The sequence below is a fragment of the Sporosarcina jiandibaonis genome, from assembly GCF_013184495.1.
In the GTDB taxonomy this organism is placed as follows: domain Bacteria; phylum Bacillota; class Bacilli; order Bacillales_A; family Planococcaceae; genus Sporosarcina; species Sporosarcina jiandibaonis.
The window spans coordinates 230,686-316,359 of sequence record NZ_JAAOIY010000004.1; the positions used below are offsets into that span (position 1 = coordinate 230,686).

An 85,674-nucleotide genomic window follows, 5' to 3' on the forward strand; every position below is an offset into this window, starting at 1 on the left:
TGAAAGCTAATCTGAATAAGTCCGCTGTAGACCGTCCTTGGAAGAGGAAGTTTCTTGGATTCAGCTTTACCTTTCATAAAGAACCAAAGGTTCGAATTGCCAAAGAAAGTATGAAACGGATGAAGAATAAAATCCGAGAGATAACATCTAGGGGGAAACCCTATCCGATGGATTATCGAATTAAGAAACTAAATCAATACAATGATGGGGTGGTGCGGTTATTTTGCATTTGCGGATACGCCAAGCGTTTTCAGAGCTTTCGATTCATGGATTAGAAGAAGACTTCGAATGTGTATGTGGAAAAACTGGAAGAAACCACGTACGAAGGTGAGGAAGCTCATTGGATTAGGTGCGCTGGAAGAAAAGGCATACGAATGGGGTAACTCGCGTAAAAGTTACTGGAGAATTTCTAAAAGTCCTGTATTACATAGAACCCTCGGAAACTCCTACTGAAGTTCCTAAGGGCTCAAAAGTCTACTATCACGTTACGAAACACTGCGTCATCAATCTTAATTGAACGCGGTATACCGAACGGTACGTACGTTGGTGTGAGAGGTCGGGAGTTAATCACTCCCTCCTACTCAATTTTGGTGCACATACCAATTCATTAGGAAAAAGGGAGCAACTTTTGTGACCAATTGTTATATGAAGTGAAAGCGTTTTCCGTTATAGTTTTTGTAAGGGGGAGCTAGTCATGTTGGAAAGTCGTAGCTTGAATACTTTCTATCAATTGATGAAACTACAACCGGTGCAACAAGCTTGGTTTATTGACAAGCTGAACTTAACTGGACATCAGTTTCAATATGATGTAGAAAAAATTAATAGCTTTTTAGTTGATGCTGGGATGTCGCCTATTCGAATTTCGACTGACCGAATTTTGATTCCACAGGAGGTTATCGATTTTTGGAAGGAAAAAGGTGCAGGTTTTGTAGCCAATCAATTTTCTTTTGATCAGGAAGAACGTGTGATTGTCATTTTGTTATATATCTTTATTAGACGTGAACCTCTTTCTAATTTTCATTTTCAACAAATATTTGGAATTAGTAAAAATACAGTTAGCGCAGATGTGAAGCGGGTCAATCTGTTTTGTATTGATTTTCGGGTTGAAATTCGCTATACACGTGAGAATGGGTATCATTTGAAAGGCTCGGAAGAAGATAAGCGGAATTTAATGCTCAAGGCGATTTCCATGTTGAAAGTTAAGTCGCACGCCCATGAAAAATTCACGTTTATATTTCATCAGCAACAGTTAGAGAATCAGTACGACTACTACCAGACAGTTTTGAGGGATTTTGAACAGCAATACTCTATCACATTCATTGAAGAAAGATTGGATGAATTTATCTACTTACTTCAGATGGTCCATGTTCGTCAACAACAACAAAAGCGAGTATTAATCTATCGGGATACGGTCAGTTTTTTGGAGAAGAAAGAGGCTTTTTTAATAGCTAAATTGATTCAGCAGCGTTTGGGGTATACGACCAAACCAGAAGAACTTGCCTTTCTAACAATCCAACTGCTCGGTATTTGTCAAGGGGAGATCACCCCTACTCGAACGGATGCATTGATTGAGATTACTGAACAAATTATTGCGAGTTTTGAGCGTTATGCAATCATCCAGCTACACAATCGAGATAAGGCCATTGAAACATTATATTTACATTTCAAACCGGCGTATTACCGTATGCTCTTTAAAATACCTATTACAAATGTCTTACTGACTGAAATTAAGAAAGAGCATCAAGATTTATTTATCGTTGTAAAGGAAGTGCTCAAACCGGTCGAAGAAATGTTGAATATTAAAATACCTGAAGATGAGATTGGTTTCCTTACTCTCCATTTTGGCGGGTTACTCAAACAGGATAGTGAGATTCCAGTAAAAGTATTTAAGGCGATAATTGTTTGTCCAAATGGGATAAGTTCAAGTTTGATGTTGGAAAACCAATTAAAATCACTTTTCCCGGAATTTCAGTGGACTTCATCGCTTTCATCTTATGACTTTGAGCGTCTTGATGAGGCGGAGTATGATCTAGTATTCTCAACTGTTCTACTTAAAACGACAAAACCATTATTTATGATAAGACCGATAATGAGTAAGTTGGAGAGAAAAGAACTTGTCCAAGCGGTAAAAGGGCGGACGCTTCAACAGCCCTATCAAAATCCAACCTCTGATGAATTACTGAAAATAATTCGTCAGTACGCGGAAATTAAACAGCCAGAGTTGTTGAAAAAGGCATTGCAACAAGCGTTATTTCAAAGTGATCACTTGAATACGGGGAGGAACCAACCAGTGTTAAAAGATTTATTAGTCGAGGAAAATATTCAGTTTAGAGATCAAGTCGTTGATTGGAAAGAGGCAGTCAAGATAGCCGCAGAACCGTTACTGTTAAATGAATCAATTACTCCTCAATATATTGATGTAATGATTGAGAATGTTGAAACAACAGGACCATATATTATTATCGGAGAGGAAGTTGCAATTCCTCATGCGCGTCCGGAATTTGGCGTAAAAAAATTGGGAATGAGCTTGCTAAAACTCCAAAAATCTACGCACTTATTGAATAATGAAGCTAATAAAGTTGATATATTTATTTGTTTAGCGGCAATAGACAATCAAACACATCTCAAGGCTTTGGCTCAATTAACTACGCTATTGAGCGATCCTATAAAATTAAAGCTTTTAAAGAAGGCGGAGACAAAACAGGATATTCTAGATTTAGTTGTAGAGTTTTCAGAACAATAATAGTATCGTTTTCGTGTTTTCAATAGTAAATAATAATTAAAACTAATAGGGGGAAACAAAGATGAGGATTTTAGCAGTGTGTGGAAATGGATTGGGAACGAGTTTTATTTTGTCGATGAACGTTAATAAGGCACTAAAAGCATTGAATATTGATGCCGAATGTAAAAATATGGACTTGGCAAGTGCGAAAACGGAAGTGGCTGATTATTATATCGGTACCCCTGAAATTATGGAACAATTGCAAGACGGTAATAGAAAAACAATTGAAATTATCAATATGGTTAGTGCAGATGAAATCCAAGAAGCGCTAACTTCTCATATCTTGGGGGAGAAATAATATGTTCGATTTGATTATGAGGGATATTTTAGGTACTCCGGCTATTTTGGTCGGTTTATTCGCTTTAGTTGGTTTACTGTTACAGAAGAAAGTGATTGCCGATGTTGTTTCTGGAACATTAAAAACGATAATGGGCTTCATAATACTTGGTGCAGGTGCGACAGTCTTGGTAGGTTCACTAGATATCTTTGGAAATATGTTTGAAAAAGCATTTAATATTCAAGGTGTGATTCCTAATAATGAAGCGATTGTGGCATTAGCACAAAATACTTTTGGTGCTGAAACAGCTATGATTATGTTAATCGGTATGCTAGTTAACATAGTCATAGCGCGTTACACGAAGTTTAAATACATCTTCTTAACGGGACATCACACAATGTTTATGGCTTGTTTACTAGCCGCGGTTCTTTCAACGTCAGGTATGGGGAGTGTAACTCTAGTAATTGTAGGATCACTTATTTTAGGTGCATTAATGGTCCTACTACCTGCCATGTTGCAACCCACGGTACGGGAAATTACAGGTTCAGATGATATTGCTGTAGGTCACTTCGGTTCATTTGGTTATTTGCTATCTGCTAAAGTTGCAAAATTGACTGGGGACAAAACAAAATCAACTGAAGAAGTCAAAGTACCAAAATCACTTGGGTTCTTACGTGATTCTTCAGTAGCGTTGGCATTAACAATGGCTATAATGTTCTTAGTGGTTTCTTTAGTTGTTGGTCCTACATATATTGAAGAAAACCTAAGCGATGGCGCAAACTTCTTGGTGTTTTCGTTACTACAAGCAATTACGTTCGCTGCGGGTGTTTTCATCATCCTTGCAGGTGTTCGTATGTTAATTGCTGAAATTGTTCCCGCATTTAAGGGGATTGCGGATAAAGTTGTTCCAAATGCAAAACCTGCATTAGACGTTCCAATTGTATTCCCTTTTGCTCCAAACGCAGTGATTATTGGATTTTTAGCGAGCTTTGCGGCCGGATTAGTAAGTATGTTTTTACTTCCGCTTGCGGGATTAGCAGTTATCGTACCTGGACTTGTTCCACACTTTTTCTGTGGAGCTGCAGCTGGAGTATTCGGTAATGCTGTTGGGGGACGAAGAGGGGCAATAATTGGTGCTTTTGCCCAAGGGGTGTTAATCAGTTTCCTTCCAGCCATGTTGTTGCCGGTTCTAGGTTCACTAGGATTCGAAGGAACTACTTTTGGTGATTCTGATTTTGGTGTTATAGGTATTCTTATTGGTTATATAATCAGTTTCTTTAGTTAACAAAGTAAGTTCGTATAAATATTAAAAGACGACAATTCGTTCGATTTTGAATGAAATGTCGCCTTTTTTCTTTCTTGCAGAAGAGGAAAATTAGAGTCACAAGAATTCAGGCATCGTGTAAATATTGCGGAAATTACCGAAGAATACAAAGTTGACCCAAGACGAACTGCTGCAATTATGGACATTTTCAGTAGTGTTGCCGAAGGACTCCTTCCTTATGGGAACCAAATACTCTTACTCATCGGAATTGCAGGCGGCATCGTATCTCCACTCGAAATCATTCCATACATGTGGTATGTTGTGCTTTTAGGTGCATTCGCAATCGTTTCAATCTATATACCTTTTGCAGATCGTGCATTAAAGAAAAAGCCATGGGTTTGGGACAAAGAAGATGTACCAGTGGAATCAGAGGTAGCTATAGTTGAACCTGTAATTAAGGAGAAAAGCACTTCAACTGTTTAATTGGGAAAATAAATGAAAGTTTTTCATTGGATTGTAAGCAATTTCATAGTTTAGAAGAGGAGTCAGGCTATTTACGTGGGCGGCTCCTTTTTTATAACTTTCGTGATTGCGGTACATGATTTCGACCACTGTGCAAGGGACTATTCATTTAATTAACTACAATTGCATAAAATGAGAAAGGGGATATCGACTATATAACGCTTTGTCGATATCCCCTTAGTTTTTTTATCCGAAATCGTGAATTGTCATAACTGCACCTTGCACAGCTATCTTATTGAAGGTGAAGGTTAATTTGTTCTGATACAATAAGATTATCTCAATGCAATGTGTTTCATATTGCAAAACCATCAATGGAGGAAAACTAGATGGATTTCATTCGTAGGCAGCTTCTAAAATTTGAATTGGATCCAACCTTAGTTGAATACCTTTCCATTATAATTATGCTTCTTTTCATTGCAATCATTTGTGTTTTAGCAAATCTAATCACGAAGAAGGTAGTCATCCGGATCATCACTAAAGTTGTGAGAAAAACAAAATTTCAGTGGGATAATATGCTTTTGGATAGGGAAGTTTTTCATAAGCTATCTCATATTGTTCCTGCCTTTATTATTTTTTACTTTGCTTTTGCCTTCCCGAAATATCAATTTTTGATAGAAAGGGGCGCGATGGCCTATTTAATTATTATGGGGTTAATCATTATCAACAGCCTTCTAAATGCGGGTAATGATATATATCAAACCTATGAAATATCCAAGGTCAAGCCAGTTAAGGGATATATTCAAGTGGTTAAGATTATTGTCGTAACGCTTGGGATTATATTGGTTATTGCGAACCTGATGGGTAAGAGTCCACTTTTGCTTCTAAGTGGTATTGGTGCCCTTTCAGCTGTACTGATGTTGGTATTTAAAGATTCCTTACTCGGCCTCGTTGCAGGGATTCAGTTGACTTCTAATGGATATGGTTCGAGTGGGAGACTGGATTGAAATGCCTAAATACGGGGCATCTGGGGACGTTTTAGATATCTCGTTGAATACAGTAACAGTCCAAAATTTTGATAAGACAATTACGTCGATTCCAAGTTACGCCCTGATATCCGATTCCTTTATAAACTGGAGAGGGATGCAAAAATCCGGGGGTCGAAGGATAAAGCGGTCAGTATTTGTTGATACAACGAGTATTTCTTTTTGTACCGAGGAGATGATTACTAACTTTAAAGATATCCACTACCTTTCAGATTATATCATCAGTAGGGAACGTGAAATTGCTGAATATAATACTAGGAATAAAATTAACCCGTCCAATCCAGTGAATGGAAGAGCTCTTACAAATATCGGCGTCTTTAGAACATATATCAACAATTATATCCAAAATCATCCGGGGATCAATAGAGAAATGACACCCTAATGGTGAGGCAGTTAGCACCTAGCGAAACGGGGCTGCCAATCGAAATTTATGCATTTACAAATGATGTAAAATGGACAGTATACGAAACGATTCAAGCTGATATCTTTGATCATCTTTTTGCCGTAGCACCAGAGTTTGGAATCCAATTATTCCAGAATCCATCTGGAAGTGATTTAAAATCATTGCGGATGAATCAAGAAGGAATCTGACGCATAATTGCATCGCGCCAAGAAAAGCTGTCGATGAATCAACAGCTTTTTCGAATTATTTAATAAAAATGTGCACTTATCTCTTGTCCCTCTTATGGGACAACGTATCCTATTGAGAAGGGGAGTTTGTGTTAGAACATTGTGCAATGCTGCTTTCATGATTCCTTTCTCACATATGGGTATAGGAGGTTTGGACATGTCAATATTTTATGAAGATGAAATACGTAAAGTAAAGGCCAAAGCTAGTCCGTCGGATTTAAAAGAAATTTATGCACAGGATCCGCGCGCCAATGGTAAGTTACAAAGTAGAAATAGGCAAGTAATGCTCGCCCCTAGCACGCGTTAGGATGATTCGCGGAAGCGGCGGTAGTGTTTGGTAGCGAGTTGACAAGGTGAAATGTTGTTGGGTAATAGATAAGAGTTGGTTTATGCAGATTATGGTGGAGCTCCTTTTTAAAAGTGTAGGAAACTGTTTAGTTTGTGTTTCCTTAGCTAGAATAGGGGCCTTTATTGTGTTTCTCCACTACAGCAGTCATCTTCCACTGCTATAGTCATATTGGCTGTATTTATCTCATATATAAACCTTTCAAGCCTAATCGAAGCTTGAAAGGTTTTGTGTATAGTGCGATTATTTTAATTGAGACATATATTGTGCTCTTGTATTTTGCTTTAAAGTCAGTGTAAGTTCGGTTAAAATGTGTGAAAATGAACGTAAGTGTTCTTTTGTTCTACCTGGAAAATCTCTTTCGATAAATGCTAAGTTATCTTTTCCAGGGTTATGCCAGATGGCGCCGTGTTTGACAGTTTGTGTGTAACCATCCAAGTCGCCGATTTCCCAATTTGTTGCTTCGAAATAAGCATAAGGGATGCCTATGGCGTTAAATGGCGCATGGTCACTCCAATCTCCGGTCGTGCCTTTAGGATATTCAGGATTTAACCCAGGATTCGTTTGAAGGTCGATGGATAACTCTTCTGCAATATCTAAGGCAAATTCTCGTAACCAACCGTCTTTTCCGCTACTACCATACACGTATTTGAAATCCCCAACTGCCAGGCTATCCAAGTTAATCATGGCGACTGTATTATTAATGTCTTTGTTTTTCATTTTTTTCGCATACGCTGAAGAACCCTTTAAACCAACTTCTTCAGCACCAAATGCAATAAAGCGGATTGTATATGGTGTGTTTAAATCTTTTATCCTTTCCGCTACTTCCAGTATTACTCCGATACCAGTTGCGTTATCGTCAACCCCTTGAACCCCACGAACCGCGTCATAGTGCGCGCCAATGATGAGCTCTTTTTTAAACTTACCTTCTTTGACGACCGCAACGTTGGCTGAGTCGTATACTACATTTCCTCTTTGGTAAGTAAACGGTTGAACCTCGGGTTGATATCCAAGCCTTTCAAATGATTGAACAATATAATTTCTAGCCTCTATTTCTCCAGTTGTCCCAGCGACTCTTTGTCCCAAATTTTGAGACAAGTGATACATGTGACCCCATGAGATGTCCCCGTACGAAGTATTTGTATTATCGGTAGCAGAAACAGAACTTGTTTGAGAAAAAATAAACGCGATGAGAAGAGCAAAGATGAATAAATTTAATTTAATTTTTCTAATGATAATAATTCCCCCTTAATCTTTTTGTGGTGCTTGTACAAGCGTATGCAGACAATGGGACGACTATTCGAAGGAAAGAAAGGGACGAATTTTACATTAAACGCTACGCAAGACGCTATTCGGACAATAAACTACAATTGCATAAAATAATAAGGGGATATCTACTACATAACTCCGGACTGCGAGAGGGAGTAACCTACACAAATATGGACATAGCCCGGGAGGCTTTTGATCTTCTAGATAAGCTTTATTTTTATGCGTATATGGATCTGAAAAATCGGGAAACCAAGAGAAAAAAGAAGCGGAAATAAAATTTAGTGAATGATGTTGTATTTACATATTGATCTATGAAACCGAAGTTTGGTTGAAAAAATGAATAAAAAGAAGAATCCGTGATGAATGAGGATTCTTCTTGTATTGACAAAAAGCGTTTTAATTAATTTATCCCAACAAACCCGCAGCAATTTTCTTCGCTGCCACAATATCCTTCGTTCCGTGTACGAGCATGCGCCCGTCGCGGAATAGGACGAGTCGATGTCCGCCGTATTCACAAGCGAGCAGATGTGGGTTATGTACGAGTTTTGACACAGTTCCACGTATGGATTCAGCGAAAGAATCGAGTTCGAACTTACGATTTTCTGGCCATGATAGTTGGACAGTGTCGCGTCCGCAAAGTACTGCTGTCCGCATCGATTCCCTGGCTGAAAGAAATGGATAAGTGGGATTCGCGGAACAGCTCGGACAACTATTCTTCTTCAACTTGCTGACATCGATCGACGCCCTTTCGCCCGTCCACAAGTCTGTAGACTCGAGTTTCGGTGTGAATTCAGCACCGGTTATATATTTTAGCACGTCCGCGACTTGGCGTGCGGCTGTTGTTACAACGATCGGGCTGATGACGCCGACCGTGTCACACGTCATCGTCTGTGCGGGTAATATTTCGAGCAAACAGTGAAGGCAAGGTTGTCCTTCTTTAATGCCGATCGGGAAGGTCAGCCCGTAACTGCCGACGCAAGCTCCCATGAAAAAGGGGAGGCCCCCGAGCTTTAACGCTGCGTCGTTGGCAAGGAGCCGGATTTCGATATTATCCGTTCCGTCCACGATAAAATCATGCCCCCGAATCAAATCCAGTACATTATTGGGCGTCACGTCAACGACAATCCCAGTTACATCAACATCGCTATTAATGGCAGTCAATCGTTTTTCAGCCGCCACGGCTTTCGGCAACTGATCGATGACGTCTTGTTCGGTGTAAAGTTGTTGGCGGTGTAAATTGGTCCAGTCGATAATATCGCGGTCGACGATTGTGATACGTCCGACACCGGCACGGACGAGCATCTCGCCGGCAGCGGAACCAAGTGCGCCAGCCCCAAGGATGAACACACTTGCTTCGCGAATCAACGCCTGTCCTCCTTCACCAATTGGCGTGAATAGTTCTTGGCGTGAATATCGTTCGTTCAATTTGGTAGCAACCCTTCCATCGGACTGCTCGCAACCGCATAATCCCGTTCAGGCATACGCCCGGCTTCATACCCGAGGCGTCCCGCTTCAATTGCCAGCTTCATAGCGATCGCCATTTTCACGGGATCCTTCGCTTCCGATACGGCTGTATTCAATAACACGGCATCCGCGCCAAGTTCCATCGCATATGCCGCGTCTTTCGGGGAGCCGATACCGGCATCGATAATGACAGGCACATTCGATTGTTCAATAATGAAAGACAAGTTTAGCGGGTTCAAAATGCCTCGTCCTGATCCGATCGGGGATGCACCGGGCATGATTGCGTGAACACCCATCTCGCATAATCGGCGGGCAAGAACGACATCATCCGACGTATACGGCAGCACGATGAATCCTTCCTCAAGAAGCATTTCGGTCGCGCGCAATGTCTCGACGGGATCTGGCAATAACGAGTGATCGCATCCGATAATTTCGACTTTCACCATGTCGCATAGTCCGGAAGCCTTCGCGAGTTTCGCGATGCGCACAGCTTCTTCCGCTGTTTTCGCGCCCGCCGTATTTGGCAATAATGTATATTTCGACAAGTCGAGTTGTTCAAGGAAATTTGGTTGCGACGGCTCGAATATGTTCATCCGTCTCACCGCAAACGTCAAAATTTCCGACTCTGATACACGAACTGCTTCTTTCTGCGTTTCAAATGATGGGTATTTTCCAGTCCCTAATAATAATCGTGATGAAAATGTCTTATCTGCAATTTTCAGCATGGTCATCCTCCTCCAACAAAATGAATAATTTCGATTTGATCACGGTCTTTGATTGGCGTGTCATAAGCATCTTTTGGAACAATCTCTTTATTTAATTCGACGATGAGAATTCGGTCTGCGAGATTAAGGTTTTCAAGTAACTGTTGAACGTTTCCGACATCCGACGGTATTTCATGCGAATTGCCATTCAAATCAATTGTAATCGTCATAATAAATTCCCCCTTTTAGCATTAATTGCATCATAATAGGATTTCGCAGCTGTGATTGCGTTGTCGCTACCGAAAATCGACGACATGACGGCAACACCCGCCACACCTAACTCTTCAATATGGCTCGGTTTGATTCCCCCGATCGCATAAACAGGAATTGCGAGTACTGAAATAATTTTGTTTAGTTCATCTGTTCCGCGTGGCGGCAAGCTTGCTTTCGAGCCAGTTTCATATAAATGACCGTACAAAACCCAGTCTGCACCTTCACTCATAGCCGTTTTAGCTTCTTCGTATGAATGGATCGATCTTCCAAATGATAGCGCAGGGAAGCGGTCCTTTAAAAGTGGCAACGGCAATCCATGGCCGGGCAGTTGCACTTTATGAATGTTTGTGAGAGAAGCAAGATCCGCACGCCCGTGCACGATTATTTTTGTTTGATCAAAACCTTCCAGCTCTAGCTTTTGAATTAATTCAAACACTTCGCGATCGGTTTTTGATTTCTCGCGCAAGATAACCGCGTCGATATACGGTTCAATCGCTAAAAGCGTCTCCGCCAATTTGTGAATCGACATTCGATCGTCTGTTACGGCAATCAGTTTCACATCTTTCCTCCTTTGAACACAAAAAGACCACTCTCCCGGTAGGAAAGTGGTCTGTCATAGGCAAATTTATGCACTCGCAAGAAGACGCGCCACATCCCTCCGCAGGTACAAACCTGTTCAGGTAATAAGGGTATCGGAGTTAAACTCGTCTCTCAGTCCTTTAAAAGGATTCCCCTAATGGTCAAATTAGTATGAAGTTGTTTCATAGTTAGCATAGCATGATAAGTTGACGAATGAAAGGGGACGCTAGTCGAATAGGCGTTAGGTACCCCTATGGCACGGGTAACACAAAATTGTTAATTTAGTCCTATAATTGAAAAACGAATCTTGACACAATTGTGCTTATTGGATAGAGTTACGATTAACGATAGAGTTATTGAGCAAGGTGGAAGTATAGATGAACAGAAGAAGCTTGAAATACATATTGTAAGCGCTTTACTAAATAACTGTGGGGCTAGTGCGAAAATAGAAGTCGGTTTGAATTAATGGGGGGAAAGATGTGGAGAAGATAGCGGTAATTGGCTGTGGAACTATGGGGCACTCTATTGCACTTAGTGCAGCCTGGGCAGGATATGACGTGAAGATGCAAGGGATAGATCATGCAGATATAGATAGAGGACTAGAAAATATCCAGGTTAAATTACAAGTGCTCATGCAAAACGGGTTAATTGATGAAGTGGCAGCGCAGTTGATTAAAGATAGAATTGAAACGACGACATCGATTGAAGAGCTAGCAGAGGGGTCCACTTTTATAATTGAAGCCGTTCCGGAGAATATTGAATTGAAGAAAACAATATTCAAGCAATTAGATAGTTTATGCAGTGTGGATGTTATTTTAGCGAGTAATACTTCCGCACTGAGCCCGACGGAAATTGCTTCCGGGACGAATCATCCAGAGCGAACAGTGATTACACATTTCTGGCATCCGGCACATCTTATTCCATTAGTTGAGGTTGTCCGTGGTAACAAAACAAGTGATCTAACAATAAAGAGATCGTTGGAATTGATGATAAAGATGAACAAAAAACCAATTGAAGTAAAAAAAGAAGCACCTGGATTTGTCGGAAACCGTCTGCAGTTCGCGCTTCTGCGGGAGGCGCAACATATTTTGGAGGAAGGCATCGCGTCTAAAGAAGATATTGATGCGGCTGTTGTATACAGTATAGGACGTAGATTGCCTGTAACTGGCCCGATTTTATCCGCTGATATGGGCGGGTTAGATGTGTACAAGGATATATCGAATTACTTATATAGTCATTTATCGACCACTCAAGAAGCGACTCCTAGTATGAGTGAGCTTGTGAATGAAAACAAGCTCGGAAATAAAACGGGTGAAGGCTATTATAAGTGGGATGCATCGTTCTCTGAAGAGGTGAATAATGCCAGAGAAAAGGAACTCATTCGCTACTTGAAACAGGATATGGGGATAGAGTTTTAGGTACCTGCGCACGAAAATGCGCAACAATTGCATACAGTAAAAGGGGAAGCCGAATATCGCATTTTGTCGGCTTCCCTTTGATTCTTTTATAACCACGAACAGCTACTATTAAAATACCTAAAGCTCCTTACATAGAAGAAATTTCCTCGGTAGTATATTGTAATGCTTCTCTCAATTTCACAAGCATTCGTTGCCGCCTCTTTTTAATGCCAGCAACGGAAACGCCAGCTTTTTCAGCGCACTCAGCCTGCGATAGCCCCTCAACGAAATACCAATGGATAAATTCTCGTTCAGCATCATTCAATACTTTGAATGCTTGGCAAAGCCGATCCGACCATTGATCGGTCTCTGGACTTTCAATGTCGTTCAAAAACTCCAGCACATCCTCCTCGGTTTGCATAACATTTTCCTCGAATCGAACTTCTTTCTTTAACAAATCTAGCATAGCTCCACGAATACTCATCGAAGCAAACGGCGCAAAATGACCTCTCCCTTCCTCATAACGCGTCCAAGCCTGCCACAATGCAACGCGCCCAGCCTGTCGAAAACTTTCATGATCACGATAAATATTGAGTTGTCTCATAGAAGCAGAAATCATCGGTTCATATTGCGTAAGCACCTCTTCAAACTTTTCCAATATACGGCCCTTTCGACCGTGCACGATTCTTTTTATTCCCGGGTGAGCTAATCGTATGATACTCGCGGAAACGAGTCGAATCGGTTAAATTCACGAACACCCGGTAAAACGTGAACTTTGCTAGTGTTTCAAAAGCCCGGTTTAATCACGTTTGTTGGCACTGTAAAATTGGTTTTAGGCTAATGGAGAGGGTTGTAAATAGCATAGGTACGATGTTTGTGAAGGGATCACAAACGTATTGTTTTGTCAAATTATCAAATGTTAATTTTTATAGGGAAAACATCAACTTTTAAAGTCTTTTGGGAAGTTCAGAGATGGTGGATTTCTATAAAACTAGAAATGATCAAATTCAAATATTGAGTTCTTTTATTTAAAATATTAAATTTTCTATTACAATTTTATGTAGATTAGTGGTATGATTGAACTATAATATTGATACGTATATGAGACTATAGAAGGGAGATGGATTTTAAGATGGATGAAAAAGTTGATGATTGGATAATGCATATTGTATTGAATGAAAATCAACATACAAGGTGGCTTGCGAACAACCTTGCGAAGCGTAAAGATGGGCCAGTCACAGTAGTTGATTCGAAGTACATAGGGTTTGAAATAAAAGAGGGAGTAACATATACGAATATGAGCATAGCCCAAGAGGCTTTCAATCTTCCGGATAAACTCTATTTTTATGCGTATATGGACCCGGCGAAGAGGAAGAGGAAATAAATTTTTTATGTTTAATTTACATATTGTCACCTATACCAAACTGATTTACTTAAATATGCGTTATTCGGAAGAGTGCTGTAAGCAATGACGAATTATAATCTATGAAATAGGAGGAATGTAAAATATTGTGAAATGAATATTCGAAGAAATAAATAATACTGAGAAAGAATGTGAATAGACCACCAAATCATTTATAGATTTGGTGGTCTCTCTTTCTTGAATATACAGGAGGGAAGGAAAATCATATTTCATCTTGGTTTGCACGATCTAATAGATTTTATTTTATGAATAATAATGTTTACTTGAACAGAATTTACGGCTGTATAAGTAAATCGAGAGATTCTGACTTCAAAAATAGTTAAACAGATTATTATATATTGACTTATACTAATTCAATGGTTTTGAATGACCAAATATTAACTTTTTCTCTATTTTCCAAAAGGCACCTTTCAAAACTTTTCCAAACTTGATCTTGACTAGTTCTACGAAATCTCTCGATATCCTTGAATTCTTGAATGTTACGGATAAGAAATTCTTCTACGAAAAGATTGGGTTGGTCGGTTCCTTCGTATACTTGGTATTTAAGTACATCCCATTTCTTCTCATGAAGAATCTTTATTTGAGGAAGCAAAGACAAAAAGAGTTTGCGCTCAGGCGATTTAATATTATATTCTATGAAAACTTTGAGCAATTTTTATACCTCCTTTACAAATCTGCGCCTATGAATTCCATCGTCGTCCCACCTTGTTGTCAACGTATTATCGATATTAAATTGGTCCAATGTCCTGGCTACAATATGATTCACCATATCATCAAGTGTAACGGGATGGTTATAGAAAGCGGGCACCGGAGGCAAAATTACAGCTCCCATTCTTGAAAGCGCGAGCATATTTTCCAAATGAATATCGTTTAGAGGTGTCTCTCTTGGTAATAAAACAAGCTTTCGCCTTTCTTTTAAAATTACGTCGGCGGCTCTTCCTACAAGTCCATCAGACATGCCCATCCGTATAGATGCAAGTGATTTCATGCTACATGGAGCAATTACCATCCCATCAACCTGAAAAGATCCACTTGAAATTGATGCTGCTTGGTTCATAGATCCGTGAACGACTGAAGCTAGATCCTCAACATCTTTTACTGTGTAATCGGTTTCTAGTGGTATAGTAACCTTTGCCCATTTAGATAGTATTAGGTGGGTTTCTACATTAAAATCACGGAGCACTTCAAGTAAACGAATTCCAAAGATTGCTCCAGTGGCACCAGTTATTCCGACAATTATTCTCATTTTTCCTCATTCCCTTATAACATAATAGGTTTCTGAAATTTTAAACTATAATTCTCAATATAGTCTTCTTTTATTTTTTAGTCAATTATATTTTAAAAAGTTAATCGAATAATATTTCTAAAATGAAATAGAAACAGATGTGGAAGTAATTTAATTATTAACTTTAACTAAATAATGAAATAGAGAAAATACAGTTATCACTCTTAGAAAAAACTAAAAATTAAATGTCTATGTCAATGAATCTCTATGTGAAATAGAAGCATAAAAAGATGTGTAAATTTAAAATTTAGAATTGACAAACTAATCAGTGTGGTGTAAGTTATAAATATAAATTCTCACTTCTTGAACATAGTGTCCCGGTTTGTGGGAAAATGTGTAGTGTTGATTTTAATGGATTGTAGTACCAATTTTTTTATTTTTTTGACTGTGTGGAAGTTTATTGATAGATAATGACCTACTAATATAATTTCCATGTTTTAATTATTTAGTAATTAATCTTCACGGTAGAGAAAGCGCTTTCGGGAGTTGTCACAAAATAAAGGTTAGAGTCATTAATAAAATAGAAAATATGTTGGAAGAACTGGATTTAATTTTTGAAAAAGCGAATACAAATTGGGTTTTTCACTAAATTAAGGCTAATAATAATATGTTTTTAATTACAATATTTTCAGATAACAAACCGTGATTATTTTCTTTTGAACAAAACCTGACTTAACTTTTACTTAAAGGGGAGAAAACAATGATTAAATTTGAAGGGGTACGTAAGGTTTATAACGACTTTACTGCTGTAAAAGATTTTAGTTTTCAAATTGGGAAAGGGGAACTAGTTGCACTAATAGGACCAAGTGGTTGTGGAAAGACAACTGGCTTAAGGATGATAAATAGATTAATTGAACCTACTTCGGGAAAAATATTAATAGATGGTGAAGATATTGCACGAAAAGATCCAGTAGAGTTGAGAAGAGAGATTGGTTATGTGATTCAACAAATTGGATTATTACCCCATATTACTATCGGGAAGAATATAGGACTTGTACCCAAGTTGAAAGGTTGGAAAGAAAAAGAATATATCAACAGGGTCGATGAGTTACTGGACATGGTTGGTTTAGATCCCAACCAGTATAGAGACCGATACCCATCGGAATTGAGCGGGGGGCAGCAACAAAGGGTCGGTGTAATACGTGCACTTGCCGCAGAACCGCCAATAATTTTAATGGACGAGCCATTTAGCGCATTAGATCCTATTAGTAGAGAGCAATTACAAGATGAACTTGTGCGATTGCAGAAAGAAATTAATAAAACAATTGTTTTTGTTACACATGATATGGATGAAGCTTTAAAGATAGCGGATAAAGTTGCTGTTATACAAAATGGATGTATTGTCCAATTTGATTCACCTGAAAACATTATAAAACATCCTGCAAATAGTTTTGTAGAAGATTTTATTGGTGAAAAACGATTGAAAATGCATAATGAAATTGGAAAACCTGAGAAAAAACTTACAGCATCCGATGTAATGGATTCACATGCTGTTGGTGAATTTTCTGAGTACAGCGTTACTGAAGGATTAGCGCTTATTGATGAAATTAATACGGATTGTTTAGCCATCATAGGTTTTGATAAAGAGTTACTTGGCATAGTTACGAGAAAGAGTTTAGAGAATAATAAAATGGATGGGGGAAAAAAGTTAAAAGAATTGATTGATGAGGATGTCATTACAATCAATTGCGTTGAGGGATGCGAGAGTGTAATAAGTAAATTGATTTACTCCAATATTGAAGAGTTCTTAGTAATCAAAAATCATGAGGTTGTTGGAGTTATCACAAAGAAAAGTATTTTAAAATACTTTGCAAAACAATAAGAAATATAGGTGAGGGGAGGAATTAAAGTGCATGCATTTTGGGAAGTTATCACAAAAAGATCAGATTTGCTTATCACTGGGTTATTACAACATATATTTATGACAGTGGTCACTATGTCTATTGTGCTTATTATCGCAGTACCCTTAGGTATTTATCTAACGAAAAATGCTAAGTTGGCAGATTCAATAATAGGTATTACTGGTGTTTTTCAAACGATTCCTAGCATAGCTTTATTTGGTTTTTTACTACCTGTGGTGGGAATTGGTCTTAGACCAACAATTATTGCACTAGTTATGTTTGGATTATTACCGGTTCTTCGAAATGTTTACACGGGTATCAATGAGGTTGACGAACATCTAGTTAGTGCGGGTAAAGGAATGGGGATGACCGACCGACAAATTTTAACGATGATTGAGTTACCACTTGCTTTACCGGTTATTATGGCAGGCATTAGGACGGCAACAGTAATGACAATCGGGGTAGCAACGATTGCCGCATTTATAGGGGCTGGTGGTTTGGGGGAGATTATATTTAGGGGAGTTTCATTAATGCGCAATGAATTAATATTAGCCGGAGCAATACCCGCTGCCGCATTTGCGCTTATTGCAGACTTCAGTTTGAAAAGAATTGAGATTTGGGTTTCACCAAATAATAAAAAGAGGAAAACTCCAATACTTCAAAAGAAATTAGAAGTTATAAGGAGAGAAGTCGCAATAAAAAAATAAAGGGGATGAAGGTTATGAGAAAAATTGGAGTCTTAATATTAGTATCTGTGATTTTGCTAATCGCAGCTTGTTCAAACGATTCCGGGGGTGAAGGGAATGAAAAAACTAAAATTGCAATTGGGGGAAAAAACTTTACGGAACAAATTTTATTAGTTCATTTATTGGGCACGTTATTAGAGCACCATACAGATCATGATATTGTTCTAAGGGATGGATTGGGAACTTCTAACGTTTTAACTCAAGCACTAAAAGATAATGATATACAACTTTTTGTTGATTATTCTGGGACAGGTTTAATTAACATCTTAGGTTTAGAACTTCAAGAAGATGATACACCCGAATCTGTTTATGAGAAAGCAAAGAATGGTTATGAAGAGGAGTATGGTTTTACTTGGTTAGATACCTTGGGTTTTAGTAATACCTGGACATTAATTTTAAGAGAAGAAAAGGCGAAAGAATTAAATGTTAAAACTTTTTCAGATCTCGTCCCGCACATACCTGACTTAATTGTTGGTTCTGATGCACAGTTTTTTGAAAGGGCAGATGGCTATGTGGGAATGGCTGAAAAGTATGGAATGGGGCAATTTAAAGATCATAAAGAAATGGATATTGGTTTAGCATTCAAAGCTATTGATGAGGGGAAAATTGATGTATTAGTAGGTTATGCTACAGATGGCCGCATTCCAGCGCTAAACTTGGTGACGTTGGAAGACGATAAAGGTTATTTCCCACCTTATTATGCGGCACCAATTTTAAGGATGGATTTCCTTGAAAAGTATCCCGAAGTGGGCGAAGTCTTAAATATGTTGTCCGGGGTAATAGATGAAAAGGAAATGTCAGCAATGAATTCTAAAATGGATAATGATCAAATGGATGAACGTGAAATCGTTGAAGAATTTTTATTGGAAAAAGGGTTAATAAAAAAGTAAGTTGTTGATGGATTTCTTTATCCGATACATTTAGGGGGGAATTTAAATGAATATTATTGATTTATCATTAACGATCGACGAAGAAACTAAATTTGCAGGGTTTCCTAGAAGTCTAGTTTACGGGGAACCCGAATCATCTACTAAAATAGTAGAAGTTGCTTCATTAACAAAAAACAAAGTGCAGTCCCACAACTTTACAATGTGCACTCAACATTTTACGCATTATGATGCACCGGCTCATTTTTTGGAAGACGGACTAAAAAACGATGAGGTTCCAATTGATTCCTTTGTCGGGAAGGCAGTTATGTTCGATATGCTTCATAAGGAACCGGGAAGCTATGTCACTGCGGAAGATTTAATCAAGACAGGGATTGTTCCCAACGAAGGTGAAATTGCTGTTATTCGAACCGGTTGGACAGATGAAGCATGGGGAACATATCGATTTTGGGATGAAATGATTGGTTTGTCAACTTGTGCTGCAGAATGGCTAATGAAGCATAATGTAAAATCGGTTGCAGGAGACTTTATGCTTTGTGATTCCCCCCTGCATCCACCTGAAGATAGAAAATGGGAAACTGATAATTGGAGTCCAAATCATTTTATGTTTTTGGGAAAGAATGTAGTGATGCTCGAATGGTTAACGAATTTAAAGGCTATAAGTGAAGAAAGATTTTTATTTGGATGTGTTCCAATCAAGCTAAAAGGAACTGATGGTGCACCTTGTCGTGCATTTGCAATCGAAGGATTATTATAATATAAGCTTAGATTTTTTGGGGGCCCTTACCTAACTCCTCATCTCAAAGCTTTCATGATTATGTAATGGTTCTAGGTACTAAAAAAATTCATATGTGAGGGATGGGGAGTAATTATGTCATCGGAATCCAATAGAACTCTTGAAAAAGGATTAGATATGTTATTCCAGTTTACTGAAAAAAAGCCTGTTTTATCAGTAAAGGAAATTATGGAATTACTTGATTTATCTAGGAGTACTGTTTACCGGTTATTAGAGACTTTAAAGAATAAAGAGTTGATTCAAGACTGCGGTTCTGGGCAGTATAGTTTGGGGTTAAATGTCTTTCAACTTTCAAAGATCGCAAAAACAGGCATGAATTTAATTAATATGGCTACACCAATAATGGAAGAGCTTTCACAAGAGACCGGTGAAACAGCAATCCTATCAGGCTTAGTTAATAATCAAGCAATTTGTATAGACAGAATTGAGAGTAGTCAAACTATAAAGTTAGCTTTTGAAAGAGGTAGGATGCACCCATTACATGCGGGTGCATCAGCCAAAGTATTATTAGCCTTTATGGAAATAGAAAGGCAAGATAGAACTTTGGAAGAGTTAAAAAGAGAGAACTTGATTGACGATATTAATATGTTTAAAGAATCGTTAAAAAAAGTGAAAGATCAGGGGTATGTAGTTAGTAGTGATGAGATGGACTTGGGTGCATGGGCAGTAGCTGCTCCGATTTTCGGCGCAAATGGTGATATTATTGCCGGTTTGTCTGTAGCAGGCCCTGACTTCAGAATAAATTCAAACCAAAAAGAAAAGATTACTAACCTTTTACTTGCTAAAGTAAAAAGGTTAAATGAAAAACTAAAGCTAGCTGAAATTAATTATATTTAAAAGAAGGGGGAGGTACTGATGATTGCCACTGGGCAAGATATGAGATCTGCTCTTAAAATATTATCGGAAAACCAGAGAATCACAACTGTTAAAGGTGAGGTCGATACAAACTTTGAGTTGGCAGCTGTTTTAGCGCAAACTAGGGACAGAAAAGCGGTTGTCTTCGAGAATGTCAAAGGTTATTCAATACCGGTGATTGGGGATTTGGTTGACCGTGAAAACTTTGCACTAACTTGTGGAATTGAAAATACTTTGGCGGCATCACTAAAATTTATCAATAATGGAATTGAAAATCCTATACCTTCTATCTTAGTGAATGATGCTCCATGCCGTGAAGTAGTAATTATTGATGACGTCGATATTATGAAGCATATTCCAGTCACCACTTTTTTTGAAAAAGAAGCGGGATATTATATTAGTGCTGGCCTTATTGTAGCAAAAGATCCAGAAACTAAAAAAAGAAATGTTTCTATGAACCGATTGTTAGTGTTAGGTCCAGACAAATTAATGATTGGGATGTCACCAAGTCACCATCTGCACATCTTATTAGAAAAAGCAAAAAAACTAAATAAGCCTTTAGAAGTATCAATTTCCCTAGGTAATCACCCAGCGACTTTAGTAGCTGCGAATGCTTATGTTGATTTAGGGTTTGATGAATTTGATATTGCCGGCGGCATGTTTAACAAACCGTTAGGACTGTCCCCAGGTATAACTATTGATGTTGAAGTTCCTTCTGGTTCGGAAATCGTAATTGAGGCTGAATTTATACCGGGTGAGCTCTACGAAGAAGGTTTAGTTTCGGAGTTTCATGGGATGTACGTGAATTACGGTAAAAGTCCTGTGTTAAGGGTGAAAGCGATTACTCACCGGAAGAATCCGATGTATCAAGTAATTTTACCAGGTAGATATCATGAACATTTTATTATTGGGGCAATGGCAATTGAAACAACAACTTTTAGACATATAAGAGCGGCAGTTCCAAGAGTGAAAGAGGTTTATATTACAGAGGGGGGAATGGGTAGATCACATTGTGTTGTAAGTCTTTCGAATCCCCGTGTCGGTGAAGGTCAAAAAGCAGCATTTGCAGCGTTTGCCCACTCTAATTTAACAAAACAAGTTACGGTCGTAGATGATGATATTAGGATTGATGATGCAGTAGATGTGGAATGGGCTATCGCAGCTCGAATGAAAGCTCATCGGGATATTTTTATTGTCCCTGGAGTTAGAACAGATCGTGCTGATGCAGTTGTCGAAAACGGCACTGTTTCAAAGATTGGAATTATTGCTCTTCGCGAAGAAACAGCACTGCCAAAGGCGGAAATTCCAAAGGAGATTATGGAAAAAGTTAAAAAAGAATGGAGTACATACAAGGTAGGGGAGGGATCTGAATGCTAACAAGTCACTACCGGGGAAAATTGGAAGTTGTTGAGTTAACAGGTAGTGACCTTACGATAGAAGAAATTATAAATGTTTCTTTAAATAAAACAAAAGTAATGTTGGCGCCCGGAATAATGAATCGAATCCATCATGAGCGGAATGTATTGGTAAATATCACGAAAAACGGTCCACCGATTTATGGCGTAACTCGGGGTGTAGGAGCAAATAAAAATGTTGAAATACCAGATGCACTTATATCTGAATACCAATATCGCATTCTACTAAGTCATTGTGTAGGTGTAGGCCCATTTTATTCTGAAGATATTGTTAGGGCAATTATGATTGCTAGGGCAAATGCATTGGCTAAAGGGGGTACTGGTGTACAGCCTGAGATTCTTGATATGTATATAAACATGCTTAATCATCGGATTCATCCACTAACGCCTTCTAAGGGATCTATTGGAGCTGGTGATCTAGGTCCAATGGCGAATATGGGATTGGCTCTTATTGGTGAAGGAGAAGTTATTTACCAAGGAAAAACAATGACATCAATTAAGGCTATGGAACAAGCAGGATTGAAACCGATTAAATTGGGACCAAAAGATGGTCTAATTCTTTGCAGCAATAATGGCGTATCAATTGGTCATGCTGCTCTATTAGTTTACCGTTATGCTTCGATGTTGGACCACGCAAACATTTCCTATGCCTTATCATTAGAGGCTTTTCGCGGGAATGTCACATCATTACATTCAATACCTAATGTCTATCGTCCTCATAAAGGGCAATTGGATTGCACTAAAGATATAGTCAATTATTTAGAGAATAGTTTTTTATGGGATGAGAATATTCAAAGAGGTGTTCAAGATCCAATAAGTTATCGCAGTGCTATTCAAGTACATGGAGCATGTAGAGATATTTTTGATTTTACATTAAATGGTATGAATATAGAAATTAATAGCGTAGGCGATAATCCATTATTGTCACCGGAAGAAACCTCACTAATATCACATGGCAATTATCATATACAAACTATTGCAATGCGTTTTGATTTTCTTGGAATACAATCGTCCTCTTTGGCTAATATGATTCAACACCGTATCCAAAAATTAATGTCACCGGGGTTCAGTGATCTTCCAAAGTTTTTAACATCTGACCCCGGATTGAGTAACGGCTTTTCAACCTTACAGAAAACATATACATATTTAGCAGCTGAAATTCGACATTTAGCGAATCCGGGAAGTTTAGATGCACTTCCTGTAGCTAATGGGGTGGAAGATCATGCTAGTATGGCGACTTTCGTTATTCAAAAAACTGAAAAGATTATAGAAAATTTGGAAATGATGATAGGTATTGAATTAATGGTGGCAGCGCAAGCTATCGATTTATTAGGTACGCCTAAGTTAGGTAAGGGAACAAATATTGCATACGCATCTCTTAGGGGGATAATACCAATGTTAGATAAAGATCGTGTGCTAAGTCAAGATATTGAGAAAGCACATTCCTTAATCAGAAGTGGTGCTATGCTAAATGAAATAAATACGAGAGAAAAAGTAACATCAATTATAGAGTAATAATTTACTGTGGGAGTGATGATGATGAGAATCAAAGATAAGGTCGCAATTATTACTGGTGGAACAAATGGGATTGGAAAGGCAACAGTTGAATTATTCATAAAAGAGGGGGCACAGGTTGTTGTTGCAGATTTGGACGACAATGGTGCGGATTTAGCAAAAAGTTTATCTACAAATGGGTCCGAATGCTTATTTATTCGTACAGATGTCACGAAAGAAACTGACGTTAGAAATCTTGTGGAAGAAACCGTTAATAAGTTTGGAAAACTAGATATCATGTTCGCTAATGCGGGAATTGGGGAGTCCGCGATGGCTCATGAGATGACTATGAGTGATTGGCAAAGGGTTATTGAAGTGAATCTATCTTCCGTATTTTTAACAAATAAGATTGCTATTGAGGCGATGCTTGAGTCCGGAGGTGGTTCAATTATCAACAATTCATCTGTGCTAGGCCTAGTAGGACAACCTTCAGTTACAGCAAATGCTGCCGCTAAAGGGGGAGTTTCGAACTTAACCAGAACTCTAGGGGTTAACTATGCGAAAGAGGGGATTCGTGTAAACTCCATTTGCCCAGGATATACATTAACACCTCTCATTACATCAAAACCAAAAGAATTTATTGATGGTCTTATTGCAAATCATCCAATTGGTAGATTAGCAGAACCAGAGGAAATTGCAAATGTTGTGCTATTTTTGGCTAGTGACGATTCTTCATATATTGCGGGTTCAAACATTCTAGTTGATGGTGGTTATACAGCACAATAATTATTAAAATTAGGAGGAATTTTAGTGAGAGTAATCGACTTGAGCTTAACAATAGATCCGGAAACTAAATATCCAGGCTTTCCAAGAAGTATTGTTTACGGTAAGGCAGAATCATCGAATGCTATAAAGAAAGTTGCATCAGTAGAAGAAAATACAGCTTCATCGCATGAGGTAGAATTGTGTACACAACATTTTACTCACTATGATGCTCCGTCTCATTATGTAGTCGGTGGGTTAAATAACGATGAAATACCATTAGATTGGTTAGTTGGAGAAGCAGTCGTTTTTGATATGATGCATAAAGAAGCTGGAGAAGTAGTAACAGCCGAAGACTTAGAAGCAACAGGTGTGCAAATGAAAAAAGGCGATATTGTAATTATCCGAACAGGTTGGGTAGATAAAATGTTTGGTACTTTAGAATTCTGGGAAAAAATGATTACTCTATCACCAGACGCTGGGGAGTGGCTAATGGAACGTGGGATAAAGTCATTGGCACAAGACTTTATGACATGTGATCATCCTTTATACCCGCCGGAGGGACGCGAGTGGGGGACCCCCGAAGGTAGTCCGAATCACCGGTTGTTTTTAGGGAATAATGTTTGCTTAATTGAGTGGTGTACTAATCTAGCTGAGATAAAGGAAGAAAGAGTCATTTTATGTTGTGCACCTATTAAGCTTAAAGGTACGGAGGGTGCTCCTTGTCGAGTCTTTGCGATAGAAGGGCTGCTAAATAATCAATAATCAATTCAAATAGCTATTACCCTAAAAGATTAAAAGGTAATAGCTATTATTTTAATAGCTTTTCCGTGAATCTCTACAAAGTGTAATAATTAAGCTCTTGGGAATAAAAAGGGGGGGGATTTAATTGGCAGATATAATAACAATTAAAGGGAATATAGTTTTACCGACAGGGGTGCTTTTTGATTCATATTTGACAATAGCTAACGGGAAAATTACTTCTGTATCTCAAGAGTTGGCAACTAACACAGAAATTATTGACGTAGCGGGGCAATTTATTTTACCAGGGGCCATCGATGCTCATGTCCACTGTTATAGTTCACGCATTGAAGGATTTTCTAATGCGACGAAGTCAGCTGCGGCCGGCGGTGTGACTACAATTATTGAAATGCCTTACGATGCTGATAAGTTAATATGCACTCAGGAACTTTTCGAAAATAAGAAGAAACTATTAGAAAAAGAAGCGGTCGTAGATGTAGCGATGCTTGCAACAATTGCAGCAAATGGGGGACTAGAGCAAATTCCATTATTGGCAGAGTCAGGTGCGTGTGGTATCAAGGTTTCCCTATTTAATACGGATCCAGTTCGTTTTCCTAAGATTGAGGAAGGTGAATTATATGAGGCTTTCCAAGAAATTGAAAAAACAGGAATGCCCGTAGGTGTACATGCGGAAACAGACTCAATTGTGAGAAAGTATATTGGAAAATATGCCGACTTGGGCAATAATAATCCTTCCGCTCATTGTAAAAGTAGACCGAAAGTAGCCGAATCAACTGCAGTATTAACTGTAATGGAGCTAGCACATTATACGAACGTAAAACTTCACCTCTACCATTGCACATTTCAGCGGATATTTGAACTGGTTGATTATTATAAACAACATGGCACGGATGTGACTGCCGAAACATGCACTCATTATTTAACGCTAAGCGAAGATGATATGGATAGGGTTAAAGCCAAAGGGAAAATTAATCCCCCTTTACGATTAGAAGCAGATAAAAGTGATTTATGGGAATTAATTTCGCAAGGTAGAATCGATATGATTACTTCAGATCATGCACCATGGGAAATTAATAGAAAGCAAGCGGACAATATTTTCGAAAATTCGTCAGGTGCACCAGGTGTTGAAGTCCTTTTACCTATACTATATAGCGAAGGTGTTGCGAAAGGTAAAATTTCGTTATTGCAACTCATAAAAGTATTAAGTGAGAATCCAGCCAATCGGTTTGGATTGGGGCATCGCAAAGGAAAAATCGAAATGGGGTACGATGCGGATTTTGTAATTTTGGACCCGAAGGAAAAATGGGTAATTGATGAGACAAACATGCAATCTACGGCAGGTTGGAGTCTGTATAATGGTATGGAAATCCACGGTAAAATAAAGCGTACATTTGTAAGAGGAAAGGAAGTTTATAACGGTAAGGTAGTTGAAAAAGTTGGACACGGGCAATTTATTAGAGCGATTCATGGAAGTGAAATAGAATAATGGAAAAGTATTTCTATTTAAATGATCAAGGAATTAAAAAAGACATTGAAACACTTTCGAAAATGATAGATGAAAAAGTTGATGGCTATACTAGAAGACCCTTTACAAAGTGGTATGAACAAAGCAGAAAATGGTTAGCAAATGAGATGGAAAAATGCGGGCTCGAAGTCCAAATTGATGCCTCATCAAATCTTATAGGTAAGATTGAAGGGAAAAATAAAGATTTACCACCCTTGATGATTGGGTCTCACACGGATACGGTAGCCGGAGGTGGTAGATTTGATGGGATTATTGGCGTCTTGGCAGGCTTAGAAATTGCTAGGCAATTAAAAGAGAAAAATATAATTTTAAATCATACATTGCTAATTGTGGATTTTACAGCCGAGGAACCTAGCGAGTTTGGCATCTCAACTCTTGGTAGTAGGGGAATGGTCGATAATTTGCCTGTTGAAATGTTAAAAAGAAAAGATCCGAATGGCTTAGAACTTTATGATGCAATAATAGGTGCTGGAGGCAGACCTGAAGAAATTTCTGAAACAGCATTGCGAAACGGTGATATATCCTTGTATTTAGAATTACATATTGAACAAGGACCAGTATTGGAACAAACAAGTAATGATTTAGGCATCGTTACTGGGATTGTAGGCATTCAACGCTACCGTATCGAGGTGAAAGGACAGCCAAATCATGCCGGAACAACACCGATGAATATGCGTTTTGATGCATTAACAGCGGCTTCTGAATTAATCCTCGCAATTGAAAAAATTGCAAATCTTTCATATGAGGAGCAAGTAGTCGGTACAGTAGGAAGATTGTTTAATGAACCGAATGGATCAAATGTTATCCCAGGTAAAGTTATTTTCGATGTAGAATTACGTTCACTAAGTATAAATGCAATGAAAAAAATGTTTGGACTAATAATGGAAAAAACTCGGGTGGTGGAAAATGATAGGAGAGTTTCATTTTCTATAGATAAACTATCTCACTCGGAGCCAATTCTTATTGAAAAAGAAATAATAAAAGGAATCGAGGGTGTCTGTAATAAAGTTGGTAAGACTATTCGATTACCAAGTGGTGCCGGGCACGATGCAAATCAAATTGCCAGAATTGCGCCGATAGGTATGATTTTTATCCCTAGTAAAGATGGTAAAAGTCATTGTCCTGAAGAATGGTCTGAATATAATCAAGTTGCAATAGGCGTCGTTGCACTTGGGAATGCACTTTTGTACTTTGACGAGAAATTTTTATGAAATAAAATACTTCGGCAAATGTATAGTTCAATTGGGTGCACGCCAAATAATTGGTGATTCATGAATCATTTGGTGTGCATCTAGGAGAGAACTTAAAGGAGCAAAAATCAATGGAAAACACTTCACAAAAATTAGAAGCTGAATACAAAAACAATCTAATTATTAGGCTCCTACCTGGACTTATCCTTTGCTTTATTGTGGTTTTTCTTGGTATTTATGGGGCAGATCAACTCGGATTTATAATTGTGAAACTTAACCTTTTACCAGCGGGAAGTGCAAGCCCTTTATCTGGTATATTTGTTGCTATCTTAATAGGAATTATTATTCGGAACACCATTGGATTACATAGCATATTCATCGAGGGGGTGGGGTTTTCCGTTAAGTATGCCTTGCGTGCGGGAATCATTTTACTTGGTTTACGCCTTAGCCTGACTGAAGCATTAAAACTAGGAGTTTGGGGGCTTCCGCTTATAATTTCCTGTATTTCATGTGGACTAGTTGTAACACTTTTTTTTACGAAAAAAATGAAGCAATCAAATCGCCTCGGAACATTAATAGCCTGTGGAACAGGAATTTGTGGTGTAACAGCTATTATGGCGACTGCGCCTGTTGTTAAGGCTGAGGAAAATGAAATATCTTATGCGGTTGCAAATATTACTATATTTGGATTAATTGGCATGCTTTTTTACCCATATTTAGCACATCTGTTTTTTTTGAATGACCCGATTAAAGCGGGATTGTTTCTAGGAACTGCTATCCATGATACTGCCCAAGTAACGGGGGCTGCGCTAATTTATAATCAAATGTATGATATAGAAAAAGTCGTAGATGTGGCAACAATTACAAAGTTAACAAGAAATCTATTTATCATAGCTGTTATTCCACTTGTTTCATACCTCTTTTTTAAAAGTGTGGATAAACAAGAATCTGGAGAGGAATACAAATTACCTAAATGGTATAAGTTAGTACCATTGTTCGTAATTGGATTTTTATTATTCGCGTTAACTAGAACAATTGGTGATTTGACCTTAGAGAAAACCGGATCAGCCTTTGGTATCTTTAATCCATCTACATGGGAACAATTTTATAACTTTTGGAGCTCTTTTGGATCGAAATACATGTTAGGGTTGGCAATGGCGGGGGTTGGGTTATCCACTAACTTCAAGATTTTCAAGGGACTTGGAATAAAACCTTTCTATATTGGGTTAATTGCTGCCTTTTCAGTTGGGACGGTTAGTCTAATAATAGTTTCATTATTCGGTCATTTAATAGTGATTTAACAGTGAACGCTTTGTCGATGTCTTCTAAATTTTTTATCCAAACTCAGAAATTGTTATTCTTGCAGTTCACATAAGTACCTTCCACAAAGGTAAAAAGGGGAGGCTGATTATATACAAGTGCGTCGATATCTCCCGAAGTGCGAGCTAGTGCAATGTAATTGTACAGGTCTTGCACTTTTTTAGTGCTTAAAATAGCAAATTGCAAATACGGTTAAGACAAAAATGGTATCGACATATGTCCATGCACAAGTATTGACTTAGATGTGTGGCAGAGTTGAAAAGGTTATAGAATCAAGTTCGGCGAACCCATGAAATACGTGAAGCGGGTGTTGATAGATTAAAAAGTAAAAATTGTTCTAACCGCGCAAGATTCTATTAGGTTTCTGAATTTTAGAAAGAAACCTCTCCGAAAATCCCCTGTATTTTTAGACTTAGGTGCGACAATTCTCTGTATATTCTAATGGAATATTCATGCTATCTAAATAATTTAACTACAAAAAAATAAATACTAGGCTATCTTAATCCTAACTTCCCGTTCGACTATGGAATAGACCTATCTAACTGTTATGAATTTATTTATTATTTGCCATTGACTAAAATTATTAAATTATGATAACATACTAAGTAATCGGTTACATCGTTGTGTATACAGGATTTAATCGATTGTTATGCATAATAAATGTAAGCGGTTACGGAGGTTTTCTAATGATAACAATGAGAGATGTGGCTAAAAAAGCTGGGGTCTCCGTTGCGACTGTTTCCCGAGTGTTAAATAACAAAAGTGTAAAATTGAAAACAGTTGAACATGTCGAAAAGGTTATGAAAGAGCTTAACTATCACCCTAATCAGATTGCACGTAGTTTGTCAAAGAAGAATACAAAAACAATAGCTCTAATCATTCCATCTATAAACAACCCATTTTTTCCTGAATTAGCAAGTGCGATAGAAAATATCGCTCATGCCTTTGGTTATAAAGTGTTTTTATTTAACACTGATAGTAGTAAAGAGAAGCTTACGAATTATATTGATTCCTTAGGAAGCAGTTTTGTGGATGGAGTTATAATGGATTCCCATATGCTAGAGGAAGAAGATTTAGATAAATTAACTCAAATGGAAATTCCCATTGTTAAAATTGATCGGTCGAATTTCAAAGATGAGTTTACGAGTATTTCCGTTAATAATAAATTAGGTGGTCAAGTTGCAACAAAGCATTTATTAGATGTAGGTTGTAAAAGAATTGGACATTTGAAAGGAACTGATGAAGAAATAACAGCCATCCATAGATTGTGGGGGTATCGATCTGTTTTAAAGGAATTTGATTGGTTTGATCAAAGTTGGATTGCTCCTGGTAATTATAGTGTTGAAGGCGGATATCTCGGTATGAAGGAGTTGTTAATTCGAAAGCCAGAGATTGATGGAGTATTTGCGGCAAATGATTTATCTGCTATTGGAGCAATGAAGGCAATCTATGAATGGAATCGAAAAGTTCCAGATGAAATTGCCATAGTAGGGTTTGACGGTATTAGTATGGCTCGTTATATGGTTCCCTCATTAACAACGATAGAACAACCAATTTCTAAAATGGGTGAATTAGCAATGAAAGAGTTGATTCAATTGATTGAAAACCCTGGTAAGAAAATAGAGAGTTTTGAATTGGATATTCGGCTCAGGTTACAAGAATCAACATTACGATAAATTGTTACTCGCTGTGAATGTTGTATTGAATTTATAAAAATTAAACATACATAAAGGGGGTGTTTAAAACTGAAAGGTACAAGTGAAAATTAGCAATTAGAATCGTGATATTGTGTGAATACATTTAAACGGGAGGTCAGAATATTGAAAATGAAAATCAAACAAAAAAGCATTTCATTTATAGGGTTATTGTTGGTGGTGTTGCTCTTGTTTACTGGTTGTTCCAACGGTGAGGGTACCGCAAACAAAGGTAAAGATGGGGATAAAACAAAAATTGCTTTTATTCCGATGTTGATTGGCATTCCATATTTTAGTGCTATGGAAGAAGGGGGGAAAAAGGCTGCAGAGGATTTAGGAGTTGAATTCATTTATTCTGGTCCAACAACTTCTAGTGCGCCGGAACAATCGAAAATTATGGATAGTTTAATTCGTCAAAAAGTTGATGCGGTTTCCGTGGCAGTTATTGATAGTTCATCAATTAACCCAATTATTAAAAAGGCAAAATCGGCTGGAATTAAAACATATACAGCGGATAGTGATAGTCCCGATAGTGAACGCGATCTTTTTGTGGCACAAGCACTTGATGAGGATCTCGGTTATACACTAATGGATCGCCTTGCTGCGCAAATAGATGAGAAAGGTAAAATAGGTATTGTTTCAGGAGAATCAACCGCAACAAATCTAAACTCGTGGATTGATTACATGGAAAAAAGAATTGATGAAAAATACCCAGACATTGAAATTGTAGATATACGATACACACCGGGCGGAAGTAGTGAAGCGGCCTTAACCCAATCTCAAGAATTAATGACAAAACACCAAGACTTAAAAGGAATTGTTGCAGTATCATCTTCAACGATCCCAGGTGTAGCTCAAGCAGTTCAACAAGCAGGCAAAGCAGGAGAAGTAGCTGTCATTGGATATGGTTCGCCGGCTACTGTAAAACCATTTATTGAAAGTGGCGTTATGAAAGAATCAATTTTATGGGATGCATATGAACTGGGGTATTTAACAGTTTGGGCTGGTAAGCAAATGGTTGATGGAAAAGAGTTTAGTGAAGAAAATGACGTTCCCGGCGTCAAAGACAAAGTTAAGTATTTAAAAGACGAGAAAATTCTACTATTGGGACCACCACTTATCATTGATAAAGATAATGTTGGAGACTTTGATTTTTAAACTAAACTAGTAACTTGTCTAACTCATAATGTGATGGAAGATTTGCAGAGTGAGTTAGACAAATAATAAAGAAGGTAACATTGGAGGTGCTTACATGACAGGTGAAGTACTATTTACGCTTAATGGGGTCAGTAAGTCATTTGGTGGAATAAAAGCATTACAAAACGTAAATATGAAAGTTAACAAAGGTGAAGTATTAAGTATAATCGGTGAAAATGGTGCTGGTAAGTCGACTTTGATGAAAATAATTGCGGGTGCCTTACAATCCGATACTGGAAAGATAGAATTCGAAGGTAATGAAGTGAAAATTAATAATACTCAAGATGCTATTGACATTGGTATTTCAATTGTTTATCAAGAACCCAATGTATTTGCGGAACTATCCGTATTGGAGAATTTATTTATCGGTGAAGAAGTTAAGACGAAATTCGGCAGCATTGATTGGCCAGAGATGTATAGACAAGCAGCCGAAGCACTGGAACTGGTTGATCTACCTACTTATACACTTAATGAGATGATGGGTGATTTATCAATTGGAAATCAACAATTAGTCTTAATTGCTCGAGGATTACATCGACAATCAAAACTACTTATATTAGACGAACCGACCTCAATATTGAGTCAAGCTGAGTCAGAGAAGTTATTCGCATTGATTGCTGAACTTAAAGAAAATGGAGTTAGTATTTTATATATTAGCCACCGTATTCCAGAAATTTTGCGAATTTCTGACCAAATGATTGTACTTAGAGATGGTAAGGTAACTGAAACGTTTTCGGCAAACGAAGCAACTGAGAATAGAATCATTACTGCAATGAGTGGAAGAGAGATTAACTCTGATATTTATAGACTTAGAGACTATTATGATGAAAAACCGATTATTAAAGTAAACAATTTAAGTAAATCCAAAATGTTTCACGACATTTCTTTTTCGATAAAACCTGGGGAAATTCTTGGTGTCTATGGGCTTGTTGGTTCAGGACGTTCGGAAGTTGCTAGAACGCTGTTCGGAGAATTGGCAATGGATAGCGGTAATATTGAATTCGAAGGGAAAAAACTAACTAAACATTCCACCAACAACGCAGTCCGAAAAGGGATTTACTACGTTCCAGAGGATCGTGGCACTCAAGGAAACTTTTCTTTACATTCTATAAAATACAATTTAAGTGCAGCATTTCTCCCGACAATGTCCAATAAATTTGGGGTTCTTAATCTGAATGATGAAAAAAAAATTATTCAAAAAAATGTTGAAAAGTATAGTATTAAAACAAAAAATATGGAAGATTTAATCATTAGTTTGAGTGGAGGAAATCAACAAAAGGTTCTTCTTTCTCGTTGGTTAATTAATACCCCTAGAGTATTAATTTTAGATGAACCAACACGTGGTATCGATATTGGAACTAAAACTGAAATTCATGAATTAATTCTTACTTTAGCGGAAAGTGGTGTGGCAGTTTTATTGATTTCCTCAGATTTACCAGAGGTTATGCGTTTATCAGATCGAATTATGACGTTTCATAAAGGAAGAATCACTGGTTTTACCAATCGTGAGAATATGACAGAAGATGGTGTACTTAGAAAGGCTTTGGGTTTAATTTCATAAAGTAGATAAATTAAACGGAGGTAAAATAATGAAACAAATAAATAAGGTGACAACTTGGATTGATGAAAATGAAACAGAAGTAATTGGTTTTCTTCAAGATATTATTAGAATCCCAAGTGTAAATCCATGGTTTGAAGATGAAAAATACCCAATGAAAGAGAAGGAAGTTCAACTATTTATTGAAGATTACTTGAAAAAAATGGGGTTTGAAACTGATTTGTGGGAACCTGTCGCGGATGAGTTGGCCCAATATGAAGGAAGGGCAGGTTACTATGCGGGTAGAGATTTTACGGATCGCCCAAATCTATATGGTGAATTAAAAGGGAATGGCTCCGGAAAATCAATCTTATTAGCTGGTCATATTGATGTTGTGAAGCCGGGTAGCGAGTGGACAGTTGATCCTTTTGGTGGGGAACTTATTGACGGAAAAATATATGGACGCGGTACAACAGATATGAAGGGCGGCGTAGCCGCAATGATAATGGCGGTAAAGGCGATATTAGCCAGTGGAGTCAAACTTTCGGGAACGATTAAAGTCGGAACACTAGCGGATGAAGAAGCAGGTGGAATGGGGACATTAGCATTTGTGGATAAAGGATATCGAGCGGATGCATGTATAATGACTGAGCCATCTTCACTATCGGTTATGCCGATGTGTCGTGGAATTTTATGGGGGAAATTAATAATTGAAGGTAGAAGTGGACATATCGAAATGCCACAAGGAGATTGGCGTACAGGAGGTGCGGTGGATGCAATTGAGAAAGCTAGACTTTACTTGGAACATTTCCGCCATTTAAATAAAGATTGGGAAGTTCGAAAAACGCATCCATTATTACCGATTCCTTGTCAATTGCATGTTGCTCAAATCAATGCTGGTGAATACCCAACAGCCTTTGCCAATCAGGCTGAAATAGTCTTTAATGCACAATATTTACCATCAGAAAGAGATGAATTATTGATGGGTGGAAACGTAAAGAAAGAAATCGAAGAACTCATTAATGCAGTTGCAAAAACAGACCCTTGGTTGAAAGAAAATCCGCCAGAAGTAGAATGGCTTATAGATGCAGACTGTGCTGAAATCAGTCCCGATCATGAATTTGTTCAAGTGTTTAGCAACACATTGGAGAGTATCGGTGAGCCAGTTACAGTAGAAGGCATGAGTTCCCATACTGATATGGGGTGGTTTATCAATGTAGGAATACCAACAGTTAATTTTGGACCCGGAGAACCACGAATTGCCCACCAAAGTGATGAATATGTGACAAGTGATGAATTAATACGATCAACAAAAGCGATTGCTGCCACAATATTGAATTGGTGCGGAACTGAAAAGGAGTGAGGTCAATTGTTTAAAAGTTATATACCTCGACCGGGCAGACGTGAATATCTAACAATTATTTTACTGGTATTGCAAGTAATATTTTTCAGTTTTTTTGCAGATAACTTCCTTAGTGCAGATAACCTGAAAGGTATTATGCAAAACTCCGCTGAGCTTGCAATTGTTAGTATTGGAATGACAATGGTAATTATTTTAGGTGGTATCGATTTATCTGTTGGTGCTGTATTAGGAATTGTTGCAATAGTTGTTGGGAACTTAATACAGTCTGGGGTAAATCCTCTGCTTGTTACAATTATTGCAGTAGCCATTGGAATGTCTTTAGGTTTAATCAATGGTCTAATAATTGGCGTGATGAAAATTCCACCGATAATCGCCACTCTGGCAACAATGAATATTGGAAGAGCGGTAGTATTTGGCATGTTAGGTGGACATTGGCTGGCAGGATTACCCCCTGTCTTTACACCGATTATGACCAATAAAATATTTGGAATACCTATTGTATTCTTCATTGTTCTGTTAATATATACTTTGTTTTATTATATTTTCACTTATCGTCCATTCGGTCGTCATCTTTATGCAATTGGTACGAATCCAGAAGCGGCAAACCTGGTTGGAATTAATAGTGTAAAAGTCAAAATCTTATCTTATGCTATCTCAGGCGGAATTGTCGGAATAGCTGGAATAATGTATGTTGCGCGTATGGGTAGTGTTGAAGTATCGATTGGGCTTGAATTACCTCTTCAAGCAATTGCTGCAGTTATTATTGGGGGGACGGCAATAACTGGTGGTAGGGGATCGCTTGTAGGAACATTAGCTGGCGTATTATTTATTACGGTAATGAAGAACGGAATTGTTATTTTTGGTGTCCCCTCGCTCTGGGAAAAAGCAATTATCGGTTTATTAATTCTCATTTCAGTCACTATTGATATAGTAATAAATAAGCAAATTACACGAAAAAGAGCAACTGGAACTCCGTTAGGAGCGGAAGAATTAGAATTAGAAATACAAAGAGGTGATTGATATATGGGTGGGTTTATACAAAAAGTTTTGATGAGCAGAACTTACTTTTTAACCTTGCTACTTGTCATGATAATTATTATCATGTCAATCCTAAGTCCATACTTTCTCACTGTACAAAACTTACTTGAAATCACACAATTCGGAGCTGTTATTGCATTACTTGCAATTGGTCAATCTTTGGTGATTGCTAGCGGTAACGGTGGAATTGATTTATCAGTCGGATCAATGGTCAGTTTGTCAGGAGTATTAATGGGACTAGCATTTAATGCAGGAATTAGTATATGGATTGCGTCTATTATTGCGATTTTAGTAGGGGTTCTACTTGGTGCTTTTAATGGTTTCGCAACATCTGTAATTGGATTACCTCCTTTCATTGCAACGTTAGGCACAATGTATATGTATGGTTCTCTTGCTCTGGTTCTTACAAAAGGCACGCCAATAAGTGGATTCCCGGAAAGTTTTGGATTTCTTGGCCAAGGTACCATTTTAGGTATACCAACTCAGGTGTTATTGATAGTTATACCGGTATTTCTAATCATTAGTTTTATTGTATATAGAACAGTATTTGGTCGTCAGATTTATTTAGTTGGCACGAATGATACCGCAGCCAAATTTGCCAACATCAAAGTTAAACGAACAAGATTTCTTTTGTTTACTCTATCAGGGCTATTGTCTGGAATTGGTTCTGTAATTATGTCTTCATGGTTAATGACAGCAAGAGCAGATGTTGGATCAGGGTTAGAATTGCAAGCAATAACCATTGCTGTATTAGGTGGGATGCATATTTTCGGTGGAAAAGGTCAATTAGGCGGAGTCATGCTGGCTGTCTTGGTAGTTACGATGTTGTCTCCGGGTCTGCAAATCGCAAATATTAATGCAATATGGCAACTTGCAATATTAGGGATAATATTAATTGGTGCTGTAGCTCTCAATCAATATTCATCGAATCGATTATCTCTGAAAGCTATTAAGTAATTATGTTATTAGTATATTAAATGAAATATAGAAGGAGAATCTCAGTCGAGTGAAAGAATCGCCAAATATTGTCGTTATAGGCAGTTTAAACTTAGATATGATATTGGAGTCGCCGAAGTTTCCTGATGAGGGGGAGACTATTCTTGGAAAAAGGTTTTCGACAGCAATGGGTGGAAAAGGTGCAAATCAGGCAGTAGCTGCGGCTCGATTAGGTGCAAAGGTTAGTCTAATTGGAGCGGTAGGAAATGATGAATTCGGAAAAAAACTACTCAAGAGTTTGAGTAATGAAGGTATCGATACTTCGCATATCAAAATGCTTGAATCGGAAGAAACTGGCATAGCCTGTGTGCAAGTAAGTCCAAATGATAATCGTATTACAGTGATCCCTGGAGCTAATTCTCATTTACTGCCTGACCATATAGATCAAGCTGAGGACGTGCTAGAAAAGGCAGACCTAGTTCTCCTCCAAATGGAAATCCCGTTGGAGACTGTTGAATACGCAATTAAAAAAGCTAAGGAAATGGGGAAAACAGTTATCCTAAACCCTGCTCCAGCTGCTGAATTATCCAAGGATATTCTTGGGATAGTGGACTATTTAACACCAAATGAAACAGAACTTCTGATTCTTGCACAAGGTTCTACAATTGAAAAAGATTTAGACCATTCTGCCAAAAAATTATTAACCATGGGGGTAGCAGGATTAATTGTAACATTAGGTGAAAATGGAGCAAAGTACTTTTCAAACAATGATGAAGAAGAGAATTTTTCACCACATTTTGTCCGAGTGGTTGATACTACAGGGGCAGGGGATGCCTTTAATGGAGGATTAGCCTATTCATTAGCATCCGGTAAAGATCTACGTCACGCAATTTCCTTAGCGATGAAAGTCGGTGCAATGGCAGTAACAAAACTTGGAGCGCAAGAAGGAATGCCAACAATTAGAGAATTAGAATCGTTTAATAAAAAATATAATTTGCAAAATATCATTTAGGAGGAGATTTGATTGAAAGTATTATTTATTGGAGAATCCTGGACTGTGCATATGATTCATGCGAAAGGATATGACACTTTTGAATCGACAAAATATGAAGAAGGTGCAACTTATTTACTTGAGAGTTTAAAAGAAAGTGGTGTGAAGATTGATTATATGCCATCGCATGAGGTTCAGATGAGATTTCCACAAGACTTGAAAACATTGGAACAATACGATTCTATTGTCATTAGTGATATTGGAAGCAACACTTTTTTACTGCAGAATAGCACATTTTATAATATGAAGATAGTTCCAAATGCATTGGAATTAATTCGCCAATATGTGGAAAGTGGTGGGGGATTGCTTATGATTGGAGGATACCTGTCCTTTATGGGGATAGAAGGGAAGGCAAATTATAAAAATACTGTTCTTGCAGAAGTTCTTCCAATCAAAATGCTTGATCGAGATGACCGTGTAGAGAAACCAGAAGGCGTTTCACCAGAGACTATTTTAGAACATAAAATTACAACAGATATAGGTGAATGGCCAATATTCCTTGGATACAATCGCTTTTCCGCTAAAGAAGATGCAACAACAATTGTGAAAGTTGGAGATGATCCGTTTTTAGTCGTAGGTGAATATGGAAAAGGAAAGACAGCTGCATTTGCAAGTGACTGTGCTCCTCACTGGGGATCAACTGAATTCGTTGAATGGGATCAATACACTCCTTTCTGGGTAAGACTTTTGGAACAAATTAAGAGATAATCGAGTTAAATGTAAAATTAGATAGGCATTGTTTGGAATAGTGGAATAACAACAATGGGGCTTATAACTACCAACATAGCCTATCTAATCAGTTGGTAGGAAATCTATAATATGACAAACACTTTTGAAAAGGAAGTGATTCGGATAAAAAAGCAAGAATCATTTGTACATAATTTGATGGAAAATTATGATGAGAGAAAGAATGATACTGATGGTATTAGCGGACATAGAATTGCCAGCAGACTAGCGAAGCTAGCTGAAATTGGTCTAACTGAAGAAAGTGGATCTCAAAGAATTGGATTTTCCAAGGAAGAGAGAGCCGCAAAAGAGCTAGTTAAAGTTTGGATGCATAAAGCAGGTTTAAAGGTGAGTGAGGATGGGGCAGGAAATGTGTTTGGGAGATTATCTGCTAAAGACAATTCCAAACCTGCCATTTTATCTGGCTCGCATGTAGATACTGTTCCAAATGGGGGACATTTCGATGGAGCATTGGGAGTCGTAGCAGCTCTCGAGGTTGTTGAAGCGTGGAAAGAAAATGAATATCAACCTAAAAAACCATTTGAAGTTGTAATTTTCTCTGATGAGGAAGGCTCCCGTTTCAATAGTGGATATATAGGCAGTAAGGGGATGTGTGGGAAATATCAATTAGATGAACTCATAAAATTACATGATGCTAATGGTATGAGTTTTGAAGAGGTATTGGCATCTGATGGTTTAACTATTCCTGGGTTTAAGGAAGCGAAGAGAAATCTAAATGACATTGAATTATTTGTTGAAGTACATATTGAACAAGGAAAAATACTTGAAAATGAAAATCTCCCATGTGGCATTGTAAATGGTATAGCGGGGCCGGTTTGGTATGAGCTTACATTTAATGGTGTTGCTGGTCACTCAGGAAGTACACCGATGGTTGGAAGATCTGATGCGCTTGTTGCGGCGGGAAAGTTTATTCACGAATTAAGTAACTTACCAAATCGAGTAAGTGATACAGCAGTAGCGACTGTAGGTAAGATGCATATTCATCCGAATGGCATAAATGTCATCTCGGGTAAAGTAACACTTTATGTAGATATTCGTGATACAGATATCAAAACCAGGAATAATCTAATTACTAAGGTGCTTAGATTACTTGCTAGTATTGAAAATGAGTTTTCGGTGAAGATTGACAAAAAGGAATTAATTAATATACTTCCTGTTAAAATAGAGTCGACAATTCAAGATATATTATCTGAGTCATTAAGAGGATATGGTATTCGTCCAATTAAATTACCAAGTGGTGCGGGACACGATGCTATGATTCTAGGGGAAGATATTCCTGTTGCTATGCTTTTCGTCCGAAGTGAGAATGGTATCAGCCATAGTCCACTGGAACGTTCATCACTTAATGATTGTGTTCAAACAATTCATGTCCTGAAAAGATTTATAGAAGAAATAATGAAAAATGTTTGAATTGAATTTTGGTTAACCACCACGAAGATTGATTTAGGACATCTTACAATAATTATATAAAGTAAGAGGGGGGAAGTTGATCATGTGGTAATAGTTCGGCTTCCTTTTGATACTTTATACATATGGAATTTTATCGGGAATGCCGCAATGTTTTACTTAATTTCATAAGCACTCCAGTCTGAAGAAGCCCTTTTAATCACGATTCAGAATCTGTGAAGTGGATAAGTCTCTTATTAAAATATCAAGATATTCTTTTAAAAAAGTTGCTTTATTTATCACTTCTTCTTTTATTTCTTTAGGTAGTACTTCCTGATTCTCTAAGAATATAGAATGTATTATTTTACCAACACGTCTCCAGGTCTTTTACATACTTTTCTACTTGACTTTCATTGGGAACAGAATCTGTACAATCCTCCACGAACTTCAATAATTCCTCGAGCATGCTATTTTCATTAGCTGACTTTGATATTTATTTACCCCTTTTAACAATATTTTCCAGACTATTTTGTCTTAAACTTTTAGTCGCGTGAAGTTTTTTAATACTTCTTGAGCTTCTGGATTTTTTAGTTTAGATATATGACCAATCTTGCGATGTTGGAATTAAACCACTTAAAGTAATTTCAATTGTCTAAAAGATAAGTAACTGAAAGTTATTGCAATAATAAAATAAATGTTGTATGCTTGTAATACAACTTTTTGAAAACGTTTACAAAGGGGGATATGAATGAGGAAAATTAGTATGTTGTTTATGGCAGTGATGTTGTTATTATTGTCTGCATGTGGGAGTGAAGGTAGCGATGGAGGTAAGGGGAAAGATAAATTTCTAACAATCGCTACAGCATCAACTGGAGGTACATATTATCCAATAGGAGTCGGAATGGGGAACCTTTGGACACAGGAATTAAAAGATGAAGGCATCCGGGCAAGCGGACAATCTTCGGCTGGATCTGTAGAGAATATTGACTTAATCCAAAAAAATGAAGCAGATCTTGCAATCATTCAAGGATTAATTGGTGCTCAAGCGTATGCTGGTCAGGGAAGTTTTGAAGGCAAAGAGTATAAGGATCTTCGAACGGTTGCAAATATTTGGCCAAACGTTGAGCATTTTGTATTGATGAACCAAAAAGTGAAGTCTGGAACAATAAGTGATATTGAAGGAACAACATTTTCGGTAGGGCCACAGGCGAGTGGAACAGAGCAGTCAACGATAGTAATGATGGAAGGAATTAATCTAACCAAGGAAGATATCCAACCTGAATATCTTGGTTATGATGACACCATTTCAGCAATGCGAGACGGTCGCCTTGATGGCGGTTCTGTTCCTGCCGGCACACCCGTAGCAGCGGTAACCGATATGTATGCTAGTGGCGTTGCAGCTACAGTGCTAGACGTAACACCCGAACAAGCGAACGAAATTAATGAGGTTTTTAACGCTTGGTATGAATACACGATTCCAGCAGGAACATACCCGAAACATGATAAAGAAATTCATACAATAGCACAACCAAATCTTTTAATCGCATCAATCGACCTAGATGAAGAAACAGTTTATTTATTAACAAAAACTCTATATGAAAATCTTGAGTTTATGTATGGCGTTCATAACTCTGCTAAAACAATGGAGCTGAGCAATGCATTAGACGGACTACCGGCGCCACTGCATATCGGTGCATATAAATATTTCAAAGAGGCTGGACTTGAAATTCCAGAGGAGTTAATTCCAGAAGAGGCGAAATAATAAATGCAAATAAGAGGGAAAGGGTTCAATCTTTTCCCTCTTATTTGCTTTAGTAAATTCATATGAAAGCGAGGAATCAAATATGGTAGATAACCAACGACCTATAGTAGTAGATCGGGAATCAGGTGGCGGGGGACGTCAATTAACAGGTTTTCAAAATAAGTTGATGCTTGGCGTTGCAGCATTAATGTCTATTTTCGCAGTTTATTATAATGGATTTTCAACAATTCAAGAAATCTATCGAAATGCACTCTTTCTAGGTTTTCTTTTGGCATTAACATTTCTTTTATATCCGAGATCAACAAAAATAAAATCTAATAAAATGTCTATTATGGATATAGTTTTCTTGATTGCTGGGTTAGCAGGCGTTTTCTATATCGTATTTTCATATACGAATATTCATGTAGTTAGACAATCACAAGCGATTACACTGGATTATGTATTTGCAGTTATTACGATTGTTGTTCTCTTTGAAGCTTCAAGAAGAGCGATAGGTTTTTTTATTCCGCTATTGACTTCTTTAGCAATTGTATATGCAATGTTTGGACCACATTTCCCTGGAATGTTTGCGCATTCCGGCTTTAGTATAGAACGTCTACTTTATCGTATGTACATGACGACAGAGGGTATTTTTGGAACAACACTTTCCATAGCATCTACGTATATTGTTCTATTTATTTTATTTGGTGCTTTTTTGACAGCTAGCGGTGCATCACAATTTTTCAATGAATTAGCACTAGCCGCTGCGGGTCAAAAGCGAGGTGGACCGGCGCAAGTTGCGGTATTATCAAGTGCTTTGACAGGGTCCTTGAGCGGAAGTGCGGTTGCAAACGTAGCAACGACAGGAACATTTACCATTCCGCTCATGAAAAAAATTGGATTAACACCACGCTTTGCTGGCGCGGTTGAAGCGGCGGCATCCACAGGTGGAATGATAATGCCGCCGATTATGGGAGCAGCGGCATTCATCATGGCTGGATTTTTGGGTATCTCCTATACTGTCATTGTTATCGCAGCAATCATTCCAAGTTTACTCTATTATTTGGCCTTGATTTTCGCGATTGACATAGAAGCGAAAAAACTAGGGCTGAAAGGATTGAGTAAAGATTCAATTCCAATCGTAAAAGAGGTAATTAAAGAACGGGGATTGTTAATTTTACCGATATTAATTGTTATTGGTACATTGTTAGTTGGAAAAACTCCTTTGTATGCTGGATTCGCAGGAATTATTTCAGCAATTATAGCGTCATGGCTTACTAAGGATAAGGATTGCCGTGTTACTCCGATTAAAGCATTCCATGCACTTGTAGATGGGGCAAAGGGAACGGTTCAAGTAGGAATTGCTTGTGCGTCAATTGGGATTATCATTGCTGTTGTAACAATGACAGGCCTTGGTTCGACATTTGCTTATAACATTTTATCGCTTGCAAATGGGTCACTTCCAATTATTTTATTGTTAGTAATGCTTACATGTATTGTCCTTAGTCTTGGTCTCCCATCAACTGCATTATATATTGTTGTAGCAGTTACGGCAGCACCTGCACTAATACAAGCAGGCGTAAATCCGCTTGCAGCTCACTTCTTTGTATTTTGGTTTGGTGCATTATCAAACATTACACCACCGGTTGCATTGGCGGCATATACAGCAGCAGGAATTGCAGGTTCAGATCCTATGAAGACATCCATTAGCGCATTTAAGCTAGCAATACCGTGTTTCATTGTACCGTTCATGGTTGTTTATAATCCAGTTCTTCTCATGCAACCAGAAGCTGGAACAGAAAATGTTTGGCTGGTCGTTATAATAGCGCTTGTAACAGCAATAATTGGAATTTTTTCATTAGCAATTTCAATTGGTAATTACTTCTCCATGAAGTTAAATGTTGTGGAACGAATCGGATTCTTCGGAACAGCTATTTTGCTAATCGAACCTGGACTTGTTACAGATGCAATTGGGATCGTGATATTGGGTATTCTACTATCACTCCATGTTGTGAAAGCGAATAAAAAAGCTAGCTCGACAAATACAGTCTCTATATAAGGAAAATGTGAAATGATTACGCGTGTAAATAGGAAAAAAATGTCGGAACAAATAATTGAACAATTAAAAGAGAAGATAAAAAATGGAGAATTTCCACCAGACTCCAAATTACCATCTGAAAATGCGTTGGCGAAAATGTTCGGTGTAAGCCGGGCTCCAATTCGTGAAGCATTAAGCGTGTTAACTGCGAGCGGGCTGGTTGAATCGATTCAAGGTGGCGGAAATTTTGTGAAAAAAGTTCCGTTAGTCAACCTGCTAAATTCGACAATGATCGAGATGATTAGCGCTGAAGAGTTGTATGACTTGCTTGAGATGAGAATGGTAATTGAAACGCAGGTAGCTGCTTTTGCAGCGGAGCGTCATACCGATGAGGAAATCAAGGAAATTGAGCTTGCGTTAGAGCAATTTGCGGAAACGATTAACGATGAACAAGCAATTGGTGACGTTGCTGATTTTCAATTTCACATGTCGATCGTGCGAGCGGCCCACAATAAATTTCTCAAACAGTCACTCGAGAATATCGGCGATCTTCATAAAAAAGCATTAAGGTTTTCATTGGAAAAGAATATTGGTTTAAGAAGAAAAAGGGAATTAGTTTATCAAGAGCATCTAGATATATTTGAAGCAATTAAAAGCAGGGATTCAGAAGCAGCCGCTTATTATATGAAGAAACATTTAATGAATTTGAGATTGAAATTTGGAGACCCGAGACTGGAAGTGGATAAAGAAAAATAGCGGCCTCTTCTACACTTTATTATCAGACGGGCAAGCGAAAAGGAGAAACCAAATGAACGGGCATATAGAAGTAATAGTCGAGAAGCTCATTGAGGCGTTCGGTGACTCGTCAAGGGTCTTAACGGAAGTCCAGGATTTATATAGTTATTCCTTCGACGCCTCATTCGGTATTTATAAACCCGAGATTATTTGCCAACCGATTGCGACTGATGAGGTTGTTGAGCTAATTAAGCTTGCGGCGCAGTACAAAATACCGGTCGTAGCGAGGGGAACAGGTACTAGTTTAAGTGGCGGTCCGCTTCCGGTTAAGGGTGGGATTGTAGTAGATTTTTCATTGTGGGATACGAAATTAGAAATTCATCCCGATGATTTGATTGCGGTTGTATCTCCAGGCGTAATCACTTCCAAGATTAATGATAAAGCAATCGAGTTCGGGCTCATGTATCCACCCGACCCAAGCAGTGCGCATGTTTCAACAATAGGAGGGAATCTTGCAGAAAATGCAGGGGGACCGCGAGGATTAAAATATGGGGTAACAAAAGATTATGTACTGGGGCTTGAAGTTGTAACTGCTGAAGGAAAGGTCATTCGAACTGGCGGAAGGACAATGAAAAATGTAACAGGCTATGATCTTACTAAACTTATTGTAGGTTCAGAGGGAACACTTTGTATCATTACAGAGGCAACGTTGCGGCTCGTCCCAAGGCCACTTGCTACGAAAACCGCAATGGTTTTATTTGATGAAATTGTTGATTCAGGCCATGCGATATCTAAGGTTCTTCGCTCCGGGATTATGCCAGCTAAAATGGAAATCATGGATCGGCATTCGATTATTGCAGTGGAAGAATATGCTTCTCTAGGATTGCCTATTGATGTTGAGGCAATTCTTCTTATTGAATTAGACGGACATCATCAGGCAATTAATGAAGAGATGATTCGTGTGGAAGAGGCATGCATGAGTGTGAATGCGAGGAGTGTAATAGTAGCAAAAGATGATCGAGAGGCTGAGCAATTGTGGCAGGCAAGACGACTTGTCTCTCCGGCAATTGTTAAAATAAAGCCTACGAAAATTTCCGAAGATGCAACTGTTCCACGTAGTAAAATTCCTGAAATGTTCCAACGTTTAAAAGAAATTCGAGAAAAATATAATGTTCATCTTGTTGTTTTTGGACACGCTGGAGATGGTAATTTACATCCGAATATTATTGCCGATCAGCGTGATGAAGAAGAGATGCATAGAGTTGAACAAGCTGTGGAAGAGATTTTTGAGGCGGCGGTCAGTCTTGGTGGAACGCTTTCCGGTGAACATGGGATTGGACTTATGAAATCACCGTTCATGGAAATGGAGTTGGGGAAAGATGGATTACATATGATGAAGCTTATTAAAGATGCATGGGATCCACAAAATATATTGAATCCTGGTAAGATTTTTCCGGAACCAGGTCAAAGGTTTGTGTTGCGCAATGATTGATGAAAAAGAATTAAGAGGAAAACTTGCATATGATGAGACCTTTAGTTGTGTTCAATGCGGTTATTGTTTACCAGCATGTCCGACATATATTTCTTTTGGTAAGGAAGCGCATTCGCCTAGGGGAAGAATTAACCTAGTAAAACTCGCTGCGGAAGGAAAGATATCAATTCATGACATGGCAAATCCGATTGACCTATGTCTAGGGTGTCGGGCTTGCGAAACTGTCTGTCCAACGAATGTTGAGTACGGGAAGATATTAACATCCGCGGTGAATGTCCTTGCTGAATACAGGGAAAAAGATAGAAGCCGAAAAGAAAAAGTACTAAGAGATGTCGTTTTTCATCGTGCATTGACGAATAAAAATGTATTGAAGTTAATGGGAAAGGGACTTTACTATTTCAAAAAAACAAAAATGGATAAAGTGTTGAGAAAATCCAAGATACTTAATATCATGCCACAAGCAATTGGTCGGATGGAGTCCATAACTCCTGCGGTCAAGCTTCCTTTAAATCGGCAAAATGCTTTATCCGCGGAAAAGACTCGGTCACAGTTACGAATCGGGTATTTTTCTGGTTGTGTAATGGATACTATTTTTGCCAATGTTAATGATCTTGCTATTAAACTACTTGAAATTGGCGGCTGTGAAGTGGTTACGATTAAAGAACAAGGGTGTTGCGGTGCGCTTCAACATCATAGCGGGGAAAGAGAGCTTGCTGTTAATCTAGCAAAAAAAAATATTGAAGCATTCGAGAAATATGAGTTTGATTATATTGTGAACGCCATTGGTGGTTGCGGTGCAGCTCTCGTCGAGTATCATCATTTCTTCGATGAAAATGACATATGGTTTGAAAGAGCTAAAAGATTTAGTGCTCTGAATAAAGATATTAGCGTTATTTTATCAAAACTTGATTTGCCATTTACGAAAAGCATTAATAAAAATGTGTCGTATCAGCCGTCTTGTCACTTGACGAACGTACAAAAAGTAATTGACGAACCGCTAAAAATACTGAAAAGTATTCCTGGAATTACATACATACCGATGAAACAAAAAGATATGTGCTGTGGTTCAGCAGGGATATATAATATTGTTCATCATGAGGAGTCGATGCTTATTTTAGATGATAAAATGGCTCATCTGAAAAACAATATACCCGAGGTAATAGTAACGACGAATCCGGGATGTCATCTTCAAATGTTATTAGGAGTAGAGCGTGAAGGGTTGAGTGATCACGTTAAGGTCGTTCATCTTGTAGAAATAATCGCTGAAGCATGTGAAATTTAAGGATTCGAATATGGGGGATCGAAAATATGAATGATTATATTATTATTGGTGGTGGAATAGTAGGATTATCAGTCGGAATGACTATTCTTGAGCGCTATCCAAATGCCAAAGTAACAATACTTGAAAAAGAATCGGAACTTGCGGCGCATCAAACTGGAAATAACAGCGGCGTTATTCATTCCGGAATTTATTACACGCCAGGCAGTTATAAAGCTAGATTTGCGAAAGCTGGTAGCGAGGGAATGCGCAAGTTTTGTTTGGAAAATGATGTACAGCATGACATTTGCGGTAAAGTAATAGTTGCTACTGACAAGGAAGAGTTACCGCGTCTTGAAAATCTTCTCGAGAGAGGTCTCCAGAATGGTCTTGACGTTACAAAACTTAACCGGGAAGAACTACTTGAAAAGGAACCAAATGTTAGTGGCGTGGAAGCAATTTTTGTACGTGCAGCCGGAATTGTTAATTACAAGGATGTTGCTGAAAAAATCGCAGAGATTATTCGCGAAAAAGGCGGGACCATTATAAATGGAGCAGAAGTGGTTTCAATTGAAGAAAAACCGGATGAAATTACTATTGAAACGAAAAACAAAACATTCAAAAGTAAATTTCTTGTGAATTGTGCAGGGTTGCAAAGCGATCGAATTGCAAAAATGGCGGGATATTTAATTGACATGAAAATCTTCCCGTTTCGTGGAGAGTACTTTTACCTTAAAGAAGAAAAAAGGAATCTTGTTAATAACCTGATTTATCCCGTCCCAAATCCCGACTTTCCATTTTTAGGTGTCCATTTTACAAGAATGATTAATGGAAATGTCGATGTCGGACCGAATGCTGTCCCTGGTTTCAGTCGAGAGGCTTATAAAAAGACTTCATTTAACTTGAAAGATTTTGGTGAAATGATTACATATCCGGGATTCTGGAAGCTAGGATTGAAATACTATAAAGAAGGTATGGAGGAAGTCATTCGCTCATTTAATAAAAAGTTATTTGTAGAAAATGCTCGTAAACTTATCCCCGACATTACAGTAGATGACCTTATCCCAGCCCCGGCCGGTGTACGTGCACAAGCATTAAAAAGTGACGGAAGCCTAGTAGATGATTTCTTTATCGTTAACGGGCGTAATAGCGTCCATGTTTGCAATGCCCCCTCACCAGCTGCTACAGCAGCATTGGAAATCGGGAAAGAAGTTGTGGATAAAATTGAACGAATTGAGGGTAGGAATCGGTTGTAGGTCTTTATTAAGACACACTCCAACCGGATAACGTAAAAGTGGAATCTAGCCATGTTAGTATTTGGTAGATTCCACTTTTTTTACTCCGAACCTCATGGATGCCCCTTACGATAGATTTTATTCAACGGTTAAAAAACACATTTGAAAATGGAGCTATAATTGCACAATCACTATCCAAACTAATAGCGCGAGAAATAGGTTGAAATCACAAAAAAATATTATTCGTATTGCTTAATTCGTTTTGACATTATCCATACTACTAAGTTTAGCATTTGTGACTATTTACATGAATAGTTAGTAATTTTCCCTATTATTTATTTCGTAACAGTCCGAATCGACCATTTACTTAAATTTTCTATCAATTATACTGTGAAAGTAGTAAGTATAAAAAAAGTAGGGGGTAGTATTTATTTGAAAAGGATATTTATGTTTGTTTTTGCATTCGGTTTAATTGTTTCAACAGCATTCACTTCTAAAGCTAATGCTGCAGACACAGTGCCTGGTGGTCCTTCGACTAATGGCAACACGAGCATGGACAGTATGATCACTTATGAGGATATGATCGATGCGTTAAAGAAAATCGAAGGCACGAGTAAAGGTAAAGTGGAAGTATTTACTTTGGACGAGTATGGAAAGAGTGAACAAGAACGAAGCATCTACGCTGCAAAAGTTGGGACCGGACCTATCAAAGTATGGGTACAAGCTCAAATTCATGGTGATGAAAAATTAACAACTGATGCTGTTTTAGAATTATTAAAGACATTTGGCAGCAGTGGATCTAAAGATATTAAAACGATTTTAGAAAATACAACCGTTTATGCGATTCCGATGAACAATCCGGATGGGAGTATTATGAATACGAGGACGACTATGCTTTATGATGAAAATGGCGAACCTAGATTAGACAACAGAGGGCGGCCGATCACGGTTGATTTGAATCGAGATTGGACAGAGGATGGATTTAGAGCGAAAGAGTCAATCGCAACGTATACATATTGGGCGGATGTAAAGCCGGATTACGCGATTGATCTTCATCACCAAGGATTCAAGACAGTATACGGAACAAATGAATCGACTTCTATGTCGCTCGGCGTGTCATTGGCGCCAAATGGACCAACTTTACCGGGCTTAAAAGATGGCTTGTACAATGATCTTACTCGCCAAATGTCCGTGTATGTATATGATGCATTAAAAGACTACGGGCATATGCACATCGATCGTTACCAAACTGGCAGCGGCGATAAGAAATATGAAATCGACATTAAGGGCGGAGTCGTTTCGGCGATGATGTTAGGGCTTAATTACGACAACATAAATCCGACTCATCATAGCAATCCGGCCATCTTCTTTGAAACGAAGGGAAACACGAGAGACGGAAATTTAGGACAGAAGTCAAATGGTCACTTAGTCAAACAAAATTATCTCGGATTGAAATCCTTGATTTCAGGAATTGCTGCGGGCGATGTACAAAACGTTGATCCGGATCGTTGGGATGAGATTCCTGCTTATCCGCTAGCAGGCTATCAAACTGACAGCGGAATTATTCCGGTAAGTAATTAATAAAAGTTAAATAATAGTTATACTAGAGGCCCTACGGAGATCCGGAGGGCCTTTATGGCAGATATGTATTTAAAAATTTGGTGGGTTAGATTTACTAAAGTTACGGTTAGGACCTGGACTGTTAGAATGAATAGGTTAAAGATTCATTTTTACAGCTTTCCCTCCATCTTCTCCGCGATCCACAAAGCAACTTGTAAATTCAAAGCGTCTTCAAATTTCCGAGGGTCGTATCCCGTATCTCTTGTGAACTTGTTCAGTCGATAAATTAATGTGTTTCGATGCACGTATAAGGCATCGGCAGTTTTTTGGATATTGAGGCCATTGGCGAAAAAAGCTTTCAGCGTTTTCGATCTCATTGAATTGCTGCCGTCTTTAAATATCCGGCGAAAAAATCGGTTCGACAAAGTCTCATCCAATTGATAGATTAGCGATTTGACTTCGATGTTTGTAAAAGAAACCAGTTCCTGGCTATCCTCGCTAATTTGTAACGTTAGATCGCAATCCAAATAGGATTGATTGAACCTATCGAGTTCAGAGAAAGGGAGACTATAAGCCATCTTGAATACAATATCCGTCTTCTTCATTGTATTAAAGACGCGGTGTACACTATGAAACGCCTCATCTTCATCAAGGCCGGAAAGCGTGATGAGTATCCGGTGGACATTTATAAAACTCACGATATTGTTATGGCTCCCGATCGAATCCTCTAGTTTTTGAATGAGTGCTTGATTGGAAATCGCGCGTTCGGTTATTTCTATCATGATCATTAGAAAAGGCGGGTTCAAGTCTAATTTCAGTAAACTGAGGGCACGTTGGATTTCACCATGGGAGGGGTTTGTTTTTAGCAATTCTCCCACAATCATATCTTTCGTATGCTGTCTCCACTCCAGCTGCGACGCGATAAATTCCTGTTTAATCATGAGTTCCGTTGTCATTTTCACGAGCTCCCCGACATCTTTCATCTCATCCGGATCGCCTGTAATGCCTATGACGCCGATCGTTTCAGCTTGAAAAACGATGGGCAGATTCACGCCTGGTTGAGCGACCTCCCATTCATTATCTTGTTTTGCATCGATAATAAGCGTATTCCCGCTTCGAAGCACTTCTAGTGCGCCCTCGTGGGTTAGCCCGATTCTGGATGCATCTTTAGAAGCGATGATGACGCCGTCAATATCCATGATATTAATGTTTCGTTGCAGGCGGTTTGAAGTTTCACGGACAATCTCTCGAGCTATCTTTGTTGTTAGCATATTCGCAGTATTCTACCTGCCTTTCGGTCAAAGTAACCAAATATAGATGTAACCTTTAGTCTATTTATGTATTGTATGCCCATAGACAAGTATCGTCAATATTCGTATGATTATAACAATACTTTGAAAGCGTTTTCTTGGGAGGATCACTATGAAAATTATAATTGCGCCGGATTCATTTAAAGGTAGTTTGAGTGCCGTTGAGGTTGCAAAAGCGATAAACAAAGGGGTAAAAAATGCTTATGCTGACGCAAAAACATATTTACTTCCCGTAGCGGACGGCGGGGAGGGGACGATGGAAACATTGGTGGCCGCGACCAATGGGAAAATACAAGAAGTAGTCGTTGTCGGACCATTGGGGAACGAGGTAAAAGCCGCATACGGAATCCTGGGCGATGGAGAAACATGTGTCATAGAGATGGCTGTCAGCTCCGGCTTGGCGCTTGTGCCTGAAGGGAAATTGGCGCCGTTAGACGCAACGACTTACGGAGCGGGCCAATTGATCAAACAAGCGTTGAATGATGGGTTTTCATCTTTCGTTATCGCATTAGGGGGGTCGGCCACGAATGACGGCGGCGCGGGGATGCTTCAGGCGTTAGGTTTAAAACTTCTCGATAAGATGGGAAAAGAGGTTGGGTACGGCGGAGGCGAATTAGCGGCTATTGAAAAAATAGACACGCGTTGCTTCGATCCGAGAATCAAGAATAGCAAATTTCTGATTGCGTCAGATGTGCAAAATCCGTTAATCGGTTTAAATGGCGCTTCCCATATATTCGGGCCGCAAAAAGGGGCGTCACCGGAAGATGTGAAGATCCTTGATGAAAACATGAGGCATTGGGCGGATCTGATTGCCGGCGTGACTGGCATCTCCCTTCATGATTTACTTGGCGCGGGAGCAGCTGGCGGCATAGGCGGTGCGTTTCAAGCGTTTTTCCCGGCGAAAATGGAGCGGGGGGTCGATGTCGTATTAGAATATGTTAAATTTCATAGTTATTTAAAAGACGCGGATTTGGTGATTACAGGCGAGGGGCAGGTGGATTATCAGACTGCTTCCGGGAAAACACCGCTCGGGGTTGCACAGGCCGCGATAAGTGAAAACGTCCCTTCGATTATTTTGGCGGGCGCTGTCGGTGAGGGTGTTGAAGTTCTTTATGATTACGGCGTGGTCAGCGTTCACAGTATTATTGACAGGCCGATGACACTCTCTGAATCTATGAAACAAACAGCAATATTATTGGAAAAAAGCGCAGAACAAATCATACGATCATATTTTTATAGTCTTATAAAAGAACTAGAAGGAGGCAGATTGATTTGAAGATAAAAGATACCATTGAAAAAGTTCCCGGCGGGTTAATGGTTGTTCCGCTATTATTAGGTGCTACACTTAATACAATTGATCAATTGCATATTCCAGTCGTGATGAAAGCGCTCAAGTTTCTAGGAGCCCCGCCAACGGAAGCGGGTTTCTATGAGTTTCTAAGAATCGGCGGATTTTCACAACAATTATTCAAAGACAGTGCTCTTGTCCTGATTGCGTTATTTCTTTTCTGCGTAGGCAGTCAAATGAATTTAAAAGTTGGCGGTCTCGCCTTGAAAAAAGGGTTTCTATTAACGAGTTCAAAATATTTGACGGGTCTTGCTGTAGGTATCGCGTTCGGATTTTTCTTTGATCCATGGCACGGCATACTTGGCCTGTCATCGCTTGCGATAATTGCGGGGATGACAAATAGCAACAGTGGAATGTATGCAGCATTAACAGGTCAATATGGAAATCGTTCCGATGTCGGCGGATTATCCATTCTTGCGATTAATGATGGTCCCTTTTTAACGCTTTTGTCATTGGGGATTCTCGGAACCGCATTACCGATGATCGCGTTTATCGCTGTTTTATTGCCACTGGGGATTGGAATGCTTCTTGGAAACCTCGATCCGAAAATGCGGGAATTTTTAAAGCCGGGAGAATCGCTGACAATACCGTTTTTTGCTTTTGCATTGGGAGCGGGCATGAACTTGGCAAATTTCCTGAATCCCGCTGTATTAGCCGGGGGATTAACGCTTGCGGTTTTAACATTTGTACTGACAGGCGGAGCTGGAATCCTTGTCTTTAAACTATTCAAGGAAAAAAGTTATATCGCTCCGATTGCCGAAGCGTCAACAGCGGGGAATGCGGCAGCAACGCCGGCAGCAATTGCGGCTGCAGCGTCTGTGGCGGTTGCTTCAGGTGCGATGACTCCCGCAGAATTTGAAGCGATACAAAATATTGTGCCGATTGCAACTGCACAAATCTCCATTTCAACAATCGCGACTACCTTGCTTTGTCCATTGGGCGTCATTTTGATGGATCGCTACCAACGGAAAAGAGGAATTGACGGAACGAAGGAATATATTGTCGATACAAAGAAAAACCATAAAGCAACGCTGGAAAAAACAGTTAACAGTTAAATGATCTCGTAAATAATATTGAAAAGGTGATTTTAACGATGAAAACAGAGTTATTATATGGAAAAGATGGGCTGGAATTAGAGTTGCCAGATCAATCTTTTCTGATTGAGCCGAAGAATTTGCCGAAGGTGGATGATGAAAAAGAAGCTGTTCGACAAGCATTGCGTAATCCAATCGGCATGGGAACCTTAAAGGAATCTGTAAAATCGACAGATACCGTTGCCATTGTAATTAGTGACATTACACGTCCGACACCGAACCATATTTTGGTTCCTCTATTAATAGAAGAGTTGGATCATGTCCCATTAGAAAACTTCGTCATTATCAATGGGACAGGTACGCACCGTGATCAAACAAGGGAAGAATTTATCCAAATGCTTGGTCCTTGGGTAGTAGATAATATACGCATCATCAATAATGATTGTCACAATAAAGAGACGCTTGTAAATCTCGGTAAAAGCACGTTTGGATGCGATGTTTACCTAAATAAGGATTATGTTGAATCTGATTTCCGCATTGTGACTGGTTTCATAGAACCGCATTTCTTTGCTGGATTTTCAGGAGGGCCAAAAGGAATTATGCCTGGTATCGCAGGAATTGAAACGATCATGACCTTCCATAATGCAAGAATGATCGGGGACCCACTTTCTACATGGGGAAATATGGTCAATAACCCCTTGCAAGACATGACGCGCGAGATTAATGCGATGTGTAAACCGAACTTTATGTTAAATGTAACTTTAAATCGGGAAAAGGAAATCACGGCAGTTTTTGCAGGAGAGCTTTACGAAGCGCATGATAAGGGGTGCGCCTTTACAAAAGAACATGCAATGTTTCGCTGTGAAGAACGTTTTGATGTAGTTATTGCATCCAATTCTGGTTATCCACTCGATCAAAATCTCTATCAAGCTGTAAAAGGCATGAGTGCAGCCCATAAAATCGTTAAAGAAGGCGGCACAATTATCATGGCATCCGAGTGTTCAGATGGCTTACCGGATCATGGTAATTATTCGAAGATATTTGATTTCGCTAAAACACCACAAGAATTACTGAATCTGATTAATGACCCTGAATTTAAGATGTTCGATCAATGGCAAGTACAAAAACAAGCGGTCATTCAAGTGTGGGCAGATGTCTATGTGTATTCTAAGTTGACAGATGAGCAGGTAACTGGGGCGATGTTAAAGGTATCTCATGATATCGAACAGACAGTAGAAGAGTTAAAGAAAAAATACGGAGAAAATATGTCGATTGCTGTTTTACCTTTGGGACCTTTAACAATCCCATTTGTAGAAGAATAAAATAGATAAAGCGAGGCGAGCGTCATGAATGAAACGATGAATGAGAAGAATAAGCGACTAGGTGAAATTTTGTCAGACATGGGAAGCGTGATCGTTGCCTTCTCGGGTGGCGTAGATAGCGCATTGGTACTTAAACGTGCACAGCAGGAACTTGGAAGTCGGGTCTTGGCTGTTGTAGTAGGATCGGAATTATTCCGTCAAGAGGAATTTGATAAAGCGGTAAAACTTGCAGAAGACATGGGTGTACGGGTTCTGAAAACAGAAATCAAGGAACTGGAAGACCCAGGTGTCGCAGCCAATAACCCCGACAGCTGGTATTACAGCAAGAAATTGCTTTATGCCCATTTAAATCAATTGGCAAAAGAGCAAGGCTTTGACTATGTGCTCGACGGCATGATTATGGATGATTTGGACGATTTCCGACCGGGTCTTAAAGCAAGAACGGAAGCTGGCGTTCGAAGCGTGTTACAGGAAGCTGGATTATATAAAAAAGAAGTGCGTGCCCTGTCCAAAGAACTCGGACTCCCAGTTTGGGATAAGCCTGCATCATGCAGTCTTGCTTCAAGAATTCCTTATGGAACAAAGCTTGATAAGCATAAAATCGAACAAGTAGACCAAGCAGAGCGATTTATCATGAAGCTCGGAATCGAAACAGTGCGCATCCGTCACCACGGCAACGTAGCGCGGATTGAAGTTCCATCCGAAGATATGCCAAAACTACTGAAACAACACGATCAAATCCAACTGAAGTTCACATCACTCGGATTTACGTACGTATCACTAGATTTACAAGGATATCGAACAGGAAGCATGAACGAAGTTTTAGCAGATGAAACAATGGAAAAAGCAATTAGCTAATTTTAATACGGATATAAATTATAGAAAAGATGCCGCTGAATTTATTTCAATGGCATCTTTTTATATTAGAAATTTTTATATTTGTAAGGTACCTGTGCAAGACACTATTCAGACAATACACGACAATTGCATAAAGAGAAAAAGGGATATCGACTATATAAAGCTTTGTCGATATCCCCTTGGTTATTTATTCGAAGAGGTGAATTGCGATAAGCATGGAAGAGAAAGCTGTTTACTTTTGTTTGATACAAAAATGCTAAATAATCCAAAGAAATAAAAAAATGTTAACGAAGTTGTTGACAGATTATTCATGATAGTTTATAGTCGTATACATACGTACACAAACGTACATATAAGGAGGAGTTATCATGACAGTAAAAGTTTATACAACACAAGAAATTGCAAGCAAAATTCAACACACAGATGTAAATCCAGATGTAACTAGAGAAGACATTATCAAGTTAACGAATGACTGTATGGAATTTAAATTTGACGGCGTAATGTTACAGCCATGTTGGATTGAAGAAGCGAAAGTATTATTAGCAGGATCGGATGTTAAAGTTTGTACAGCGCTGGGTTTCCCAATGGGAGGATTAACAACTAAAAGTAAAGCACGTGAAATGGCAGAGGTAGTAGCGCTCGGTGCTGAGCAGGTTGACTTCATGCCTAACTTTGGTTTCTTTAAAAGCGGAATGTATGAAGAGTTTGAACATGAATTGAGAGAAATCGTTAAGGCTGCGGATGGCCGTGTTACAAAAGTTATGCTTGAATTTGGCATGCTGACACAAGAAGAAAAAGTTAAAGCAGCAGAAATTGCATTAAACGCAGGGGTCACATACTTGAAAAATTCAAGCGGATGGGGTAAGGGCGGTCATGCAACAATTGAAGATGTTCAATTGTTAAAGGAAATCGCAGGCGACAAAGCATTAGTCAAAGCATCAGGTGGTATACGTGATTTTGAAAGTGCGACATCTATTTTGAATGCAGGTGCAGTTCTTCTTGGTACAAGTGCAGGCGTAAAAATCGTTACAGGCACTGGTGAAACTTCAAACAGCTATTAAGAGAATAACCAGAATGTAAATGCCCTTCGATGGAAAAAAATTGCGGGCCGGCTTCTTGTGGAGACGACCCGCATGAATTTAAATAAAATTACCATGGACGGGATTAGTTGTACGGTCTTAAAAATGTATGGAATGAAAGCGTTATCTCGGCGTGAAAGATTCCAAATTTGGGATAAACTACTGAATTGTATGACTGAAGATTCTATAAAATGCGCATGCGTGCTCTCGAATTTATTATTGTTTATGAAGTCTCCTATCATACATTTAAAGGCATAGGTATAATAGGTAGTAAATAAATTCGAAAAGGTGTATATGATGAATGAAAAAAAAGTAGTGATTGACAAAAATAACCCAGTGCCAATATACAGGCAAATCACCGATTGGATCCGTGAAAAAGTTACGACAAAAGAATGGGAAAAAAACCATCAGTTACTTGCGGAAGAAGATTTAGCCAAACAGCTAGAGGTCAGCAGAGGAACGCTTCGAAAAGCGCTATCTATACTGATAGATGAAGGAATCTTAATTCAAGTTCAAGGAAAAGGGACATTTGTTGCTGAACCAAAAGTGTTGCAACCTTTTGGTCAAGAGCTAATCTCTTTTGCAGAATCAATGGAAAGAGAAGGCATTAAGTTTGAAACAAAGGTGCTTGAAAAACGTGTAATCCAGCCAAAACAATCAATTAGAGAAAAGTTTTCATTAACTGATGAACAAACAGTACTTTATTTAAAACGTGTTCGCTACATCGATGATGAACCGGTTATTGTTCTTGAAAACTATGTCAATATTAATCTTTGTCAAGGAATTGAAGATGTCGAGTTTGAAAAGATGCATTTGTTTGCTGCAATTGAGAAGTTTAGTAAAGGAAAGATTAACTTTGGGTTTCGTCAGTTTGAAGCAAGAGGATTAGAAGAGGAACAAGCTCAATTATTGGCATCAGTAATTGGTATGCCAGTACTTTACTTGGAACAAATGACGTATTTAGATGAATTTAAACCAGTTGAGATTTCATATGTATGGCTACGTTCTGATAAATATTCATTGGCATCTTATTTACAGCGTGATTAAGAGAGTTAAAAGAGGTGAGGATACGATGCATTTAGATGATAACAAAATTTTAGTAATTGGTAGCTATAATGTTGGTTTGTCGTGTGAAAGTGATCGTGTACCTGTTTGGGGAGAGACCTTAATCGGCAAAAACTTCTCTGAAAGTAACGGTGGTAAAGGATCCAACCAAGCGGTTGCCGCTGCTAGACTCGGTGGCAACGTCGCCTTTGTTGGGTGTCTTGGAGATGATCGCTTCGGTGATGAGGGACTTTCAATGCTTGAAAATGAAAAAGTTGATATTTCAGGCGTATCTCGTTCTACTGAAAAAAGTACAGGTGTTGGCTTCATTTTTTTAAATTCACAGGGAGAAAATTGTATTCTCGTTGATCCAGGTGCGAACAACGATCTGTCGCCAAATGATGTAAGCGGTTTAAGTAAAATTGATGAGGCTGATATTATTATTTGTCAGTTAGAAAATCGTTTAGATACCGTAAAAGAAGCGATGCGTTATGCAAAGAAATTAAATAAAACGGTCATTTTAAATCCGGCCCCAGCAAACAGTGAAGCATTGGAACTGCTACAATATGCAACGATTATCAATCCAAATGAATCAGAACTTCTTATTTTAAGTGGGGAAGAACCTGATGCGGAGTTATCTGTAGAAAAATGTGAAGAACTTGCTACCCAGTTATTAGAAAAGGGACCGAAAGCAGTTATCGTAACCCGAGGAGAAGATGGTGCATTAGTTGTGACACGCGATTCCGTTGTGCAAGTGCCTACATTGAAAGTGGACGTGGTGGACACAACAGGTGCTGGTGATTCATTTACAGGCGCACTGGCCGTATATCTTGCAAAGGGGCGAACGGTAGAAGAAGCAGTGCGTAAAGCAAGCATAGTAGGCGCTTATTGTGTAACGAAGCATAATGTGATTCCAGGACTTCCGACACCGGAGGAGCTTGTAAAATTTAGAATGCAATTTGAGGAAATTAAAACAGAAAAGGTGGAAGCTTAAATGACGAAGAAAAAAGTTTACTTTAACCATGACGGTGGGGTTGACGATCTCGTTTCGTTGTTTTTATTACTTCAAATGGACAGTATCGAATTGACGGGTGTGTCGGTTATTCCAGCAGATTGTTATTTAGAACCGGCTATGTTTGCCAGCCGAAAAATAATGGATCGCTTTGGGGACAGTGGTCTTGATGTTGCAGAGTCAGATTCCCGCGGAAAGAATCCATTTCCAAAAGATTGGCGTTTACATGCATTTTATGTTGATGCCCTGCCGCTTTTAAATGAATCTGGGAAAATTGTGACACCAGTAGCGGATAAACCTGCCCATCTTCATTTGATTGAGGCGATTCGCGCTGCAGAAGAGAAAACAACTTTATTATTCACAGGTCCGTTGACAGATCTTGCGCGAGCATTAGACATAGCACCTGATATTGAAGAGAAAATTGAGCGACTCGTTTGGATGGGTGGCACTTTTAATGAAGCGGGAAATGTGGAGGAGCCTGAGCATGATGGTACAGCGGAATGGAATGTGTTCTGGGATCCTGAGGCAGCGGGCCGTGTGTGGGAAACTGATATTGAAATTGATTTAATTGCACTTGAAAGTACAATACAGGTACCGCTAACTGAGGAAATACGGAACCGATGGGCAGCAGAACGTAAATACATTGGGATCGATTTTCTTGGTCAATGTTATGCAATGTGTCCGCCACTTGTTCACTTTTCGACGAACTCTACATACTATTTGTGGGATGTCTTAACGACAGCGTTTGTCGGAGAACCGAGTCTTGTCAAAGTGAAAACTGTCGACAGTCTAGTGGTTACGAAAGGGCCAAGTCAAGGGCGTACGGTAGAATCCCAGGAAGGCCGTCCGGTCAATGTTGTCTATGATGTAAATCGAGATGCATTCTTTGATTATATTACGGAATTAGCGAAGAAAGTGAAGCAGGGTGTCGCGATATGATGAATAAGAAAAGAGTAATTATCGATACAGATACTGCGGGTGACGATACATTTGCAATATTAACTGCACTTCATTATTTCGAAGTTGAGGGAATTATGATTACGGGCGGGAATGTACAATTTGACCAACAAGTTGAAAACGCTTTATATACGCTTCAAGTTGCGGAAAAGGGTGGGCAGATTCCTGTATATAAAGGGTATGAACGTCCACTAATGGGATTGGGGGAAGTAGAGCATCGTACAGTTGAGGATGTCCACGGGAAAGACGGAATGGGTGATTCGTTTTTTGAAAAAGCGATACAACGCCCTGCTAAGGGACATGCGGTCGATTTTCTCATAGAAACAGTACACAAATCTCCTGGAGAAATTCACTTACTTGCAATTGCCCCTTTAACGAATATTGCCATGGCCATTAAAAAAGACCCGACAATCATTCCGAAGATTCCACATCTTTATATTATGGGAGGAACAAATAATACGTTGGGGAATATTACCCCAGCTGCTGAATATAATTTCTGGGTTGACCCTGAAGCCGCGAAAATTGTGCTTCATGCGGGTATTCCAATCACAATGGTTGGCTGGGAAATGTGTACTCAGTATTCGGTTATGGATGACAACGATCACGCTGACGTTGCAGCGCTCGGAACAAAAGGAGCCCAATTTTTTGAAGATGTAAACAGAGTTGTTAAGAGATTTAATAAGAAAGTCCACAAGTTAAATGGGACAACACATCCGGATATGCTTTTAGTTGCTGTTGCTGCAAACGAGGAAATCATGACAAAATCGACTCTTTATCATGTAGATGTTGAAGTAGTTGGTGAACTGACAAGAGGTTACAGCCTTGTGGATGTTAATAACCGTCTAGGTCGTACAAAAAATGTGCGTGTTTGTGAAGCGATTGATCGTGACGCATTCAAAACGGTCGTTCTTGATGTAATGGGTTCACTATAATAGATAAATCTTTTATACAACTAGCATAAAGGAAACTAGGATTGAACGGGGAAGTGGCTACTTCTTTATTTGGATAGCTACCTCCCTTTAATTTTAGCTATTTGCCTAGATTGGAGGATAAAATATGCAATATCTTTGGGGAATTGGTGGAATGATTGGTATACTAGCAATAGCGGTAGCCTTTTCAAAAAAACGTAGTGCAATCAATTTTAGGACTGTTTTTGGAGCGTTAGCAATCCAATTTATTTTCGCTCTAATTGTGTTGAAATGGAACTTTGGAAGAACTATCTTGGAGAAGGCAGCGGCGGTTGTTCAAAGTGTGGTAGATTCCTCTAGTGCCGGAATTGATTTTTTATTTGGAGGAGTGCTAGGAGCAGAAAATTCGGGGTTTACGTTTGCCTTTCAAGTGTTACCGATTATCGTATTCTTTGCTTCATTAATTTCAATTCTTTATTATCTAGGCATTATGCAGTTCCTAACGAAAATAATCGGCGGTTTTTTTTCAAAAGTACTACAAACGAGCGTGCCTGAATCTATGTCGGCGTCAGCAAATATTTTTCTTGGACCAACGGAAGCCCCGTTGGTCATCAAGCCTTACATAGATAATATGACTAGGTCAGAGTTATTTGCTGTAATGGTAGGGGGAATGGCGTGTGTTTCCGGTTCGGTTCTTGGTGGTTACGCGGCGCTTGGTGTGCCTTTGCCCTATTTGCTAGCAGCTGCCTTTATGGGTGCACCGGCTGGATTATTATTTGCTAAAATTATGATTCCCGAAACAGAGGAAGTAACACCGGTGACAGATATGGAAATTCCTGAAATCGAAGAGTCTGCGAACGTACTCGACGCAGCTGCGCGCGGGGCCGCGGAAGGGTTGAAAATTGCCTTAGGTGTCGGGGCATTGTTACTTGCTTTCATTTCCCTTATTTTCTTGGTCAATACGATTATTGGATCTGTTGGTGGCATGTTTGGATATGGAGCGTTAACGCTCGAACAAATTTTGGGCTATGCTTTTCTTCCGATTGCTGTACTGGTTGGCGTTCCCTTGGATGAGGCATTGCAAGCTGCTTCGTTTATTGGACAGAAGTTTGTGTTAAACGAATTTGTCGCATACACTGCATTTGCACAGGAATTGACGAGCATGTCTGAAAAAAGTGTTGTAGTTATTAGTTTTGCGCTTTGTGGTTTTGCCAACCTGGCTTCAATCGCCTTGCTAATCGGGGCGCTAGGCGGGATTGCTCCGTCAAGGAGACCAGATATTGCGAAGATGGGCTTCCGAGCGGTTATCGCAGCATCCCTAGCCAATCTTTTTAGTGCCGCGATTGCTGGCATGTTATTTTAACTAAATTTTTTTAACAGCGGCTTCTAATTTGGAGGCGGCTGTTTTTTGATGTTTTTAAATTATGGCTTTCCGAATTTCAGGTACCTGTGCAAGACACTATTCAGTTAATAGACTACAATTGCATAAAGTAAAAAGGGGATATCGACTGTATAACGCTTTGTCGATATCCCTTTGGCTATTTATTCGAAGTGATGAATAGTTATAATTGTACCACTCACAGTGCTCAGCCCCCTTATAATGGACAAAGGATAACAAAGGATATGTTATGATTGTTGATAAATAAGGGTTTGAGGAGGATTTAAGTGAATAAATATGCAAAGAAACCGAGAAAAGCCTATGTACGACTCACACAGGATGAGAAGCTGGAGGTCGTATTAGGAGTGCTTGAAAATGGTCGGAAGCGCAAAGAGATGGCCTTGGAAAAGGATGTCTCCTTAAATTCCGTTAATATATGGATACGAAACTATCAGCTGTATGGTAGAGATGGATTAAGTTCTAATATACGAACAGCTTACGTAGCGCAGGAAGAAACTCAAAAAGAATTAAAGCGGCTCAAAAAAATCGAAAAACGATACAACGAGCAGCTAGAGGAGATTGAAATCCTAAAAAAGTTCCAGGCCTTTCTCAAGGAGAACGAATGAGCAAACGGTATGAAGCAGTGTCGTTATTGAGAAAGGATCATTCTGTCTCACTCATCTGTAAAGCAATAGGCGTATCTAAAAGCGGATATTACAGCTATTTAAAACGACCCGCGAAGACAATGACTGAGCGGGATGAGCAAGACATAGAAAAAATCCAGAAAACATATGACAAAAGCGGAGGCACCTACGGTGCGAAACATATTTCAGGTGAACTGAGGGCCGCAGGCTATATCATCAATCATAAACGGGTTCGCCGATTGATGGGTGAAATGAATCTGAAATCAAAGATTCGTAGGGTTAAATCATCGCGGGTACAAAAAGAAGCCAGTGCCGGCTATATCTATCCTAACCTATTAAACCGCGATTTCAACGCAGATTTAGCCAACCGCAAATGGGTGACCGACCTCTCGGAACTAACAGTAAATGAGGTGAAATTCTTTATCTCAGCCATCATGGACTTACATAACCGTGAAATCGTAGGATTTTCCATCAGTACGCATCCCAATGCGGATTTGGTCGAGGAAACAGTCCTACAAGCAATGGAAAAAAGAGGTCTTACAGACCTGAAGCAAGTGATCTTGCATTCGGATCAGGGAAGTGTCTATTCTTCCATGCGGCACCATCTGCTGGCTGAAAAGCTCGGGTTTATTCCGAGCATGTCTAGAAAAGCGAACTGTTGGGATAACGCAGTCATTGAGAGTTTCTTTTCTCATTTGAAGACGGAATTTCCACATCTGTTTCCTGTAGATTCAGCTGGGCAAGTAATTGATAACTTGCCGGATTTTATTGCTTATTTTAACGAAGAACGCAGTCAAAAGCGACTGGGTTATTTGACGCCGACCGCTTATTTAAAGACAGAAAGTATGGCGAGCTAATTAATAATTATTCACTGTCCGAAAAAAGGGGGCTAGACTAAAGGTACCTTCTAAACCACAGCGCTCTTCAAAAACACGCATACCGCCTACCAATCTCACACCTTATCTTCCTCCGCGAAAAGTGGCCTACTTTTTAGTTGCGATATGCAGTTGAAATGTTACTTCACGGTAGATAATACAAGCAAATGAATGATAAAAATAGTCAACAAAATAATATTTAGATTTTTATGCATGCGACTAAGTATTTCTGCTTGATCTTTTAGCTAATGTCTGCGTTCATCCTTGAATCATTAATTAATAGAAGGATGAAAAAATTTAAAATCTTAACTTATATTCATGTTGAAATTAAGTTTATTGTCAGTTATAATAGTACTTAATATATAAAGTGCTTACATAGATGATGAAGAAGGAGCTAGTCTTATGTCGGTATTTGATTTAGTTAAAGAGTTTAAAGTGAAAAGAATTATTAAATTAATTCGTGAAGAAGGTAAGATCTCAAGATCGGAAATTTCAGAGAAGATGAACATGCCACAACCGACAGTCACAAGAATTATAGAAGATTTACTAAGCAATAATATTTTAAAAGAGTCTGGTCTAGGATTATCAAGCGGAGGTAGGAGACCAATCCTGCTTGAATTTAATTCTAAAAGCTCCTACTCAATAGGAATAGAACTAGGTAGATCAGCAGTTAAAATTGGATTAACAGATTTAAACGGTAACTTTCTTTCATTCAGAATGAAAGAAAGTGAAGGGGAAAAAGAAGTCGACAGGTTAGTTGGTTTTTTGAAAGAAGGATTAAGACAAATATTAAACGAGACCCAAATACAACGTAGTGAAATTTTGGGAGTGGGGGTAGGTTTACCCGGTCCTTTGAATGAAGAAAACGAGTTAATTTCGCCACCAAACTTTTATAATCAAATCAAAATACCACTGAGAAAAATGCTTGAAGAAGGGCTTGGATTTCCGGTTATTATTGATAACGATGCAAATGCTGCTGCTTTAGCAGAAAAATGGTTTGGAAAAGGAATGCATGACAATAGTTTTGTTTATATATTAGCTGATGTAGGAATTGGAAGCGCTCTCATTCTTAATGGCGAGATTTACCGAGGTCTTAATGGTGAAGCAGGTGAAATAGGTCATTCGACTATAAATGTTTTTGGACAACAATGTACTTGCGGTAATTATGGTTGCTTAGAAAATTATGTATCGATTCCTAAAATTGAAGTGGAGGTAAAAAATCGTTTGAAGGTTGCTCAAGTGAATGAACGAGGATTATTTCCTGAACAGTTAGAAAAAATTGCATTTAAAGATGTCATAACTGCTTATCGAGATGGTTCGGGATTAGCTAAGCAAGTATTGGAGGAATCGGGCGATTATCTTGGCATCGGAACAACAAACCTGCTAAATATTCTTGCACCCGAAAAGGTGATTATTGGTGGTGGAATTGGAATTTCAAGTCCTATCTTTACGGAAAGAGTACAATCTGTAATCCGGGAACGTGCTTTAGGCCGCTCGACCAAAAATATTCACGTTGTAGCATCTGATTTACGAGAGGGGGTGGTTTTAGGGGCAGCAGCTTTGGTAATAAATCAAACCTTTTCTTTATTTACGCTAATCAATAATGAAAAAACCAGTCAAAGGGAGGAATTTTAAATGAAGATCAACAAATTATTAATGGTAATTTTTGTGGTGGGTCTTTTAGCGATAATGTCAGCATGTGTCGGAAATGAAAGTAAACCAGATGGTGATACAAGCGGTAAAGAAGGTAAAGGCGAAAACGAATCTACAGTGACAATCAATTGGCAAGCTATTCCACCATATTCATTACAATCAACAGATGAAAACCGTGTTGAATATTTACAGAAAGCAATTGATGAGTGGGAAGCTGAAAATGGAAAATTTGAAATCAATCCAATGGTAACAACTTCAAATATTTCAGAAGGAATGGCTAAATTACAAGAGCAAGCGGCGCAAGGAAGAGCACCAGATGTAGCGATGGTAGATTCATATATTTTTCCGCGTTTTTATGACTATCTACAACCACTAGATTCATATTTAGAAGAAGCGGGAATTGAGCTTGATGACTTCTTCCCATTTGCTCAAGACGTGATGACCGGTCCGGATGGAAAAATTTACGGTCTCCAGTTTACGACGGATGTTCGTACTTTGTACTATCGTACTGATCTCGTTCCTACACCGCCTCAATCTTGGGATGAAGTTTTAGAGATTGGTAAACAGTTAAAAGAAGATGGATATAATGCATTAATGTTCCCTGGTGGTACGGATGAGCCTACGGTAAATACATCCCTTTGGCCTTATTACTGGGCACAAGGTGGGGAACTTGTAGATGACGAAGGAAATGCTGTTTTTGGTGAAGGAGAAAACCGTACAAAAATGCTGAACGCTCTTACTTATTTACAAAACCTTGTAGATACAGGTGTAACTCCTAGCCGTGTGACAACGTATGGTAACGAGGCAGATTTAAATGCTGAAATTGCAACTGGCGAGTTAGCTATGTTTATTGGTGGAAACTGGCAAGTATCTCAAATGAAAGAGATTCTTGGTGAAGAAGAATTTTCGAAGTGGGGAGTTTCTCACATTCCTCATAAAGACCCTAACGCCAAGACAACATTAGCAGGTGGCTGGGTTTGGGGAATCTTTGCAGAGGATGAAGAGAAGCAACAGGCAGCATTTGATTTCATTGTACACACATTTATAGGAGATAAAGGAATGGGAAATTGGGCTACGATAGGCGGTTATTTACCAACACGCGAATCTGTATATAAACATGAATCATATACAGGAAATGTATTTACAGATCAATTTAGCGAATTTTTAAATCATGCGCAAATGCGTCCAGCGGCAACTTCTTATACAAAAATTTCAGCTGAATTGCAAAATGCTGCTTCCAGTGTTCTTTCGGGAGGTAAAACACCAGAAGATGCACTACAAGATGCTTGGGATGCAGTAAAGTAGATTAATTGAAAGTGGTGCTTACCAATGAAAAATGAATCAAATAACGGAGCAGGTATTTATAAAAAAGCACAAAGGAAACCAAAAAAACTGGGGAATTCCCCAGTTCTTTGGTTTATCCCTTTAGTTCTCGTTCTATTACTTGTCTTTGTTTATCCGATTATTGAAATCATCCGATTTAGCTTTACAGATGCTGGATTGATTGATCGTGATTACACTTATACTTTAAAATCTTATTTTTCTTTATTTACTTCACCAGGCTTTTTCAACATGTTATTTGTTACCGGTTTTTTTGTTTTCTTTAGTGTGACTTTTCAAATGATGTTAGGTTTAGCCGTAGCATTATTAGTTGATCAAGGAATGAAACGGAGGCTTCATGGGACAGTTATCCTTAGAACAGCCGTATTGACTGCATGGGCAATTCCAGGTGTCATTATCGGAATTATCTGGACGATGTTGTATAACGAATCCAATGCTGGCGTTTTAAATTATATTTTATCATTTGTCGGACTTGATTCTGGTATTGCGTTTTTGTCAGACCCTATAAATTCTTTGATATCTGTCACATTTGCAAATGTTTGGCGTGGGACAGCTTTTAGTATGATTATGATTTATGCTGGTTTGCAGACTATTTCAAAAGACGTTATCGAAGCTACATTAGTCGATGGTGCTAATGCGGTACAAAGGTTGTTTAAAGTCATTATTCCCATCTTATCACCTGTATTATTTATAAACTTAATCGTCGTTACTGTTGAAACATTTAATACATTTGACATGGTTATGGCATTAACTGGAGGAGGACCTGGACGTAGCACTGAAGTTATTGCTCTGAGCATATATAATAGCATTTTTCGTCAATTTGAATTAGGCCAAGGTGCTGCAACAGCGGTTGTTTTATTATTAATCAATACATTGATGACTGTTATATATTTTAAAGCCATTGAGAAGAATCAGGCGGTGAATTAAGTATGGAAACAAAGTCAAAAAGGCTTACAATAAATACTTTGATATATTGTGCTTATTTTGTAATTTTGCTGTTTTTTTTATTCCCATTATTTTGGGTCCTATCTGTATCACTAAAATCAATACCTGAATTATTTGCATCACCACTTGTTTGGTTTTCATCAAATCCGCAGTTTTCAAACTATACGTACGTAATTCAAAAAACAGAAATAATTAATTACTTAGTCAACTCGATTATAATTGTGATTTTCACGATATTTTTCACGTTATTGATTGCGGTTCCTGCTTCCTATGCTTTATCTAGATATAAATTCCGATTAAAAAAGCCTTTTATGCTTGCTATATTGATTTTCCAGATGGTATCGCCAGTGGTAGTTGCGATTCCTTTGTACCGTTTGTTTGTACAGCTTGGATTAATAAATTTACATTGGAGTCTAATCTTAGTTTATATAGCTATTCAGTTACCATTTACGACATGGTTTTTAAAAGGTTTCTTTGATACGATCCCACATACTCTCGATGAAGCAGCAATAGTGGATGGTTGTACACGTTTACAAGCATTATGTAAAGTTATTCTTCCCGTAAGTACGCCAGGATTAGCATCCGCTGCCATTCTTGTTGGTGTATTAAGTTGGTCTCAATTTGTTATTCCATTCATTCTGCTTGATGATAATAAATTGTTTCCAATATCAGTTGGATTGATAAATTTACAGTCCACAGCCGAAGCAATCACTCTACATTATTTGGCGGCAGCCAGTATTATTGCGATTCTACCCATCATTATTATTTTCATCTTGCTTCAACGCTATATTGTTGGTGCTTTAACGAGTGGGTCGGTTAAAGAATAAGTGTAAATAACTCTTACAAAATAAGGGGGAAGTCTAATAAGTGGGGTGGGAAATCCAGACCACCTAATTTGGTTAATATAAATAGTCTATTTAATATTTAGGAGGGCAAAAAACATGCCAATTAAAGCACGTAATTCATTCTTAGAAGTTAATAATACAAAAAATATTGATATTGGAACGGGAAAACTCACAGCGAGTATTGCAAGAAATGGAAAATTCACATCAATAAATACACTTCATCAAAAGTTCGGATATATTACACTTACTGCAATTGAACAATTCCCAAACGAGAAGTGGTACGACAGTCAATTTGTTCGAAAGTATCGAAATCGAATTGCTAGCAATAGTGGATTTGGTACATTCCACCAGTCAGAAAAGCCTACCAATTATGGATTAACAGCAGCTAATAATCCTGTGATTGAAAAAAATAATGAAAATGAACATATTATCTCACGTTATTTTGCAATTAAAAACAATGGAATAGATTTCATATTGCAGGAAGATGTTATCACAAACACTGGATTAGAGGACATCATATATCCGTTGTGCATAGGTGGAACATTCAGTTTGAATAGAAGTAGTTATGGACAACTAACTGAAGGTGGACCAATTCTTATTCCAGACCTTATTAACGATGTCGCTGTTAGCGGGAATAAGATCTTAATTGAAAATAAAAATTTGGCGGCAAAAGCCGAGGTGTCTGTTTTCATAAATGATCAACCTCTCACGTTAAAGCCATTCTCTGAAGTAAGTTCTGCACCTATCGATTACTTTTTTGAAGATAACCTTTTTCTTAAGCAAGGGGAGTCTAAAACTGTTTCACTTATCTATCGGGTTTCAGAAATCAAAGAGAAGACATTTGACCTTAACATATCGGAGGTAAATACACTTAAGTCGTCTGAGTCGATAGAATCAAACATTTCTATTGACCAATTTGTTATAAACCAGAACATTAACTATATTAAAAATTGCTGTGCTGTTCCAGTTGATGAGAAACATATTTGTGTTATAACTGATCATCAACTTTTGCCATTATCATGGAATCGTGATGCATATTATATGATCAAGTTATTACTTGATGCTAAAAAAGAAAAACTTGCGCCATCATTTGATATTCAAGAAATTGTAAAAGGTCATTTGCAGTGGATGTTCAATATTGCTAGTCGTCCTGAAGGTCACTGGGGGCGAGCATATGTAACGAATGGATTTTGCAAAGATAATGCATTTCAATTGGATCAACAATGTTATCCGCTTCTTGAAATATATGATTACCATCAATCTTTTGGTGATGAAGAAACAGTTCAAGGGTTATTAAAAAATGTTGATGCTATTTTGGATATGATTTTAACTCACCGCCATAAAGATGAATGGTTATTCGAGACGGGAGAGACGCCAGCGGATGATGAAGTTGAATACCCTTATCATTTTTCAAGTCAAGTTCTAATTTGGAGAACATTAACGAGTTTAGCAATTTTAAATGAACGCTTTTCTTTTACAACAAAGCCATTAGCCACTTGGGCAGAGAATATCCAAAGGGATTGCCTAAAGGCTTTTACCATAGAAAATAGATTGTTTGCTTATTTGGTTGATTTAAAGGGTAACTATCGTTTATATCATGATGCAAATGATTTACCAACCGTTTATGCACCTATTTGGGGGTTTTGTTCAAGCGATGATCCAATTTGGAAAGCGACAATGGAATTTGCCTTTACGGAGGAGAATATCGGCGGTTTTTATCCAGGATCTTTTGCAGGCTTAGGATCTATCCATACCCCACATCCTTGGCCTTTAGGCGATGGACAAGAGCTACTTTATAGTCATCTGATTGGTGACGAAAATCGAAAGGAAAAAGTCTTGGAAAAGTTAAAAACGATTGTACAATGGGATGGGCTATTTTCTGAAGCCATTTCGGAACAGACAGGCAAAGTAACCTCACGCTACTGGTTTTCGTGGCCAGGATCTTTTATATCATCGGTTTTACTTCAACTGAAAAAGGAGAAATAAATATGAACTTTGCCATTGGTGTTGATATAGGCGGAACTAAAATCGCAATCGGTCTAGTAAAAGATGATGGAACACTTATTAAAGAGATTATAATTGCGACCAATTTACAATGCTCTCCCTATCAAATGATTGATAATATTTGTTCGGAAATTAAACAACTATTAGTAAGTCATTCGATTGCTGAAAGGGATGTACTGGGAATAGGGATAGGAGCACCTGGACCATTAAACATTAATGAAGGCATGATTGTTTGTCCACCAAACCTTCCTAATTGGAAAAACGTTGAAATAGTGAAGCGATTTCGGCAAGCTTTTCCTGTACCAATTTTTTTACAAAATGATGCAAATGCTGCTACCTTAGCAGAGAAATGGTTAGGAGCAGCCGTAAAGTCTAGTCATTTTATCTATTTAACCATTAGTACAGGGATTGGTGCAGGTATCTATAGTAACGGTAATCTGGTTGGAGGCGCAAGTGGAAATGCTGGTGATGTAGGTCACATGGTAATTGACCCTAAATACGGAAAATGCACTTGTGGTCAATATGGTTGCTTTGAATGGATTGCTTCAGGGACGTCTATCGCAAGACTTGGGTCTACTATTGTGGGAAAGAAGCTTGAAGCAAAGGAAGTATTTGAGTTTTATAACCAAGGACATCAAGAAATTTCTCAAATGATTGAAAATGTATTTACAAATATCGGAGTTGGATGTGTTTCACTTATCAATTCCTTTGATCCTGAATTAATTGTAATTGGGGGAGGAGTTTCGAAGGTAGGAGAACCGCTATTTAAAGCTATTCGAAAATATGTTAGTGAATATTCGTTGAACCCAAATGGGCAAATGACAGAAATCGTTCCTTCCGGATTAGCTCAACAATCTGGAGTGATTGGTGCTGCAGCATTAGTAATCTTAGATAAGGCTGACAGAAAAAGATTGATTTATACATAGTGATTAAAACATCTTTTAGAACTAATTTCAAAGTGCATAAATTGAGACAAGCTTTGGAATGAATTTGGTTAAGCTAATTGTATATTCAAGTTCAACACTCTACATGAAGTACAATATAGTCTTTGCTTGCAATTTGTTGATTTAGGAGCCTTAGCCCCTAAATCAACAAATTGGGCGAATGCTTCGGCTGGTGTCTACTTTTATCTAGTAATTAAAATGCTTTCGTGGCTTAGATATTTTTTGGGTTTGCGACTAAAATTCATTATATATCCGCAAAATGAAAATATTATAAAGGGGCACATTATGAATATAGTCATTGCACCAGATTCCTTTAAAGGAAGTCTAACTTCTATTCAAGTAATTAATATTATGAAAAAGGCGATTAAGAATGTAAATCCAAATTATATTGTAATAGAGAAACCAATGGCTGACGGTGGAGAAGGTACGATTGAGTCATTGCTTACTGCAACAAAAGGTGAAAAATTTCCAATCAAATGTTTAGGTCCATTAGGTGAAGAAATTCATACGATATATGCAATTGTAGAACTAAATACAACTGTTATAGAGTGTGCAAGTATAGCCGGTCTAACTCAAGTGCCAATAAATAAACGAAATCCTGATATTACAACAAGTTTTGGTATTGGAGAGGCTATCATCAAAGCGCTTGATAAAGGATGTACTTCTTTTATCATCGGACTTGGTGGTAGTGCAACAAATGATGGTGGGTTAGGAATGCTTCTTGCACTTGGCATGAAAGCATGGGATCAATATGGCAAAGAAATCGGACCATTTGGACGAGATGTACATCATATAAGCAGAATTAGTTTTTCTGAACTAGATTCAAGACTAGCAGAAGTTGATATAAAAATTGCTTCTGACGTTGATAATCCGTTGTGTGGTGAGAAGGGAGCAAGCGCAGTTTATGGACCACAAAAAGGAGCAACATTAGCGCAGGTAAAAAAATATGATCTTGCACTGGATCATTTTGGAGATTTAATTGAGGCGGCAGTTCATAAGTCAATCAAGACAATACCTGGTGCAGGTGCTGCTGGTGGACTTGGTTTTGCTTTATTAGCGATTGGGGCAAATATTACTTCGGGAGCGGAATTATTAGCAGATGCGGTGAATATGGAAGATGCGATTCGAAATGCTGATCTCGTTATTACAGGTGAGGGACAAAGTGATGAACAAACACTCTATGGTAAAGCACCTGGTTATATCGCTTCACTTGCTACAAAACATAATGTACCTGTTGTATTAATTTCGGGGAGCCTTAAAGATGTAGAGAAATTAAGTAGTAGCTTTGCTGGTTGCTTTTCAATAATAAATAAGCCTTTGTCTCTAGAATCATGTATGGAGCATGCTGATTCATTACTTTACGAACAAACAAAGCAGATTGTTCAATTAGCAAGTGTGATAAGACAAAAATAATATTCACAAGTTGAATACTTAATTCTCGTTCAAACTGTTGTTATATTATTTTCGAGTAAACTTACATAGTTACGAAAACAATTTGGGGGTTTTTCATAAGTCTTGGTTGAATCTTCAATTTCAATAAGACCATTAATTTATCAAGTTCTGGTTGGATTGTGGTTAACCTCTTTTTTAAGTTCACATTTTTTCATTGCATTGTAATAAACTTTAAAGTGGAGGAGTTAATAATGTACCAAGAACCTATCTTTTTAGAACCGGCATTTAAAAAACGTATTTGGGGTGGGAATAAACTACAGACATTGTTTGGATATGCTATTCCAAATGATTTAACAGGAGAGGCATGGGTGATTTCGGCTCATAGGAACGGTCCATCTATCATCAAAAACGGCTTGTTACAGGGGGATAGTTTAGTACAAGCTTGGCTTGAGCACCCGTTATTATTTGGCAAAGAAACGACCGAGGGTGACTTTCCGCTATTGGTGAAAATACTAGATGCTAATGATAATTTGTCTGTACAAGTTCACCCGGATGATGAGTATGCTAGAAAAGTAGAAGATGAACCGTATGGCAAGACGGAGTGTTGGTACGTGTTAGATTGTGAGCAGGGTAGTGAAATAATTTTTGGTCATCATGCTGATAGCCAAGAAGATTTTAAGCGCAAGGTGGATGCTAGTGAATGGGATGACTTACTTGTTAGGGTTCCGGTGAAAAAAGGCGATTTCTTTTATGTTCCTAGTGGGACGATTCATGCGATTGGTAAAGGGATTGTCATTTTGGAAATCCAACAAAGCTCAGACATTACGTACCGTGTCTATGATTATGATCGGAAGGATGCTGAAGGTAATGCACGAGACCTCCATATTCAACCTGCGCTTGACGTAACGAATTATCCGCATTCTTCAGATTCACTGAAGAAAGTGGAAAAGACCATTGATGATTTAGTGACTACGCAATTAGCTAAAGAACAGTATTTCACTGTCTACCACTGGAAATTGACTGGAAATGTATTAACACCTTTGCGAGCGAATTATCTGTTAGTGAGTGTCGTGAATGGTAGGGGGGAAATCACGGTTAATGACCGTTCATTCCCGCTTAAAAAAGGTGACAACTTTATATTTCCGGGAACGATTACTAGTTATGAGATTGAAGGGGATTTAGAGATGATTGTGTCACATGAATAGTTAAATAAAAGCGTCATCTAATTCTAGGTACCTGTGCGTGGGACTATTCCGTTAATTTACTACGGTTGCATAAAGTGAGAAGGAGATACCGACTATATAGCCATTTGTCGATATCCCCTTGATTTTTTATTTGAAGTATTGAATAGTCATAATTGTACTGTGCACAAATATCTTTTATAGGTTTTATTATGTAACAAAAGACTACAAGTTTTCATCCGCAGCCTTAATCATTTCTTCAATCATCTTACTAGCATTTTCGGCTGCTGTTTTGACGAAGTCTTCATACTTCACTTCCGCCTCGCCGCTGGCATCGTCCGAGATTGAACGTATAATAACAAATGGCACTTCATTCAAGTGTGCAACATGAGCGATTGCTGCGCCTTCCATTTCTACGGCATATGGTGAAAAGTTTTCTGTAATCCAATCTTTTTGTTCTGGACTTGCAATAAATTGATCGCCGCTTGCAATTCTTCCTTGAACTACATTGATATCCTCGTTTAATCCTCTTGTTGCTGATTGTGCAAGTTGAATTAACTTTTCATCAGCTTTGAAATAACTTGTATCCATGCGAGCAATCACGCCTGGCTTTTCTCCAAATGCGGTGATATCAAAATCATGTTGGACAGCGTCTGTTGAAATGACGATATCTCCAATGGTTACGTCAGTAGTTAGGCCACCTGCAACGCCTGAGTTGATGAGATAGTCAACGCCGAAATGATCTACTAACGCTTGAGTACATGCAGCTGCATTCACTTTTCCGACTCCCGATTGTACCAAGACAATGTTTTCGCCATCTAATGTTCCCTTATAAAATTCCATTCCTGCTATCGTTTCAGTACTTTCTATTTCCATTTTATCGCGAAGGATTTCGACTTCTTCAATCATAGCTCCGATAATGCCGATAACCCGTTTTTCCGATTGTTCGGTAATTGTTTTTTCTTTTGATTGTTCCGTTGAAGTAGTCGTTGAACCTTCTTGTTTCGTGGAACACCCAATTAACATGAAAGCTGCAATCATGATGATTGTAAAGAATTTAGGACTCATTTTGTTTCTCATAGATGTGAATTCCTCCTAATATACTAAAAAGACGAACGTTTATAATTATATTATTACTATCGTTCGCGTTTACTAGGTTAGTATATAACGGTAAATGAAAATATGCAACCGTTTTTTAAGGTGACTGTGCGATGGAATACAATTGCATAAAATTGTGAAGGGGATATCGACATATAACACTTTGTCGATATCCCCTTGTTTTTTATCCAAAGTAGTTAAATTTCATGGTTGTACCGCGCACAGGTACTTCGTATTTCACCTTGACGCTTTGTTAGGAAGATATACAATGAAAGAGCGGGGAGAAATTAGCAATGCTTTTTTATAATGGGGGTAGCGTTTAAAATACTAGGGAATATGCTGATTTCATTATTAAACTAACAGCCGATTGTGAATAACTATACGCAATTTTTTATATTTTGTTAATGAAGTTAAATGAGAAATTTAAAGGTCGGAGGTGGTTATTATTTTAGAGTTCTTACAAATTAAAGAAGAATTTTATATCCTAATATACTGCTTCATAATTTTGTGGATAAACATTGAATATTTAATAGAGCATAAAAAACTAAAAGAAGGACTATCTGACATTGATTCTGAAGAAGAGTTTGTTATGACACCCAGTAGTATTTCTGTAATGTTATTTATTTTAGTATTTAACTTTATCAGAAGATGGTTGGTATATTTATTAGCCGTAGCTATTACTGGGAATTTATTTGTGATTATTATTGCAGCAATTTTATTTGCGCTTAGTTTGTATGATAGTTTATTTAATTATAGCTTAGAAAAAGTGAAAAATTCAAAAATAGGATTAGATCTTGTAGTTATAGATACGATAGCCATTACAGGTTTTGTAATCTACCTTTTTATTCTTCTAATTAACTAATGAGTTACTCACTGAAATAATAAAATGAAAATCCTCAACTTTGGTTTGGGATTTTTTGTATATATCTTCAAATTTAATATTATTACACCCTAACATATTCTCACTTCAAATTAAGTAGCCGATTTTTAATTCTACATTCATAAATGTGGTTATTTCGTTTGTTAAACAATGACAAAAGTAGTCGTTAATCATTGAAGATTTATGCATTTAAAAGAGCCCGATGCTTATGAAAATTTGGGCTCAGTTAGTGTTTTTAATTTCGATTTGTACCAGAGAACTAAACGGGTTACTTCAACTCAATTAATTCTTTGTCAAACATCTTTGCCCTTTTAACTGTATCCCTCTTTTAATATCCTCTATCAACCATTCATTCTTCAAAAATTCCGTTTGGGCTTCTTCGAGCGACACTTTCTGAAACTGAATCGTGGCAGTCGGTTGTAGTTGTGCCATGCTGGGTAAGTCTGCTGAGATAATTTGTCCGATTTTCGGATAGCCGCCTGTCGTTTGGCGATCGACCATTAAAATAATCGGCTGCCCATTTGAAGGGACTTGGATGGTTCCGTAGGTAACGCCTTCAGAGAGTAATTCAAATTCTTCTATTAAAGTAAGTTGCGTGGTGCCTTCCAATCGATAGCCCATACGGTCGGCTTGTGTGGTTAAAGTATAGGGTTCAGTAAAAAGTAATTGTTGGCTTTGTTCATCGAATCGATTGAATTCAGTTCCCTCTAGGACCCGTATCGTTTGCGGCTGTTGTAAATTCAGCAGTGGTTTGTAATTAACGGACCACGTAAAATGCTCATCTCTAGCTTTTAATTGATGAAAGAATGAAAGACCTAAAGCGTTCATTTCTCCGCAATCGAAAGTATCCCCTTTTTGTAAAGCTCTCCCTTGAAAACCGCCGATTCCCGCACGAAGGTATGTACTTTTACTGCCCATTGCCTGCGGAATTGAAATTCCGCCAGCGAAAGCGATATATGCCCGAGCGCCTTTTGTTCCAGATTTGAACGTTAAGATGGATCCTTTTCGGACAAGGACAGGACGCCACATGGGCGCTTTTTCGCCGTCAAGGCTAGCCGCTAAGTCACCGCCAGTAATTGCAATTAATTGGTCGTTTTCAAATTGAAGCGACGTTCCAAATAAAGTCACCTCGAGCGCGCCTTCGCTCTCTTCATTTCCAACCAATAAATTTGCAATTCTAAGTGAATAACTATCCATTGCCCCGCTAACAATCACGCCATATTTTTGAGCGCCGTATCTACCAAGATCTTGGATTGTTGTTAAAAGACCTTGGTGGAGTACTGTAACCGTCATAATTTCAACTCCTTGTCAGAAGAAATGGGCACAAATCGAATTTTATCCCCAGATTGCAACAAAGTCGGCGGCGACATATCAGGAAGAAATAAATCTAGCGGCGTACGCCCGATAATTTGCCAACCACCCGGAGTTTCTAGTGGATAGACACCTGTTTGTTTGCCTGCAATGCCAACCGATCCAGGGGGAATGGCTAGCCGGGGCGTTTCTTTTCGCGGCGTAGAGATTCTTTCATCCATGCCTCCGAGGAAAGGAAACCCCGGAGCAAAACCGATCATATAGACTAAATACTCGTTCTCCGTATGTATTTGAATGACCTCTTCAATTGACAGTCCATTGTATTCTGCAACATACGCCAAATCAGGACCGAATTCTCCTCCGTATACCACAGGAAGCTCTACGACTCTTTTTTCCGAACCTTGTTTTTCACTAATTTGTTTTGAGAGTTTTTCTATGTAAACGCATACTTGTTGGTAAGGCGTTAAGGTACGATTTGTCTGTGAAAGATAAACACTATATGGGTTGTAATAAATGGTGAGGTTATCATAAGCCGGAACAGCCTCAATGAATCCATCAAAAGGGTGCTCGTCTAATAACATGGATAGATAGTTTATTCTTGCATGAATTGCCGGGCAAATCCCTTCACCGAGTTGGACAATTAGCGCGGAATCTCCTAAAGGTTTCATCGTCGTTTCTTTCATAAGATGACTCATTATATAATAATCCTCCTGTTGTTCGACATTCGATACGACTGTTTTGAAAAATGGACCTTACTGATAGTATAGTATTATCAATTTAAAAAACAAGTTCGAAAAGTTTGAAGTAACAGCATTATATTTGAGCAGAAAATATATAAACTCTATTAAAAATAAATGTTCTATGATAGAATCAATCTACATTTCAAAACAAGAGTTCCACAATTCGGAATCATTGTATTGTAAACGCTTACTAGAATGGTATCGGAGGGAAAATGGATGTTTAAAGTAGATTTGAATTGTGATTTAGGGGAAAGTTTTGGACGGTATAAACTCGGGGAACAGCAAGAGATATTAAAGTATGTTTCTTCTGCCAATATTGCATGCGGTTTTCACGCTGGAGATCCAACCGTCATGCGAGAAACAGTCAAGCTGGCCATTGAGAATGGCGTGAAAGTAGGGGCACATCCCGGTCTCCCCGACTTAAATGGATTTGGCCGTCGCGATATGGCGATTACTGCACAAGAAGGATACGATATGGTCGTTTATCAAATTGGTGCGCTGCAAGGATTTTTAACTCGCTATAACGAAACCATGCAACATGTAAAACCGCATGGTGCCTTATACCAAATGGCTTCGAGAGACAGTAAACTTGCGGAAGCCATTGCGCAAGCGATTTACGATGTTTCTCCTTCGTTAGTGTTATTTGGGCTGGCTGGAAGTGAATTGACAAAAGCGGGAGAAAAGATCGGCTTGCGTACAGCACATGAAGTATTCGCCGATCGTACATACCAAGCGGATGGATCTTTAACGTCGCGTTCACAACAAGATGCATTGATCACGGACCAAGAACACGCTGTTGCACAAGTGCTCAAGATGGTAACGGAAGGCAAAGTTCGCTCACAACAAAATACGGAAGTATCCTTGCAAGCCGATACGATATGTATCCACGGGGACGGTGCGCATGCTCTAGACTTTGCAAAGTATATTAAAGAAACGCTAGAAAATAATCAAATTAATGTTGCAGCCATTTGTAACTAAGAAGGGTGTCGTTTGAATGAAAGAGAACAAGTTAGGAAGCTTGCAAGATAATCAGAAGGTTACAAGAAGTGTCCTGCTTGGTGCAGCATTTTTAATGGCGACTTCTTCGATAGGTCCTGGCTTTTTAACGCAAACCACAGTGTTTACACAGCAGTTGGCAGCAAGCTTCGGGTTTGTTATATTAATTTCCCTGATCTTAGATGTATTTGCGCAAATGAACGTTTGGAGAATCATTGCTGTATCCGGGTTGCGCGGTCAAGAGATTGCGAATAAAGTATTACCCGGACTCGGCGTCGTATTAGCCGTTTTAATTGTGATGGGCGGTCTCGCCTTTAATATCGGAAATGTTGCAGGGGCAGGTCTTGGTTTAAACGCAATGATCGGGATTGATCCGATCATTGGAGCGATCATTAGCGGTGCATTCGCGATTTTTATTTTCGTCGTGAAAGAAGCCGGAAAAGCAATGGATAGAGTCGCTCAAATTGCTGGAATTGTCATGGTGTTATTAATGTTGTATGTTGCAATTTCGACGACTCCGCCTGTTGGAGAAGCCATAGTCAATACGTTTAAACCGGAACAAATTAGTATATTTGCCATAGTGACACTTGTCGGTGGAACGGTTGGCGGATACATAACATTTGCGGGTGGCCATCGTCTTTTAGATGCAGGTGTAAAAGGTATTGAATCATTACCCGAAGTTACAAAAAGTTCTATAATAGGTATCTTAGTGACAGGAATCATGAGAGTGGCATTATTCTTAGCAGTCCTCGGTGTTATCTCGAAAGGTCTTACGATCGATCCGGGAAATCCGCCAGCTTCGGTATTTCAACTTGCTGCCGGGAATATCGGATATAAAATATTCGGCGTTATTATGTGGGCTGCTGCGATTACATCAGTAGTAGGTGCAGCTTATACATCTGTTTCATTTATACGGTCATTCAGTCCGGTCATTGAAAAATATCACAATTGGATCATTATCCTATTCATCTTAATATCTACAATTACGTTTGCATTCGTTGGGCGACCTGTGAATATTCTATTACTCGTTGGCGCTTTGAATGCGCTCATTTTGCCACTCGCACTTGGCACGCTATTAGTAGGTGCTTATAAAAAGGACATTGTCGGCAGTTATAAACATCCGTTGTGGTTGGCAATTGGCGGGGGGATCGTTGTCGTGGTCATGGGGTATTTGGGGATTGTGACATTGATTGAACAAGTTCCTTTGCTTTTCAAATAAATAAAGAGCTTCTCTAAAAAAGGAGTTATTATATGAAAAATTATGACATGATGGCACCAAATGAAATAAGAGAACTCATTCGGAATCAAACAATCACGGGTCCGACCGCGGGTATGTCAAAAGGATACACGCAAGCAAACTTAGTCATTATTAAGAAGGAACATGCTTTTGATTTTTTGTTGTTTTGCCAGCGAAATCCCAAAGCATGCCCCTTATTAGACGTCACTGAACCTGGTTCTTTCATTCCAAGCAAGATTGCGGACGGCGCCGATATTCGAAAAGACATTCCTAAATATAGGATATACAGGGATGGTGTCTATACGGAAGAAGTAAAAGACATCACGGCATACTGGGAAGAGGATATGGTCGGCTTCTTATTAGGTTGCAGTTTTACATTTGAAGCCCCGCTTATTGAAAGCGGGATTCCAATCCGCCATATCGAAGAAAACTGCAATGTTCCGATGTATAAAACGAATGTTCAATGCGAAAAAGCAGGTCTATTTGAAGGGCCCACTGTTGTGAGCATGCGGCCGATGAAGCCTGAAGATGCCATTCGCGCGGTCCAAATTACGAGTCGTTTCCCAGCTGTTCACGGGTCGCCGATTCATATCGGCGACCCAAGCCAAATTGGCATTGCGGATCTATCAAATCCTGATTTTGGTGATTCGGTAACAATTAAAGAAGGTGAAATTCCAGTATTTTGGGCTTGCGGCGTGACCCCTCAAGCCGTCGCTATGCAAAGTAAACCTTCAATAATGATTACGCACGCACCGGGATGTATGTTCATCAGTGATGTGAAAGATGAAAAGTTGAGCGTTATTTAAAATAAACTCATATCAGACTTTGGATAAAGGGTATGTGATGTATGGACACTTAGACGACACACTACAATTGCATGAAAAAAGGGGGGATCGGCTATTTAACACTTCGTCGATATTCCGATCACTAAAAAACTGACTTCCATAATGGAAAATCAGTTTTTTTATTTACATAGTTTTTTAAAACTGAAAGCGAATCATCAATCATAATCCATTCGATTGCATAAAGTTTGAAGGGGATACCGACCATAAGCCAAGAGGGAAAAGCCAAATCCATTCCCAAAGCGCCAAGCAGATATAGTGGGAATTTCCAATACATCAAAAAAGTATTAATTATAGAATTCAGAATTTATGCAGAGGGAATTTACAAAACCTTTACAATAAACCTTAATTAAATTTACAATTCGGGAGTATTATTTACAAAGGGCCAATAAATCATGTTGGAGGTACAAATATGAAATTTATTAAAAATGCAACGAAAGCATTATTGGTTATTTCCTTAGCAGTCGTATTAACTGCATGCGGCAACGATGCCGAAGGGGATACCAAATCATCAAAAGAAAATTTAGCTACAATTGCTATTTCCGGGTCTACTTCCGTAGGGCCTTTAGCTGAAAAATTAGCATTTAAATATGAAGAGAATAACGATGTCAAAATAGAAATCAACCAGATTGGATCATCGGCAGGCATAACAAATGCAATAAATGGCGTATCTGAAATCGGTATGTCTTCCCGTGATTTAAAACAGGAAGAGATAGACAGCGGATTGAATGAGACAGTTATTGCTTACGATGGGATTGTTGTAGTCACTCATCCGACGAACAAAGTAAAAGATCTCACATTGGAACAAGTGAAGAAAATATTCACCGGCGAAGTGACAAACTGGAACGAGCTTGGCGGTGAAGACTTGGAGATTGTGGTGGTATCTCGAGAGGACGGCTCAGGTTCACGTGATGCATTCCAGGAAATCGTCGACTTCTCATCAGGTGAGTTAGTGAGAAGTGCCATAATAGCAAGTGGAAACGGAAATATTAAAACAACTGTAGCAACAAATAAGCATGCAGTAGGTTTCATTTCCTTCGAATATATCGATGATTCCATTTCAACGATTGACATTAATGGAGTGGAGGCAACCGCAGAAAATGTTCTGCAACAAAAATATAAACTATCACGTCCATTCTTGTTCGTTAACAATGAAGAAAATTTAACTGATGCAGGACAACAATTCATTGATTTCATTTTAAGTCCGGATGGACAAGCTGTTGTTTCTGAAACGGGCGCTATACCAGTTCAATAATTTATTAATCAAATCCATGTCTGTCTTGTAAAAGTAATCTTGGAGGAATGCAGCTATGACAAGCGCACCTATTGAAAAACAAAACATAGGTAACGGTAAATCAAATAAAAGAAAATATATGTTGGAAAGTTTATCATCAAAGCTTTTCTTATTCTGTGCACTTTTATCAGTGCTCAGTTTGTTGTTAATCGTCGGATTTGTATTTTATAGAGGTTCTCATCCGTTTATAGCAGGGGGATATAGCTTTTTCGACTTCATCTTTGGAGTAGATTGGGTGCCGAGTGAGGACAAATTCGGGATATTCCCAATGATTGTTGCTTCCATTTATGCGACGATTGGCGCATTAATCATCGGGGTGCCAATTGGATTGTTTACAGCAATCTTCTTATCGGAAATCGCGCCAAAAAGAGTTAGAAAGATTATCTCGCCGGCCGTTCAGTTGCTTGCCGGGATCCCATCTGTTCTGTATGGTGTGTTTGGACTTGCGATTATCGTGCCATTTTTACAGAACTATTTAGGCTTAGTGAAAGGGCAAAGCTTATTGGCCGTCATCTTGGTTTTAGCGATCATGATGCTTCCAACAATTGTCACGGTAGCTGAAACGGCGATCCGCGCTGTTCCAAAAACGTACCGGGAAGGCTCTTTGGCGCTCGGCGCTTCTGAAATCGGCACAATTTTTAAAGTTGTCGTACCGGCAGCCAAGTCCGGTATTATGGCAGCCATTGTTTTAGGTTTAGGTAGAGCGATCGGAGAAACGATGGCGGTTATTTTGGTAGCAGGAAACAGTTTGATCACTCCTACGAGCCTTACAGACAGTGTTCGCCCGTTGACAACCAATATTGCTTTGGAAATGGGTTATGCTGCAGGGGTACATCAAGAAATGTTATTTGCAACAGGTATTGTGTTGTTCTCCTTTATCTTGATATTAAACTTCGTTTTAGCAAAAATCAGCGCAAGGGGTGCTAATTAAAATGAGAACTCTTAAGGATAACTTATTGCGCGGAATGCTATGGCTCTCAAGCTTAGTAACGGTTGCTATTCTTTTGATTATTGTAGGATATATTTTTTATAAGGGATTCCGTCTCATCAATTTCGAATTTATATTTGGAGACTATTCGCCAACAGGTGGCGGCGGCATTTGGCCGATGATTGTTACAACCGTGTATACAATCGTTATTTCACTGGCCATTGCAACACCTATCGGAATTTTGGCGGCTGTGTATCTTCAAGAGTACGCGAAACAAGGACGGCTAGTAAGAACGATCCGTTTTGCGACAGAAAGCTTAACAGGGATTCCGTCAATCATCTATGGATTATTCGGTGCGGTATTCTTCGTTACGACTTTAAAGCTCGGTATGTCGATCATCGCTGCATCATTAACTTTGACCATCATCGTATTGCCTGTGGTCATCCGAACAACAGAAGAAGCATTGAAAACGGTGCCCGCTGCGTATCGTGAAGGTTCTTTGGCTTTAGGAACAACGAAACTTCAAACACTGATAAAAGTCATCTTGCCAAGTTCGATGCCTGGAATACTATCAGGAATCATTCTTTCAATGGGACGGATTGTCGGCGAGTCGGCTGCGATATTTTTGACCGCTGGAACGGTGGCGGCGATGCCTACAAGCATATTCTCTTCTGCAAGGACATTAACGGTTCATTCCTTTTTAGTGACACAGGAGGCAGGAGATATTGAACTTGCAGCTGCGGTTGGAATTGTTTTAATCGTTATAATCTTGCTTTTGAACTTCTCAGCTACGTTCATATCCAAGAAATTAAGTAAAGCAGATTATTAATTATGCAATAGGAGGGAAATTTGTCACTTATGAAACAGTCAGAAGGAACAGCAAAGATTAACGTAAAAGATTTGAATCTTTATTATGGAGATAAACAGGCACTATTTGATGTGTCGTTGAATATTGAAGAAAAGAAAGTGACAGCATTGATCGGACCATCCGGTTGCGGAAAGTCGACTTTTCTACGAACGCTAAACCGGATGAATGATTTAATAGATGGAGTGAAAATCAACGGGGATATTGTAATTGATAATGAAGATATCTATAAATCCAGTGATGTCATTAAACTTCGAACAAAAATCGGCATGGTATTCCAAAAGCCGAATTTATTCCCCATGAGTATTTATGATAATGTTGCGTACGGACCTCGGGCACAGGGCATTAAAAATAAGAAAGTATTGAACGAAATTGTTGAGGAAAGCTTGCGTGGCGCTGCGATTTGGGATGAGGTAAAAGACCGTCTTAAGTCATCGGCACTTGGTCTTTCAGGCGGTCAGCAACAAAGGGTTTGCATTGCCCGTGCAATTGCGATGAAGCCGGATATTATTCTTATGGACGAGCCTACTTCGGCACTAGACCCAATCTCAACATTAAAAGTTGAGGAATTGATTGCACAATTGAAAAAAGAATATACAATTGTAATAGTTACACACAACATGCAGCAGGCTGCACGTGTATCAGATAAAACAGCTTTCTTCCTGAACGGGGAGATTGTTGAATATGATGTCACAAATAACGTCTTTTCAAATCCGAAAGACCAAAGAACAGAAGATTATGTAACGGGCAGATTCGGTTAACTATATAAAGGGGTGACTGTAGTGAACGCGAGAAAAGGTTTTGACAAGAACTTGCAAGAATTGCAAAACAAGATGACGGAGATGAACGAACTTACCATATCTGCATTTGAGAAAGCTTTCACGGCTTTTAAAACTCAAGATGTTGAATTAGCTTTAAGAGTCATTGACGAAGACACAGCAATTGATAATCTGGACCAAGAAATCAACCAATATGCCGTGTGGCTAATAGCAAAGGAGCAACCATTTGCAACGGATTTACGAAGAATCATTTCGTCATTAAAAATCACTTCTGATATCGAACGAATCGCCGATTTCGCAGTAAACATCGCAAAAGCAACGGCTAAAATCGGAGTCACCGAATCACTGATCAATATTACAAAACTTGAGGAAATGAAAGAGCTTTCCCTTAAAATGCTTAAAATGTCGTTGACTGCATTCATAGATGGAGACATGGCCCTAGCTAAGGAAGTCGGGGGAATGGACGATAAAGTCGACGATTATTATGCTGAAACCTATAAAAAAATTACTGGGTATTTACGTGAAAATCCGGAAGAAACAACACAGCTCGTACAATTATTATTCGTCAATCGTTATCTTGAACGCACCGCCGATCACATCACAAACATCGCAGAAAGCGCGGCGTATTTGATAAAAGGTCAGATTTATGATTTAGGTTAAGTTGAAAATACACTACAATTGCATAAAATAAAAAAGGGATATCGACAATATATGATATGCTCCCCTTAAGGTAGACAGATTAAAAAATAAAAATCTGTTTTTCCTTAGGGGGATTTTTTATGGCACGTAAATTTTACTCGAATAAATTTAAATATGAAGTAATCATGGCTT

At 38.6% G+C, this 85,674-nt stretch carries 79 protein-coding genes, 1 pseudogene and 1 riboswitch (1 of these 81 only partly in view); of the genes and pseudogenes, 68 read left to right on the forward strand and 12 right to left on the reverse strand.

Going from position 1 to position 85,674, the window contains the following annotated elements; genetic code table 11:
* The 8 genes and pseudogenes from ltrA to G8782_RS12425 all read left to right on the forward strand — a co-directional run.
* Positions 1 to 275: the final stretch of a group II intron reverse transcriptase/maturase gene (gene ltrA / locus G8782_RS12395; protein ID WP_246231658.1), read on the forward strand. The gene continues 607 nt to the left of window position 1, outside the view; 275 of the gene's 882 nt are visible here — the last part of the coding sequence; its start codon lies beyond the left edge, outside the window; it ends in the stop codon at positions 273 to 275.
* Positions 205 to 453 carry a group II intron maturase-specific domain-containing protein gene (locus G8782_RS18525; RefSeq protein ID WP_246231672.1) on the forward strand — a complete coding sequence of 83 codons (249 nt, stop codon included), beginning with the start codon at positions 205 to 207 and terminating at the stop codon, positions 451 to 453. The genes ltrA and G8782_RS18525 overlap by 71 nt, the downstream gene beginning before the upstream one ends.
* 241 nt (positions 454 to 694) lie before the next feature.
* Positions 695 to 2,743, forward strand: coding sequence for a BglG family transcription antiterminator (locus G8782_RS12400; protein WP_172371617.1), 2,049 nt, complete (start codon positions 695 to 697; stop codon positions 2,741 to 2,743).
* A 61-nt stretch (positions 2,744 to 2,804) separates the two neighbouring features.
* Positions 2,805 to 3,080 carry a PTS sugar transporter subunit IIB gene (locus G8782_RS12405; RefSeq protein WP_172371619.1) on the forward strand — a complete coding sequence of 92 codons (276 nt, stop codon included), beginning with the start codon at positions 2,805 to 2,807 and terminating at the stop codon, positions 3,078 to 3,080.
* 1 nt (position 3,081) lies between these two features.
* On the forward strand, positions 3,082 to 4,344 hold the full coding sequence (gene ulaA / locus G8782_RS12410) for a PTS ascorbate transporter subunit IIC (protein WP_172371621.1): 1,263 nt from the start codon (positions 3,082 to 3,084) through the stop codon (positions 4,342 to 4,344).
* 177 nt (positions 4,345 to 4,521) lie between these two features.
* The gene (locus G8782_RS12415) at positions 4,522 to 4,806 is read left to right on the forward strand and encodes a hypothetical protein (protein WP_172371623.1); all 285 of its coding nucleotides are present in this window, start codon (positions 4,522 to 4,524) and stop codon (positions 4,804 to 4,806) included.
* Between the two features lie 365 nt (positions 4,807 to 5,171).
* Positions 5,172 to 6,419: pseudogene (locus G8782_RS12420) on the forward strand (mechanosensitive ion channel family protein).
* 196 nt (positions 6,420 to 6,615) lie between these two features.
* Positions 6,616 to 6,765, forward strand: coding sequence for a hypothetical protein (locus G8782_RS12425; protein WP_172371625.1), 150 nt, complete (start codon positions 6,616 to 6,618; stop codon positions 6,763 to 6,765).
* 282 nt (positions 6,766 to 7,047) lie between these two features.
* Here the strand turns inward: G8782_RS12425 and G8782_RS12430 are convergent, their stop codons facing one another.
* The 5 genes from G8782_RS12430 to G8782_RS12450 all read right to left on the reverse strand — a co-directional run bounded on the left by G8782_RS12430 (position 7,048) and on the right by G8782_RS12450 (position 11,073).
* Positions 7,048 to 7,911: a M20/M25/M40 family metallo-hydrolase gene (locus tag G8782_RS12430; RefSeq protein WP_216667863.1), complete on the reverse strand. Its 864-nt coding sequence runs from the start codon at positions 7,909 to 7,911 to the stop codon at positions 7,048 to 7,050.
* Positions 7,912 to 8,478: 567 nt separating this feature from the next.
* Positions 8,479 to 9,498: a ThiF family adenylyltransferase gene (locus tag G8782_RS12435; protein WP_172371627.1), complete on the reverse strand. Its 1,020-nt coding sequence runs from the start codon at positions 9,496 to 9,498 to the stop codon at positions 8,479 to 8,481.
* Complete coding sequence (locus G8782_RS12440; RefSeq protein WP_172371629.1) at positions 9,495 to 10,268, reverse strand: thiazole synthase; 774 nt, start codon at positions 10,266 to 10,268, stop codon at positions 9,495 to 9,497. The genes G8782_RS12435 and G8782_RS12440 overlap by 4 nt, the downstream gene beginning before the upstream one ends.
* Positions 10,265 to 10,471 (reverse strand): sulfur carrier protein ThiS, encoded by a 207-nt coding sequence (thiS, locus tag G8782_RS12445; RefSeq protein WP_172371631.1) that lies wholly within the window; start codon positions 10,469 to 10,471, stop codon positions 10,265 to 10,267. Before thiS ends, G8782_RS12440 begins: the two co-directional genes overlap by 4 nt.
* Entirely contained in the window at positions 10,468 to 11,073 is a 606-nt protein-coding gene (locus tag G8782_RS12450; RefSeq protein WP_172371633.1) for a thiamine phosphate synthase, read from the reverse strand. The genes thiS and G8782_RS12450 overlap by 4 nt, the downstream gene beginning before the upstream one ends.
* A 77-nt stretch (positions 11,074 to 11,150) precedes the next feature.
* Positions 11,151 to 11,259, reverse strand: a riboswitch (TPP riboswitch).
* Positions 11,260 to 11,572: 313 nt separating this feature from the next.
* Here G8782_RS12450 and G8782_RS12455 point away from each other — a divergent pair.
* Positions 11,573 to 12,511 (forward strand): 3-hydroxyacyl-CoA dehydrogenase NAD-binding domain-containing protein, encoded by a 939-nt coding sequence (locus G8782_RS12455; RefSeq protein WP_172371635.1) that lies wholly within the window; start codon positions 11,573 to 11,575, stop codon positions 12,509 to 12,511.
* A 127-nt stretch (positions 12,512 to 12,638) separates the two neighbouring features.
* On the opposite strand, the gene G8782_RS12460 is transcribed toward G8782_RS12455, so the two are convergent.
* Positions 12,639 to 13,148: a sigma-70 family RNA polymerase sigma factor gene (locus G8782_RS12460; protein ID WP_172371637.1), complete on the reverse strand. Its 510-nt coding sequence runs from the start codon at positions 13,146 to 13,148 to the stop codon at positions 12,639 to 12,641.
* Positions 13,149 to 13,622: 474 nt separating this feature from the next.
* On the opposite strand from G8782_RS12460, the gene G8782_RS12465 reads away from it, so the two are divergent.
* Positions 13,623 to 13,874 carry a hypothetical protein gene (locus G8782_RS12465; protein ID WP_172371639.1) on the forward strand — a complete coding sequence of 84 codons (252 nt, stop codon included), beginning with the start codon at positions 13,623 to 13,625 and terminating at the stop codon, positions 13,872 to 13,874.
* Positions 13,875 to 14,256: 382 nt separating this feature from the next.
* Here G8782_RS12465 and G8782_RS12470 read toward each other — a convergent pair whose 3' ends face one another.
* Positions 14,257 to 14,565: a hypothetical protein gene (locus tag G8782_RS12470; protein ID WP_172371641.1), complete on the reverse strand. Its 309-nt coding sequence runs from the start codon at positions 14,563 to 14,565 to the stop codon at positions 14,257 to 14,259.
* 3 nt (positions 14,566 to 14,568) lie between these two features.
* On the reverse strand, positions 14,569 to 15,159 hold the full coding sequence (locus G8782_RS12475) for a flavin prenyltransferase UbiX (RefSeq protein ID WP_172371643.1): 591 nt from the start codon (positions 15,157 to 15,159) through the stop codon (positions 14,569 to 14,571).
* Positions 15,160 to 15,898: 739 nt separating this feature from the next.
* Between G8782_RS12475 and G8782_RS12480 the strand changes: the two genes are divergently transcribed.
* From G8782_RS12480 to G8782_RS12615, 28 genes are all read left to right on the forward strand, one after another.
* Complete coding sequence (locus G8782_RS12480; RefSeq protein ID WP_172371645.1) at positions 15,899 to 17,020, forward strand: betaine/proline/choline family ABC transporter ATP-binding protein; 1,122 nt, start codon at positions 15,899 to 15,901, stop codon at positions 17,018 to 17,020.
* Positions 17,021 to 17,047: 27 nt separating this feature from the next.
* A complete protein-coding gene (locus G8782_RS12485) occupies positions 17,048 to 17,746 on the forward strand; it encodes an ABC transporter permease (protein WP_343035060.1) in 699 nt (232 codons plus the stop codon).
* A 14-nt stretch (positions 17,747 to 17,760) separates the two neighbouring features.
* Positions 17,761 to 18,675, forward strand: a complete 915-nt coding sequence (locus G8782_RS12490; protein ID WP_172371647.1) for an ABC transporter substrate-binding protein — start codon at positions 17,761 to 17,763, stop codon at positions 18,673 to 18,675.
* Positions 18,676 to 18,721: 46 nt separating this feature from the next.
* Positions 18,722 to 19,429 carry a cyclase family protein gene (locus tag G8782_RS12495; protein WP_172371649.1) on the forward strand — a complete coding sequence of 236 codons (708 nt, stop codon included), beginning with the start codon at positions 18,722 to 18,724 and terminating at the stop codon, positions 19,427 to 19,429.
* Positions 19,430 to 19,543: 114 nt separating this feature from the next.
* A complete protein-coding gene (locus G8782_RS12500; protein ID WP_172371651.1) occupies positions 19,544 to 20,305 on the forward strand; it encodes an IclR family transcriptional regulator in 762 nt (253 codons plus the stop codon).
* 18 nt (positions 20,306 to 20,323) lie between these two features.
* The gene (locus G8782_RS12505; RefSeq protein WP_172371653.1) at positions 20,324 to 21,700 is read left to right on the forward strand and encodes a UbiD family decarboxylase; all 1,377 of its coding nucleotides are present in this window, start codon (positions 20,324 to 20,326) and stop codon (positions 21,698 to 21,700) included.
* Complete coding sequence (locus tag G8782_RS12510) at positions 21,694 to 23,253, forward strand: HAL/PAL/TAL family ammonia-lyase (RefSeq protein WP_172371655.1); 1,560 nt, start codon at positions 21,694 to 21,696, stop codon at positions 23,251 to 23,253. Before G8782_RS12505 ends, G8782_RS12510 begins: the two co-directional genes overlap by 7 nt.
* Positions 23,254 to 23,277: 24 nt before the next feature.
* Positions 23,278 to 24,018 carry an SDR family NAD(P)-dependent oxidoreductase gene (locus G8782_RS12515; RefSeq protein ID WP_172371657.1) on the forward strand — a complete coding sequence of 247 codons (741 nt, stop codon included), beginning with the start codon at positions 23,278 to 23,280 and terminating at the stop codon, positions 24,016 to 24,018.
* Positions 24,019 to 24,042: 24 nt separating this feature from the next.
* Positions 24,043 to 24,759, forward strand: coding sequence for a cyclase family protein (locus G8782_RS12520; RefSeq protein ID WP_172371659.1), 717 nt, complete (start codon positions 24,043 to 24,045; stop codon positions 24,757 to 24,759).
* 124 nt (positions 24,760 to 24,883) lie between these two features.
* Complete coding sequence (locus G8782_RS12525; protein WP_172371661.1) at positions 24,884 to 26,242, forward strand: dihydroorotase; 1,359 nt, start codon at positions 24,884 to 24,886, stop codon at positions 26,240 to 26,242.
* A complete protein-coding gene (locus G8782_RS12530; RefSeq protein WP_172371663.1) occupies positions 26,242 to 27,492 on the forward strand; it encodes a Zn-dependent hydrolase in 1,251 nt (416 codons plus the stop codon). The genes G8782_RS12525 and G8782_RS12530 overlap by 1 nt, the downstream gene beginning before the upstream one ends.
* Positions 27,493 to 27,602: 110 nt before the next feature.
* Positions 27,603 to 28,772 carry a YeiH family protein gene (locus tag G8782_RS12535; protein WP_172371665.1) on the forward strand — a complete coding sequence of 390 codons (1,170 nt, stop codon included), beginning with the start codon at positions 27,603 to 27,605 and terminating at the stop codon, positions 28,770 to 28,772.
* 705 nt (positions 28,773 to 29,477) lie between these two features.
* On the forward strand, positions 29,478 to 30,467 hold the full coding sequence (locus tag G8782_RS12540; protein WP_172371667.1) for a LacI family DNA-binding transcriptional regulator: 990 nt from the start codon (positions 29,478 to 29,480) through the stop codon (positions 30,465 to 30,467).
* Between the two features lie 150 nt (positions 30,468 to 30,617).
* On the forward strand, positions 30,618 to 31,643 hold the full coding sequence (locus G8782_RS12545) for an autoinducer 2 ABC transporter substrate-binding protein (protein WP_172371794.1): 1,026 nt from the start codon (positions 30,618 to 30,620) through the stop codon (positions 31,641 to 31,643).
* A gap of 94 nt (positions 31,644 to 31,737) precedes the next feature.
* Positions 31,738 to 33,243, forward strand: a complete 1,506-nt coding sequence (locus G8782_RS12550) for a sugar ABC transporter ATP-binding protein (RefSeq protein WP_172371669.1) — start codon at positions 31,738 to 31,740, stop codon at positions 33,241 to 33,243.
* Between the two features lie 28 nt (positions 33,244 to 33,271).
* On the forward strand, positions 33,272 to 34,582 hold the full coding sequence (locus tag G8782_RS12555; protein WP_172371671.1) for an ArgE/DapE family deacylase: 1,311 nt from the start codon (positions 33,272 to 33,274) through the stop codon (positions 34,580 to 34,582).
* Positions 34,583 to 34,588: 6 nt separating this feature from the next.
* A complete protein-coding gene (locus G8782_RS12560; protein ID WP_172371673.1) occupies positions 34,589 to 35,602 on the forward strand; it encodes an ABC transporter permease in 1,014 nt (337 codons plus the stop codon).
* 30 nt (positions 35,603 to 35,632) lie between these two features.
* Entirely contained in the window at positions 35,633 to 36,577 is a 945-nt protein-coding gene (locus G8782_RS12565) for an ABC transporter permease (RefSeq protein ID WP_216667865.1), read from the forward strand.
* A gap of 49 nt (positions 36,578 to 36,626) precedes the next feature.
* Positions 36,627 to 37,568: a ribokinase gene (gene rbsK, locus G8782_RS12570; RefSeq protein ID WP_172371677.1), complete on the forward strand. Its 942-nt coding sequence runs from the start codon at positions 36,627 to 36,629 to the stop codon at positions 37,566 to 37,568.
* 12 nt (positions 37,569 to 37,580) lie between these two features.
* On the forward strand, positions 37,581 to 38,315 hold the full coding sequence (locus tag G8782_RS12575) for a glutamine amidotransferase (protein ID WP_172371679.1): 735 nt from the start codon (positions 37,581 to 37,583) through the stop codon (positions 38,313 to 38,315).
* 111 nt (positions 38,316 to 38,426) lie between these two features.
* On the forward strand, positions 38,427 to 39,764 hold the full coding sequence (locus G8782_RS12580) for a M20 family metallo-hydrolase (RefSeq protein ID WP_172371681.1): 1,338 nt from the start codon (positions 38,427 to 38,429) through the stop codon (positions 39,762 to 39,764).
* Between the two features lie 724 nt (positions 39,765 to 40,488).
* A complete protein-coding gene (locus G8782_RS12585; RefSeq protein ID WP_172371683.1) occupies positions 40,489 to 41,502 on the forward strand; it encodes a TAXI family TRAP transporter solute-binding subunit in 1,014 nt (337 codons plus the stop codon).
* Positions 41,503 to 41,584: 82 nt separating this feature from the next.
* The gene (locus G8782_RS12590) at positions 41,585 to 43,540 is read left to right on the forward strand and encodes a TRAP transporter permease (RefSeq protein WP_172371685.1); all 1,956 of its coding nucleotides are present in this window, start codon (positions 41,585 to 41,587) and stop codon (positions 43,538 to 43,540) included.
* 12 nt (positions 43,541 to 43,552) lie between these two features.
* The gene (locus tag G8782_RS12595; RefSeq protein ID WP_172371687.1) at positions 43,553 to 44,275 is read left to right on the forward strand and encodes a FadR/GntR family transcriptional regulator; all 723 of its coding nucleotides are present in this window, start codon (positions 43,553 to 43,555) and stop codon (positions 44,273 to 44,275) included.
* A gap of 52 nt (positions 44,276 to 44,327) precedes the next feature.
* Entirely contained in the window at positions 44,328 to 45,746 is a 1,419-nt protein-coding gene (locus tag G8782_RS12600) for an FAD-binding oxidoreductase (protein WP_172371689.1), read from the forward strand.
* Positions 45,739 to 47,028 (forward strand): (Fe-S)-binding protein, encoded by a 1,290-nt coding sequence (locus tag G8782_RS12605; RefSeq protein WP_172371692.1) that lies wholly within the window; start codon positions 45,739 to 45,741, stop codon positions 47,026 to 47,028. Before G8782_RS12600 ends, G8782_RS12605 begins: the two co-directional genes overlap by 8 nt.
* A 26-nt stretch (positions 47,029 to 47,054) precedes the next feature.
* On the forward strand, positions 47,055 to 48,260 hold the full coding sequence (lhgO, locus tag G8782_RS12610) for an L-2-hydroxyglutarate oxidase (RefSeq protein ID WP_172371694.1): 1,206 nt from the start codon (positions 47,055 to 47,057) through the stop codon (positions 48,258 to 48,260).
* A 411-nt stretch (positions 48,261 to 48,671) separates the two neighbouring features.
* Entirely contained in the window at positions 48,672 to 49,820 is a 1,149-nt protein-coding gene (locus tag G8782_RS12615; RefSeq protein ID WP_246231659.1) for a M14 family zinc carboxypeptidase, read from the forward strand.
* Between the two features lie 149 nt (positions 49,821 to 49,969).
* Here G8782_RS12615 and G8782_RS12620 read toward each other — a convergent pair whose 3' ends face one another.
* Complete coding sequence (locus tag G8782_RS12620; RefSeq protein WP_172371696.1) at positions 49,970 to 51,070, reverse strand: CdaR family transcriptional regulator; 1,101 nt, start codon at positions 51,068 to 51,070, stop codon at positions 49,970 to 49,972.
* A gap of 151 nt (positions 51,071 to 51,221) precedes the next feature.
* On the opposite strand from G8782_RS12620, the gene G8782_RS12625 reads away from it, so the two are divergent.
* From G8782_RS12625 to manA, 21 genes are all read left to right on the forward strand, one after another.
* On the forward strand, positions 51,222 to 52,385 hold the full coding sequence (locus G8782_RS12625) for a glycerate kinase (RefSeq protein WP_172371698.1): 1,164 nt from the start codon (positions 51,222 to 51,224) through the stop codon (positions 52,383 to 52,385).
* The gene (locus G8782_RS12630) at positions 52,382 to 53,512 is read left to right on the forward strand and encodes a 2-keto-3-deoxygluconate permease (RefSeq protein WP_172371700.1); all 1,131 of its coding nucleotides are present in this window, start codon (positions 52,382 to 52,384) and stop codon (positions 53,510 to 53,512) included. Before G8782_RS12625 ends, G8782_RS12630 begins: the two co-directional genes overlap by 4 nt.
* A 38-nt stretch (positions 53,513 to 53,550) precedes the next feature.
* Positions 53,551 to 54,813, forward strand: a complete 1,263-nt coding sequence (gene larA, locus G8782_RS12635; protein ID WP_172371702.1) for a nickel-dependent lactate racemase — start codon at positions 53,551 to 53,553, stop codon at positions 54,811 to 54,813.
* Between the two features lie 24 nt (positions 54,814 to 54,837).
* On the forward strand, positions 54,838 to 55,671 hold the full coding sequence (gene larE, locus G8782_RS12640) for an ATP-dependent sacrificial sulfur transferase LarE (RefSeq protein WP_172371714.1): 834 nt from the start codon (positions 54,838 to 54,840) through the stop codon (positions 55,669 to 55,671).
* A complete protein-coding gene (locus G8782_RS12645) occupies positions 55,643 to 55,948 on the forward strand; it encodes a hypothetical protein (RefSeq protein ID WP_172371716.1) in 306 nt (101 codons plus the stop codon). Before larE ends, G8782_RS12645 begins: the two co-directional genes overlap by 29 nt.
* Positions 55,949 to 56,039: 91 nt before the next feature.
* Entirely contained in the window at positions 56,040 to 56,732 is a 693-nt protein-coding gene (gene deoC, locus G8782_RS12650; protein WP_172371718.1) for a deoxyribose-phosphate aldolase, read from the forward strand.
* A 315-nt stretch (positions 56,733 to 57,047) separates the two neighbouring features.
* Entirely contained in the window at positions 57,048 to 57,797 is a 750-nt protein-coding gene (locus G8782_RS12655; protein ID WP_172371720.1) for a GntR family transcriptional regulator, read from the forward strand.
* Between the two features lie 25 nt (positions 57,798 to 57,822).
* On the forward strand, positions 57,823 to 58,788 hold the full coding sequence (gene rbsK, locus G8782_RS12660; RefSeq protein WP_172371722.1) for a ribokinase: 966 nt from the start codon (positions 57,823 to 57,825) through the stop codon (positions 58,786 to 58,788).
* Entirely contained in the window at positions 58,789 to 59,745 is a 957-nt protein-coding gene (locus G8782_RS12665) for a nucleoside hydrolase (RefSeq protein ID WP_172371724.1), read from the forward strand. It abuts the gene before it with no gap.
* Positions 59,742 to 60,695, forward strand: coding sequence for a nucleoside hydrolase (locus G8782_RS12670; RefSeq protein WP_172371726.1), 954 nt, complete (start codon positions 59,742 to 59,744; stop codon positions 60,693 to 60,695). The genes G8782_RS12665 and G8782_RS12670 overlap by 4 nt, the downstream gene beginning before the upstream one ends.
* 124 nt (positions 60,696 to 60,819) lie before the next feature.
* Complete coding sequence (locus tag G8782_RS12675; RefSeq protein WP_172371728.1) at positions 60,820 to 62,034, forward strand: NupC/NupG family nucleoside CNT transporter; 1,215 nt, start codon at positions 60,820 to 60,822, stop codon at positions 62,032 to 62,034.
* A gap of 302 nt (positions 62,035 to 62,336) precedes the next feature.
* Positions 62,337 to 62,675, forward strand: a complete 339-nt coding sequence (locus tag G8782_RS12680) for a transposase (protein ID WP_172371730.1) — start codon at positions 62,337 to 62,339, stop codon at positions 62,673 to 62,675.
* Complete coding sequence (locus G8782_RS12685; RefSeq protein WP_172371732.1) at positions 62,672 to 63,550, forward strand: IS3 family transposase; 879 nt, start codon at positions 62,672 to 62,674, stop codon at positions 63,548 to 63,550. Before G8782_RS12680 ends, G8782_RS12685 begins: the two co-directional genes overlap by 4 nt.
* Before the next feature lie 420 nt (positions 63,551 to 63,970).
* Positions 63,971 to 65,203: an ROK family transcriptional regulator gene (locus G8782_RS12690; protein WP_172371734.1), complete on the forward strand. Its 1,233-nt coding sequence runs from the start codon at positions 63,971 to 63,973 to the stop codon at positions 65,201 to 65,203.
* The gene (locus G8782_RS12695) at positions 65,204 to 66,526 is read left to right on the forward strand and encodes an extracellular solute-binding protein (RefSeq protein ID WP_172371736.1); all 1,323 of its coding nucleotides are present in this window, start codon (positions 65,204 to 65,206) and stop codon (positions 66,524 to 66,526) included.
* Between the two features lie 24 nt (positions 66,527 to 66,550).
* Complete coding sequence (locus G8782_RS12700; protein WP_172371738.1) at positions 66,551 to 67,489, forward strand: carbohydrate ABC transporter permease; 939 nt, start codon at positions 66,551 to 66,553, stop codon at positions 67,487 to 67,489.
* A 2-nt stretch (positions 67,490 to 67,491) separates the two neighbouring features.
* Complete coding sequence (locus tag G8782_RS12705) at positions 67,492 to 68,334, forward strand: carbohydrate ABC transporter permease (RefSeq protein ID WP_172371740.1); 843 nt, start codon at positions 67,492 to 67,494, stop codon at positions 68,332 to 68,334.
* Positions 68,335 to 68,448: 114 nt separating this feature from the next.
* On the forward strand, positions 68,449 to 70,338 hold the full coding sequence (locus G8782_RS12710; protein ID WP_172371742.1) for a glycoside hydrolase family 125 protein: 1,890 nt from the start codon (positions 68,449 to 68,451) through the stop codon (positions 70,336 to 70,338).
* 2 nt (positions 70,339 to 70,340) lie between these two features.
* Positions 70,341 to 71,282: an ROK family protein gene (locus tag G8782_RS12715; protein ID WP_172371744.1), complete on the forward strand. Its 942-nt coding sequence runs from the start codon at positions 70,341 to 70,343 to the stop codon at positions 71,280 to 71,282.
* Between the two features lie 303 nt (positions 71,283 to 71,585).
* Positions 71,586 to 72,713 (forward strand): glycerate kinase, encoded by a 1,128-nt coding sequence (locus tag G8782_RS12720; RefSeq protein WP_172371746.1) that lies wholly within the window; start codon positions 71,586 to 71,588, stop codon positions 72,711 to 72,713.
* Positions 72,714 to 72,943: 230 nt separating this feature from the next.
* A complete protein-coding gene (manA, locus tag G8782_RS12725) occupies positions 72,944 to 73,897 on the forward strand; it encodes a mannose-6-phosphate isomerase, class I (RefSeq protein WP_172371748.1) in 954 nt (317 codons plus the stop codon).
* A gap of 201 nt (positions 73,898 to 74,098) precedes the next feature.
* Here the strand turns inward: manA and G8782_RS12730 are convergent, their stop codons facing one another.
* On the reverse strand, positions 74,099 to 74,953 hold the full coding sequence (locus G8782_RS12730) for a 5'-methylthioadenosine/adenosylhomocysteine nucleosidase (protein ID WP_246231660.1): 855 nt from the start codon (positions 74,951 to 74,953) through the stop codon (positions 74,099 to 74,101).
* Between the two features lie 454 nt (positions 74,954 to 75,407).
* On the opposite strand from G8782_RS12730, the gene G8782_RS12735 reads away from it, so the two are divergent.
* Positions 75,408 to 75,833 carry a hypothetical protein gene (locus G8782_RS12735; RefSeq protein ID WP_343035061.1) on the forward strand — a complete coding sequence of 142 codons (426 nt, stop codon included), beginning with the start codon at positions 75,408 to 75,410 and terminating at the stop codon, positions 75,831 to 75,833.
* A gap of 300 nt (positions 75,834 to 76,133) precedes the next feature.
* Here the strand turns inward: G8782_RS12735 and G8782_RS12740 are convergent, their stop codons facing one another.
* Both G8782_RS12740 and pxpB read right to left on the reverse strand, forming a co-directional pair.
* Positions 76,134 to 77,144, reverse strand: coding sequence for a 5-oxoprolinase subunit C family protein (locus G8782_RS12740; RefSeq protein WP_172371750.1), 1,011 nt, complete (start codon positions 77,142 to 77,144; stop codon positions 76,134 to 76,136).
* The gene (gene pxpB, locus G8782_RS12745) at positions 77,141 to 77,857 is read right to left on the reverse strand and encodes a 5-oxoprolinase subunit PxpB (RefSeq protein WP_246231661.1); all 717 of its coding nucleotides are present in this window, start codon (positions 77,855 to 77,857) and stop codon (positions 77,141 to 77,143) included. The genes G8782_RS12740 and pxpB overlap by 4 nt, the downstream gene beginning before the upstream one ends.
* A 261-nt stretch (positions 77,858 to 78,118) precedes the next feature.
* Here pxpB and G8782_RS12750 point away from each other — a divergent pair, with 261 nt between their 5' ends.
* The 8 genes from G8782_RS12750 (at position 78,119) to phoU (ending at position 85,503) form a co-directional block, all read left to right on the forward strand.
* On the forward strand, positions 78,119 to 78,880 hold the full coding sequence (locus tag G8782_RS12750; protein WP_172371752.1) for a LamB/YcsF family protein: 762 nt from the start codon (positions 78,119 to 78,121) through the stop codon (positions 78,878 to 78,880).
* A gap of 16 nt (positions 78,881 to 78,896) precedes the next feature.
* Positions 78,897 to 80,117, forward strand: coding sequence for an NRAMP family divalent metal transporter (locus tag G8782_RS12755; RefSeq protein ID WP_172371754.1), 1,221 nt, complete (start codon positions 78,897 to 78,899; stop codon positions 80,115 to 80,117).
* 32 nt (positions 80,118 to 80,149) lie between these two features.
* Positions 80,150 to 80,941, forward strand: a complete 792-nt coding sequence (locus G8782_RS12760; protein ID WP_172371756.1) for a putative hydro-lyase — start codon at positions 80,150 to 80,152, stop codon at positions 80,939 to 80,941.
* A 448-nt stretch (positions 80,942 to 81,389) separates the two neighbouring features.
* Positions 81,390 to 82,232, forward strand: coding sequence for a phosphate ABC transporter substrate-binding protein (locus G8782_RS12765; RefSeq protein ID WP_172371758.1), 843 nt, complete (start codon positions 81,390 to 81,392; stop codon positions 82,230 to 82,232).
* A 55-nt stretch (positions 82,233 to 82,287) separates the two neighbouring features.
* The gene (gene pstC / locus G8782_RS12770; RefSeq protein WP_172371760.1) at positions 82,288 to 83,202 is read left to right on the forward strand and encodes a phosphate ABC transporter permease subunit PstC; all 915 of its coding nucleotides are present in this window, start codon (positions 82,288 to 82,290) and stop codon (positions 83,200 to 83,202) included.
* 1 nt (position 83,203) lies between these two features.
* On the forward strand, positions 83,204 to 84,028 hold the full coding sequence (pstA, locus tag G8782_RS12775) for a phosphate ABC transporter permease PstA (protein ID WP_172371762.1): 825 nt from the start codon (positions 83,204 to 83,206) through the stop codon (positions 84,026 to 84,028).
* A 29-nt stretch (positions 84,029 to 84,057) separates the two neighbouring features.
* Positions 84,058 to 84,825 carry a phosphate ABC transporter ATP-binding protein PstB gene (gene pstB, locus G8782_RS12780; RefSeq protein ID WP_172371764.1) on the forward strand — a complete coding sequence of 256 codons (768 nt, stop codon included), beginning with the start codon at positions 84,058 to 84,060 and terminating at the stop codon, positions 84,823 to 84,825.
* A gap of 21 nt (positions 84,826 to 84,846) precedes the next feature.
* Positions 84,847 to 85,503 (forward strand): phosphate signaling complex protein PhoU, encoded by a 657-nt coding sequence (gene phoU, locus G8782_RS12785; RefSeq protein ID WP_172371766.1) that lies wholly within the window; start codon positions 84,847 to 84,849, stop codon positions 85,501 to 85,503.
* The last annotated feature ends 171 nt before the right edge of the window (positions 85,504 to 85,674 follow it).

Coding starts and splice junctions, on each gene's coding strand:
- G8782_RS18525 (WP_246231672.1), top strand. CDS start 205: ATGGGGTGGTGCGGTTATTTTGCATTTGCGGATACGCCAAGCGTTTTC.
- G8782_RS12400 (WP_172371617.1), top strand. CDS start 695: ATGTTGGAAAGTCGTAGCTTGAATACTTTCTATCAATTGATGAAACTA.
- G8782_RS12405 (WP_172371619.1), top strand. CDS start 2,805: ATGAGGATTTTAGCAGTGTGTGGAAATGGATTGGGAACGAGTTTTATT.
- ulaA (WP_172371621.1), top strand. CDS start 3,082: ATGTTCGATTTGATTATGAGGGATATTTTAGGTACTCCGGCTATTTTG.
- G8782_RS12415 (WP_172371623.1), top strand. CDS start 4,522: ATGGACATTTTCAGTAGTGTTGCCGAAGGACTCCTTCCTTATGGGAAC.
- G8782_RS12425 (WP_172371625.1), top strand. CDS start 6,616: ATGTCAATATTTTATGAAGATGAAATACGTAAAGTAAAGGCCAAAGCT.
- G8782_RS12430 (WP_216667863.1), bottom strand. CDS start 7,911: ATGTATCACTTGTCTCAAAATTTGGGACAAAGAGTCGCTGGGACAACT.
- G8782_RS12440 (WP_172371629.1), bottom strand. CDS start 10,268: ATGACCATGCTGAAAATTGCAGATAAGACATTTTCATCACGATTATTA.
- thiS (WP_172371631.1), bottom strand. CDS start 10,471: ATGACGATTACAATTGATTTGAATGGCAATTCGCATGAAATACCGTCG.
- G8782_RS12465 (WP_172371639.1), top strand. CDS start 13,623: ATGGATGAAAAAGTTGATGATTGGATAATGCATATTGTATTGAATGAA.
- G8782_RS12475 (WP_172371643.1), bottom strand. CDS start 15,159: ATGAGAATAATTGTCGGAATAACTGGTGCCACTGGAGCAATCTTTGGA.
- G8782_RS12480 (WP_172371645.1), top strand. CDS start 15,899: ATGATTAAATTTGAAGGGGTACGTAAGGTTTATAACGACTTTACTGCT.
- G8782_RS12490 (WP_172371647.1), top strand. CDS start 17,761: ATGAGAAAAATTGGAGTCTTAATATTAGTATCTGTGATTTTGCTAATC.
- G8782_RS12495 (WP_172371649.1), top strand. CDS start 18,722: ATGAATATTATTGATTTATCATTAACGATCGACGAAGAAACTAAATTT.
- G8782_RS12500 (WP_172371651.1), top strand. CDS start 19,544: ATGTCATCGGAATCCAATAGAACTCTTGAAAAAGGATTAGATATGTTA.
- G8782_RS12505 (WP_172371653.1), top strand. CDS start 20,324: ATGATTGCCACTGGGCAAGATATGAGATCTGCTCTTAAAATATTATCG.
- G8782_RS12510 (WP_172371655.1), top strand. CDS start 21,694: ATGCTAACAAGTCACTACCGGGGAAAATTGGAAGTTGTTGAGTTAACA.
- G8782_RS12515 (WP_172371657.1), top strand. CDS start 23,278: ATGAGAATCAAAGATAAGGTCGCAATTATTACTGGTGGAACAAATGGG.
- G8782_RS12530 (WP_172371663.1), top strand. CDS start 26,242: ATGGAAAAGTATTTCTATTTAAATGATCAAGGAATTAAAAAAGACATT.
- G8782_RS12535 (WP_172371665.1), top strand. CDS start 27,603: ATGGAAAACACTTCACAAAAATTAGAAGCTGAATACAAAAACAATCTA.
- G8782_RS12540 (WP_172371667.1), top strand. CDS start 29,478: ATGATAACAATGAGAGATGTGGCTAAAAAAGCTGGGGTCTCCGTTGCG.
- G8782_RS12545 (WP_172371794.1), top strand. CDS start 30,618: ATGAAAATCAAACAAAAAAGCATTTCATTTATAGGGTTATTGTTGGTG.
- G8782_RS12550 (WP_172371669.1), top strand. CDS start 31,738: ATGACAGGTGAAGTACTATTTACGCTTAATGGGGTCAGTAAGTCATTT.
- G8782_RS12555 (WP_172371671.1), top strand. CDS start 33,272: ATGAAACAAATAAATAAGGTGACAACTTGGATTGATGAAAATGAAACA.
- G8782_RS12565 (WP_216667865.1), top strand. CDS start 35,633: ATGAGCAGAACTTACTTTTTAACCTTGCTACTTGTCATGATAATTATT.
- G8782_RS12580 (WP_172371681.1), top strand. CDS start 38,427: ATGACAAACACTTTTGAAAAGGAAGTGATTCGGATAAAAAAGCAAGAA.
- G8782_RS12585 (WP_172371683.1), top strand. CDS start 40,489: ATGAGGAAAATTAGTATGTTGTTTATGGCAGTGATGTTGTTATTATTG.
- G8782_RS12590 (WP_172371685.1), top strand. CDS start 41,585: ATGGTAGATAACCAACGACCTATAGTAGTAGATCGGGAATCAGGTGGC.
- G8782_RS12595 (WP_172371687.1), top strand. CDS start 43,553: ATGATTACGCGTGTAAATAGGAAAAAAATGTCGGAACAAATAATTGAA.
- G8782_RS12600 (WP_172371689.1), top strand. CDS start 44,328: ATGAACGGGCATATAGAAGTAATAGTCGAGAAGCTCATTGAGGCGTTC.
- G8782_RS12605 (WP_172371692.1), top strand. CDS start 45,739: ATGATTGATGAAAAAGAATTAAGAGGAAAACTTGCATATGATGAGACC.
- lhgO (WP_172371694.1), top strand. CDS start 47,055: ATGAATGATTATATTATTATTGGTGGTGGAATAGTAGGATTATCAGTC.
- G8782_RS12620 (WP_172371696.1), bottom strand. CDS start 51,070: ATGCTAACAACAAAGATAGCTCGAGAGATTGTCCGTGAAACTTCAAAC.
- G8782_RS12625 (WP_172371698.1), top strand. CDS start 51,222: ATGAAAATTATAATTGCGCCGGATTCATTTAAAGGTAGTTTGAGTGCC.
- larA (WP_172371702.1), top strand. CDS start 53,551: ATGAAAACAGAGTTATTATATGGAAAAGATGGGCTGGAATTAGAGTTG.
- larE (WP_172371714.1), top strand. CDS start 54,838: ATGAATGAAACGATGAATGAGAAGAATAAGCGACTAGGTGAAATTTTG.
- G8782_RS12645 (WP_172371716.1), top strand. CDS start 55,643: ATGAAACAATGGAAAAAGCAATTAGCTAATTTTAATACGGATATAAAT.
- deoC (WP_172371718.1), top strand. CDS start 56,040: ATGACAGTAAAAGTTTATACAACACAAGAAATTGCAAGCAAAATTCAA.
- G8782_RS12655 (WP_172371720.1), top strand. CDS start 57,048: ATGAATGAAAAAAAAGTAGTGATTGACAAAAATAACCCAGTGCCAATA.
- rbsK (WP_172371722.1), top strand. CDS start 57,823: ATGCATTTAGATGATAACAAAATTTTAGTAATTGGTAGCTATAATGTT.
- G8782_RS12665 (WP_172371724.1), top strand. CDS start 58,789: ATGACGAAGAAAAAAGTTTACTTTAACCATGACGGTGGGGTTGACGAT.
- G8782_RS12670 (WP_172371726.1), top strand. CDS start 59,742: ATGATGAATAAGAAAAGAGTAATTATCGATACAGATACTGCGGGTGAC.
- G8782_RS12675 (WP_172371728.1), top strand. CDS start 60,820: ATGCAATATCTTTGGGGAATTGGTGGAATGATTGGTATACTAGCAATA.
- G8782_RS12685 (WP_172371732.1), top strand. CDS start 62,672: ATGAGCAAACGGTATGAAGCAGTGTCGTTATTGAGAAAGGATCATTCT.
- G8782_RS12690 (WP_172371734.1), top strand. CDS start 63,971: ATGTCGGTATTTGATTTAGTTAAAGAGTTTAAAGTGAAAAGAATTATT.
- G8782_RS12695 (WP_172371736.1), top strand. CDS start 65,204: ATGAAGATCAACAAATTATTAATGGTAATTTTTGTGGTGGGTCTTTTA.
- G8782_RS12700 (WP_172371738.1), top strand. CDS start 66,551: ATGAAAAATGAATCAAATAACGGAGCAGGTATTTATAAAAAAGCACAA.
- G8782_RS12705 (WP_172371740.1), top strand. CDS start 67,492: ATGGAAACAAAGTCAAAAAGGCTTACAATAAATACTTTGATATATTGT.
- G8782_RS12710 (WP_172371742.1), top strand. CDS start 68,449: ATGCCAATTAAAGCACGTAATTCATTCTTAGAAGTTAATAATACAAAA.
- G8782_RS12715 (WP_172371744.1), top strand. CDS start 70,341: ATGAACTTTGCCATTGGTGTTGATATAGGCGGAACTAAAATCGCAATC.
- G8782_RS12720 (WP_172371746.1), top strand. CDS start 71,586: ATGAATATAGTCATTGCACCAGATTCCTTTAAAGGAAGTCTAACTTCT.
- manA (WP_172371748.1), top strand. CDS start 72,944: ATGTACCAAGAACCTATCTTTTTAGAACCGGCATTTAAAAAACGTATT.
- G8782_RS12730 (WP_246231660.1), bottom strand. CDS start 74,953: ATGAGAAACAAAATGAGTCCTAAATTCTTTACAATCATCATGATTGCA.
- G8782_RS12740 (WP_172371750.1), bottom strand. CDS start 77,144: ATGACGGTTACAGTACTCCACCAAGGTCTTTTAACAACAATCCAAGAT.
- pxpB (WP_246231661.1), bottom strand. CDS start 77,857: ATGAGTCATCTTATGAAAGAAACGACGATGAAACCTTTAGGAGATTCC.
- G8782_RS12750 (WP_172371752.1), top strand. CDS start 78,119: ATGTTTAAAGTAGATTTGAATTGTGATTTAGGGGAAAGTTTTGGACGG.
- G8782_RS12755 (WP_172371754.1), top strand. CDS start 78,897: ATGAAAGAGAACAAGTTAGGAAGCTTGCAAGATAATCAGAAGGTTACA.
- G8782_RS12760 (WP_172371756.1), top strand. CDS start 80,150: ATGAAAAATTATGACATGATGGCACCAAATGAAATAAGAGAACTCATT.
- G8782_RS12765 (WP_172371758.1), top strand. CDS start 81,390: ATGAAATTTATTAAAAATGCAACGAAAGCATTATTGGTTATTTCCTTA.
- pstC (WP_172371760.1), top strand. CDS start 82,288: ATGACAAGCGCACCTATTGAAAAACAAAACATAGGTAACGGTAAATCA.
- pstA (WP_172371762.1), top strand. CDS start 83,204: ATGAGAACTCTTAAGGATAACTTATTGCGCGGAATGCTATGGCTCTCA.
- pstB (WP_172371764.1), top strand. CDS start 84,058: ATGAAACAGTCAGAAGGAACAGCAAAGATTAACGTAAAAGATTTGAAT.